The organism is Litorimonas taeanensis (genome assembly GCF_003634015.1).
Taxonomy (GTDB): Bacteria; Pseudomonadota; Alphaproteobacteria; order Caulobacterales; family Maricaulaceae; genus Litorimonas; species Litorimonas taeanensis.
The window spans coordinates 685614-800956 of sequence record NZ_RBII01000002.1; the positions used below are offsets into that span (position 1 = coordinate 685614).

The window sequence follows — 115343 nt, forward strand, 5'->3', positions numbered from 1 at the left end:
ATAGGGGGTGGCATAGGTATTATCGACAAGGGTCAATATGTTGTTGGCTTTGGCAATCTTTGACACCTGCGAAATATCGACAAGACGCATATTGGGGTTTGCGGGCGTTTCAAAATAAACGATTTTTACGTTCTTATTTATTGCGCCGCGTAAATTATCAACATTTGTTAAATCGACATGCGTAATCGTGACGCCAAATTTTGCGAGACCGTGATGCAGAAATGAAAACGTACAGCCATAAAGTGTTTTGTCGACGATAATCTCATCCCCAGCTTTCAGCAAGGTCCAGAGGGTTGAAGTGATAGCTCCAATTCCAGAACCTACAGCAATCGCCGCTTCGCCTCCCTCTAATGAGGCCATACGTTCCTCTAAAATGGAAAGCGTAGGGTTTGAGATCCGTGAGTAGACATGCCCGTCTTGCTCTCCCGCAAACATCGCTCCGCCTGTTTCAGCGGTTTCAAAAGCATAGGTCGAGGTGAAATGCACTGGCGGGGTTAGGGCGCCCTGATGTTCCAGTGGGTTATAACCCTGATGAATTGCGCGGGTCGCAAAGCCATGATTGTCGTTTGCCATATTATGCCTTTGATTAGGTATTTGAAGGCAGTATATCCTATAGATAAAAGCATTTGCTTGTTAATGTTGCCGATATTAACGAGTAGATTGATAGATAATGCTAATAAGGGGCGAAAATGGACAGTAAAGATCGACAAATCATTCGCGCCCTACAAAGTGATGGCCGAATGACAAATCAGGATTTAGCGGAAAAGGTGAATCTGTCTCCATCACCCTGTTTACGCAGGCTACGTAATTTGGAGAAGTCTGGCATTATTTCTGGTTATAGTGTGGATGTGGATTCTGTGGCATATGGTCTACCCGTTACGGTATTTGTGCGCGTTCAATTAGACAAACACACCGAAGACGTAGTTCAAAACTTTGAAGCGCAAATTAGTAAAATAGACCATGTCTTGGAATGTTACATGATGACAGGTCGAGCTGATTATTTATTAAAAGTTATCGTAGCGGACCTGAATGACTATGAGGGTTTTGTTCGGCGAGCCCTTCACCCAATTGGGGGGATCGGGTCCATTGATACAAGCTTTGCCTATGGCGTTGTAAAGAAAACGAGTGTGTTCCCAAGATTACACCAAAATCAACATATGGATTAAACCTAAGTAGAAAACAGAGAGTTTTAGGAATAGCGTGATAGACCATGTGGGTGTGTAGCGACTCTAAACTGAATATTTAAATGGAATTTTTTATGATGAAATCAAAATGGTTGTTGGGCGCGGCGTTTATTGGCCTTTCTGCGGCGGGGCTAAATGGCTGTAACGCAACGGAGAAAACAGAAGGTGAGTCGGTTTCAACGTCAGAGTTTAAACTTCAATATGAAAAATTCACTTTGGATAATGGACTAGAGGTTATCCTTTCGGTTGATAAATCAGACCCAATTGTTGCGGTTACGACAGTCATTCATTCGGGTAGCAACCGAGAAAAACCAGGCCGAACAGGCTTTGCCCATTTTTTTGAACATATGGCTTTTAACGATTCTGAAAATGTGCCTCGAGGCTGGAATCGCAAAGCTATTCCTGAGTGGGGCGGTCAAAGAAATGGCGGCACTTGGAGCGATGGGACGATTTATTATGAAGTCGTGCCCAAAGATGCCTTTGATAAAATTCTTTGGATAGACAGTGACCGCTTGGGGTACATGATTAACACTGTAACCCAAGCCGCGCTAGACAGGGAAAAGCAAGTCGTAAAAAATGAAAAACGCGAACGTGTCGATAATGCCGCTTATGGATATACGGGCGAAGTTATTCGAAAAAACCTTTATCCCGAGGGCCACCCTTATAGTTGGACCGTCATTGGGTCCTTGCCTGATTTACAGGCTGCAACTCTTTCAGATTTGAAAGAGTTTTACGCTGATAATTACGGGCCCAATAATGCGACTTTATCCATTGTCGGCGATATAGATTTGGCAGAAACAAAACAGAAGGTGAAGCAATGGTTCGGAGAAATTCCGCGCGGCAAAGATGTGGAACCACTCCCCCCGATGCCTGTTATTTTAAATACAGAGAAACGTTTCTATTTTGAAGATAATTTCGCCAAATTGCCAGAGCTCCGCCTAACCTTCCCGACTGTTGAATCGACCCATAAAGACGAAACAGCACTTATGATTTTAGGGCAAATTCTTGCTGGTAGTAAAAACTCTGCCCTTTTTCGCCAAATCGTGGAGCGGGACAAACTTGCCCCCAGTGTGGGTGCTTATAATAATAGCATGGAGATTGCAGGCGAGTTTGTTTTCCGTATTCGCGCTAAAGCAGGCGTAGATTTAGATGCGGTTTATGAATCTTTACAGACCGCGCTAGCCACATTCGAAGCGAATGGCGTCGACGCTAAAGATTTGCAGAGAATTAAGGCTGAGCAGGAAACTATTCTTTATAACCGTGTTGCCACTGTTTTGGGCAAAGGGCGTCAATTGGCTCAAGGCAATGAGTTTGCAGGGAATCCAGCCTATGTCGAAACAGAAGCCAAGATGATTCAGGAGGTTACCGCCGAAGATATTCAGTCTGTATATATTAAATATATTAAAAACCGTCCGTCCATAATGACAAGTTTTGTCCCGAAGGGTCAGGTGGATCTGGCTTTGGAGGAGTCAGAACGCGCGCGTGTATGGATCGAAGAGGTTACTGAGGGCAAAGCGAATGAAGAGGTGTCTTCTGGCGAGATAGGAGAGTTTGAGAAAACTCTAACAAAATTTGACCGATCGGAACCACCATTTGGTGATCTGCCATTAATTCAAATGCCGCAAATATGGCAGGCCGAGATGAATAACGGGATGAAACTATTCGGCATTGAAAATGATGAAACGCCTTTAGTTAACTTTGACGTGACATTTTCAGGGGGCAGTTGGGGTGAGGCACCCAGTAAGTCAGGGGCGCTTGCACTTTTAACACGCTTAATGAATGAAGGAACAAAAACGAAAACAGCGGCAGAGTTAGAGCAGTCAATTGGATTGTTGGGTTCTGGTATTGATGTGTCCTCAGGCCGCGAAGAAAGCCGCATAACGGTTACGACATTAGCCAGAAATTTTGAACCAACGTTAAAATTAGTCGAAGAGATGATATTGCAACCAAGGTTTGAAGCCGAGGAGTTCGAACGTGTCAAATCCGCGACGCTAACGGCTCTTAAGGGAAGAGAAGGTAACTCCCGCGCGATTGCGGGGCAGGTTTTCAACCAGTTAATTTATTCGGAATCTCATCCTATGGGGCGACCTCTCAGCGGTAGCCAGGCCAGTGTTGCTGCGTTGACTTTAGATGATATGAAGGCCGCTCACGCCGCTTTACTATCCTCTCAAATCACAGTGCACATTGCTGGAGATATTGCGCCGATTGCCGCACAGACAGCTCTGGCGCCATTCGCTGAAAAGCTTAGTAATGGCGTCATAGGGTATAAAAAAGAGGATATTCCAGACCAAGTTAACGAAGGAAAAGTCTTCTTTATCGATGTCCCCGGAAGCAAACAAAGCGTTATTACGATAGGCAAGTTAAGTGTCGCGACAACGCACCCTGAAGCGAATAAACTTGATTTCACAAATGAAAAGTTAGGGGGCGGTATAAGCGGTGATTTCGGGCAAGTTTTGCGTATTGAAAAGGGGTACACTTACGGAGCGAGTTCTGGGGTTCCAGGTGGAACCGTCGCGCAGCCTTGGCGAGCCCGAACTTCTGTTCGCGCGAATGCCACAAAAGCTTCACTCGAAATCATGCGCGATATGATAAGGGATTATGGACCAAGCTTTGATGAGTCTGATGCAGAAATTGTAAAGCAAAAAGTTGTTAAAGCGAAGACGCGGGCTTTTGAAAGCCTAGGCGCAAAGCTAGGAACATTGCGCGTGATAAGTAAATACAATAAGTCCAACCGCTATGTAGAGGAAGAGCAAGAAGAACTGCTCGCAATGCCAGTACAAGAGTTCAAGAACATGGCAGAAAAATACTTGGACGAGTCTAAAATGACCTATCTAATTGTTGGGGACAAGGCCACGCAGTTTTCTCCAGTTCAAACCTTCGCAGCAGAGAGCGGAAAAGGTGACGTCGTGGAACTCGACATTTTTGGAGATATTGTCGAAAACTGATGTAAAGTTATGAACCTAACGATGGATGCAAAAAACGGCGCTTTGAATAAAGCGCCGTTTGTTATTTTCAGACCCTTTAACTTAATTCCGATATTTATATGGGCGCGTATCGTCAGAGGTCGGGTTATATCGATCCCGTAAAAGACTTTGCCGGCTGGTTAGGCTTTGTTCTTTACCGTCAATCCATAGCTTTAATGGGGCCGATGTAGCTTCGAGTGGGTCCCCATCCCAAATAATGAGCGTCGAAATTGGCCCTGTGCTAATAGTATTGGGGCTAAGGCCAAACCAACGCCTCGGAGTTGACGAAATTGCCGCAAAGGCCTTATCCCAATCTAGACCGTTGCCAACAGCGTTCCCTGCATGTTGATTTATCGGAGCCGGTTTGGCTACGCCTTGGGAGCTTAGGTTGGCAATGGCATAGTCGACACCAGCGGCGTCTAGTATGGTAATATTATCAAGGCTCGCCCCGCGTCCTTCAAACCGATCTGGCAAATTATTTACTGGATCAATGACAACTTTTATATCTGCGGCCTTAAGGGCATCAGCTACTTGCCAGGCTTCCATAGCGCCAATGACAATAATATTTAATCGCGGGAATTCTTTCTTAAGCCGCGTTAATGTCATTAAATCAGAGGCTTGATTAGCGCTGATTAAGAGAGGAATTTCTCCTCTTGCTGCGGGGGCTAGTGCCGCCGCATCTTGTCGAGACAGCGCATCGCCATCGCTAGGTGCGTTAAACCGCGTACGGTAAGTAAGAGCATCGCCAAGCGCGGCGCGTAATTGCGCCATAGCCGCAGATCGAGACCCTCCAGCATGGTTGCTGCCACTTTCGCCCAGAGCAACATGCACAAAGGCGGCTTCATTTAAGACGGAATCAAAATCTCCTTCCGTTGAAGCGATTAGGCCAATGCCGGCAAAAATTGAATCCCCTGCGGCTTCACCTGTGGAAACCAAATGCGTAATCCCGCGTCGGCGAACATTGGCAATATGGACAGATCGTGGGTTAAAACTATCGACTGCGCGTTCGCTCACAGATGTATCAGAATCCGAAGAACGTGTATCATTTGTTGAACTTTCACCGCTGACCTCAACGAGGCCAAGAGATGAGTAAGGTGAAAATAATCCGGGTGTGACCCAGTAACCTGCGGCTCCTAGAACTTCTGCGCCATCAGGGGCCGCAATGTCACGACCAATCGAAATAATACGCCCGTCTTGGATCAAGATGTCTGTATCGGATGACCGTCCATCTGGAACAACGACTGTCGCATCTTGAATCAATACATTTTGTGCATGTGCGGACACACTCAATATACCTACGGAGAAAACGGCAGAAAGAAGAGCCGCCCGAATATTCATTGTTTTATGTTTCATGTGTCGTCTCCTACCGCTTTGCCTTGGCCAAGACGGAAGTCACTTTTGGGTTTCAAACCTGAAGCACGGTCAAAGGCAATTGCACCATCAATGGCGACGGTGTCTGGCCGAGCGTAAGTTGAGAAAGGGTCAGAAGACCAGATGACATAATCTGCGCGTTTACCAACTTCCAATGTGCCTGTTTCGTCTAAGATGCCGAGGGCTTTAGCCGGATTGGTGGAGAGCCACTTCCAGGCTGTGGCCTTGGGAATATTTAATCCTGCGCGGTTTCCATCAGCCCAAGTTTTGGCGACCTCTTGGTTAAGGCGTTGAATGTTGTCTTGATCGTCTGAGTGAATCATAGCGCAAGCCCCAGCCGCGTGAACGAAAGGAACATTTTCACGGATACCGTCATTTGATTCCATCTTAAAACCATACCAGTCGGCCCACATGGCTGCGCAAACATCATTTTCGGCTAGGATATCGGCAATTTTATAGGCTTCAACAGCATGATGAAAAGTGGTGACTTTATAATCAAACTCTTTGGCTATATCGAGAATTTGCACCATTTCATCAGCGCGGTAGCAATGCATTTGCACCAGAATTTTTCCATCTAATACATCAGCCAGCGTTTCAAGCTGAAGATTTCGGGTGAAGCTATCCCCGCCTTTGTCACGCTTCTTTTTGTATTCGGCGGCTTTTATCCAATTTTTTCGATATCCTGCTACATTACCCATACGAGAACCAGGGCCGCCTTTGCTGCCATAAACACGTTTTGGATTTTCGCCACAGGCCATTTTTAGCGTGTCTGGCGCTTCAGGAAATTTCATGCCCTGAACTGTTCGCGAAGCTACGTTGCGTAAAGTGACGCCTCGCCCGCCAAAGAGATTGGCCGAGCCAGGTAAAATATGAAGGGTTGTTATGCCACCTTGTAAAGCTTCATCAAATCCAGGATCTTGGGGCCAAACGCCGTGCTCTGCGTCTACTTCAGATGTGACGGGGCTAGTGACTTCATTACCATCGCTATGCGCTCTGACACTAGGAGAGGCGTAATTGCCAAGGTGAGAGTGAATATCGATAATCCCAGGTGTTACATAACGACCTGCTGCGTCTATTGTTGTTGCGCCGTCTGGGGCCGTCACATCTACACCAATGGCCGTAATGCGACCTTCAGTTATAACGAGATTGCCAGACGTCACTTCATCATTCACACCGTCAATAATTTGCGCATTTGTGATAAATGTCGTTTTGGACGGCATGGCCGTATAAGTAGAAGCAAAAGGCCGCGGGGTTTCCGCAGGCTCGGATTTAGTGTTTTCATCTGTATCGCCGCAGGCTATTAAAAGCGCCGTACTGGCCATCAGGAGTGTGGATAAGATAATTTTGTTTTGCATACGCTTTTAAGGCGTAAAAAATTAGGTATATCAAGCTTAAAACCGTGACCGCCGCGAAAGATTTTTCCCTTGCTGCAATTTTACCAACCCCAAAAATTAGGTTTCGGTTAAAGCTTCCTCCACAGCGACAAGCCTGTCTTTTCCAAAATACATATCATCTCCCAGAAAAAAACTAGGGATGCCGAAGCACCCGCGTTCGACGACGGCTGCCGTATTTTCCATCAATTTTGACTTAATCATTGGGTCTTGCGTCGCGGTCAATAGGGCCGAACCGTCAAAACCTGCATCTGACATAACAGAGGTAAAGACTTTTGGGTCGTCCATTTTGCAACCATCTTCCCACATAGCTTTCATGCCTGTGTCGATGAAGGCGTTTAGCGTCCCTGCATTATCTGCAGCGATAGCAGCGCGCATAAGAATAAGTGAGTTCACGGGAAAGTTAGGGTTCATACGAAATTTATTCAGGCCATGTTTTTTTATAAAACGGCTTATCTCTAAGCGTTCATAATCTAGTTTTCCTTTGACATGACCAAAGGCCATAAAGGGCGCTTGATTACCAGTGGCTTTAAATATTCCGCCTAATAGACAAGGGTTGTAATGAATAACTGCATTATGCCGCTTTGCGATATCAGGCAAAACTTTATAGGCGAAATATGCATTTGGGCTGGCGAAGTCGAAAATGAAATCAATTACTTTTGTCATAGCTATTTACCAATTTTCTTTCCAAGGGCGTAAGTCGAGTTCGTGTGTCCACGCCGAACGCGGTTGATTGTGCAGCATAACATAGGCTTGTGCTATGTGGTCGGGATTTAAAATCGCATCATCCTCGCGTAAGTCGTCAACATTCGGCAGAATGTCTCGGATAAAAGTTGAATCGATGGCGCCGTCTATCAGAGTATGGGCGACATGAATGTTTTTAGGGCCAAGCTCTCTGGCCATGGACTGAGCTAAAGCCCGTAAGGCATGTTTGGCGCCGGCAAAAGCGCTATAGCCCTTGCCGCCGCGCAGACTTGCTGTTGCGCCTGTGAAAATTATGGTTCCACGTTCGCGCAAGAGCATGTGCCGCGCTGCTTCTCGGCCCATAAGAAATCCTGCAAACCCTGCCATCTCCCATACTTTACGATAAACGCGTGCAGTGGTTTGGGTGATAGGAAAGTTTACATTGGCCCCAATGTTAAAGACTGCCACTTCAAGCGGGCCAATATCAGCTTCAATGGTTTCTATGAGTTTTATCATGGCGTCTTCGTCGCGCGCATCAGCAGGAAAGGCGACAGCGTTACCACCCCTATCAATAATAGATTGTGCGAGAGCCTCAAGCTTATCTGAATGCCGAGGTCGCCTAACAAGGCATACGGTCAGGCCTTCTTTCGCAAAAGCCCGGGCAAGGGCCGCCCCCGTATCGTCCCCAGCCCCAACAATCAAACAGGTCTTTTGTATTGTCGCCATAGCTTTCTCCTATGTCATCATACTATTAGGTCAGAGATAACCCTATGAAAGATTTTGCACCATTGCCCTGCAGGAGCGTCCCGTCTATGGGGGCAGAAATTGAAACGATACCATTTGGAGTTAACTATGCGTCCTAATAACCGCGCCCTAGACGAATTACGTCCTATTTCCTTAGAGGCAGGAATATCGCGTTATGCGGAGGGATCATGCCTAGCCAGGTTTGGTGAAACGCATGTATTATGCACAGCCTCCGTTGACGAAAATGTACCGCGATGGATGAAGGGCTCTGGCAAAGGCTGGGTTACGGCGGAATATGGTATGCTTCCCCGCGCGACGCATTCGCGAAATAATCGAGAGGCCGCGCGCGGCAAACAAGGTGGACGTACGGTTGAAATCCAGCGCCTTATTGGACGCGCCTTACGGGCCTCTATTGACCTTGAAAAATTAGGCGAACGTCAAGTTATCATTGATTGTGACGTCATGCAGGCAGATGGCGGCACACGAACAGCGTCAATCACAGGGGCTTGGGTCGCCTTATCACAAGCCTGTAATAAGTTAGTTGAGCAAGGCCTTATATCCGAAAACCCCGTCACGTATAAAATGGCGGCGGTTTCATGCGGTATTGTTGATGGAACCTGTCGCCTTGATTTAGAATATGTCGAAGATAGTGCCGCGCAAGCCGATGCTAATTTTGTTCTAACCGAAGATGGCGGCATCATCGAAGTACAAGCCAGCTCTGAAGACGTACCGTTTAAAGCCAGTGAAATGGCAGAATTAACACGTCTTGCCGCTAAAGGTATTTCTGAACTTTGTAAGGCGCAAGCTGCTGCATTAGAGTCCTAATTGGTAATCACAGTAAGGGCACTAAAAAAGCTTGTCGCCAATGATTGTTATATTGTAATGTAATTAAGTGAAATTGCACAAAACATATCGCTTGCTGATAATGGTGCTCGCCGGATGGTTTCTGGCGGCGCAATCCTTTTCCATTGCCCATGCAACGGCTTATGGCGATAATCCGCATGAGCACGATGGAATTACCTGTGCCGTCACGGTTTTGAATGACCAGCAATACGCGCCATTGCCAGACAATCATATTGTTCCTTTGGTCCCGCCATCAACAATAGAGATTTATACCTCAGTCTACCACACAGTAGCGCATTCCTCCCAGCAGGGCCGCGCTCCGCCGCCCCGCGCACCCCCTTTCACGCTTTAAACACACTCTTCTATTCCTTTCCCGCCTTTGATTGCGGGTATTTCTGTATGTTTAATGATTGAAAGTCAGATTCTAATGACACGCACAACTTTGTTTTCTTTTACGGCTCTTACAGCCACACTCTCTCTTGCGACTCCAATTTGGGCGCAAACTTCTTCTCAAAATTTGGATTCTATTACCGATGAAATTATTGTTACCGGTTCTCCCTTTAATCGCTCAGTCGATGAAGCAATTACAGGCGTTTCGGTCCTGAGCGGTGATGAGCTCGCTGACCGCCTAGCGGGGACGATTGGCGAAACGCTGAAATCGGAACCAGGTGTTTCTTCAACTTTCTTTGGTGCGGGCGCGTCTCGTCCTATTTTACGGGGGCAGGGCGGCGACCGTGTTCGTGTATTAACCAATGGTATTGGTTCCATTGACGCATCTTCAGCCTCGCCTGATCATGCAGTAGCCGCAGAGCCTGCGCAAGCTGAGCGAATTGAGGTTTTACGCGGCGCGTCACTCTTGCGTTATGGCTCATCCGGCGCAGGGGGCGTTGTGAATGTCATTGACGGCCGTATTCCTGATACACTTCCTGAAGATGGGACAGATGGCGCTATTCGCTTTGGTGTCTCGTCAGTGGATGAAGGCCGTGAAATTGCGGCTTCTGTGAACCAAGCTTTTGGAAACCTAGTCTTACATTTGGATGGGACATTTAAGGAAACAGAAGATTACGACATCCCTGGCTTTGCTGAAAGCCAAGCCTTTCGCGATGCTGAAGAAGCTGAGCATGAAGAAGAACATGAGGACGAAGATCATGATGAAGATGAGCATCATGATGAAGAGGAGCATGAAGAGGCATTTGGCACGTTAGAAAACTCTGCAACTGAAACAAAATCTATTACAGGTGGACTTTCTTATGTGGGGGATAACGGATTTTTTGGTGTTTCTATTCATCGATTTGAATCTGACTATGGCGTTCCGGGCGGTCATGAGCACGGCGAAGTGGATGACCATGAAGATGAGGATCATGAGGACGAGGATCACGAAGACGAGGATCATGATGAACATGATCATGAGGCCGAAGAAGGTGATGTTACGATTGGGTTGAAACAAACTCGCATAGACGTGAACGGCCGGGCTAATGTCGACGGTTTCTTTGAGGCTGTACAGGTTTTTGGCGGTTATGCAGATTACGAACATACGGAATTTGAAGGGCCTGGAGTTATAGGAACAGTTTTTGCTAATGAAGGTTTTGAGCTTCGTGGTGAAGTTATCCAAAGAGAGCAAAATGGCTGGCGTGGGGCTTATGGCGTGCAAATGCGCCAGCGCGAGTTTTCTGCTGTTGGCGAGGAGGCTTTCGTGGCGCCTACAAAGACTAAGCAATATGGTTTCTATAGTTTCCAAGAAAAACAAATTGGTGACTTACATCTAGAGGGCGCCGTTCGATATGAACGCACAGATCAAATTGTTACCGAGAGCGGAGCGGGAGTGCGCTTTAATGCTTTCAGTGCCTCTGCTGGCGGTGATTTGCATTTGACAGATGCTCTTAGGTTTGGCGGCACAGTCTTCCGTACAGAGCGCGCTCCGACCACTGAAGAGCTTTTCTCTAATGGCCCGCATTTGGCCACAAGTCAGTTTGAACTCGGTGATGACAGCCTTGGCTTAGAAACGGCAACTGGCGTTGAGGCGGCTATTCGTCACCGCGAGGCAGGTCACTTTGTAACGCTGAACCTGTTCTACACAGACTATGATGACTATGTCTTTGAACAAGCGACAGGCCTAGAAGAAGATGGATTGGATGTCTTTCAGTTCACAGCCGAGGATGCAAAGTTCCATGGATTTGAACTACAAGGTGGTCTTGATGTAGCCCAGTTTGGTGCCTTTGATATTAAGGCCGATAGTTTGGTGGAATATGTACGTGCCAAAACCGACAGTGGAAACTTACCACGTATTCCGCCGCTTTCAATTCTCACAGGCGTCGAGGCTGAGTCTGATAGACTGAGCTTACGTGCCGAGCTGGATTATTCTGCCGAGCAAAACAAGGTAAGCGTGAATGAAATTCCAACAGAAGATTACGCATTGACGAATTTCTTTGTGACATGGAAGCCAGATTTGGGAGAACAACCGATTCGGGTTAGCATTGCTCTGCTGAATGCATTTGATGTTGAAGCGAGACAGCATACGTCTTTCTTAAAAGATCTCGTGCCGCTTCAGGGCCGTAATATACGGTTCTCTGTTGGGACTCGCTTCTAGAAAGCGGACTTTTTAAAATGATAGGCCCTTAAAAAAATAAACCCTTACGGGTTTATTTGGGGGCCTATTTAATAAGGCGGGGATAAACGACCCCGTCTTTAAACGTGACGGGAATTTGCTCGCCCGTCTCTGGGTCAAGATAATAAGGCTCGGATTGAATTTCTGAAATTGTCTCTCCGGCCTGACCTGTACGGTAAGCCCCTAATTCTTCGTCTGTGGGTAGCTCTTTATTCATTCTGTCACCCAAATTGAGCTGTGCAGGTGCGGTGGGCCCGTAAGCTTGGTCTTGTGGCGCCGGAATAGGCTTTAATGGTATTGGCTGGCCTAACGGAACGCTTTGGATTGGAGCCGTAGGCTGTTCAGCGACAGGCGGTGTAGTCGAGAGGAACCCTGGTACGGCGCGTTGAGCGCTCTGCGCTTGAGGGTATGGGTCATAAGAAGGGTAATCACCTTGATAACGCTCTGTATAATCAACTTGTCCTTCCATAGCATCAAGGCGTGCCATTTGAGACATATCAGCAATACGCGCGTAAGAGATAACCTCAACGGCGCCGCGGGTCTCAGCGGCGATTTTTGCGGCGAGTTCTAGCTCACCAGCGGAACGTGCAACGCCCATCAGATACACAATGCCATCATGTGTTTCGATATTAAAATTGCGAGACTTAACATTGGTTTCAGCCAGTAGGCGCGTACGGATTGTTTTTTCTAGAACACCATCTTTTGCATTACGTGTAAAACTTTGCTTGTCTTTGATAAAGATTTCATTGCCCACTTGATCAATAAGCGGCGCCGACCAAGCAATGCGGGCGGCTTCTATACGGTCAGCTTTGCTTGGAACGTTTCCTGTTAAAAGCACAACCCCTTCGGCGACTTCGACATCTACGCCTTTTAAAGAGAAGTCATAAGCGCGCATCATACGGGCTTTTATGGCCCGGCCCGCGTTTACATCGTTTAATGAACGCGCGAAATTGCGTTCATCGCCTTTCTTAATACCCGCCGTTGTGACGGCGCAGCCAGAGAGGCCCGTTAGTAAAGCAGTACAAAGGAGGGGAAGGGCAAAATGTTTCATAAAGACAAATTAACGCTTTATGGTGAACGAAGCGTTACCAACTGTGTCGCTTAAATAAAGATTAATAAGCCTGACATTTAACGCACTAATCTGGACGAAAGGCGTGTTTTAGGTACGTTACTTTAGAGAAAGGCGATACAGGCCCAACTATCAGGGCGAGATCAAATCGGAGTTCAAAGTCTGTCGGCAAGTCGTGGAAATGTTGTTCTACCCAAATCTCGGCAGCATTCATTATTCGCTGCTCAGTACGCCAGTCCATAGCTTCGTTTGCGGCATATTGATTGGCTCTTTGCTTGACTTCTACACAGGCGATGATGTTCGATTTCATAGCGATAATATCAATTTCGCCTTCTGCTGTTTTATAGCGTTCTGCGAGAATGGAATACCCCCGAAGTCGAAGGTATCGCGCTATGCGGGCTTCAGCTTTTCTGCCTTCCTTCTCAAAATGTTGGCGCCGTTTCATATTGTGTTACTTAAGGCTTAGCGCCAAAGCATAGACGTCGCGTTTGGACCAACCGCTTAGCTCTGCAACGGCCGCGCTAGCGCGCTTGACGCCAACCTCTGATATTTGCTCAGATAGGGCGGATTTTATCTGAGCTTCATCCCATTGCGCCACCCCGTCAGGCGGCGCTACTAATAGGACCAACTCGCCTTTGGGTGGTGTCTCTTTAATAGAGTGGATAAGCGTACTGGCATGACCATAACGCGCTTCTTCATAACGCTTGGTTAGCTCCCGCGTTAAGACGACTTTCCGGTCTCCCCAAATGTCAATCATATCAGATAAGACGGCACTGACCCTTGGCCCTGTCGTGAAAAAAACCAGAGTCGCTTGCAGCGCTGTCAGTTTCGATAAGGCGGTTTTGCGGGCCGCGGTTTTTGGTGGTAAGAAACCTCCAAAGAAAAAAGCATCAGAAGGAAGACCTGATTTAACAAGTCCAGCCAGAAGCGCAGAAGCTCCGGGTATTGGCCAGATGTTGATACCAGCTTCAGCGGCTGCGCGAACCAGACGAAAGCCTGGGTCAGAGACAAGCGGAGTGCCAGCATCACTTACTAAGGCTATCGTCGCACCGCTTTGTAGACGCTCTATCAATTCCGGTACGCGTGCTGCCGCATTATGGTCATGATAGGCGGATAAAGGTGTAGTAATGGAATATACCCCGCAAAGCTTTCGAGTTTGGCGTGTGTCTTCTGCTAAAATGTGTTCAGCGCCTTGCAGTACGTCCAAAGCTCGCAATGTGATATCACGGAGATTGCCGATGGGCGTAGAGACGATATATAAACCTGTTTCCAATGAAGGAGCGTCTGCTGCGATTACAGCGGAATTATATTGCGGCGCGTGGGGTTTCTTGGCTAAGGACAATTAATATTCTTTCAAAGTTAAAGCCAGAATTTCCAACTGGCTTTATGGGTACGTTGATTATGATGAAATTTGCGCCGCTTGGCCATAGTGAAACAGTTTCGAAAAAGATACGATTCGGTACGTCAAAAGGCAAAGCCTTAATCGCCGCTTCAGTCTTGGGCTTAATGATGGCGGCTTGCACAACGACGCCTACAGGGCCAACCTACCCAGAGGGCCCGATTGTTACGGAAAACCCAGTAAACATTCCTCAAATTCCAGAAGAGACAAGCCCCGAAGAAGACGGCGCCGCTGACGAAGAAATTGTAACAGAAGAAGAGACGAACCTAGAAGGCCCATATTTTAACAATCGCAAGGGTCTGACACTGCCGCATATGGCTGGTCGCGATATAAAACGACTAGCTTTATTGTTACCTTTTTCAGCCAGTTCTGACCGATTACGCGAAGAGGCAGAGTCAATGATGAAGGCGGCTGAGCTTTCCGTTTTTGAACGCAATGAAGCTGACATATTATTGATCTCTTTGGATACAGGCGGAACGGCACAAGGCGCGCGTAGTGCGACACAAGCGGCGATTAAAGCGGGAGCCGACGTCATTCTTGGCCCTATCCTTGCCGATTCTGTAACGGCTTCTGCACGTGAAGCAAGCCGTACGGGGACCCCTGTTTTGGCGTTTTCGACAGACCAAACGGTAGCAGGGAATGGTGCATACTTATTATCTTTCCCGCCAGAAGCCGAAGTTGAACGTATTGTTGATTACACGATGCAGAATGGTACACGGCGATTTGCATATTTGGGGCCAGATACGGCCTATGGCCGCCGTGTTCGCGCGGCCTATGAGAAAGCCATCAAAGCGCGTGATGGAGAAATAACAGCATCGGAAACATATAACGGCCGCGATATTTCGGTTATGCAAGAGCCTGCGCAGCGATTGGCGGCCTTCCACCGAGATTATGAACGTCGGGCAAAGACCAGTTCTGTCCCTACGCCTATGGCTTTCGAGGCGATTATCTTGCCTGAGGGCGGAACAGCGCTTCGCAGTTTAGCGCCGCTGCTCCCATTTTATGATGTTGATCCAGCCGATGTGCAATTCCTTGGTACTGGACTTTGGAATAATGAAGACACAGTGCGCGAACCCGCGCTGTCAGGCGGTATATTTGCAGGTGCCGACCCTGAAGCCCAGCGTCATTTCAAAGACAGCTATGACCGCGCCTATGGTGAAGATCAGTCGCGTTTGGCGAGTTTGGCCTATGACGCCGTAGCTATTGGCGCGTTTGTGGCTGATGGAGACCCAAAACAGCGCCGGGCACGCCTAGAAGATCCACAAGGGTTTTATGGTGTAGACGGCGCGGTACGGTTTGGCCCTGATGGGCGGCCTGACCGAGGACTGGCTGTTTATCAAATACAGCGTGGCAGATTTACGATTATTGAACCTGCGCCGACACAGATCGGCTCCGGCCCCAGCTAAATCATAAATGAGCTCGCATCATGAGAATGGGTGTTAGGGGTTTATAACTATATTATAGGCACCGCCTGAAAAAAGGTTGCCCCTATCGCTAAATAAATAAGCATTCTCGCTTTTAACAATATAACCATCCTTATCTTTATCTTGAGCTTCAAAAGTTTGCCGCCAGTAAGCTTCGTCCTCAGACTTTGTAATGAAGCCATCTCCATCGCCGTCTCTTTGGGCGTTCTTTTTGGCTAATGATGTAGCGGACCGAATATGAGAGAATGGGTTGTTTGAGCTTTGAACGCCAGTTGTGTTTGTTTGCTGACCTTTATGAACATATTCCGTTTCTGTAAGTGCCCCGTCTTTATCTGAGTCCATGGTTTCAAATTGTTTCTTTGTGCGTGAGACTATGCGGGCATTGTATTTTTCAGTCTGCTTGTCGCGATAGGCGACGTATTCAGCGCGGGAAATATAACCATTTCTATTTTCATCGACTTCATCGAACCAATTATCATTACGGGTCTTACTTCTTTCGTTTCGGACCTCTTGCCTTTTATGTTGCTCGGCGTCGAATTCTTCAATTGAGACCACTTTGTTGTTGTCCGTATCCAGTTTGTGAAACTTCTCTGCCTCAATTTTCTTGAATCTCTCAAAATTGGCCTTTTGAATTTCTTCTTGGGTTAAACGGCTATCGAAATTCTTATCCGTATTTATAAATTCCGCGGAATAATAGTTCATATATTCCCGTTCTGTGATGCGCCCATCATTATTCGCATCTATTTTCGGCGCGGCAATTGCAGAAATCGGCAAGGCAAAACTAAACATAACGGTCGTAATCGCTGCGGTATATCTGAGCATAAAAACCTCCATATGAGGCAGCTATCTTATCACAGGGTCGGAGTTTAACCTAATGGCTTGGCTTAATTTTCGATGTGTCCAGTTATAATGGATTTAAAGATTGTGATTTGGTTCACAAAATTAGCCCCCAATACTGCGTTAGTCGCAAATAAAAAGCCCGGTCGTTTGACCGGGCTTTCATGTCTAAGGACGAAAGAAGAGTTTAGTCTTCAGACTTTTTCTTACGAGGGCGACGCGCGCGCTTTGGCTTTTCTTCGCCTTTATCTTCGTCATCATTAGAACCTTCGCTCTCTTCACGAGGAATCTCAAGTCCTGTTTCTTGATCAACAAATTTCATTGAAAGGCGAACCTTACCACGGTCGTCAAAGCCCATAAGCTTAACGAAGACTTCTTGTTCTTCCTTCAAGAAATCAGAGGGGTGATTTACGCGCTCTGGTTTGATTTGGGAGACATGTACAAGCCCGTCTTTTGGACCGAAGAAGTTCACAAAGGCGCCGAAATCGACAACTTTCACGACTTTACCCTTATAGATCATGCCTACTTCTGGCTCAGCTGTAAGGCCTGTGATCCACTCTTTGGCCGCATCAATTGACTTTTGATCATTTGAAGCAATTTTGATTGTTCCGTCATCTTCAACAGAGACGCGAGCGCCTGTTGTGTCAACGATTTCACGGATAACTTTGCCGCCTGTACCAATAACGTCACGAATTTTATCCGTTGGGATTTTCATCGTTTCGATACGAGGCGCAAATTCACCTACATCTTCGCGAGATTCTGTCAGAGCTTTGTTCATTTCACCAAGGATATGAAGACGGCCTGCATTGGCTTGCTCAAGAGCCGTTGTCATGATTTCTTCGGAAATACCCGCGATTTTAATATCCATCTGAAGTGATGTGATACCTTCGCTTGTTCCCGCAACTTTAAAGTCCATGTCACCAAGGTGATCTTCATCACCAAGGATGTCAGAAAGAACCGCGATACCCGCTTCGTCTTTGATAAGACCCATAGCGATACCAGAAACAGGGCGTTTAATCGGCACACCAGCATCCATCAGGGCAAGAGAACAGCCGCAAACTGTCGCCATAGAGGACGAGCCGTTTGATTCCATAATCTCAGAGACGAGACGCATAGTGTATGGGAAATCTTCAGCCGTTGGCAGAACCGCCTGAAGCGCGCGCCATGCGAGTTTACCATGACCATGTTCACGGCGTGATGTTCCGCCCATACGGCCACACTCACCAACCGAGTATGGTGGGAAGTTGTAGTGAAGGAGGAATTTGTTTTTGATTGTCCCTGTGAGTTGGTCAACAAATTGCTCGTCATCAGAGGTACCTAAAGTAGCCACGCAGAGCGCTTGAGTTTCACCGCGTGTGAACAGGGCAGAACCATGTGTACGAGGCAAAACACCAGCTTCAGAAACGATTGGGCGTACTTGGTCAAGCTTGCGGCCATCAATACGTTTCTTAGTTTTGATCACAGACGTGCGAACGGTTTCAGATTCAATTGATTTGAAACAATCAGAGAAAACATTCTCTTCCATTTCTACTGAAAGTGCTTCCCAAGCCGCAGCGCGTGTATCGCGCAGTACATCTTGGCGTTCCATTTTGTCAGTAAGCTTATAAGCCGCTTTGATACCTTTTTCGGCATGTTTCTTGACGACTTTTTTCTCTGCAGACAAATCGGCAGGGACGTAATCCCAAGCTGGCTTAGCGGCTTTTTCAGACAGCTGAACAATCGCGTCGATAACTTCTTCGCATGATTCATGGGCAAACATAACAGCCCCGAGCATTTGCTCTTCTGTTAATTCTTTGGCTTGTGATTCAACCATCATGACGGCGTCACGTGTACCCGCAACGACAAGGTCAAGTTCTGACTCTTCCATCTCGTCAAGTGTTGGGTTGAGAACATAATCACCATCAATAAGACCAACGCGAGAGGCGGCGATAGGGCCCATGAAAGGTACGCCTGAAAGTGAAAGCGCCGCAGAGGCCGCAATCATGCCAATGATGTCGGGTTCATTTTCAAGGTCGTGTTGTAATACCGTGATAACGATTTGAACTTCGTTTTTAAATCCCTTTGGGAAGAGCGGACGGATAGGACGGTCAGTTAAGCGAGAGATAAGCGTCTCACGTTCTGTTGGTCGACCTTCGCGCTTGAAATAGCCGCCAGGAACTTTACCGGCCGCATAGAATTTTTCCATATAGTTTACAGTCAGCGGGAAAAAGCTTTGTCCCGGTTTTTCTGACTTAGCGGCACAAGCTGTCGCTAGAACAACTGTTTCGCCATAAGTGGCGAGAACTGCGCCATCAGCTTGGCGGGCCATGCCGCCGGTTTCGAGTTTGAGAGGACGTCCGGCCCAATCAATTTCTACTGTGTGTTTATCAAACATAACGTATCGTTTCTTTCTTCTACGTACATACAATGAGACCGTTTTAAGTCTCTGTTAGCGCCCTATTGCGCTTTCGACATTGACGCCACAGGCGTCGTTTTTGCATCACCATGATGCACAAAAGGCTGCCCCGTATTTTCCTTCAGAATTATCTTCTTTCAGAAAGTTTCACGGGGCAGCCTTGTATTTTTAACTTGAGACGCGTTTAGTGACGCAGACCCAATTTCGCGATAAGAGCCGTATAACGACCTTCATCTTTTTTCTTCAAATAAGCCAATAAACTCCGACGCTTTGCCACCATTGCCAAAAGGCCACGGCGAGAATGGTTGTCTTTTTTATTCGTTTTGAAGTGTTCAGTAAGGTTTGTAATGCGGTCCGTTAGAATCGCTACTTGCACCTCGGGTGAGCCTGTATCGCCAGGTTTGACGGCGTGCTCTGTAATAAGCGCAGCTTTGCGCTCTGGGGTAATCGACATCGTATTCTCCGTATTAAGTTATAAATTAAAAACACGTTTGGGCCATAATCGACCTTCGCGTATTTCGCACAGAGCCACTTCTCGTTCGCCTTCCATAGCCAATACCCAGCTCGAAAAGTGGGCAATGTCAGGAGATGTCGGGTCGATGGCTCGACCTTGCCGAAGATCCTGTGCATCCTGTTCCAACACGGCCAGCACCGGGATGTCGTCCAGAGCGGTCGAGAGGGGATACAAAGCCGCCTCAGCGGCGCCCCTATCGCAGGTTTCTGTTAAATGGGCAAGTGTTATTGACTGCGGGAGGGTAAACGGCCCCACACGCGTGCGGCGAAGCCTTGTGACATGTCCACAACTATCCAATGTGGCGGCTAAGTCTCGGGCGATAGAGCGGATATAAGTACCTTTGCCGCAGTCCACGGCAAAGCTGGCCGTTTCTGTGGTGGTAGAGAGCAGGCGGATGTCATTTATTTGCACCAACCGAGATTTGATGTCTACAGCTTCACCCGCCCGCGCAAGATCATAGGCCCGCTTTCCATCAATTTTAATCGCTGAATATTTCGGGGGGACTTGTTCGACTTCGCCTATGAATTGAGGGAGAGCTGCAAGAATAGAGGCTTTGTCAGGCCTATTGTCAGAGGTTTCTGTTATTTCACCTTCGATATCTTGGGTGGTGGTATTGGCGCCCCATGTAATTTCAAACTCATAAGATTTTGCCGCGTTCATCATGAATGGAACGGTCTTAGTCGCTTCGCCAAGTGCTATTGGCAATATACCCGTAGCTAGCGGGTCAAGCGTGCCTGCATGGCCCGCTTTTTGCGCTTTAAACAGCCATCGCGTCTTGCCAACGGCCTGAGTAGAGCCAAGTCCATACGGTTTGTCGAGAACAACCCACCCATGAACGGGATTGCCTTTACGTTTACGGGCCATCTAACATTCTCTTTTCAATAATAATTTAAACGGGAAAATTATTTTAATTCAACGCTTGATTGATTTTGTTCTGAATATATACATCGGCTTTCTGATTAAAGTCTACGTATAGGATATAAAATGAATTATAAACTTGTCCTCGCTACTATTATAGCGTTTCAACTTCCCGCTTGCTCCACCGTTATGAACGGTTCAAACCAACTCGTAAAGTTCACAACAGGAGATGTTATTGGTGCTGATTGTACCGCTACTGGGGGCTCTGATTTCGCTGTGAATGAAAAATTTACTACCCCAGCAGAAGTAAAAATACCACGCTCAAAAAAGACATTGAAAGTAGAGTGTAATAAAGAGGGCTACGAAGTCGCAACGAAAAATATAGTGGGACGTATCGAAGGGTCCACAGGTGGAAACATTCTATTGGGCGGCCCAATTGGCGTGGGTGTCGATGCACTATCTGGTGCAATTTATAAATATCCGGACACTATTCTTATACCGATGGATGAACTTAACCCTAGTTCAGACCTTACATCACCTAAGATGCCTTAAGGCGAAATTATAAAACTATTAGGGAAAGAAGTTAGTATTCTTTCCCTAAATCTTGCTTTACTTGAGGTTGATTGAGCAATCTCTGCATGTCTTCTGCCGTATCGAAACTCGTATCCGCGACAAATTTTAGACGCGGCGTCGATTTCATTTCCATTTCTTTGCCCAGGCGTCCGCGTAAAAATGACCCGCAGCGCTGTAAAGCTTTTACGGTTTTTTCGGCGTCTCCCCCACCAAGCGGCGCGGCATAAACAATGGCGTGTTTCAAATCAGGCGAGGCGCGCACTTCGGATATGGTAACGCTGACACCTTGAAGGTCGGGGTCGCGAATATTTTCTTTAGCTAATATTTCAGACAAAGCCCGGCGGATAAGCTCACCGGCTTTTAATTGGCGTTGTGATGGGGGTCTATTTTTGCTCATTCTGCCTATATCGGCTTTACAGGCCGAAAAAGCTAGGGCTGGCTGCCGTCTATCTCGGCTTTATGCAGATATTGTGCTTGGCGTAGTTTAGGGAAGAGAATGATCCAAAGCCCTGCAATTCCTATAGCGGCAATGCCGCCCGCCGTGACCGCAAAGACCGCGCCGAAAGCTGCAGCCATAGAGCCGGCCCGAAATTCTCCCAATTCGTTTGACGCGCCAAGAAAAATAGAATTGACCGCATTGACCCGACCCCGCACCGCGTCAGGTGTCCAAAGCTGTAAAAGAATTTCGCGTATATACACAGAAACCATGTCAAACGCCCCGACAAACATGAGGGCTAAGATAGACAGCCAGGCCCAAGTTGAAAAGCCGAACACAGTTGTGGCAAAGCCAAACAAGGCGACAGAGATAAATAAGATAGGCCCTGCATATTTTTTAATTGGAAAGGCAATCAGAACCCCAATCGTAATCACGGCGCCAATACCAGGAGCGGCACGGAGTAGGCCCAATCCTACAGAACCCAAATTTAGAACATCACTTGCATAGATAGGTAATAAGGCCACGGCACCGCCAAGAAGCACGGCAAAAAGGTCGAGTGAGATCGCGCCCAATACAATCTTTTCCTGCCAAATATATCGAAAACCGCCCAATAGGGTTTTAATATTAACAGGTGCCGTTTCCAAAATTTGTTTGGGTTTCTCAAGTGAAAAAATCATAATGGCTGCAAAGCTCATTATAATAGCCGCGCAACTATAAGCTACAGAGCCAGATATTCCGAATAATAGCCCTCCTGCAACAGGCCCCATAATCGAGGCGAGTTGCCATGATGAGGTAATCCATCCGACGGCATTGGCGAAATCTTCTTTGGGAACAAGATTGACAACAAGCGAGGTCGAGGCAGGCGTGTAAAAAGCACGCGCTACGCCAAAGACTGTCAATATAGCCAAAACCCAGAGCGGGTGAAATTGTTGGGTAAAAGCCAGATATAGAATGGCAACTGCGCAACATGTTTCGAGAATAATCGATCCCCCCATCACGCGTCGCCGCCCGAATTTATCTGAGGCCAGCCCTGTAATAAGCACAAGTAGGAGGGCGGGTAAAAATTGGACTAAGCCAATCATGCCTAACCAGAAAGCATTATGAGTTTCTTCCCAGATTTGCCATCCGACAGCGGTTGACACGATTTGCGCGGCAAAAGACGTTGAAAACCGTGCGATAAAATACAGCGAATAGGCTTTGTGTCGGAAGGCAGCAAAGCGGTCTTCTGGTATGATGGCGGGCGAATTAGGCATAGTGAGCCGCTATCCCCGCTTTAATAACAAAAGGCTAGTCTGTTTTTGCGTTTTCCATCCATAGCTGGCATTGCGAGATGAATTGATTTTGAGAGGCTGTGTCGCCAATGACCTCTCGTGGCAAATAATAAAATAAGCCTTTGCAGAGAAGTCCGATATAGCTTGGCGTTTGTTCGAGGCTTGAAATGGCTGACCATTTGATTTCTGTATGGCGGCCTGTTTCGATTACTATAATACCCGATTCCGTAAAAGTATAATCCGAGACGAAATCTTCGCCCAGATCTACTTGTCTCTTATCAAAGACATAGTCATCAAAGAAGCTGCCTCCCCATTTGCCGAAGACACAAAAACCTAGAATTAGGCCGATAAGTGTTCCAATGCGTTTTAATTCTTGCCCCAGAAAAAACTCAGCGACGAGAGTGAATATAATTATGGGCGTGACCATTGTGATAATAGCGCAAAGAATGAGCAGTACCATTGAGAGCCAGCGTATCCTTGATGAATATAAGTGCTGGCTAAGTTCCCCCTGAGCCTTCAGCAGACTGTCTATTTCGAATTCATGGGTATATTCAAATTTCACTCCCCCATTTAACAAAAAACCCTCCGCGAAGGAAGGGTTTTTAAACTTAATGATGAAGCGAAGATTAATCGAGATTGCGCTCGATAAGCTCAACGGTGAAACACTCGATTTGATCGCCTTTACGAAGGTCATGATAGCCTTCAAAGCCCATACCACATTCCATACCAGCTTGAACTTTTGGAACTTCGTCTTTGAAACGCTTAAGCGTAGATAGCTCGCCTTCGTGGATAACCACATCATCGCGCAAGAGACGGACGCCTGAACCGCGTTCAACGCGGCCTTCCGTAACCTTACACCCAGCAACCTTACCCAACTTGGTAATGTTAAAGACTTCAAGTATTTCAGCGTAGCCGATAAAGGTTTCACGGCGCTCTGGTTCAAGCATGCCTGATAGCGCGCCTTTAATCTCTTCAATCAAGTCATAAATGACAGAGTAATAGCGAATTTCGACGCCTTCGCGTTCAGCCAAGTCTTTGGCTTGTCTATTGGCCCGAACATTAAAGGCAATGATCGGCGCGCCTGATGTGGCTGCCAATTGGACGTCAGACTCGGAAATACCGCCTGCTGCTGAATACACAACGCGTGCCATAACTTCTTCATTACCCGCATTTTCAAGGGCAGTCTTAATTGCTTCGGCAGAGCCTTGTACATCAGCTTTCACTAAGAGAGGCATTTCCGACGTCTCTTTATTATTAAGCTTGGCCATCATTTGTTCCATTGAAGCAATGGCTGAAGGTGCGACTGAGAGTTTATCCTTGGCAATTTGCTTACGATAATTAGTCAACTCACGCGCGCGGCTCTCATTTTCGACGACAGCGAAAGGCTCACCGGGTTGCGGTGCGCCGTCCAGACCCATAACTTCAACAGGAACAGAGGGCCCGGCTTGTTTAAGTGTCTTGTTACGCTCATCGGTCAAAGCTTTCACCTTGCCCCAATATTCGCCAGCCACAACGATTTGTCCTCGTTTTAACGTACCACGCTTAACGAGAAGCGTTGATACAGGGCCGCGGCCTTTTTCGATCTTAGATTCAATAACCAAACCATCAGCATTGCGCGTTGGGTTGGCTTTTAAATCCATCAACTCTGCTTGCAACGTAATCGCTTCTGCCAGTTCTGCTAAACCTGTCTTTTTCAAGGCGGAGACTTGAACAGCCTGTGTTTCACCAGACATGCTTTCGGTGATAACGCTATGCTGTAAGAGGTCGGTTTCAACTTTCTGCGGATTCGCTTCATAGGCATCCATTTTGTTAATGGCGACAATAATTGGCTTATCTGCAGCTTGTGCATATTTAATCGATTCAATCGTTTGCGGCATAATGCCATCATCAGCAGCAACAACAAGGACGACAATATCTACGGCTTCGGCGCCGCGTGTCCGCATTTCAGAGAAAGCCGCATGTCCTGGCGTATCCAATACTGTGATGGTTTCGCCTGATTTTAGTTTCAGCTGATACGCACCAATATGTTGTGTAATGCCGCCCGCTTCGCCAGAGGCAACATCTGTTGAACGTAAGGCATCCAAGAGCGAAGTTTTACCGTGGTCAACATGACCCATAACGGCAATGACAGGGGCTCTAGGTTTGCGATCTTTTTCGTCTGATGGCGTGTCATCAATGATAAAGTTTTCTTCAACATCAGAGGCCGCCACACGTTTGACTGTGTGACCAAAATCTTCAACGATGAGCTGCGCTGTATCAGCGTCTAGCATATCGTTAATATTCATCATCTGGCCTTGCTGCATCAGATATTTCACAACATCTGCGCCGCGCTCTGCCATACGGTTGGCCAAATCGCCGACCGAGATAACTTCGGGAATGGTGACTTCACGTTGCACCTTCTCACGAGAGGCATTTCCGCCGCGTTGACGCTGCTTTTCGCGTTCACGGGCACGTTTCATAGAGGCAAGTGAGCGTTGGCGTTCGTCATCACCAGACAAAGCTGAAACGATGGTTAGCTTGCCGCGGCGGCGTTTTTGTTCGCCCTTGGAACGGGTGGGCGGTGGCATATTGCCCCGCTTTTTCTTGACGCGTCCGCCGGCCTTTTCAAGCTCGGTCATATCCTCAGAGGATGTTTCATTTCGATTCAAAGGTGAGCCGACTGGCTTGCGAGCATTGCGCGCTTCGGCTTCTTTCTTTTGACGTTCTTCTTCTTCTTTTTCAAGACGGCGTAGTTCAGCTTCTTCTTCTTCGCGCTTTTTACGCTCCAAAGCTTCACGCTCATCTTTCATACGCTGTTGGCGTTCCGCTTCTTCAGCACGTCTACGAGCTTGGCGTTCTGCCTGTTCAGCTTGCGCTTTTTGTAGGGCCTCTTGGCGTTTCTTATATTCAGCAACGGATAAACCGAGCGCGCGGGCCGCTTCTTTTACATCAATGGGTTTTGGCGGCGGCGGGGCTAAAGCGGGTTTTAATTTTGGCGCTGGAGCTTTAGGCTTTGGCGCAGCTTCAACAGCTTTGGGCTTTTCAGGGGCCTTTGTTTCTGTTTTCGCTTCAACCTTAGGGGCTGGCTCTGCTTTAGGGACAGGTGTTTCCGGCACTTCAACCTTATTAGAAGAAACACGAGGAATAGGCGCTGGCCGTGCAATATTTGGTACGACAGGTTTTGTTTCGCCTGTGCTGGCGTTCTCTTGCCCCTTATTGATCGGCGCAATATTAGGCTTAATTTTTGGTGTGGCTTTGGCCGCACCCGCCTGTTTCGTACCAGGACGGACGAGGATTTTCTTTTTCTTTTCGACAACAACGGCAGAACTTCGTCCGCGTGCTGGTCGCGCTCCGCCTTTGTTCAATGTCAAAGGTCGGCGGGCTGGTTTTTTATCAGATGTATCGTTCATCATTTTCTTTCAGTTGAAGGGGACGGTCATAACTCCGCTGCCTTCTTTATCGTCCCAATTTCTCTTGGGCCTTTTCGAGCGCGTAACCTAACGGTCATGCGTACTATTTCAACTCTCAAAAGCGGCTGTTTTGCTGCTTTATGACTCTTTCTTTTTCACTTCATGGTCGTAATCGTCCCAATCCGTAGGGATAAGAGGTACAAACCCCGAAAGCCTCTCGGCTTCGAGTCTTAAGCGTTTGCAGAGCTTACCCCGTTTAATGCCTGCGTGGACCATTTTATCACGCCCAAAACAGTCCCCTAATTCATAGGCTGTGAAACATCCAATCGTTGTGGGATCAGATAGTTCCAATTCTCTTGCAATAGCGCGAGACAAGGTACGGATTTTGCCGCGCCCATCAGCTGCGCCGTCGCGGGCTTCAACACGAAGGCCTAAGACGCCTTCACGTGCCATCCCAATGACTTGGTCATAGCCCATCGCAATATTAGCGGATTTTTTAGCCATTGATAGGAGCCCCAATACGGAGCGCTTCAAACCCGCCTCAACTTGACCCTCTAGGTCATCAGGCATTTTGACCTGAGATTTAAAACCTCTTGCGAAGGCTTTAGATTTAATCGCTTTTTGTAATAATTCAAGATTAGCACTAACCCAAACGCCGCGCCCTGGTAACTTTCCGGCAATGTCAGGCACGACCATATTGTCCGGCCCTTTGACGAACCGAACCATATCTTTCGGGTCCCGAACTTCGCCCAAGGCTACGCATCGGCGTTCTTTTGATTTATGACCCCGCCTGTCGGGGCCATATTCAAGTTCTTCTTCCGAAAGGTTTTCGTTATTCGCAATGTCGGTGGGCGTTCTCATTGTGGCCCCCGGATCGCGCGTTACGCGCCCTCAAAAAGAGTTTCGGCAGTGATGACAGGGTTGCCATCCTCATCAAGTTCAGCTTCTTCCTCTTCTTCGAGTGCTGAAGCTTCAATCCAGCCAGCTTTCACGCGGGCTTGCATGATAAGGTTTGTTGCCTCTTCATTTGTAAGGCCCATATGCTCAATCATACCATCTTCATGAATACGTTCACCGTCTTTATATTCAGTGTAACCGTTCAAATCATCAGGCACGAGTCCGGCGACATCTTCGACCGTTTTGATCTCATTTTCACCAAAGATAACAGCCATAGGCAGAGTGACACCTTCGATTTCCAGAACATCATCCTCAACACCTGTTTTGATACGGGCTTGATTTTGCTCTTCTGCGATACGGTCAAGATATTCACGCGCACGCGCCTGAAGTTCCTCAGCCGTTTCATCATCAAACCCATCAATAGACGTTAGGTCATCCAGCGCCACATAGCCGACTTCTTCCATAGTTTCGAAGCCTTCAGAAACGAGAAGCTGCGCCACCATTTCGTCGACATCCAAGCCTTCCATGAAGAGACTAGAGCGCTCTGCAAACTCTTTCTGACGACGCTCTGACTCTTGAGCTTCTGTTAAGATGTCCAAAGCCCAGCCTGAAAGCTGTGATGCGAGACGCACATTCTGCCCACGGCGGCCAATGGCCAGTGATAATTGGTCTTCTGGAACCACAACTTCGATACGCTCATTGGCTTCATCAATGACGACTTTAGTGACTTCAGCGGGTTGCAAGGCATTGACGATGAAGGCCCCCATATCTTCTGTGTAAGGAATGATATCAATACGCTCACCTTGAAGCTCATTAACAACAGCCTGAACACGTGAACCGCGCATACCCACACAAGCCCCAACAGGGTCGATAGAACTATCAGATGAGTAAACTGCGATTTTGGCACGAGAGCCTGGATCACGTGCAACTGAGACGATTTGGATAACGCCTTCATAGACTTCTGGAACTTCTTGGGCAAAGAGTTGAGCCATAAATTGTGGGTGCGCGCGAGATAGGAAGATTTGTGATCCACGCGGTTCTTCGCGAACATCCATAATATATGCGCGAATCCGATCGCCTGACTTTACATTTTCTCGGGGCAACGCTTGGTCTCGGCGAATAACGCCTTCGGCGCGGCCTAGATCCACAATAATGTGACCATATTCAACACGTTTGACGATACCATTGATGATTTCGCCAATACGATCTTTAAATTCAAGATATTGACGGGCCCGCTCGGCATCGCGGATTTTACCCATGATGATTTGCTTGGACATTTGGGCTTGTACACGGCCAAACTCAAGGGGCGGCAGGTCTGTTGTGATAAGGTCACCCGCCACTGCGTCAGGATTATCCATTTTTGCTGTTGAAAGGGCGACTTCTGTTGTTTCGTTTTCAAGCGCTTCGTCTTCGACAACCGTGATGACCCGGCGGAGACTTTGTTCGCCTGTTACGGGGTCGAGCTTTGCTCGAATATCAAGCTCAGAACCATAACGCAGACGAGCGGCTTTTTGGATGGCCTCTTCAATGGCTTCCAAAACGATAGCTTGATCGATGGATTTTTCGTCAGCAACAGCTTTTGCAATCATCAAAAGCTCAAGTTTATTAGCAGCAATTCCGTTCGTGGACATTATGTGTCTCCATTTTCGGGTGTGGTATTCGTGTTGAGTTTAGCGGCGTCTTTTGCTTTTTGCCCGGCTTCAATAAGGGCGTCAGTAATTTGTAATTTCGCTTCGGAGATCCAGTCAAAGGGAATAGAGGCCGTACTGTCCGGTTCGTTTTCTAAATTGATGTCAACGTCATTGCCATCAACACCTGCCAATACGCCGCGAAAGCGTTTGCGGCCTTCGACTAATCGGTCGAGTTCAATTTTGGCGTGATAGCCTTCATAGGTTTCAAAGTCTTTGAGGTCCGTGAGCGGGCGATCAAGACCTGGCGAGCTGACCTCAAGAATATAGGCATCTGAAATTGGGTCTTCGACTTCCATTAAAGCTGACAATTCACGCGATAAAGCTTCGCAATTCTCGACAGCCATTAAACCATCGCTTTTGCGTTCGGCCATGATTTGCACGGTTTTACGCTTGCCCGCCATCACGCGCACACGGACAATATTTAGACCCAAATCTTCAGCAATGGGTTCGGCAAGGGCGAGTACGCGCTCATCTGTATGTGTTTTTGTTTTCATATATTATGGTGTTCTATATCGTATTCGAAATCTCTTAACCGACGCGGTGCCCAGGATGAAATCACAGTTTTATGTCGGGCTGAAAGAAACTCAGACATAAAAAAAACGGCCCCGCTGGGGCCGCCTGTTCCGCATCCTGTGCGGTTGGCGTTTTTTATCGTTAAGCCGTATTTAGAGTAAGACACCAAATTACGCAAGCCTTTATAATGACCATTGTGCAGACGTTATAGATATACAAAATAAACGTCTGTTAAGAGATGCCTTTAGGGGACTTAGCGCCCAGGTCCCGGAACCGCCGCGCAAGGCTCGCCATACATAGCGCCTTGGTCAATGCAAAAGAATTTCCAACCTTTTACAGTCTCGGGTTTATCACCAATATTGTCGCCTATAAAAGCTATAACCTCGACATTTGGGTAACCTTGAGCCGCCAATATTTCTGGTACAAGGTTAAACCGACTGGTTTTATCAGACCGTCCATTTGGTGAAGCCTTAGTCAATAAAACACGGAAATCTTCACTGCGCCTAAGGCCCAATGCGGCGAGGTTTTCTTCAGTCGCCAATTGTTCTGTGTCTCGGCGGTTTGTTACGAAGGCTACATGGCCGCCTAATTGATTTACAAAAGCAATAAACTCGGCCGCGCCCGGAACAAGGCTTGCCTGTTTTTTCTGAGTCCACTCATACCAGCTTACACTTGTGTAGCCTAAGCCGGCTTTGTCACGTGCCACTTGATACGCCACATTGTTCATTACGGTTTCATCAAGATCTAATATGACTGCCCAGCTTAGTGCGGAGTTTTTTTCGCTCTGAATTTTCACATACTCGGAGGCTTCCTCATAAACATCAAGAGCCTCTTGGCGCCAGTCAGGCGCGTGGGCGACCCATTCTGTGCTGGGCTTAAGAGATGATGTTTCATGGGTAGAAGTCGTCGTACACGCCGCCAGTCCTGTTGAAAGGCTAAATAAAAGGGATAAGGTTACTATATGCAAGGCAGGGCGTCGTTTCATTTAAGTCTCCATTCTTCGTGTTAATTGCTACAAAGCCCATTCAGCCTTGTTATCTTATTTTCGAATAAACGTGAAATAATGGCACTCTCGACCTTCACGTTTTGCCTTGGCTTCATAGCGAGTAGGGCACCAATCAGCGGGCGGAACGCGCCAGTCATCTTTAGAGGTGGCTGGCCACTCAAACCCACCATGTTTGTGAATGCGGGTTATTGTCCAGTCTACATAATGGATAATGTCGCTTGCAAAACGGAACTCATGCCCCGGCTTTAACACGCGATGAATTTCATTTAAAAAGGCTTCATTGATAAGGCGCCGTTTATGGTGCCGGGTTTTTCGCCAAGGGTCAGGAAATAAAACAAAGACTTTTTCGAGGCTAGCATTAGGTAAGGCTGCAAGAACGTCGCGTACATCCCCGTGATGAATGCTGATGTTTGAGGTGTTATCTGTGATGATGCCATCAACAGCTTTAACAACACCGTTTAAAAATGGCTCTGCCCCTAATAGATGAATATCAGGGTTGTTGCGCCCTTGATGCAAAAGGTGATCAGCACCGCCAAAACCGATTTCGAGCCAAAGCGGTTTATTAATTTTGCTATGCCCATCTTTTACGTCCCATTCGAGTTTGGGAAAATGGGTTTCCATCATGTCTAATTGTTTCGGACTTAAGGGCCGCCCTTTAGCGCGCCCAAATGTACGAAAACGGTCTTTATCTCGGAAATATATTTTCCGATCTGAAGATTGAGGTTTGGATGGATTTGACGATTCAGAATGTGTCATGGCGGCGCTTTAGCGTGCCGTCCAAGATATTTCTAGCGTCTTATAAATATATTGCGCCAACACAGGAGCTGTATTGAGGAGAGATTGTTGGCGCAAGTAATGTAAGAATAATTAGTCGTCACTATCTGTTGAGTCTTTGGCCATAGCGCGCGCCAATTCTAACAGTTGGCGTCTGACAGATTTAGACCGAATTTGACTCACGGCTTTAGCCAAGGCTACACCGTCTGTACTGTTGATAAATTCATAGACAATCGGCATTTGGTCATCTTCTGCAAATTCACCATTGGCAAAGTCATCGGATAAGCCGTCAAAAAAGAAATTGATTGGAACCTCTAAGACTTCAGAGATTTTCCAAAGGCGGCTAGCTCCAACGCGATTTGAACCGCGCTCATATTTTTGCACTTGTTGGAATGTGACACCTAATTTATCGCCAAGTTTCTCTTGGCTCATCTTTAAAACTTGTCGTCGAAGTCTTACACGTGTGCCAACATGCACGTCTACCGGATTGGCAGCGCGCGGCGCGTGTTTTGGATCTTTCACTGTTGTCATCCTTGTTATGTTCGGTGCCGAGGTGCCCCCACCGTCAAGTTCGAACGATTTAATTGATCGCGCGATTATTTAAACCACGCCCTAATTTGATACATACTAATGATAAAAAAAGATTTATCAAGAAAAGCAGGGCAATGATTTGGTTTGTTTTCTTAATTTTTTTCAAGGGTTTTGGCAGTTTTGTGTCAATATGAGACGGGGTTTCTATATTAGTTTTGGCAAATATACGCCCATAAGGGTCAAAAACTCCGCTCACCCCGTTAGAGGCTGCACGAATGACAGGCAGGCCCTCTTCTATGGCTCGGTAGCGGGCAATGTTCGCGTGTTGCGCGGGACCCCAACTTTTCCCGAACCAAGCATCATTGGATTGGTTTAGAATAAATTCTGCCTTGTTTCCTGTTTTAGGGTGAGGCGTGAAGCCAGGGAAAATTATTTCATAACAAATTTGCGGACTGCCCAGAGGAAGGCCAGGAAATTGCGTAAGTCTTTTGGATTTAGCGGCGGATATTGAGAGAAGGTTAGTCGAAATAACGGGCACATTTTTTGACTCCATCCACTTCCCGAAAGGAATGAACTCCCCAAAGGGCACCAAGCGGGCTTTGTCATTGAACGCGGCAATATTTGGCGTGCCTGCAGAGTCAAAGGTGATAGCGACGGAGCTATTATAATAATCATCTATGATTTGGCTGGAGTTTGGGTCGAAGCGTGATTCATGACGCAAAGAATTTAAAAGCCAAACAGGTAAATTATCTCCGCCGAGTCTTCTGGATAATTCTTGGCTCATTGTCAAAAGTAATGGTTCATTTTCCATAGCTAATCCAGAGACGGCGCCTTCTGGCCAAATGATATGCGTGACCTCTCTTAGCGGTGTTGAGAGCATAGTCTCTGTTTCCTCATCTTTAAGGCTTTCGCGAAGAAACTCTGAAACAATATTGATACTTTTATCAGGGTTAAATTTATCGGCCTGATCAAAAGGGATAGAGACTATACGGAGTAAAATATTATCTTGGGGAATGACTGTCGCATTTGATAATCTCATCGTTCCGAAACCATAAAGCCCACCAAGGGAAAGAAAAAGCACCCCCCCGGCTATCCATTTTCGCCGGGCCGTTTCATTTGTAAAAAGCGTTGCCAATAAGGCGGCTCCGGCAAATACGAAACAGCTCTGGCCGTAAATTGTCCAAAATGCTGCGCCTTGAGAAAATGCGCCGCCCGCGGGGAAAATATAGCCTGTGAGATTCCAAGGGAATCCGCTGAATAAATAGCCTCTGGCTATTTCGCTCAGGGTGAAAATGGTCACAAAAACAATTTGTGACCAAATGGGTTTCAGGCGTGATCCTGCGAATAACAAGCCTGCAAAAGCCCAAAAAAGAGCTAAAATTGCTGCAAGACCTAAAATCATAGGCGGCATGACTGGGATAAAGGCAGCCCCTCTGGCTATGAAGGCTTCGCCCACCCAAAACACCCCAACCCCAAAATAGCCAAGGGCAAACCAAAACGCAGAATGAAATCCTGCGCGGCGAGGGGCTATTGAAGAACTTGTCTTTTCAAGGCGTAAAAAAAGAAAAGCTAAGCCAATAAGTGATAAAGGCCAAAAATGGAGAGGCGCTTGCCCTAAGACACAGAGCCCACCCAAAAGAAACCCGATGCCGCGTCCTGCCCATCCATCGCTTTTCAATAGGATTGAAGGAGAGCGCAATAAAGACAAATCTGTTTTCATGGTTCTATGGCTATCTGAGCGATTGGATAATTAGATGTTTCGCGGTTTTGCGCATAATGATTGATTTATTTTTCAGGAAGCGGCGTGACGTTTTGCTCACTAGAAACAGCAGTTGTTTCTGTTTTCTTAGCGCTACGCGTGTCTGTAATACGCAGACGCTTCAGGCGGCGAGGATCGGCGTCAATGATTTCAAACTCTAACCCATCTGCATGTTTGATAATTTCTCCGCGTTCAGGGACGCGTCCCGCCATGGTAAAAATGAGGCCACCCAAAGTATCAACATCTTCCTCTTGATCGGGGGTCGCAAAATCGCGCCCAAGAGTGTTTTCAAAGGCCTCAATAGACAGACGGGCATCAGCTTCCCACACAGATCGACCACCTTTGCCCGGTACGTTTTGCACTTCAACTTCGACTTCATCATGTTCGTCATCAATATCGCCGACAATAGGTTCAATTAAATCTTCAATCGTCACGAGGCCATCTGTTCCGCCATATTCATCGACCACAATGGCCATATGAGTGCGGCGAGCCTGCATTCTTCGCAAGAGATCTTGGGCAAGCATTGATGGGGGGACGAAAAGTACGGGCCGACGAATATATTGGATCACTTTGCGATTTGGATAGGTCTTCCCCGTTCGGCCTTTCGCATCAAGCATTAGATAGGGTAAAAGATCTTTGATATGAACCATGCCTATAGGGTCGTCGAGTGTGTCTTTATAAACGGGTAAGCGAGAGTGCCCAGCATCTTTGAACGCTAATGATAGCTCTGTCAGTGTAGCGCTGTTGTCTACGGCGACAATATTGGCGCGGGGCACCATGACATCATCAACCCGTAAAAGATGAAACCTTTCGGCAGCATTCATCATTAATTCTTGGGCGGCAGTGGCTTTCGTTAATTCATCCCCAGAGTTATCCGAATCCGCTTGAGTGTTGGAAGTGCCTCGGCGGAAAAGCCTTTTTAATAGGCGGGGTTCAGATGTTGGGTCGCTCATAGCGTTTGTATAACTCTTCAAGTTTTGTAAAAACTGTCAATAAAGATAAGGGTTGTCAATATTCAATAATGTGAGGGCTTGTATTTCAAGCGCTTCCATTATGGAAGCGTCTTCTTCATTGATATGGTCGTAACCCTGTAAATGTAAAAACCCGTGAATAATGAGGTGTGAAAGATGATTGTCGAAAGAAATGTTTTTTTCTTTGGCTTCGCTTTCAACCGTTTCATAGGCCAATACGATGTCGCCTAAAAGCGGGGCAGGCGGAGGAACAGGAAAAGATAAAACATTAGTAGGTTTATCTTTTCCGCGATATTCTCGATTAAGACATCTAATTTGGGCGTCATCAGAGAGCGCTATGGATAGCTCTCCTAATCGCGGAGATTCCAAAACCTCTAAGATTGCAGAAACGGATTTATAAATAACAGCCTCATGATTTGACCACGTGTCAGACTGTAGGGCGATATCAATATCAAAAGGCAATGACATAAAATTTAATTCACGGCGGGCATTTTAGGCCGCTCTATTTTTCAGCCTTTTCATAGGCGTTTACAATCTTTCCTACTAATGGATGACGCACCACATCAGAGGCTAAAAACTTCACTTGGGAAATACCTTTGATATCATCTAATATTGATAGGGCATGCGCCAAACCAGAGGTTTGGTTATAAGGTAAATCAGATTGGCTCGGATCGCCTGTCACGGCATATTTCGCGCGTTCACCCAGACGCGTTAGAACCATTTTCATTTGCGGAATCGTCGCATTTTGGGCTTCATCGATAACAACAAAGGCGTCTGATAAAGTTCGCCCGCGCATAAAGGCGAGGGGAGCCACTTCGATGTCCCCTGCCGCTTTTCGGCGGTCAACTTCGTCGCGGCCCAAAACCATATGAAGCGCATCCCAAATGGGCTGCATATAAGGGTCAACCTTTTCATTCAAATCGCCGGGTAAAAACCCAAGGCGCTCCCCCGCCTCAACGGCTGGTCGGCAAGCAATAAAGCGTGCGACTTCACCTCGGGCTAAAAGCGAGGCGCCATAGGCTGTGGCCAAAAATGTTTTCCCTGTACCCGCTGGGCCTACGCCGAAAATGATTGTGTCATCACGCATGGCGTGAATGAATTTTTCTTGGCGCGGGGTCTTGGGTACAATTGGAGAGCGGCGCGGAAAAGGAATTATGGCTTCAACGCTAGCTGCTTTAACTTTGCCCTTTCCCATTGCGCGGATGAGCGCTCGAATATCCGAAGGGCCGCAAGGCCAACCGCGTTCAAGACGTTGATATATTTCTTTGATTAATTCCCCTGAGCGCGCACGGCTGGGTGTGTCACCATTAATATGGACGGCCGTTCCTGGGGCCTCAATATAGACGCCAAAGGCCTCTTCTATCAAAGCTAAATTGGCGTGGTTTGGCCCACATAAACGCCGAACTAAATCGGCATCGTTAAATTCTAAGATTTCGGTCTGTTTGCTCATAGTTTCTAGATAAGACCGACGGGCCAAAAAAGCGAGAGGCTTTATATGATAGTTTTATTGATGGGAAGGATATCAGAATAGTCTCACTGAAATAATTGTGTCATAAAAAGATCAACACTATAAAGTGAGTTTTTTCAATGGGGGGAAGTAAATGTCACTGGGTGCATTTTCAATTAGCTTGGCTGTAAAAAACATACAAAAATCTCTAAGCTTCTATGAGGCGTTAGGCTTTGAAGCCTTTCATGGCGATATAGACCAAGGTTGGCTAATTTTGGATAATGGCAATACTAAAATTGGATTGTTTCAAGGGATGTTCGACAAAAACATCATGACATTTAATCCGGGCTGGGATGCAAACGCACAGCCTGTTGATGTTTTCAAAGATGTTCGCGACATTCAAAAATGCTTAAAAGAGCAAGGCATAGAAATCATGAATGAAGCAGACGAGACGACAACAGGCCCTGCCAGCTTCACCGTCATAGATCCTGATGGAAACCCAGTCTTAATCGACCAACACGTTTAGAGCGGTAAAGTGAGTAGCGTTGCTTTCGCTACTCCACCCAATCTCCGATAAGGCTGTTGCGCCCTGCATCTGTCATTTTGACTTTCACAATTTGGCCGATAAGGCTTTCTGGGCCGTCAAAATGCGTGCCTTGCAAATAAGGGCTCCGGCCAAAGAGTTGGCCATTTTTACGCCCTCGTCCCTCGACGAGGACATCGAGAGTTTTGCCAACTAATGATAAATTGAAATCATGTTGTTGTTTATAAAGCAAAGCCTGCAAGCGGACGAGGCGGTCTTGTTTTATATCCTCTGGGACTTGTCTAGGGAGCCCTGCACCTGGCGTGCCGGGGCGAACAGAATATTTAAAACTAAACGAACTGCCATAACCAATCTCTTCAACACACTTCATGGTTTGTTGAAAGTCAGTTTCGGTTTCCCCTGGGAAACCAACGATGAAATCGCCTGATAGAGCGATATCAGGACGGGCCGCCCTAATCTTAGCAATCAAGTTTTTATAATGATCATAGGTGTGATCGCGGTTCATCGCGCTGAGAATTTTATTCGACCCTGCCTGAATAGGCAGGTGAAGATATGGCATAAGCTTGGGCTCACTGCCTAGAGTTTCAATCAAGTCATCGTCCATATCGCGGGGGTGAGAGGTGGTAAACCGAATACGGTCTATACCGCCAATAAGGGCAACGTGACGGATAAGCTGTCCTAATGTCCATTGATTTCCGTCTTCTCCGACACCGTTATAGGCATTCACATTTTGGCCGATTAAGGTAATCTCTCGGACGCCGTGTTTCGCTAATTGGCGGGCTTCTGCGACGACTTGCGCGACAGGGCGGCTGACCTCAGCTCCGCGCGTATAAGGCACAACACAGAAGGTGCAAAATTTATCACAGCCTTCTTGGATTGTCAGAAAGCTCGAAAATCCTTTAGGTTGGCGAAGTTCTGGTAATTGGTCAAATTTTTCGAGCGTATCGAATTCAGTCTCCAGCAAATCCCCTGTCCCGCGATGAACCTTTGCAATCATTTCGGGGAGTTTGTGATAAGTCTGAGGGCCAAGCACCATATCGACGACGGGCGCGCGCGACATTATCTCTGCGCCCTCAGCCTGGGCTACACAGCCCGCTACGGCGACTTTCATATCTGGTTTGTTTTTTTCTTTATACTGACGAATCCGGCCAAGCTCTGAATAGACTTTTTCCGCTGCCTTTTCCCGAATATGGCATGTGTTGAGAATGACAAGGTCAGCATGATCGGGTTCTTCGGTAGGCGCATAGCCAATCGGTGCAAGAACGTCGGCCATACGTTCGCTATCATAAACATTCATCTGGCAACCATAGGTCTTGATGAAAACTTTTTTAGTATTGGGTTTCGTCACATCGGGCTTGGCCGCAATAATTGCGGGAGCATCAATATCACGGGGCGCGTTTTTATCGCGGGGTGAAATCGTCATGATTATTCTCACTAATGTTTGGTTTGCGGCCTATAGGGGAGCTAGTCCGATTGGGCAAGCTTTGGATACAAAAGCGGCTGAGGCGAGGCAAGGGGCAAGGGGGTAAAGGATAAGGGGGTAAGGGGTTTAAAGAGGTTCTGACGAATAACCGTTACGAAAGCTTCATACGCCCGTCATCAAATCACCCTATGGGGCGATTATGGCGAAGGCTTCTAAATTTCCGAAACCGCTTTACCGCGCGATGTTTATATCCGATGTCCATTTGGGCAGTAAAGGTTGTCAGGCCGAGGCGCTTTGCGAGTTTCTCAAACACAATACCGCGGGAACACTTTATCTGGTCGGTGATATTATTGACGGCTGGCGCCTAAAGAAAAAATGGTATTGGCCCCAAGCGCATACAAATGTCATTCGCCGTATTTTAACGGCCAGCAAGCGCGGGACAGATGTTCGTTATATTGCGGGCAATCACGACGAGTTCTTGCGTGGTTTTTTGCGCTTTAAGGTGAATTTTGGCGAAGTTAAAATTTCCAACCGAGAAATTCATATTGGTGAAGATGGCAAGCGCTATCTTGTTGTCCATGGCGATATGTTCGATGGCCTTATGCGCGCCGATCGTAAGTGGATTATGCATTTGGGTGATAATGCATATAATTTCTTACTTTGGGTGAATACAAAGCTAAATTTTGTTCGGCGAAAACTAGGTCTCCCCTATTGGTCCCTTTCGAAGAGCCTTAAAAAACGCACCAAGCGGGCAATGAATTTTATTCATAGTTTTGAAGAGCAAGTGGCGAGTTATTGTGAACGCAAAGGGTTTGACGGCGCGATTTGTGGCCATATCCATGTTGCAGAAATGCGTGAAATTAACGGCATAACCTATATGAATGATGGAGATTGGGTCGAGAGCTGTACGGCGCTTGTTGAACATCATGATGGCCGTTGGGAGATCTTACACACTCAACCGCACGGGAATTTTGATGCGGTGGATGGACGTGCCGAAAATAACTTAAGAGACGCCGAAGCCTTATTGGTTGCGGAATAATTGAGGCAAAGGACGCTCCTGCCACACAAGAATTATTGCGGTTTTTTCTTTCCGTATAATTCTAGACGATGGTCAACAAGCTCATATCCAAGTTTCTCGGCAATTTTATGCTGAAGGGCTTCAATTTCCTCATCAACAAATTCTATGACTTCGCCGGATGCTACATCAATTAAATGGTCATGATGATCAGAGTCAGCTGTTTCATAGCGTGCGCGTCCGTCGCGGAAATCATGTGTTTCGATGATATTGGCATCAGAAAACAACCTAACGGTTCGATATACTGTGGCGAGAGAAATTTTTGGGTCGACGGCAACAGAGCGCGCATAGAGCTCTTCTGCGTCTGGGTGGTCATCCGCTTCAGATAAGACCTGGGCAATAACGCGCCGTTGATCTGTCATTCGCAAACCGCGCTCAGCGCATTTTTTCTCAATCCAATTTGACATAAAGCCTGTTTAGACGCGGCATCCTCGCTCGTCTAGCTAGAATTCATTATTATGATGTGAGTTTAAGTCAGGGTTTTAGAATAAGTGATAGCCGCTATTCGGCCGGTTGGGGTACGGTAATAGGCAGGTCTACGTCCAATAGGTTGAAATCCTGCGGCCTTATACAGCGCAATAGCGCCTGAATTTGCTTCTGAAACATCCAAAAATAACGTGTGAACTTTACGGTCCCGCAAAAGGGTTTCGGCGTTTGTGAGTAATGCAAGGGCATACCCCTTTCGGCGGGCCTCAGCTGCGGTGGCTATAGTTAAAATATCGGCTTGGTCGCCGCCAATTTGTATAAGAGCAAAAGCAAGAAGGGGCTTGCCTATCCCAATACAGAGGTCTTTTTCTATATGAGCCTTCATCTCATTTTCTGGCCAACCCGCCGGGAAAGCCATTTTGTGAATCTCTGCCATGGCGGAGGCATCGTCTTCAGTTAAGTAGCGCATTAATGTTACAAGGCTATTTTACGGAATTGAGGTTTTGGTTTCTGTGCTTTGGGGGTAATACCTCCAGGTAATTTTGCATCAGGCGCGCGAGAATAAAGCGGCGTTGCAGGTGCGCTTTGTGAGGTTTCATCTTGGGCGAGCCATGCCAAAAGAATAGTTGATATTGGCGCGTCACGTATAATGACATCTGCGCCAATCATATCAATGAGGGTCTCGGCCTCATCGGCCTTTTGCGTCACTGGTTCGATTTCGCATATACCATTTTTCCAAACCGCCCAACACAGCTCACCGCGCCTAACATCGGCAATAGAGACCACAAGTTTGTTGTTCTCTGGGTCAGCTTCTCTGGCCCATATTTCAAGGGATGAAAGCCCAATAACGGGTAATTTACGCGGCAGGGCAAACCCTTTAGCAAAGGAGAGCGCTACGCGTTGCCCTGTGAAACTGCCCGGGCCTGTGCACACTGCGACCCGTGATATGTCGTCCACATTTCGCCCGGCATTATATATCAGTTCATGAACAAGCGGAGCGAGACGTTCGGCGTGACCGCGACCAATTGGTTCAGAGCAGTGGGCGATGACACGGCCCTCATCAACCAGAGCCGCCGAACAGGCCTTGCCTGTCGTATCAAGGCCGAGAGTTAGCATTTAAACAGCCTGTTCAACGCGAGTCACTTCGGGTACATAATGCTTTAACAAATTTTCAATGCCGCTTTTGAGCGTCATGGTTGAACTTGGACATCCAGCACAGGCGCCGCGCATTTCCAAATAAACAGAGCCATCGTCCTCGTCGAAGTGTTTGAAAACGATATCTCCTCCATCTTGCGCCACGGCAGGACGAACACGTAGCTCGATAAGCTCTTTTATTTGTTCTACGATTTCCAGCGTGACACCCTCATAAACGCGGTCTTCGACTTCTCCTGATTGGAGCTGATCTAAAAGTGGTACCCCGCCAGCAACGTAAAAATCCATGATGGCGCCAAGGACGGCGGGCTTTAAATGTTTCCACTGTACGTCTTCGCTGCGTGTTACAGAAACATAGTCAGTGCCAAAAAATACGCGTTCAACATCTGGGATCATAAACAGCATTTCAGCCAAAGGCGCGCGGGATACATCCTCGCCGCGCGTAAACTCTAAAACGCGTCCTCCCTCGCCCACAACATCACGGCCAGGTAAGAATTTCAGGGTGGCCGGATTCGGCGTGTCTTCGGTTTGTATAAACATAGCCCCTAATTGGGTGTTACAGCAGAAATGTGCAAGATGTATCATTGACGTAGAGCTCGCAAATTTGCATTGACTATGCATGGCGCGAAATTTTTACAAAATGAGTCTAGCTTTGGTGGCATTAGCGGTGAGCGCTTGTGCGGGGCTTGAAACGCAATTGCCTGAAATTGCAGTTTCTCAGCTGAATCAAGAAAAATTGGCCCAAGAGAAGATTGCTCTGACAGAATGGGATTCCATGGCGGAGCGACTTTTACGTGTTGGCCGTCCTATACTTATTGCGAATGAAGCGCTCTGCCCTCACACAGGTCAAGATATGGGTATATTGACCCATTCATTCAAAACTTATGACAAACGCTGGCGTGAAGCGAGCGCGCGTGAATTGGGCGCGGGTGAGGAACCCTCCATTTTTCATATTGCTATAGATGGACCCGCGCACAAGGCGGGCTTACGGCGCGGTGATATTATACGCGATGAAAACGGCAGGGCTCTAGATGTCCTGGATATACAACAGGCTATGCGAGAGAAAGAAACGCTTTTCATAGACCGCAAAGGCGCGCGTTTACCTTTAGATGTCAATACAGTCGAAGGGTGCGGTTACGGATTACGTTTATCACAAAATGCCGACATCAACGCTTTCGCCGATGGCCGTCACATTACAATAAATACGGGCATGATGGAGTTTGCGGAATCCGACGAAGAATTGGCGATGATTGTAGGGCATGAATTAGCGCATAATACGATGGGACATATTCGTAAGATTGTGAGCAATATGATTCTGTCCGGATTTTCCTCACGTTATACGCGGCCATTTGAATCTGAAGCTGATTATGTCGGAATGTATTACGCTCAACGCGCCGGAGTGAATATAGAGAGTGTTGAGAGTTTCTGGCGTAGACTTGCCATTGTAAGCCCTAAAGGTGTTGGCCGAGCGAAGACTCACCCGACATTTCCCGACCGTTTTTTAAGAATTGCGGCGGCTAGAGAGGAAATTAAAGCTAAGATTGCCGCAGGCGAGCCTCTTTACCCCAATTACCGTAAAGAGGGGGCCTCTTCATCGCGCTCTTCGGCGCCGTTTTCTTTTGCGCCGAAAGCCGCGCAAATTTCCTCAGAAGAAATTAGCGATGATATAAAATTGGCGCCAGTTTACAGCGATGGCAAGGCCCCAATCGACGTATCGGGCTCGCCATCTACAGCAAAAGCTTTGCCTGCAGAGTGAGTCACAAGGCAGTTGTAAGACATGGCTTTTTGTGGGGCGTTATAGGCTTGCTAGGCTTTGCGTTCTCAGCTTGTGCGGGCGAAAACTTTAAAGAAGAAAACCCCTTTCCAGAATCAAGTCAGGCCGACATTATAGTTCAAGATAAAAGTGGTACAGATTTTTTGGGTGTACTGGCTTCCTATCAAGGCATGAATGATAGGCTTGAGCGCGTAAGTGCGCCTTTGCGCTTGGCGAATGTTGAACTTTGTCCCAAAACTTTTCGCGACCCAGGTTTTACAACACATATATTGGATGATTATCCCGAGCGTTTAAGAGGCATGGCACGTGACGTGCTTAATCTGAGCCCTGAGGCCATTTACGTTCGCCGTGTCAGGCCGGGCTCACCTGCTGAACGTGCCGATATTCAAGCCGGCGATCAGGTAGTCAGTCTCAACGGCCGTGTTATTCCCAGCGGGTTAACAATGGATCGGTTTTATGCGGCTCTATCGCGTGATGCATTTGGGGGCACAAAAACGCGGTTAACACTGAAAACGCCCAAGGGTGATCACTATGACACAAGTCTGCAACCGCAAACGGCCTGTGACTATGATGCGAGCGTCTTTTATTCAGAAGAGGTCAATGGCCATACGGACGGCGAAGAGATTTTCATTTCATCAGGGCTTATGCAATTTGTTCCGGATGATAATAGTTTGGCGATGATTGTTGCTCATGAAATGGGTCATGCGATTGCAGGTCACATCAACCAAAGGCCTACAGCAGAACTAGAATTAGAAGCCGATCGTATGGCTTTGGTTCTTATGGCGAATGCGGGTTATGACATAGCAGTCGCCATAAATTATTGGGCTAAGGCTGTTCACCCGCATCGCAAATTGCAAGATAACTCTGAAAGTCACCCCTCAATAGAGGCAAGGCATGAAAACTTTCAGAAAGAACACGTCCGAATATTATCCCTTTCCGAGCGTGATGAAACTTTAGGATTCCAATAGGTGTTAATGCCCAGAGCCGTGTTCACCATGTGAACCATGCATTTTGTCATGGCTACCTTCTGAAGCGGTTTCTGGTTCACCAATCGGTACAATAAGAGTGACGGGTTGCGCGTTTTCATAAGTTAAGGTGAGGGCAACATCTTCGGCGTCTTCGGGAATAACCGCGCCAAACATCATCAGGTGATAACTCCCGGGTCTGAACACAAGGGTTTCGCCCTGTGCAATGTCAACGCCGTCAATACGACGCATTTTCATTACGCCGCCATCATCCGAGTGCGTATGAATTTCAACAGCGTCGCTGATAGGGCTAGATGCTGAAATCAAACGATCATCTGGGCCATGATTGGTTATCTCGAAAAACCCAGCGGCCGTGTCGCGCCCTGGGAAGGGCGGCATAACATAAGCGGCCGAGACTTCGATTCCTTTGTCAGCATGTTGATTCATAACGGGGTCAGACGAGGCTTCATCATGTGTATGAGAGGCGTTACCGCAAGCTATGAGAGTTAAAGCCGATGCGGCAAGAAAAATATGTTTCATTTTACGCTCCAATAAACCCGATTGTGCGGCGAACATCCGCAACAATTGGGTCAGCAATTTCCGAAGCCTTATCTGCCGCCGCCGCAAGAATACGGTCTAGCTCGTCAGGGTCAGCCAAATACCGGTTCATCAGGTCTGTAATGGGGCTTAAACGCTCAACCGCTAGATCCGCTAAGTCAGGTTTAAACACACCAAATCCTTTGCCTGCATAGGACTTAACAATGTCAGCATCCGTTTTACCAGACAATGCGGCATAAATGCCAATGAGGTTTTTAATTTCAGGGCGGCCTTCCATTTCTTCTACGCTTTCGGGCATGAAGCCCCCATCAGTTTTGGCTTTTTTGATTTTTTTGGAAATGACATCTGCACTATCAGTCAAATTAATTCGGGAATTATCGGAAGGGTCTGATTTAGACATTTTTGACGTGCCATCGCGCAAGCTCATGACACGCGCCCCTGGGCCTTTAATCAAAGCTTCGGGTTCAGGAAAAAAATGAGGTACATTAAAGTCGTGATTGAATTTCGCGGCGATTTGCTGTGATAATTCTAAGTGCTGTTTTTGATCTTCTCCGACAGGCACATGTGTGGCCTTAAAAGCAAGAATATCTGCGGCTTGTAAGACAGGATAATCAAACAAGCCTACGCTCATACGTTCTGAATTTTTGCCCGCTTTATCTTTGAATTGTGTCATGCGCTGAACCCACCCCATACGTGCCACACAATTGAAATACCAAGCAAGCTCAGTATGGGCTTTGACTGCAGATTGATTATAGACAATCGCTTTCTGCGGATCGACACCAGAGGCCAAGAAGGCCGCGGCAATCAATCTTGTTTGTTCAGAAAGCTGCTGCGGGTCTTGCCAAACTGTGATGGCATGCAAGTCAACGATACAATAAACGCATTCCATTTCGTCCTGTAGGTCGACAAACTTTTTCAGGGCTCCCAAATAGTTTCCCAAATGTAAGGCACCAGAAGGTTGAACGCCTGAAAAAACGCGGCTTGGGCCTGTATAGCCCGTGTTATTTGTATCGGTCACAATAATCCTCTTAATGTTCCGCTTGTGGCTAAACTTTAGCCTCGTTTACGTGAAAACGCCTCGCGAATATCACTCAGATGAAAGGCCTGCAAGGCTATTGCCGCGAAGAGGTAAACAAGCCCCCCCATGGCGCTGACAAGCACAACGGTAAGGAGGCTCTTTACGAAACTTAAATCTGCGATGGGTGGCACATAGGCTTGGCCATATAAAAGGGCAAGCCCCATGGCGCCGCTTGCCAAGGCAATACGAGGAAGCCGGGATAAAAGCCTAAAGTCAGGTTCCATATGTTTACGGCCAAGAAGGTTAAGACTTAGGCAAAGCACATTCCCCCAAGCCGCAATAGAGGTAGCGAGTGCAAGGCCTGAAAAACCCATTTTTAAAAATAAAATCAGCCCCAAAAATATATTTATAAAGGCAGATATCGCCGCGTATATCATAGGAGTGCGGGTGTCTTCGCGCGCGAAAAAAGCAGGAGTGAGGACTTTAATTAAAACAAAGGCGGGTAAACCCAGCGCAAAATATTTCAAAGCTTTAGCAACTTGCAAAGTCGTGTCAGCACCAAAAGCGCCTCTTTGATAAATACCTGCGATCAGAAGTTCTGGAATAACATATAGGGCGACGGCGGCGGGCAGTGTTAGAAACGCCGCAATTTCAAGGCCGCGATTAAGTGATGTATGGGCCTCGGCTTCATTTCCCGCTCGAATACTGCGGGACAAAGAAGGTAACAAAGCGACGCCCATAGCAATGCCAATCATGCCCAATGGCAGTTGATAAAGACGGTCAGCATAGGTTAACCAACTGGCAGCGCTATCTTGGGATGTCGCAATTCGGTGGGATACAAGCAAATTAATCTGCGTAATCCCGGCAGAAAACATACCGGGAATTCCTAATACAAAAAGTCGTTTTACTCTGGGTGTCACTCTAGGGCGTCGAAACCCAACCTTCACGCCTATTCTGCGGCATGCCCAAATAACGATACTCATTTGAACGATACCCGAAAGGGTGATTGCTAATGAAAGTCCCCAGGCTAAGCCGGCTTGGCCCACGCCAAATTGTGGGAGCAAGGCCAAGGCGGCAATCATGAAAACATTAAGCGTAATGGGCACGGCGGCCGCCACGGCAAAATAACCACGTGTGTTAAGAATACCTGAGAATAAAGCCATCATAGACATGAACAAGATATAAGGCATGGTTATACACGAGTAGACCACGGCCAAGGCGTATGGGGCGACTCCATTTTCATCAACTGTTCGGTCTAATCCGCCCGCTATCGCAGCCAGAGTCCACGGCATGGTTAATTCGAAAAGTATAACGATAGCCGCGACGAGAACGAAAAGAGCAACCATAGCTTCTGAGGCAAACTCATCTGCAGCAGCTTCGCCTTCTTGTTCAATTTTCCGTGCGTAGAGCGGTATAAATGCGGCGTTAAAGGCGCCTTCGGCAAACATTCGGCGGAAAACATTAGGGAGCTTAAAGGCCGTGAAAAAAGCATCGCTTACACCGCCCGCCCCCAAGAAGCGTGCGATTAATATATCTCGTGCTAAGCCCATTACCCGGCTGACGAGTGTCAAACCAGCAATGATGGCCGTAGATTTAAGAAGCCGAGGGGACTTCATCGTCTGAATATATTAAGCGGCTTGAACATTTTGCGGCGATAACAGTTCTGACAAGTTCTGTCTTATGATTTTTTTCATAGATTTTGAGAGCGCATAACCTTCGTCATTTGGCAAAAACCCGGGACGACATAAATAAAAACTATCAATAGCTTTGGCGCCAACAACTTCGATGTGGGCCGATAAAATTTCCACATCACAATCACGTAGGATTGAGGCAATATCATGAAGGAGCCCAGGTCTGTCTCTGCCCTCGATTTCTAAAATTGTCGCGCCGCCGAGTTTGTTTTGCAAGAACCGTATACGGGGCTTAATTGGAATTGCCCCAGCGCGTTTAGAGGCAATAGGCTTGGGTATGGTTACATTGTTTTGAACCCCGTCAGCGGCCGCCTGTGCGCGTTTTCTGAGGACTTCAAGAGCATGAGAACTTTGTCGCCCAAAAGCGAGCCCTTCTGAGTTTTGAAGATAAAACACATTCATGACACGTTTTTCTTCTGAAGTATGCAAACGCGCACCTGTGATAGTGGCGCCTGAACTTGATATGGCTTTGGTTAGATCTGCAAACAAACCCGTACGGTCATGAGTCAAAACCCAAAGTTCTGTAATATCTCGCTTTCGGGTTAATCGTGTTTGTACGGCGGTCTCTACACCGTCTTGTATGACCATATCAAAGAACCGCGCATGTCGAATGAGGTCTGCCATGTCAAAGTTTGACCAATAATTCTGGCTCATTTCCTCTAGTAAGGGATTCACGCGAACGGCCATTTCTGCGGGCAGCTTTTCTTTTAATTGTTCCATTGCCGCCGCAGCCTTTGCAGCAGGAGCGAGGTCTTCTTTTCCATCTAAATACCGCGCCGTTGACTTATAAAGATTTCTAAGAAGAACGCCTTTCCAGTCATTCCAAATACCAGGGCCAACGCTTCGAATATCAACCACAGTCAAAGCAAATAAGAGGTTTAAGCGTTCCAAAGATCCAACAAGTTTACCGAACTCTGCAATGGTGTCGGGGTCAGAAATGTCACGTCTCTGTGCCGTTTCGCTCATATCAAGGTGTCGCCTGATAAGCCAGGCAACTGTATCGGTTACGGATTGGGAAACGCCTAATCGGCGACAGGCTCGACGCCCTAATTGTGCGCCTTCAATACATTGGTCTCCATGCCCTTTACCTGTGTCATGAAGTAAGCATGCCAAATAAATAATTAAGCGTTGCTCTTGAGTAAAGGTCTTTGCCAGCTCTGTGATAATGGGGTTTTCGTCTTCTAGTCTACCGTTTTCCAAGTCGTTGAAATTACCAACCAAACGCAGCGTGTGCTCATCGACAGTGTAGGCGTGGTGCATGTTAAATTGGGTGCGCGCGACAATGCCGCCAAATTCTAATAAGTACCGCCCTAAAACACCCGCTTCATTCATAGCCTTTAAAGTCGCTGCAGGCGCTTTGGCCCCCAAAAGAGTTTTCTGGAAGAGAGTAGAATTTTTCGGATCTCGCCGAAAATCCGTATCAATAATATTTCTGCGAAAATTAATAGCCGAAAAGGCATCTGGATGAATGTCCACATTCCGCCGGCCAGCAGATTCAAATAATTGCATGATAATAGTGGGGTCATGTCGAATTTGCATGGGGTCGGAAAAGTTCAAACGGCCATGATCCATGACTAAGGCTTTGTTTTTAATATCACGGCGAGATCGCGGCATCAGCGCTTCCAATCCTGCAGGCAGGCGAATAGCTTTTTGCGCCTCAAGCTTTGCGCAGGCTATACGTGTTAAAGCTCCGACCTCTTTGGCGTTGGTGAAATATTCTCGCATGAATTTTTCAACGGCGACTTCGACAGGACCAGAAGCATAACCCATTTTGCGGGCTAAAACCGTTTGCTGGTCGAAACTCAGTGTTTCAGTTGGTCGCCCTGCAATGAAATGCAACCAAATACGCGCACGCCAAAGAAAGTCTGCGGCATGTTTAAAACGCGTTGCGGCTTGTTCATCAAATAGTTCCATCTCAACATAACTATCGGTGAGATGAGGGTCAGTGATTTTATTTTCACTGTCGAGGAAACGCGCAATCCAATACAAAACATGTAGGTCGCGAAGGCCGCCTTTACCTTCTTTTACATTTGGCTCGATGACATAACGTGAATTACCTTCGCGTGTGTGGCGGTTATCTCGCTCCTCTAATTTCATGGCAATATATTTACGGCCCTTGCCTTTGGTGACATCCTTCCTAAACCGAGAATATAATGTATCCGCTAGCTCTCTATCTCCGCGCAAGAAACGAAGGTCGAGTAAAGCCGTTAAGATGGTTTGATCTTCTTTAGACAGAGCGAGGCATTGTTCTATCGTTCTTGTAGAATGTCCTACTTTTAGCCCTAAATCCCAGAGCATATAAAGCATGAACTCTGTGACTTTTTCAGTGTAGCTAGACCCTTTTTTATCGGCGACAAGAAACAATAAATCGACATCGCTTTGGGGTGCCATTTCAGCCCGGCCATATCCTCCGACCCCGCACAGGGCAAACCGGTCTGATGGCGTAAGGTCTTTATCTTTGATTTCATGCGATGTCGTGTAATCGAATAAAGCTGTTATTACCGTGTCATGAATAGCGGCAATACGCGCGGCCGTTTCCAAACCACCAAGACGGCCTTTGGAAAATAATTCTTCGGTTTGTGCCATGCCCGTATTTAATGTTTGGCGTAGGATTTCTAGAACGCGGGCTCGCTGGGAATTGCCGCCTTCTAGCGCGATTTTATTGAGGTGCTGCCGTAAGGCTTCACCATCTAAGCCACTTTTATTGGCCAGAATGCGGTCGGGCATTTTTAATTTGGGCTTACGGGCCATTTAATTCACTTTCGCCTTTAAGTCATAAAGGAGATCAAGGGCCTGCCTTGGGCTCAGGTCATTAATATCAATGTTAAGAAGCGCTTTTTCAACTGCCGATGATGCCGCGGGCGTGGGTTGCGGCGGAGCTGCTGAAAATAGAGGCAAACCGCCCAAGAGCCCATTTTCACCCGCTGCAGAGTCGGCATCAGCTTCGAGGCGTAACAGAACGGCCTGAGCGCGGTCGGTTGCCGCGCGGGGCAGGCCTGCCAGACGCGCTACTTGTACGCCGTAGGATTTATCCGCGGCGCCGGGTTGAACGTCATGTAAGAAGACTAAATCTCCATTCCATTCCTTTGCCCTTAAAGAAGCGTTCCCTGCACTTTCTAATTCATCAACAAGGTCAGTGAGTTCATGGTAGTGGGTGGCAAATAAAGCGCGTGATTTATTTACCCCGTGTAAATGTTCGACAGTAGCCCAGGCTATTGATAATCCGTCAAAGGTAGAGGTGCCGCGGCCAATTTCATCTAAAATAACAAAGCTACGCGGTGTGGCTTGATTTAAGATAGCAGCGGTTTCAATCATTTCAGTCATGAAGGTAGAACGGCCTTTCGACAAATCATCAGAAGCCCCGACCCGAGAGAACAAGGCGTCAGCGATACCTATATGCGCGCGCGCGGCGGGTACAAATCCCCCTGCTTGAGCCAAGATAAACATCAAAGCGTTTTGGCGCAGAAAGGTTGATTTACCTGCCATATTAGGGCCCGTAATCAAGGTGAGACGGTTTCCCGCCTTACCCTCCGCGTCTAATAGACAATCATTCGGAGTGAAATCAGCGCCGCCGGCTTTTTGCAACGCTTCTCGTACAACAGGGTGGCGCCCCGCCTCTATGTGGAAACAGGTGCTTGAATCAACTTTGGGGCAGCTCGCGCCTGTTTCTTCGGCCCATTCGGCCCATGCGGACTGCACATCAAGGACGGCAAGCGCTTGGGCGCTTTGCCGTAAGGCTTCGGATAAGTTTGTGACGCGCTGAACAAAGGCTTCAAATTCTGCGAGTTCTAAGGCGGTGACTTTGTCAGCGGCCCCTGAAATTTTTGCATCTAAATCTGCAAGTTCGGTTGTCGTAAACCTTACCCCTGAAACAAGCGTTTGTCTGTGAATAAAGGGGCTGTCTGGGCCTTTACCTAACATGACATCCGCGTATTTTGGAGAGACCTCAATAAAATAACCCAGAACATTATTATGTTTTATTTTCAATGTTGGAACATTGGCCGTTTGCGCATAATCAGCCTGCAAGCCTGCCACAATACGGCGGCTATCATCTCTTAATGCTTTTAATTCATCAATGGATGGGTGCCACCCCGAGGCAATATATCCTCCATCTCGGGCTTGCATCGGAACGTCAGGGGTTAAAGCCTTTGTCAGGTCACGCCGTAAAACAGAGAGCGTTTCTTTATCAGAAAGTGTGAGCCGATCTAAAACATAAGAAAGATTATTTGGTAGCCCAAGGTTTGGCGTTTTAGAAAATTCAGCGCAGAGATTTTCTCCGACCCCCAAAGTATCTCGAATAATAACGAGATCTCTCGGCCCGCCGCGCCCTAAACTAAGACGAGAGGTGGCCCTAGCCAAATCTCCACTTTGGGATAAGATAGAACGGACATTACTGCGCAAGAGCGGTTGTTCAACAAAAAATGAGGCCGCTTGTTGCCTATGCAAAATCTCTTTTACATCTAATAATGGCCGCGCGAGCCTATCAGAAAACTCTCTCGCGCCCGCCCCTGTTTTTGTACGGTCAATGACGGATAAAAGAGAGCCTTTTCGTGGACCTTTTTGCGTACGGTCTATTTCTAGGCTGGCGCGTGTAGCGGGGTCGATAGCCATGAAGCCTGATGTAGTTCGACGAAAAGGCGCAGAGAGCTGAACCGGGTTTCCGGCTTGTGTCAGTTCAAGGTAATCAAGAAGCGCGCCGGCCGCAGATATTTCAGCTTTGGAAAAAGCACCAAAACCATCAAGGCTGCCGACTGAGAATTGCGTTTTCAACCGACGTTCTGCGGCGCGTGGTTCAAATTTCGTGCCTGCTAATGGCGTTAGTGAAATTCCTTCTAATGGTAATTTCGCCATAAAGTTTGGGTCTTGATAAAGCGCCTCTGAGAGCAATATTTCACGCGGGCGAAGGGCTGCGATTTCTGTCGCGAGACGCGCTTCATTCATCTCTGCGGTGCAAAAAAGGCCGTCGGATATATCCGCCCAAGCCAAGGCAAAGTCGCCAGCCAATGTTTTGGATAGGGCTGTGATAATGTTTCGCCCTCGAGCATCAAGGAGGTTGTCTTCGGAGAGTGTACCGGGCGTAACAAGCCGGACAACTTCGCGGCGCACCACGGATTTAGAACCGCGCTTTTTGGCTTCCTTGGGGTCCTCAGTTTGCTCGCATACCGCAACACGGAAACCTTTTTTAATGAGCCTTTGCAAGTAAACCTCTGAGGCATGCACAGGCACGCCGCACATTGGAATGTCTGCGCCCGCATGCTTACCGCGTTTCGTTAAGGCAATATCTAACGCCGCCGCCGCCCGTACAGCATCATCAAAAAAAAGTTCGTAAAAATCGCCCATCCGATAAAAAAGCAAAGCCTCTGGCCCGACTTCCGCTTTTATCGATAGGAATTGCGCCATCATTGGCGTGACTTTCCCAGCGGGCGCTTTTGTATCTTGTGAAGCCTTCATAATGCGTCGCAAGATGACGTAATTAATTTAACATTCAAGCGTTTAATCAATGGATGACAGCCAAACTTGTATTTTTATAGCATTGCTTTTTGCGCCTTAAAATCTACTCTAACGTATTCGCGAAGGGAAGATGATGTCGGATACAAATACGAACAAGCCTAAAACACGACATGCGCTCAAAATGGCGATGAAGGACCGACAAGTTCTGGCCATGCTTCTCTTGGGTTTGGCCTCTGGTTTGCCCTATGCCGCTGTTGGCGGCACTTTAAATGCTTGGCTTTCAACGGTGGATGTTAAACCTGTCGCTATTGGTCTCTTGTCCTGGGCTTTTTTAGCATACGCCTTTAAATTCATGTGGGCATCAGCTTTTCAGAGCCGAAAGACACCTTTCAATCTTAATATTGGCCCTCGCCGCTTTTGGATGTTTGTTTTTCTTGTCTTAATTACGCTCGGCCTATTTGTGCTCTCTTTCTCTAACCCTCCTAATGATTTGGCCCGCATTGGGTTGATTTCTGTCTTAATTGCCGTGTTCTCGGCGAGCTTTGATATAGTGTTGGCGGCGTGGCGTATTGAAGTTGCGCGCGATGATACGCATTTGGATATTTTATCAACTGTAGAACAATTTGGGTATCGTATTGCGAGCTTAATAGGCGGTTTTGTGGCTCTGCTCTTGGCTGACCAAATTGGGTGGAGATTAACTTTTTTAGGTGGCACAGCCCTTATGGGCCTTACGGTAATTGGTGTGTTATTGGCTAAGCCGACGCAGGTTAAAGAAACTAGCGAAGCCTTTATTCGTCAAGGTCAAAACCTAACAGATAAACAAAGGCGGCTCGGCACAGTCCTTATTTTAATGGGCTGGGCTGTTGGATTTTATTTAATTGCGAGCTTTATGCATGGTGCGTTGACAGACCCCGACAATCACAGCGCTAGAGATTTTATCCGTTACCAAGGCCCCATCGTCGTTGGTGTTACCGTTATTTGGTTGGGCGTTGTCTCGGCGGGAATGATATATTTAAATACTAACCAACCCCCGCAAACACGCCCTGCCGAAGATAACGGTGTCTTATCAATATTATATCAAGCCATAGTAGAGCCCATGATGGAATTGATTGGCCGTCTACGCTGGGCTGTGATTTTGGTTCTCGCTGTTGTTTTATCTTATCGATTTACAGACTTGATTTGGGGGAGTTTTGCTTACCCATTTTATCTGGGAGAGAACTACGGGGCATTAGGCCACAGCCTGACGGAGGTTGGGTTTGCGTCTAAGTTAATGGGCGTGATTGCGACCATATTAGGTATAGCCCTAGGGGGCTTGGCTATGCTGCGTTTTGGGCGAATGCCTGTCTTTTTTGTAGGGGCTGTGCTTGCGGCGTCAACAAACCTATTATTCGCGGATCTTGCTATTGGAGCGCCGGTGACGGATAAATTCTTGGGGTTAAGTCAGCTTGATGATCTGTTTGCGGTCTTTCAACTCGATATCCGTATGGCACGGCTTACCACTGTAATCTTTTTCGAAAACATCGCTGTTGGTTTAGCCAGTGCGGCTTCGATTGCCTATTTGTCCTCTATTGTGAACAAAGATTATGCGGCCGTGCAATATGCGCTGTTAGTCTCATTGGTCATGTTGTTGGGTGTCTTAGGGCGCCCAACTATTGGCGCAATTATTGAGAGCGATGGCTTTGCGAAAGCATTTATTATCTGTGCAGCGCTGGGCGGCGTCGCGAGTGTCTTGGCGCTGATTGAATGGATTCGTGTGGCAAAAACCGCTGCGCATAACCCGGCTAAAGAGTGAAAAGCCCAGCTGAAGAGTAAAATCTTTTCAGTGATTTTGATTTGAAGCGACTGATTATTGGCTTCTTATGTTTAGAGGCTGTGGCGAGAATGTTTTGGGCCTAGGATTAGCCGGCTAAATCAAGCTTGTTTTTGTCAGTCCAGTTTTTCACCATGTCAGATAATTCGTCTGCGCTAACGGGCTTCGTCATGAAATCATTCATGCCCGAATCAAAACAGGCGTTTCGGTCATCGTCAAAAGCATTTGCTGTAAGGGCGATGATGGGTAAGGATTTTGGAACATTCGGGAGCTGTCTAATTTTACGTGTGGACTCGAGGCCATCCATATTTGGCATCCGCATATCCATAAAAATGAGGTCAAAGCTTTGTGTCTTCATGGCTTCTACGGCCAGCGCACCATCTTCTACCGTTTCAACAATATGACCTTCAGCTTCCAAAAGTGTTCGGGTCAGCAAAGCATTAATGGCATTATCTTCGGCGAGTAAAATGCGTTTATTCGGCCCAGAGGACTCATCCGAATTTGAATTAATCTTTTGAACGGTCGGCTCAGCTTTTGGCTCTGACGCTTCAGGGTCGCTTTGCCCTACGGCTTTGGCGATAACAGCATCGCGCCAATTATTACCTAAGACGGCGCTGTTAGATTCTAATGGAAGGGCCCGCCGCTCAAAACTCCGCTCTTCGCGGTTGTCTTCGTTGGAAACAGCAGGGGCGGCATCAGGCACTTGCGCGGATGGTTCCATCTCTGGTGTCTGGACTTGATGGTCTTCATCAATAGTTTCGTGTTGGAAAGCCACTTGATGGTTTTGCGTCATACCAGATTGTTCAATCTGTTCGTGAAGCGCTGCTGTGTTAGGTACAGGGGCTTCGGCCTCAAAATTATGAGGGACTGATTCAGCCTCGACCACACCTTGGTCGGTCACGCCGTATTGGGCGGGCGCCTCATGAAAGGGCGCTTGATATTCTATTTCCGCCGAATGGGCCTCGGCGACTTGATTCTCGACTGGTTCGGCTTCTGGTAGGGGCTGAGCAGGAGGGGTGGCTGAGCTTTCTACCATATGGTGCTGATTTTCAACCTGATAATCAGGCTGAATAGGCGTCGCAGCATTGGCCGCCATCATAGGAGCGACAGTTTGCGCTTGAACAAAGGCCGTGACATTACGAGCTAAAGCAAAGGCGGCCCCATTTGCTTCTGTTTGTTCGATCCAATCATAGACCTGCTCGCCTTGATTTGGATCTTCAGCGGGCATACGCGTTTCAAATCGGTAGGGTACAGGATAACCACCTTGTTGTGGGGGTTGCGGCGCTGGCCAACCTTGTAAAACATTACCTGTCCATGCTTCGACTGTGCCGCCGTAAAGATTAAGAAAGGCATTATTCACAAAGAGAATACGTCCTTGGCTGTCCCGCTTCATGGCTGGGTCAGGCCAAAGCCAAAACTGTGCAGCAAAAGCGTTATCTGACGACATAAACTTCCCTTCGAGCCTGATTCGAACAGGCTTCCTGATAGAAGTGTGAGGGTTTAATCTAAAAATAGTCTTACCAAGGACGGTTTTTTAGCCGTTTTTGGGCAAATTCTTTGAAATTATAAAGAAAATATGACTGTGGTTGTGATTTGTTGAGCTATTCCGTGTTGGTAGAAATAGCAGAAACGACTGATTACGAATAAAAAGGGTTTTTGGTGTTTCGCCCTGTGGTTGAAGGTTTGGAACTATTTTGCTGATAATTATGAGCGGCAGCTTTGTTCATCCCATTGTGTACACGGCGATGGGATAGGCTTTCCGCAATATGTAAGCGATGAATTGTTTCCGAGCCTGCCAAATCCGCCAAAGTGCGCGCAACGCGTAAAACGCGGTGATAGCCGCGCGCTGTCAGGCCCAATGTTTCTGCGGCCTGAATCAAGAGCTTTCGGCCATCCGCATCAGGTTCCGCAACATGATCGAGACGGTCTTGAGAGAGTTCTGCGTTTGTAACCCCGCCATTGCGATCCATTTGAATTATTCTGGCTTGTGCAACACGCGCCGCAATCTCTGCTGTACCCTCGGGGCTAGGGGGTAAGGCGAGGTCAGCGGGGGTCACAGCGGGGACATCAATTTGAATATCAATACGGTCCATAAAAGGCCCGGAAATGCGGCTTTGATAATCTGCGGCGCAACGAATGCCTCTGCGGCACGCCACACCATTTGCGCCGCCAGTGCCGCACCGACAAGGATTCATCGCGGCAATGAGTTGAAAACGCGCTGGATAGCGTACATGAGCGTTTACGCGTGCGACCGAAATTTCCCCTGTTTCCAGGGGTTGCCGCAAACTATCTAGGACTGAAGGCGTGAATTCGGGCAACTCATCTAAGAATAATACACCACGATGAGCTAATGAGGCCTCACCTGGTTTAGCTTTATTTCCGCCGCCGACCATAGCGGCCATGGAGGCACTATGATGAGGGCTCCTATAAGGTCGTTCACGGGAAAGCTGCCCGCGTGTTAAGAGCCCTGCAACGGACTGTACCATGGAAACGTCTAACAGCTCTTTCGCGGTTAAGGGCGGTAATAAACCAGGCAGGCGCGCCGCAAGCATAGACTTTCCCGACCCAGGCGGGCCTATCATAAGGAGGTTATGTCCCCCTGCGGCTGCGACTTCGAGGGCACGTTTAGCCGTTTCTTGTCCGCGAACATCACGCATATCAAGAGTAGACGAATGATCCACAATTTCGCCGGCAATGGGCCGTGAGAGAACTTGCGTGCCTTTAAAATGGTTAAGTAACTGAACAAGGCTATGCGGGGCCAATATGGGGAGATCACCAGCCCAAGCGGCTTCTGCGCCATTGGCCGCGGGGCATATTAACCCAAAATCATAGGTGTTAGCCAAGACAGCGGCGGGTAAGGCTCCTGGCACAGAGGCGATAGTCCCATCTAAGGCGAGCTCGCCCATCGCCACAAAGCTTTCAATAGCGTCAGTAGGGATAGCGCCAGTTGCAGCCATTAAACCTAAAGCAATAGGAAGGTCATAATGCGCCCCTTCTTTAGGCAAGTCCGCAGGAGCCAAGTTAATAATAACCCGCTTTCCTGGTAAGTGTAGACCTAACGACGCAAAGGCGGCTCTCACGCGTTCACGTGACTCAGCTACTGCTTTATCGGCTAGGCCAACTATTGTGAAATGGGGCCGTGACGCAGACATAACCTGCACTTGAACATCGACGCGTCTTGCTTCGGCGCCTTCAAAGGCGATTGTTTGTATGCGTGCAACCATAGCTTGCCTTTCTGATACTACAGAAAGCAGAGCAGAGAGAACAAATCAAGAACTTTATGGATTAAACAATCAAATTTTATAAATTAAGCTAGGCCGACACACCTCAAGGCTCGAAATTTTTCAGCCGTATGCGGGAAAATTAAAGGGCGTTTGGCTTGTCGTAACGGGTCTCGCATTAGATAACCTTGGGAGGATTCATCCAAAATCAGGGCCCAATGGGTTCGGCCATTAGGAAGGATAAATTGAACTAAGGGATAATAACCCTCAGCCATACAGCCTTCAATGAGCTCTGCGCTTACGGACTCATGAAACTGAGCCTTGGCTTTACCGCCTGTGACTTTCCGTATCCCGTCCCATATCAGCCAACCTCTTGGTGTAAAGCTATCTGTATAGGTCAGGCGTTTATTGAGATCAGATGGGTTTGTTTCAAAACCAAGATTGGCGAGGGCCATACTTACGGCGGTTACCAGACATCCATCGCTGGCCATAGTGTCGCCTGAATTTCCAAGCTCTTCATGGCCCCATCGTGGGTCTTTTTGGTAAAAGGCCGCGTAATCAGGCAGGCGTGTTTGGCTCTGCAAAGGGGTGGAATTTTGTCCTGAATCAAGAGTTTTAGAAGCCGACTTACGCGGTGTTGACGAGCAGGCCGTCATAATGACCGCGAGGATAATGATTATGGCTAAGCGTTTCATAAGGCGAGCTTAAGGGGTAAATTTTAAAATCCCGTTAGCTCACATTAGCTAGCGACCCTTGTGGCCAGCTTCGATTGATAGCCGATTAATCAACACATAAGGCCGCGCTAATCGTGCCAGCCACGACTTCGGCATAACATCCGAAAGGATTATCCGTAATTTGGCATAGGCCGCTTACAGCATTTTGGTTGGCAGCATCTGCGCTAGCCAAACATTTGCCTTCACAATTAGAGCTATCAATACAAATATTTCCGCCGTCACTATAACGCATCGTACAGCGCTCATAACCCAGCATACCTGCACGTTCAATAAAGCCCCCATTCGTTAAACATTGCGTGCGCTCCACAGCGCTTAGTTTTCCAGGTTCAGAGGCATCAGCTTCAATAGGCGTCAAATTTGGACTGTCGGGGATTGGGTCTTTGAGGAAACGCGTTAGAGGGTAAAGGGGCTTAAGCAAGTTACCTTCAGAGCTGCTCAGGGCGCGTTTATCTTTTATGTTGAGCTCAACAAAAAGACGACGCTTCGGATCATAAAGGTAAATTGAATCCTTATCATACCCGATTTGATTGAAACTGTTTATGACGCCGCTATTGGATTTTTCGAACCAGTTATGAGTGTTTTGGCGAATAAATTTACCAGAATTATACTCTGCAACCTTTAAAGACTTCGGTGCAGGGGTCTCATCTGTCTTGATAATATCCTTGATGACATCAACGCTTTTCGGCGGGTTCTTACCCGGCGGTATGTAATTGGGCTGTTCTTGCTCTAATTTGGGCGGTGTTTGTTTTATAATAGGTCTTACGACTTCAGGCTTCGGCTCAGCTTTTGGCACAGAAAGATAAATGACATTTGTCACGTCATAAAGTTTGGCCATTGCGTGGCCGGGCCATTCCCCAGAAATGGTTTTGTTCTCTACATCAATCAAGATTTGAACATTACCCTGAAGGCCTTGGAGGCGTAGATCTTTGCCGTCAAAGGACAAGGTCGTAAATTCATAGCGTCTCACGCCGTTAAAATCATACTCAACCCAGAGACCCGTATTTCTGTCTTCTTGGATATATTGTCCGCCGTTAAAGTCAACTTTCGCTATAGGCGCAGTAGGTTGTGATGTGGATTTCCGTTGTTCCTGAGCCAGTGATGACGTCGCTGAAACAATAAAAAAGGCCGCAAAGAAAAAACCCATAACTATTAAGCTGATGTGTTTAAATGAAGTCTCTTTAGCCTTAAAAATCGTCATCATAATAAATCCTTTGCCCCAGAACACTGAATACATGTTTCGATTCGGTACACTCTCCCGACTCCCGAGCCACAAAAAGAGACAGAGAACGCCTGAATGACAGCATATTCAATAACTATGATGTTAATATGCCAAAGCCATGCCAGAAAGCATGGCTTACAGGTAAAAGACAGAAATCAGGTGTGTTCCATTATGGGGCCAATGATTAATCAACCGAAAGCGTTTTCGGAGTTCGATAATACAGCTTTAAACCATTCGCCGTACTCATGGAATCTGACTGTGTGTTTAATACAGTCCGGAGGCGATCCAAAATCAACGTATCAATGGTAATGATCAAGCCTGTAACATAGGTCGCATATTCTGCAGAGACGCCTTGGCTAACAAGAATATCTTGTAGCAAGACGACCGAAGCAGAAGGTGTGCCAGCTGCAGCCGTCGCAAATATTAGCGACTGAAAGCCGACAATTATCATATCGCTAATGCCGAACTCTAGTCCAAAAGCTTTCATGCTATAAAGAGAGAGTAAGAGTAAGCCGATTAAGGTGCCGACCATATTAATCGTCGCGCCAATAGTGAAGAAAGGCGTACTTTCATCACCATTCGCGCCTAATTGATCACAGGCGATTTTAGTGGCTGGAAGCGTCGCCATTGAGCTTGAAGTAGAAAAAGCGACAAGCGCTTGCGGTAAAATGGCATTAAGAACGAAGGCTACGCCGCGGCCCTGAATAACCGAAGTGATAATGACCATTACTAGCCATACGAGAAGCATCGCCATGAAATATGGTAGTAATACCGGAAACAGATTGGCGAGGGTTTCAACGCCGCCAGGTTTATTTAAGGCTAAGGTAATTGAGCCAAAAACGGCCAAAGGAATCGTATATTGTAAGAACTTACGAAAACCAGCAATGAAGATGTCAGACATTTTATCTGCGGCTTCGCCCATATTAATTTTCTTAAGGGCCGCGCCAAAGAATAAGCCAGCATAGATTGATATCATTAAAGCCGAAGTTAGCACGCCATATATTTTTACGGCAAAAGAGGTTTGCTTTAGGTCTGCGCTAGCACTGCCAATTGTTGAGGGGTCTGGTAAAATGGGCAGGCCAGAAAAAACAGAAAAAGCGGTGATGGCTAGGATCATTCCCAAAAGGGAAAAGCCGACAAAGAACATGAAAACACGCACAAATTTTGCGCCCATACCGCCGCGCGAAATTGCGACAGAGCTGGCAATACTCATGATAATCAGTGCGTACATGAGCGGTTTAAGAGGGACAAACAGTGCATCTTTTGCCAAGGCAGCTATGGATTTCGTGACGGTCACGCCGCCGGCTGAAAGCGGTTGTACTAAAAAGCTCGCGCCAAGCGCCCACAACCCAATGGCTAAGCCTGCAGCAAGAATGACGAGCAAGAGCAAAGATGTGTTGTGAAAACGGTCTGTCATAAAGTCCCCAAAATATGTTTGAGCGACTAAAGCCATAATTTATCAAGGGGGGCAAGACCACATATCTGTAAGGTTCAGCTTATCAATGTGATTTTAGCAAAATTTGAAAAAATATAGCTGCAATGTTGAGGTAAGAGGCCGGCGCTTTGGTTTTCCACAATAAAATTCATGGGCCTTAACCGGACCTTTACCCTCGGGCTTCACATTCTCTTAACAAAAACCGCTTGAATCTTTGGATAATTACGAATGGCACCACCTCCTTCCGCAACGGCAAATGCTGATATGGCATATGACCCTGAGGTTGTGCATGCTATGATGGCGGATTTAGAAGCCTCGCAGATTAATCCTTTCAGGCGCGCTATTTCCGCACTTATCGTCATTGCGCTCGCTGCTTTTGCACTTTTGGCGGTGATGACCTACAGCCCCTTTGATAGCACCGCTGATACGGCAGGACTGAACGGGGTCCGCAATGCATTTGGAAGCGGCGGGGCCAGTTTTGCTAACATAATGATGCAAACCTTAGGTCTGGGCACGCTTTTGGCAGCAGGGCTGGCTTTGTTTTCTGGTGTCCGCGCCCTCTTTCGACCGAAACCCTATAAAAATAAATGGGACCAATTTGGACGTATAGGTTTATGGTTGAGCGCCATTATTTTTGGCGCCGCGACCTTATCCGCATTTCCTATTCCGCAAGATTGGCCATTAGTAACGGGCATGGGGGGATGGATAGGCGATTTGATATTCTTAAATCTGAAGGCGCTTCTTCTTACCTTTAACATCCCTTTTGCGGGCATAATCATTGCGGCTCTAACATTTACACTGGCCATTTTCTGTATTGGCCGATTTATGCGAATTGTGACCAAAGATGTGTTCGATGTTATGGATGCGGCTGGTTTAGTTTGGGCCTATATCCGTATTTGGATTGATCGTGTGGCGTCTCTTTTGGCGCGTATATTCCGTAAATTATTTAAGACCGCCTATATTGATGACATTGCTCAGCCTGCGGGAAGGCAGAATTTGTTTCGAGAGAGTATTGCCTCTCCGCCCATGGCGACTGAATCAATGGCTTCTGATAACGCGGCCTATGCAGCGCCTGTTCATGCGCCAGTTGCCACGCCAGCCCCTGCACCCGCATATGCGGCTCAACCAGATTACGAGACTCCCGTTGTTAAACCTGCGGCCAAGACAAAACCAAAAGCGGCGAGTAAGTCGAAACCCAAAAAACCTCAATTTAACTTCCCTGACGGGTCAGACTTTGTCTTGCCGGGTCTAGACCTTTTGAAAACGCCGCCGCCGCGTTCAACGACTCATGACCAAGCCGAATTGGCGCGCCAGTCAGAGCTTTTACACAAAGTCATGGGTGATTATGGCATTGAGGGTGAAATGGGCGATGTGCGTCCTGGTCCAGTGGTAACTTTATTTGAATTTGAACCCGCACCTGGCGTAAAATCACAACGCGTGATTAATTTGTCAGATGACATTGCCCGTAACATGTCGGCTCAATCTGCGCGGATTGCTGTCGTACCTGGCCGAAATGCCATGGGCGTCGAAATGCCGAATAAACGCCGTGAAACGGTTTGGTTAAAGGACATGCTTGCCTCCAAGACTTTCCGTGAATGTGAGGCGTCACTACCGCTTATCATGGGGGAAGACATTGGCGGCGCGCCATTTGTAGCTGACCTTGCTAAGATGCCGCATTTGCTCGTCGCAGGTACAACGGGGTCAGGTAAATCCGTTGCCATTAATTCGATGATTTTGTCATTAATGTACACGCTGACGCCCGAGCAATGTAAGTTCATTATGATTGACCCAAAAATGCTTGAGCTTTCCGTTTATGATGATGCTCCGCATCTTTTGGCGCCTGTTGTTACAGAACCCAAAAAGGCTGTTGTGGCCTTGAAGTGGACGGTACGTGAAATGGAAGACCGTTACCGCAAAATGTCTAAAATCGGCGTTCGAAATATGGCCGGATTTAATGAAAAAATCGCTGGCTTCAAAGAATCTGGCGAAGTCATGACAAAAACAACGATGACGGGTTATAACAAAGAAACGGGCGAGCCGGAATATGAAACCGAAGAGCTCGAGTTTGAGCCAATGCCTTATATCGTCGTCATTATTGACGAAATGGCTGACCTAATGATGGTCGCCAAAAAAGACATTGAAGGCTCAGTTCAACGCCTAGCGCAAATGGCGCGTGCCGCGGGTATTCATATGATTATGGCGACCCAGCGCCCTTCTGTTGATGTGATTACGGGTACAATTAAAGCAAACTTCCCAACACGGGTCTCATTCCGCGTTGGATCGAAAATCGACAGCCGTACAATTTTAGGCGAGCAAGGTGCAGAGCAATTATTGGGTAATGGCGACATGCTTTACATGGGAACGGGGCGACCTCGTCGTTTCCACGGACCATTTGTGTCGGATGGAGAGGTCGAACGCATTTCTGAATTTGTCAAAGCGCAAGGCGCGCCAAGCTATCTAGAAGATATTACAACGGAACGCGAAGAGGCGCCCGAGGATCCAAAACTCGCAGGTGGCGGATCAGAAGGCGGGTCGCTCTTTGATCAGGCTGTGGCTATTGTCGCGCGTGACCGCAAAGCTTCAACAAGCTACATCCAAAGAAAACTCTCTATTGGGTATAACCGCGCCGCTGACCTGATTGAACGCATGGAAGGTGAGGGCATGATTGGGCCAAGTGGGGCAGGGGGTAAGCGCGATATATTCTTGCCAGAAGAAGAAGCCTTTTAAGGCGTCATTCTCTTTTAAAGGATTGGCCCTGTCCTATACGGCCCTATCTGGCCTTGACCTCTATGGTTTTGATAGTCTTATCTTTGTTTGTGATTGTTCCTTATGACCCAAATTATTCTTGAAACGCCGCGTCTTATTCTCCGCGAAATTGATATCGATAAGGATATTAATGCTTGGCACGATATGATGACAGACGAAGAAACTGTGCGATATATTGGTGGGCAGACAATGGACCGCGCGGGCGCGTGGCGACAAATGGCGACGGTTATTGGGCATCAAAAGGTTCGGGGTTATGGATTTTGGTCAGTTATTGAAAAATCCAGTGGTGAGTTTGTTGGCCGCGTAGGGCCCTGGTTCCCTGAGGGTTGGCCAGAGCCCGAGATAGGGTGGACAATTCATCGGAATCACACACGAAAAGGCTATGCAAAAGAGGCAGGCGCCGCCTGTGTAAAGTATGTTTTTAACACGTTGTCTTGGCGGCGGGTTATCCATGTTATTGCAGAAGATAATGTGGCATCGATTAAAACAGCAGAGGCGATTGGATCAAAGTTTTTATATTCTATTGATCATTTGCCGCCCTTTGGTGATGTAAAGTGCCTTGCTTATGGTCAGGTGAAATAACGCTACAAGCCGAAAACTGTCAAATCCAACCTGCTTCTTTAACGGCTTTAGAACCATTTCGGCTGACGGGGGCCGTGTTGGCATTTTTTAAAGTCAGAATGATTTTACCGTTTTTGCGCACAATGCTTTCGACGCCTGCTTTAGCGACCCACCATGAACGATGTGTTTGAACCCCGTTCAGAGGGTGGGTTTCTTTGATGGCATCAGACAGACGCATTAAAACCATTTCATCCCCTTTATCGGTATGGATGCGAACATAGTGATCTTCGGCGCTGAGGGCATAAATCTCGGCTTCTCTTAAATTATAAGGCAAGCGCTCTAGCAGTGCAGACCTTTGCGGTTCGGCGTAGATAGGCGTTGTTTGTGTCTTTGAGGCTTTCAAAAGCGCGCCGATAAAACAAATAACAATACCGATGACCCAAACATAGAAAGCTGTCAGGAGTAAGCCTTTAAGTGTATATTGTGGGAAGGCTAAGAGCATCGTTGCGCAAACAAAGATAGTCGCGCCTATCGATTGACCGAATGTGAGTTGCCATAGATTCAAACGCCATTTGAAGTGGGTTGACATATAATCAACGAGGCCTGCGCCTAATCCCCCTGCGACGCACAGACCAATCCAATAAATGGCGCTTTTTAAAAAGGGCAGGTGGCTCGTACCGAATGGCCCTAATATGCTCAATACAATGCCGGCTATGATCGAGGTGAGTAATAAGGGGTAAAGTTTTTTGACTAAGGCTTTCACCAAAAACGGCCCCTTCAGGATGAGTTATTCACGTATCGTGAACGGATAAGATAATGTTTTCAAGCCTAAACCTACGACCTTTCACGATGCGTGAGTGGAAGGCATTGACCGTTCGCGAATTATCGGCGCGGTTTGGCGCAATCCGCCTTTCAGGCAAAAAATTTCTAGACATTATAGTCATCAGAAGAACGACAGCGAGCAAATGAGCGTAAGGAAGATAGCTATGAATTGGGAATATTTTACACAGGTGAGTTTTGCCATTCAGGTACATATAATTGTGGCGTTTATCGCTTTGACACTGGGCATAATTATGTTTGTGCGCAGAAAAGGGACGGGATCTCATAAAGTGATAGGCCGTGTATTTGCCGTCATGATGTTTCTTGCCGCATTGTCTGCTGTATTTATCCGAGAAATTAATGAAGGCCGCTTTTCATGGATACATATATTCGTGCCCGTCACATTTTTTGCTTTGTTTGAAACTTTTTATTATATCCGAAAGGGAAACTTGAAAGGCCATAAACGTGCTGTAAAGGGGTTGTTCTTTGGTGCCTTGCTAATTCCGGGTGCATTTTCTTTCATGCCTGGCCGGACAATGTGGATGATATTCTTTGCATAAAACACCCGTAATTAGCGGTTAAACCATAGGGTTGAATGAAAAGGCTTAATTTTCGGCCCTAACGGCCTTAATCGACGGTTGCGGGGGGCGTCTGCACCCATTATATGAGTTACGATTTTTGGCACATTTGGGTGCCATGTCTTGTAACTTTTAACAAGCGGACACGACTTCATGAACATTCACGAATATCAGGGCAAGGCTGTCCTTAAGGAAATTGGCGCGCCTGTCTCCAAAGGGGTGGCTATTTTTGACGCCTCCGAAGCAAAAGCCGCTGCAGAGTCTTTGGGCGGCCCTCTATGGGTGGTGAAATCTCAGATTCATGCCGGCGGTCGTGGTAAAGGTACATTTATAGGCGCTCCTAAGGATGCCAAAGGCGGGGTGCGTTTGGCGTTCTCAGTCGACGAAGTTGTTAAAAATGCAGAAGAAATGCTTGGTAGCTATCTTGTGACCGCGCAAACGTCTGATGAAGGTAAGCAAGTTAACCGTCTTTATATCGAAGATGGGTCCGATATCGAAACAGAGCTTTACCTCTCTATCATTATTAACCGCGAAACATCGCGCGTCTCTTTTATCGTCTCGACTGAAGGCGGTATGGATATTGAGGCTGTGGCGCATGACACACCAGAAAAAGTTATCAACTTTGACGTTGATCCTGCGACAGGCTTTATGCCGCATCATGGCCGTACACTAGCAAAGGCGTTGGGCTTGTCAGGCGATCTGGCAAAGCAAGCCAATAAGCTTGGCCGCACATTATATAATGGCTTCCTTGCCAAAGACATGAGCATGTTGGAAATCAACCCGCTCATCGTTACTGAAGACGGCCGTCTTCACTGTTTGGACGCGAAAATCAGTTTTGATGAAAATGCTCTATATCGTCACCCAGACGTTCAAGAACTTCGCGACATTACCGAAGAAGACTCCAAAGAAACCGAAGCTAAGAAATATGACCTGTCCTATGTGGCCCTCGACGGCAATATTGGCTGTATGGTGAATGGCGCGGGTCTGGCTATGTCAACAATGGACATCATCAAGCTTTATGGTGCAGAGCCAGCCAACTTCCTCGATGTAGGCGGCGGCGCGACAAAAGAAAACATTGTGGCGGCGTTCAAAATTTTGACATCAGACGCCAAGGTAGAGGGTATTTTGATCAATATCTTTGGCGGCATTATGAAATGTGACGTTATCGCCCAAGGTACAGTGGATGCGGTTAAAGAGGTTGGTCTCGAAGTGCCGCTTGTGGTTCGCCTTGAGGGTACAAATGTCGAAGCCGGGAAGAAAATTATCAATGAAAGTGGCTTAAATGTCATCGCCGCTGATGACCTTGATGATGCAGCGCAAAAGATTGTCGCTGCAGTTAAAGCATAAGCCCGAAGATAATTAAAAAGAGATATTTAAATGTCAGTATTAATTAATAAAGATACCAAGATTATCACACAGGGTATGACGGGTAAAACCGGCACCTTCCATACGGAACAAGCGCTTGCTTATTACAACACGAAAATGGTTGGCGGCGTTACTCCAGGCAAAGGCGGCACCGAGCATATCGGCCTGCCAAACTTTGACACGGTAGCCGAAGCGAAACATGTGACAGGGGCTACAGCGTCAGTCATTTATGTTCCGCCGCCCTTCGCAGCCGATTCAATTCTTGAGGCGATTGATGCAGAGATGGAGCTTATTATTGCCATTACGGAAGGGATTCCTGTTGCAGATATGATTCCTGTGAAACGCGCTTTGCAGGGCTCCAAATCTCGCTTAATCGGACCAAACTGTCCTGGGGTTCTAACACCAGAAGAGTGTAAGATTGGTATTATGCCCGGTAAAATCTTCAAAAAAGGGACTTGCGGCGTGGTTTCACGTTCAGGCACGCTCACTTACGAAGCTGTTTACCAAACATCTCAAGTTGGGCTCGGTCAAACAACAGCAATTGGTATTGGCGGTGACCCGATTAACGGCACAAATTTCATCGATTGTCTTGAGCTCTTCCTTAATGATGATGACACAAAGCAAATCATCATGATTGGCGAAATTGGTGGTTCAGCCGAAGAAGAAGCCGCGGAATATATTGCGCATATGGCCAAGAAGGGCATTAAAAAGCCTATGGTTGGATTTATTGCTGGGCGTACTGCGCCTCCTGGCCGAACAATGGGCCATGCTGGGGCGATTGTTTCTGGCGGTAAAGGCGGTGCAGAGGACAAAATTTCAGCAATGGAAGCTGCTGGCATACGTGTTTCAGACTCTCCTGCGAAATTGGGCGTTACCATGATGGAAGTCTTGAACGGGTAACCCATTAGTATTTAAGAACATTGTTAAGGTGTAGGGGGTATTAACCCTATACCTTAATTTAAAACCTAAGACCCAGAGGTCGAATCATGGCTGACAAGAGCCGTTCTGAGCAAAACCAAGAATTCTTGGACACTCTTTTTTTAGATGGCGGGAATGCCGCTTATCTGGAACAAATGCAGGCGCTCTATGCGCGCAATCCTAATTCTGTTGATGCGAGTTGGCGCGAATATTTTGCTGCGCTTGATGAAGATCGCACCAATGCACAGCATGTAGCTGATGGCCCAGCGTGGAAAAAAGCGAATTGGCCTCTTGCTGAAAATGGTGAGCTTACATCTGCCCTAACGGGGGATTGGGGCGCAGACCCTGAGCTTGCGGCCAAAGCTGTGGCGAAGGCTAACCCGAATTTGACCACGGATGAGGTTCAACAAGCCGCAAAGGATTCCATTGCCGCTCTGATGCTCATCCGGGCTTATCGCGTTCGGGGGCATTGCATCGCGGATTTAGACCCGCTTGGATTGTCAAAGTCAGGGGCGCATCCCGAACTTGATCCAGCGACCTATGGTTTCAGCCCGTCCGATATGGACCGCGATATATTTATCGATGGCGTTTTGGGGCTTGAATATGCATCCTTAAGCCAAATTGTAGAGATTTTACGCCGCACATATTGCTCGACGCTTGGGGTGCAATTCACCCATGTATCTAATCCCGAAGAGAAAGCTTGGATTCAAGAGCGCCTTGAAGGCCCTGAAAAAGAGATTAGTTTTTCTAAAGAAGGTCGTCTTGCGATTTTACAAAAATTAATCGAAGGCGAAGCTTTTGAGCAATTAATTCATAAGCGCTACCCAGGAACAAAACGCTTTGGTATTGACGGCGCGGAGAGTCTGCTCCCTGCCTTAGAGCAAATTATCAAGCGCGGTGGCCAGCTCGGACTAAAAGACATCAATTTCGGGATGCCGCATAGAGGGCGGCTGAATGTCATGGCGTCAGTCATGCAAAAACCCTATTCTGCCATTTTTTATGAGTTCTTAGGCGGCGTAGCCTCAGGCGGCGAAAGCTATGGATCCGGCGATGTAAAATACCATTTAGGCGTATCAGATGATCGCGAATTTGATGGAAATTCCGTACATTTGTCTTTGGCGCCAAACCCATCTCACCTTGAGGTTGTAGGCCCTGTCGTCATGGGTAAAACTCGCGCCAAACAACAAATGGCCTCGGGTACTTATCAGTCCCATAAACCTGAAGAGGTTATGGCTGTTATCCTTCATGGGGATTCAGCCTTTGCGGGTCAGGGCGTTGTTATGGAGAGCTTTCAGCTCTCACAATTACAAGGTTACCGGACAGGCGGCACCATTCATGTTATCGTAAATAACCAAATTGGATTTACAACAACACCAGACGAATATCGTTCGGGACAATATTGTTCTGATGTCGCCTTTATGGTTGAGGCCCCAGTTTTTCACGTCAATGGTGATGACCCTGAAGCGGTCGTTTTCGCGGCGCGGGTTGCAACAGAGTACCGTCAAAAATTTGGCAAAGATGTTGTCCTCGATATCGTATGTTATCGCCGTTATGGGCATAATGAGGGAGATGACCCTTCCTTCACCCAGCCAATTATGTACAGCAAAATTGGCGACATGCCGAGCACGATGAATAAATATGCGCAGCGCCTGATTGCTCAAGGTGATCTTACAGAAGCTGAACATACAAAGCGTGTTGACGATTTTTATGGGTATCTTGATACAGAATTTGACAAAGCAAAAACCTATGAAACCAAACAACCTGATTGGCTGCAAGGGGTTTGGCAGGGCTTAAGCTTACCGACTGAAAAAGATGGCAAGCGCGTCGGCGAAACCAGTGTTAAGTTGGAGCAGTTAAAAGAAATCGGCACCAAAGTAACCACTATTCCGAACAGCGTTAATATTCACCGTACGTTGAAACGTATCATAAAAGCCCGAGCAGAAAAAATTGCCTCTGGTATTAATATTGACTGGGGTCTGGCCGAGCATCTGGCTTTTGGGACACTTGTTCTAGAGGGGCACCCTGTACGTCTTTCTGGACAAGATTCTGAACGCGGAACCTTCTCTCAACGGCAATCTAACTTTGTCGACCAAAAGACAGAAGAAAAATATACACCGCTAAACCACTTGGACAACAATCAAGAATATTATCAAGTGCTGAACTCTCATCTTTCAGAGGAAGCTGTTCTGGGTTTTGAATATGGGTTCTCGACAGCCGCGCCTAAAGCTCTGACGATTTGGGAAGCGCAATTTGGCGATTTTGCCAATGGTGCGCAGGTCATGGTTGATCAATTTATTTCGAGCGCAGAACAAAAATGGCTACGTATGTCGGGCCTCGTCATGCTCTTGCCTCATGGTTATGAAGGGCAAGGTCCTGAGCATAGTTCGGCGCGACTAGAGCGTTATTTGCAGATGTGCGCTGAAGACAATATGCAGGTCACTAATATTTCAACACCCGCAAATTATTTCCACGCCCTTCGCCGTCAGGTGAAACGCCACTTCCGAAAACCGCTTATTAATATGAGCCCTAAAAGCTTGCTTCGGCATAAGCTGTGCGTCTCAACCTTAGAAGAAATGGCAGAAGGTAGCGAGTTCCACAGAGTCTTGTGGGATGATGCGGAATATCGCCCTGAATCCACTGAAATTAAGCTTGCCTCTGATTCAAAAATTCGCCGCGTAATTTTGTGTTCTGGTAAAGTGTATTACGATCTATTCGAGGAAAGAGAGAGGCTGAATATTAATGATGTTTATCTTTTGCGAGTAGAGCAATTCTTCCCTTACCCTGATGATGCTATTCAGGCTGAATTGAAGCGATTTAAAAACGCGGAAATGATGTGGGTGCAAGAAGAGCCAAAGAACATGGGCGCTTGGACATTTATCAACCCATTCGTAGAAGAAAGCTTGATAGCTATAAAAGCAAAGAACACGCGTTTACGATATGTTGGCCGCGTGGCCGCAGCCTCGACAGCGACAGGTATTTCTGCGAAACATAAAAAAGAACAACAAGCCTTGCTCGACGACGCCTTTGCGAAGTAGTGAATAAAGCGCACAACTGGAAAAAAGTAAGTTCAATATGACTGATATTACAATCCCTAATGTAGGCGAAAGCGTTTCTGAAGTAACGATTGCCACGTGGTTTAAGCAACCTGGCGATGCTGTGAAAAAGGATGAGCCTCTAGTTGAGTTGGAAACTGACAAAGCGGCCCAAGAGTTGGTTTCACCAGAAGATGGTGTTCTAGAAGAGATCCTCGTCGCTGAAGGTGATGTTGCGACGATTGGCCAATTGATTGCTAAACTGGGTATGGGATCCGGCACAGCCGCAAAAACGGATGAATCCCCAGCCAAAGCTGCCCCTGCTGAAGAGACAGCCCCTAAATCTGAAGCATCATCTGGCCCTGCGCTTGATATTGATGTGCCTAATGTTGGGGAGTCAGTTTCTGAAGTTACGATTGCATCATGGATGAAACAGGTGGGCGATAGCGTAGCAAAAGACGAAGCTATGGTAGAGCTTGAAACAGACAAAGCGGCGCAAGAGCTCGTGGCACCGCGCGACGGTGTTATTACGGAAATTCTTGTTGCTGAGGGTGATGTTGCGCAGGTTGGCCAAACTATTGCGCGACTAGGCGAAGGCGGCGGTGCGTCTGCTGCGCCAACGGCCTCAAATGCTGCGCCAGCGGCCACACCTCAAACCAGCGGCCAAACAGGTGGAAGAGCGATGCCATCGGCTGCCCGCATCATAAAGGAAAACCACTTGGATCAATCAGGTATTGCAGGCACAGGAAAAGGCGGCCGTATTACAAAAGCTGACGCTTTGAGTGCCAAAGCTAATCCGCCGTCAAATGCCTCAACAGCCAAGCCTTCTGCGCCAGCGGCGCCAAAGGCTCCACGGGTTGTGGGTGAGCGAGAGGAACGCGTGCGTATGTCTCGCCTTCGCCAGACGATTGCTCGCCGTTTGAAAGATGCGCAGAATACAGCGGCTATGCTTACGACTTATAACGAAGCTGACATGAGCCATATCATGGCGATGCGCTCGGATTATAAAGAGCTATTCTTGAAAAAACACGGTGTGAAGCTAGGCTTTATGAGCTTCTTTGTGAAAGCCTGTGTTCAAGCCTTAAAAGATGTTCCAAGTGTGAATGCCGAAATTGATGGCACAGATATCATCTATAAGAACTATTATGATATCTCGATTGCTGTTGGTACGGATAAGGGCCTTGTTGTACCAGTGCTGCGAGATTGTGATGAATTATCATTGGGCGGCGTTGAAAAAGGAATTGGGGAGTTAGGTGCAAAAGCACGTGACGGACAACTCTCTATGGATGATATGTCTGGTGGCACATTCACCATTTCAAATGGTGGTGTCTATGGTTCATTGATGTCTTCTCCTATTCTTAATCCTCCACAATCGGGTATCTTGGGCATGCACAAAATTCAGGAGCGTCCTGTTGTCGTGGATGGAAAGATTGAGATTCGTCCGATGATGTATTTAGCGCTTTCTTATGACCATCGTATCGTGGATGGCAAAGAGGCTGTGACTTTCCTTGTCCGGGTTAAAGAGTGTTTAGAAGATCCTGAGCGTTTATTGTTAGATCTCTAAAGTAATAGTGGCGTAATATTTATTTAAAAAGAACAGAGGGACTTATGACGAAAACAAAACCTTCAATCCTGTTTTGGGGCGTGGCTGTTCTTTTTGTAATCTGGAATTTATTCGGCATATATACATTTTATGTATCTATAACGGGCACCACAGAATCATTGATGGCGCAAGGTTATACAGCCGATCAAGCTGCCTTTATGATGGGATCCCCCATGTGGTATTGGGTGGTATTTGGCTTGGCAGTATGGTCTGGTCTATTGGCATCAATATTATTTATGTTTCGCAAAGCCTGGGCTGTGAAAACCTATCTATTTAGCCTTTTCTTTGTGGCCATAAGCTTTGTTGCCGATGCGCTGATTGGTACGTTCAATGTCTTGGGCGGCGCATATATTGTAATTATGACGGTCGTTCTTGTCTTGGCCCTGATTGAATATTACACAGCTCGCAGATTTGCGGCAAAGGGTGTGTTAAGCTAAGTTCGCGTGTTCCTAGCATATTTAAGCCTAAGCTTATCCTATTTTAAATGAATTCAAAGGCGGAGTTTTCCATGTCAGATATCTATGACGTTATCATTATTGGCGGCGGTCCAGGTGGATATAATTGCGCCATTCGTGCGGGTCAGTTAGGCTTAAAAGTAGCCTGTATCGAAACGCGCAAAACATTAGGCGGTACGTGTTTGAATGTTGGGTGTATCCCTTCAAAAGCCCTTCTGCATGCGACAGAGCTCTATGAGACAGCGACGAATGATTTTGAAGCAATGGGTATGAAAGCCAGCGTTGAGTTTGATATTCCTGAAATGATTAAGGCCAAGCAAAAAACGGTCGATGGTTTAACAAGCGGTATTGAGTTCCTCTTTAAGAAAAACAATGTCGATCACATTCGTGGATTTGGTAAAATCGTTGGCGAAGGTAAAGTCGAGGTTGACGGCAAACTATACGAAACAAAAAATATCGTTATTGCTACAGGTTCTGAAGTGGCCACTTTGCCAAATATCGACATTGATGAAAAGCAGATTGTTTCGTCAACTGGGGCACTGGAATTACAAAAAGTTCCCGGGAAGATGATAGTTATTGGCGGCGGAGTCATCGGTTTAGAGCTTGGTTCAGTTTGGCGGCGATTAGGAGCCGAAGTTACTGTTGTTGAGTTTCTTGATACAATCTTGCCTGGTTCTGATGGTGAAATTCAAAAGCAAGCGCTTCGAACATTAAAGAAACAAAAAATGAAGTTTGAACTTGGCCGTAAAGTGACTGCTGTCGAGAAAACAAAATCAGGGCTCACCGTTAAAACAGAAGCCTCAGCGGGCGGAAAAGAAAAAGACCTTGAAGCTGACGTTGTATTGGTCTGTATTGGTCGTCGTCCTTTCACAAAAGATTTGGGCTTAGACGTTTTAAAAGTCGCAACAGATAAGCGCGGCTTTATCGAAACGGATCACTTTAAAACAACGGCAAATAATGTTTTCGCCATTGGCGATTGTACAACAGGCCCGATGCTAGCCCATAAGGCTGAAGAAGAAGGCGTCGCAGCGGCCGAAATTATTGCCGGAAAAGCGGGGCATGTTAATTATGGGGTCATTCCGGGCGTTGTCTATACATCGCCAGAGATCGCTAGTGTTGGTAAAACTGAAGAAGAGCTGAAAGCGGCGGGCATACCTTACAAGAAAGGGAAGTTCCCCTTCACAGCAAACTCTCGTGCGCGCTGTAATCATGAAACAGATGGTTTTGCGAAGATTCTCGCACATGCGGAAACAGATGAAATTCTGGGTGCACATATTATTGGGGCTCTCGCAGGAGACCTTATTCATGAAGTTTGCGTTGCTATGGAATTTGGCGCGGCTTCAGAAGATATTGCTCGTACGTGTCATGCGCATCCGACTGTTTCAGAGGCCGTCCGTCAGGCGGCTATGGACGTCGAAAACTGGGCCATGCAAATGTAAGAGCGCGCCTTATGAAGCTCTATGACTATTTACCGTCTGGAAATTCATATAAGGTGCGTTGGCTATTATCCTATTTAGGGCTGAGCTACACACATATCCCGATAGACATTCATAAAAGAGAAACGCACACGCCTGAGTTTTTGAACAAAAACCCAGCCGGGCAAATCCCTTTATTGGAATTAGAAGACGGTCGTTTATTGGCCGAAAGCAATGCAATCTTGACCTTTTTGGCTGAGGGCTCAGACCTTATTCCAGATGATGCCTTTGAACGGGCAAAAATGATGCAATGGATGTTTTGGGAACAATATCGTCATGAACCTGCTATTGCTGTAGCGCGGTTTATTCGAAATTATGCCATGGATAGCCGGTCAGATGAATTACCAGCGTTGATGACAAAGGGTGAGGCCGTCCTTAATATAATGGATGACCACTTATCTGAGAGGGATTGGTTCGTTGGAACCTCTCGAAGTTTAGCCGATATCGCCCTATATGCCTATACTCATGTGGCTGACGAAGCGGGCTTCGACCTTAGCCAATTTTCAAGCATAAAAGCGTGGTTAGCTCGATTTGAAGCTATAAATGTTCATATATGCATGGGCGACATACCGTTATAGCCGTAAATCCGTTGTGATTTTGCAACATATCTTAGTAAATCCTGTAAAATTTGAATTTACCGCTCGTATGTCGTGTTCATTTACGCATAGATAACATTGCACGATGTTAATAGGCACGTGCAAACAACAATAAAAATATAAATCAAATCGGGAAAACACTATGAACAAGCAAACCGCTTTATCCGCAAGTCTATCCGTACTCGCGGCTTCTCTTCTCATGAGTCCATCTGCACAGGCCCAGAACAGGCAATCTGCTATTGATGTTTTGACAGATGAGATTGTGGTGACGGCCACCAAAAAAACAGATGCTGAGGGTATTCAGGATGTTCCTATTGCAATTACAGCCTTTAGCGGCGGGACGTTGGAGGCCTTAAAAGTTCGCACGCTTGAAGACCTATCATATTCCGCACCAAATGTGGCTCTAGATGATATTGGTACATCGCGCGGGGGCGCGAATTTTTCTATTCGTGGTTTGGGCGTGAACTCATCCATCCCGTCAATTGACCCAACGGTTGGTCTTTTCGTTGATGGGGTATATATGGGGGTTACATCAGGCGTACTTTTTGACGTCTTTGATTTAGACAGCGTTGAAGTCCTGCGTGGACCACAAGGGATTCTATTCGGACGCAATACAACAGGCGGTGCTGTTCTTCTCAATACAGGCGATCCTACGGATGAACTAGAATACAGCCTTCGCTATGCAGTTGACGGACCGGTTGATAGCGGCCGCGGCGGCGTGAATGTTTATGGCCAAGGCGTTATCTCAGGCCCTCTCATAAAAGATAAATTAAACGGTAAGCTCGGCGTCTATTATAATAACGATGCTGGATATTTTAAAAATGTCGAAACCGGAAATAATGTCGGCCAACAAGAAACCTATATTTTGCGCGCGGGCCTAGAGTTCACGCCTTCGGAAAATATTCGTTTCCTCGCTAAGGGTGATTATTTCAATAATAAAGGCCAAGGCCCCGTTGGGCAAAACCGCGGGCTTTACGAGCGTGACTCATTTGATTTTGCCATCGATAATGAAGGTTCACAAACTGGCGAAACATATTTCGGTGTCTTGAAAACTGAAATTGATGTTGATTTTGGTGATGGCCGTATAACGAACATTTTCGGTTATCGGGATGCAGTGGGCACAACAAATGGTGATATCGATTCAACCCCGCTGAATTTGTTCCATTCGACCACAGATTTTGCACAAGATCAAATTTCGAACGAATTGCGCTATAACGGTACTTTTGGCCGCGCTGACGTCACAACGGGAGTCTTCTATTTTGATCAAGATGTCGCCTATACAGAGACCCGCGAATTACAAAGAGCCCTAACTCCGACGCCACTGCCTATTTTCTATGGCGGCGGTTACCAAGCCCATAGTGTGTTCGGTCTCTTCGGGGCGGTGGATTATAGCCTGACTGAAGCCTTGAAACTGCAACTGGGTATTCGTTACTCAGAAGAAGAAAAAGACGCAGGCATTACATATATTCAAGCAAGAAACCCTTGTAGTGTTGTTGAAGGGACATGCCCTGTAACAGGGACAAATATGGATGTGCCGGGCTTTCTTGGCGGTGGTTTGAATAATGGATTCACGGATAGTGATAAGTGGAGCAACTGGTCGCCAAAAGTGGGGCTGCAATATCTTCCAAATGAAAACTCACAAGTCTTCGCAAATTGGACGCGTGGATATCGTTCGGGCGGGTATAACTTCCGAATTACAAACCCCGCTGCATTTGAAGGCTTTTTTCCACCGGGCTCCGACAGAGCCACACGTGAAGAAAAAGTGGACTCATATGAAATTGGTACGAAAATTGAGTTTGCGGATCGTAGAGCGCAATTAAATGGCTCTGTGTTTGTCACGAAAATAAATGACATGCAGCGCGAACTCAACCTGTCTGACCCTGTACGCGGTGTATTACAAAACATCATCAATACAGCTGACGCCACGATCAAAGGTGTAGAGATTGAGGGCCGTTTAAAAGCCACGGACAATCTTCTCTTTACGGGTAATATCGGGATTATTGATGGTGACTATGATACGATCCTTAATGATATTTCAGGGGACGGGATTGTAGATGATACTGATTTGGCTCTTGATATCCCGCGCCTAGCGCCGCTTACTTTTGGTGCCGGTGTTATTCACGATATGGATATGGGCGATTCTGGAACAGTGACCAGCCGCCTTAATTTCCAACGTCGTGAAGAGTTTGCTTATACCGATACCAATTTTGGCTTCATCCAAGCTGCAGATATTTTGGATGCCAATATTACGTGGAACACACCGCTTGAGGGCGTCGCTATTTCGATCTTTGGTAAAAACCTTCTTGACGAAGTCCAGGCCGGTAACGATACGCAACTTCCTTTTGGCGGGAACTTGGCCGGTTTCATTCCGGGCGCAACCAACCTCGCGAATGGGGTTAACAGCCCATATGATAATGCCCCTGCGGTTGGTACGTTATCACCGCTTAAAAAGGGTCGACGTCTTGGGATCGAGCTAACAATCAAAGGCTAATAACAATCAGACTTTGATTGATAATTTTAAAGCCTCGCTTCGGCGAGGCTTTTTTATTGCCTTATTTAATATAGAGTACGCAGTCAGATAAGAGAGTTAAAACAAGGAAAGACAGATAGACCTAAGACCCTTGGCTCAACCGCATATTCACGACATCAAGAACGTCTAAAACAGCTTCTGGGATATTTGTCCCTGGTGGAAAGACAGCTTTTGCACCAAGCGTTTTGAGTGTTTCCACGTCTTCTGGTGGGATAACACCGCCGACAATAATTAGAATATCTGCGCGGTCATTGGCTTTTAACGCATCTCTTAAGGCTGGTACGAGTGTGAGATGCCCCGCCGCTAAAGAGCTCGCAGCAATGACATCAACGTCTGAATCTATCCCCAGTTTTGCCGCTTCTTCAGGGGTTTGGAAAAGTGGCCCAATTACGACATCAAAGCCAATGTCAGAAAAGGCTGTTGCCACGACCTTTTGACCGCGGTCATGGCCATCTTGTCCCATTTTCGCGATTAATATTTTGGGCTTTCTGCCTTCGAGTTCAGTAAAGGCATGAATACGTGACTTGGCCTCTGCGAAAGCGGGATTGCGTTCGTCAAAGGCCGATGAGTAAATGCCTTTGACGCCTGTTGCCACGGCATTAAAGCGGCCATAGACTTTTTCGAGGGCATCTGACATTTCGCCAACCGTGGCCTTTTTTCGCGCCGCGTCGATAGCAAGTTCTAACAAATTACCTTCGCCAGTGTCTGCAGCCCGTGTCAAAGCATCCAGAGCTGCCATAGTGGCTGCTGTATCGCGGTCTTTCTTTAATTGATTTAAGCGCGCGATTTGGCCTTGTCTAACGGCGGCATTGTCGACCTTTAAAATAGGAATGTCATCGACCTCGTCAGAGATAAATTTATTTACACCCACGACCGTTTGTGCCCCTGAATCTATGCGGGCTTGTGTACGGGCTGCTGATTCCTCAATTCTTTGTTTTGGAATACCTGCTTCAATTGCAGAGGCCATACCGCCTAGGCTTTCAACTTCGTTAATATGGGCAAGGGCCTTTTCTGCGAGGTCATGCGTTAGGCGTTCAATAAAGAAACTGCCGGCCCACGGATCGATTTGTTGCGTATGCCCGCCCTCTGTTTGCAAGAAGATTTGTGTGTTGCGAGCAATACGGGCTGAAAAATCTGTGGGTAGGGCCAAAGCTTCATCAAGTGAGTTTGTATGAAGACTTTGTGTGCCGCCATCAACGGCGGCCATGGCTTCAATGGCTGTACGGCCTACATTGTTGAAAACGTCTTGCGCCGTTAATGACCAACCTGATGTTTGACAATGCGTTCGCAGCATTGTTGATTTTGGGTTTTTCGGGTTAAAGGGGCTAATGAGCTGCGCCCATAATAAACGCGCCGCGCGCATCTTCGCGACTTCCATATAATAGTTCATACCGATGGCCCAAAAGAAGGAAAGCCTTGGGGCAAAACGGTCAATTTCCATACCTGCAGCTAAACCAGTGCGAACATATTCTAGTCCATCCGCAATCGTATAACCGAGTTCAATATCTGCAGAAGCCCCTGCTTCTTGCATGTGATAGCCAGAGATGGAAATTGAATTAAACTTCGGCATATGGGCCGATGTGTGCGCAAAAATATCACCAATGATGCGCATGCTGGGTTTTGGCGGATAAATATAAGTATTTCGAACCATGAACTCCTTAAGGATATCATTTTGAATGGTACCCGCGAGCTTATCTTGAGAGACGCCTTGCTCTTCTGCGGCCGCGACATAGAGGGCGAGAATAGGGAGGACGGCCCCATTCATCGTCATAGAGACGCTCATCTTATCTAGTGGGATTTGGTCAAACAAAATCCGCATATCATAGAGGCTATCTATGGCGACGCCGGCCATACCGACATCCCCTTTAACGCGGGGGTGATCTGAATCATAACCGCGATGAGTTGCTAAATCAAAAGCAACCGAGAGACCTTTCTGGCCGGCCGCAAGGTTGCGGCGATAAAAGGCATTTGAATCTTCTGCTGTTGAAAATCCAGCATATTGACGCACTGTCCATGGGCGTTGTGCATACATTGTCGGATAGGGTCCCCGTAAATAAGGCGCGAATCCAGGCAAGCTGTCTTGGAAAGGCAGGCCTTTAACATCCTCTGGTCCGTATTGTGATTTAACGCTTATCCCTTCTGGAGAGACCCAATCAGGGCCAGCGGCCGCCGCAATATTTGCGCTGCCAAGGTCAATCTTTGTAAAGTCAGGCGTGCTCATTTTAGGTGTTCTCCCTGAATTTTGCGGGTCGGACATTTTCTGCAGGGTGAAGTGTGACGCCTAAAATAGGTTTGTTTTCCGCCTCTCTATTGGCTTTTGCTGCCTGTACTGATTTTTGGAAAATGCCCGATGTGAGCATTTCGATAATGCCGCCCCCGCTTTCAAGCGCTTGGAATTCTGTCCAAGCGGTTTGGGCCAGCGCCTCTGTCATACGTTCATGAAAATAGCTGCCATAAGCGGCGTCTTGCACCTGAGCGAGATGGCTCTCCTCCATCATCATAATTTGCATATTCCGGGCGATGCGATAGCCAAACGGGGTAGCATTCCGCGGGCTTTGCGTATCAGCATCCGTGAAAGGGCGTAGCGTAATATATTCGGCGCCGCCTCCAATAGCCCCAAATCCCGCCGTCATAATCCGCAACAAATTTGTCCAAGGATCAACAGTTTGCATCATTCGCAAAGCGCTAATGCTATGGATGGGGATGTTTGATTGGGCGCCAAAGCTTTCGGCGATACGGTTCAGAATACGGCGTGCCGCCCGAATTTTGGCGATGCCTAAATGGGCATCTTGATTTGCAGCCAAACGTACCGAAAGTCGAATATCAGGGCCATAATGTCGATAATAATAAGCCAAGCTTGCCGCCATATAGCTAAGTTCTTGTGCTTCACTACCACCTGCATCATGAACAATGGCGGCGTTTATACACAGAAGTGACAGCTGGTCTGTTTGCAGAGAAATCGGCAAGAATAAGCCTTCATCCAATGTTTCAGACGCATAACTGCTAGAGACAGGGTCTAATCCTAAATTCACAACACAGTTTTCAAGCTCGTCAAGATTAAGCACTAAACGGGTCATCTCTTTTATCTTGGACGCACTTACGTCGCTAAAGGTAAAGCGGATCGGGACGAGTTCGGTGTGAACTCCTTCTAATAATCGTTTTAAATCGGCGCTATGGCGTAAATTAATGGCGCCTTCGCCGAGCGTAATATCCAAAGCGCTTGCGCCGCCTTTTAAGTCATCCAGTAATTGTTTGTTTGCAAATGCAATATCGGCGTCTCGAATAGGTGCGCAAATATGCCAAGCGCGGCCTGCTAAGAGGGGTGATGGTGTTGGCGGTAAAAAAGAGAGGGCATCAGGTCGATCAGCACGGGTTGAAAGCGGCCCTTTGGCAAGGCCATCATCAGTTTCTTGAACCAGTGTATCGATGTCTAAGCCTTTTAACCCTGCTTTGACGAGGGTTTCCCAGTCTTGACGCGAGGGGGTCTCAAACTCAGAATTTAACTTTAGGTCTGACATAGTGGCCCTTTGTGATAATTAATCCTAGAATATGGTTGATTAGGGTCAATAGCTAGGCATTTAAGCTAGAATGGCCGAATTTATAAGGCTTTTGCAGGCAAATCTAGGTGTTCTGTATATAGAACGATTGTTTTTTATATAGAATATTGCATTTTAGCTGTTCGAGACCTATATGGCGCTCGACAGCTTATATTACCCTCGGGATTTCTTATGTCTAATGCGCCTACCGAAGAAAAAGTGCTTGAAGTCGAGCATTATACAGATCGATTATTCCGATTTAAAATTTCGCGGCCACGTTCGTTTCGTTTTCGTTCGGGCGAATTTATTATGATTGGTTTGCCAGCTCTTCCAGATCAAAAACGACCTATTTTGCGCGCCTATTCTGTCGCCTCTCCAAGTTGGGATGAATCCCTTGAATTTTATTCAATTAAAGTGCCAGACGGACCGCTGACATCGCGTCTTCAAAAAATCAAAACTGGTGACACGGTTCTACTGGGACGCAAGCCAGTGGGCACTTTGGTTCTTGATGCCCTTTTGCCTGGAAAGCGGCTTTATATGTTTTCTACGGGTACTGGCCTTGCGCCTTTTGCGTCGCTTATCAGAGATCCTGAAACCTATGAGCGTTATGATGAGGTGATTTTAACGCATACATGCCGTGAAGCTGCGGAGCTAAATTACGGATTAGAGCTTGTGCAGAGTTTAAAAGACGACCCGCTTGTGGGTGAAATGATTGACGGAAAATTGAAACACATCACGTCTCTGACCCGAGAGGATCATCCTTTAAAGGGCCGTATCACAACTCTGATTGAAAACGGAAAGCTATTCGACGAAGCTGGGGTACCCCCTCTTAATCCCGCAGAAGATCGCGTAATGATTTGCGGTTCAAAAGACATGATCGATGATACCGCAAAACTAGTGGAAACTTTCGGATTGAAAGAGGGCTCAAATTCACAGCCCCAAGAATTCGTGGTCGAAAAATCTTTTGTCGGTTAATTTAATTTGCAGAATCGCCTAGCGACAGCAAGGCAATGCGAATGCCGAAACCAGAAGAATCCCTTACGGCATCATTTGAAATATTGTTCCGGTTATAGGTCAGCTCAATCAGGGTGCAGTCATCCTGATAGGCAAGGGATAGGCGTTGACGTCTGAAATCATTCGTGTCGACATCATAATAGCCAGTATAACGCGTGCTCCATTTGTCGGTGATTTTGAAGCCGAGTGAGCCTGAAATTTCTTCTGTGGGCGCGCCTTCAATCGTATTAATGTCATCCTCTACACGATAATAACGGGCTCCAGCGTTAAAGCGGTCCGTGCGGAAACGTAGTGATGAATCTATACGGCGGAATTCACCTTCGTCATCATTAAAGCGAAGACGTGTTTTCGTGGAAAAATACTGACCTAAATTAAGTTCAAACAATCCAATAATATCAGAGGTGCTGCCTTCTAGGCCTGTGTTAACGTCATAGCGATTTTCTACGCCGCTTGTATAGCTTTGCCCGACAAAAAGATGGGCGCGGCTATCATTCCAATCCGCAATAACGGAACCGCCGACATCTGCACGAAAGCCTTCTTCCCAAAGGTCATAGCCGCCATTCTTATTAGAATTCCAAAATTGTGATTGGTCTAAATCAATATTAGTTCCGTCTTGAAGAAGCGACACGGTAGAGCCTGTCCCATCAATCCCAATAAATTCATTCAGTTTGCCGTCACCAAAACTTTGCGTGATTTGAACGCGTGGCTCTAGGATCCAGTCGACTGTCGATGTGGACTTGATAAGCGGGTAGCGGAAATCTGCACCAATCTGACCCAATGTACGAGAGAACTCTGTTTTTGATCCGCCATCTGGCTCTAATTCAAAATAGTCAACCCGCGCCTGAGCAAATGGTTTTATCTCGACACCCGCAGGAGCAATCCATGTTTTAGAGTAATCTAGCCCTGCCGTCGCGCGGCCATAATCTGTGCCGACTTTGCGGGTCAACCATGTTGTATCCCCAAAGGCTTTCAACCGCCCACCCAAGACAGGGTCTTGAAAATAGGATTCGGCTTCGACCTTAGGGGCTAAAACGGGTAACTGACTGTCATCAAATTCATCGTAGAAAATCTGACCATTATCTAGCTCGGTAAAGCGAGACCGTAAATCTTGGAAAGCGACGGTCGAAACGCTAAAGCGCGTGTTATCATTTTGCCCAATGACGAAAGCTTGGCTGGTGTTTCGGCGGCTTTCAGATTGATAGAGCCCGCGCGTTCCTGGGCTTTCATTTAAATCATATCGATTGAGATAAGTGTCATCAGAAGATAGCTGAACACCAAACCCATAATCCCAAAAATCAGATGGCTGAAAATAGCCATCAGCATAGAGGTGAGATCGCCAGCGTTTATCAATGGGGGCTTCGGAAGGGTTGGCGAAAAGGGTTGGGTCGTCAAACGCATTACCATCACGGTCAAAGACGCTGCCATAAGTTAGGCTGCCTTCAAGGTCTATCCGGCCTGTGTGAAAACGCTGTGCAAATTCCAACCCTAGGAGCGGATTGACTTTCGTGAAAATTCGCGGCGTTACCGTAAGCTCTGTTGACTCATCAATAGCCCAGTAATATGGGGTTTGAACGGTAAATCCCTTATCACTACCCACCCCCATGAACGGAGCCAAAAGCCCGCTGGCACGTTTCGCGCTCGGGTCAGGATGGGCCAGATAAGGCGTGTAAAAAACAGGCAAACCTAATAGTTCTAAAACTGCATCATTATAACGAATGGTTCGCGTTTCGCGGTCTTGTCTCACGCGCTTAGCCCGAAGCCTCCAAGCTGGTTTCTTAACTTCGCCGTCTTCTCTGCAAATCTCACATGCCGTGTAATAAGCGTTATAGAACTCAAATTCTTCATTCGTGTTGCGATTAACAAAACGAGCGCCGACAACGCCGCCGCCTTGGATGCGGCCTGTATAATTAGTAGCGGTGCCGGCCTCTAAGGCTTCTGATAGCTCTAGCTTATCTGCATATTGAACCGAACCTGTCGCATCAATTAATGTGACATTTCCTGAGGCAATAACGCGGCCCGTATTTCGATTGTAAACGACCTCGTCTGCTCTGAGGGAGCGGTCTTCATAACGTCCTTCGACTTGTCCTTGAACGGTCAAGATACCTTCGTCTTCATTGCTGGTCAGACTGTCAGCCTCAAGGTAAAAAAGGTCAGGGTCGCGAAATGGACTATCATCGGCGAGTTCTAAGGGTCTGTTTGTCCCTGCGGCGGTCTGTTCTACGCCAATTTGGGCAGATGCCGTGGCGGCCGTAAGAGCCATTGTCATGCCGGCCATGATAGAACTCCCGCTCCGCAAAAGAACGGTGCGTAGAGATGTAGAAAATTGACGCGTGTTGTCGGTTTTTAACATGTACCCTTAGAAGAACCTTATCTGGCGATTGGCTTGGTAGAAAACAGCCCGTGCGTTTCATATATTTTATTTCTCTCTGGCCTTAAACAATCCCATCGGCAGGGTCTATTAAAAAGCCTGATTTTTCCTTTTCGTGGCATGAAATTTCAGAAATCCGCAGAGTATTATGCGCCATGTGCGGGATAGCCGCCCCATCGCTTTACCGTTTTCATAACTAAAGCGGATTGAATACGGCTTACGTGAGGGAGGGAAGCAATGATACGTTTGTAGAGCCGTTCATAGTCTTTGGTATCTGGCGCGGCGACTTTGATTAAATAATCGGCACTGCCTGTCATAAGGTGACACTCGAGAACTTCGGCGCGTGCGACCGCAGCCTTTTCAAACGCTGATAATATCGCTTCGCTTTGTCCTTCCAAGGTTACCTCAACATAGAAGGTCATATTGAAGCCTAGCTTTTCCCCATTAAGGCGGGCGGCATAGCGTTCTATAATACCATTTTTCTCTAATATCCCAATGCGTCGATGGCAGGCAGAGGCAGAGAGCCCTACCTTATCGCCAATATCAGCTATGGGAAGACGGCAGTTTTGTTGGAGTATTCCGAGTATTTTTCTATCTATGGAGTCAATCATAGTATTTCATTCGATAAAATTTATGTATGATTGATTATTATTCTAATTCCACGGTGAATGTCGAATACATTTAGTGATTTTATCGAAACCGCGTTTGTTAGAGGGGGGTAAATTATAGGGAGATTAGTCATGCTTATCGGTGTGCCCAAGGAAATTAAAAATCATGAATACCGCGTCGGGTTAACACCTGAATCGGTTGCAGAGCTCATCCAAGATGGTCATTCAGTCCTCGTCGAAACACAGGCGGGCTCAGGTGTTGGGGCGTCTGATGAAGACTATATCGCTGCCGGCGCGAAAATAATCGAAACAGCAAAAGAGATATTCGAAAAAGCTGAGATGATTATCAAAGTGAAGGAACCTCAAGCCGTAGAGCGCGCCATGCTACGTCCTGGTCAAATTCTATACACCTATCTCCATCTTGCGCCAGACGCCCCTCAGACAGAAGATTTGATTAAAAGCGGCGCAGTTTGCATCGCCTATGAAACTGTGACGAATGATGATGGCATTTTGCCTTTATTACGCCCGATGAGCCAGGTTGCGGGACGTTTATCAATTCAAGTGGGCGCAAAAGCGCTGCAAAAAGATGGCGGCGGACGCGGAATGCTATTAGGCGGTGTGCCCGGCGTGGCCCCTGCAAAAGTCGTTATTATTGGCGGCGGCGATGTGGGCTTTAATGCGGCGCAAATGGCTGTTGGTATGCAAGCTGACGTTACGATTTTGGATCGTAGCAATAAGCGGATGGAAGAGCTCTCTTATCATTTTGGCAATCGCGCCAAAGTCATACGTTCTACGCCTGCCGTTCTTGATGAGCTGTTGAAAACAGCGGACTTAGTTATTGGCGCTGTTCTCGTCCCCGGTGCGGCGGCTCCAAAATTGGTCACACGTGAGCACTTGTCGACTATGATGGATGGCTCAGTCTTAGTGGATGTGGCTATTGATCAAGGTGGATGCTTTGAAACGTCGCATGCAACAACCCACGCAGACCCAACCTATATTGTTGATGGCGTTGTTCATTATTGCGTAGCGAATATGCCCGGCGCCGTAGCGCGCACTTCGACTTATGCATTAAATGCGGCCACCTTGAATCATGCAAAACGCCTCGCTCGTTTAGGCTGGAAAGAAGCTTTGCGTTCTGATGCGCACTTACTTAATGGACTGAATGTTTGCGAAGGTAAGTTAACCATCGAGGCCGTGGCTGAGGCACAAGGTTTAGAGTGGGTTGAAGCCAGTAGCTGTCTCTAACGCAGAATAATTTAGTCGACACCAAAGTCGACATGCCCAAAATGTTTGAATAGTGATTATGCGGCAGGCTTTTACTGAGCCTGTCGTCTTGCCAAATTGCTCTGTCATGCCGCATAAGGTTGTAAAAGAACCAATCTATGGGGAAAATCATGAACCAACAATCAGCAATGACGGCCAGTGCAGGGTTTGCAATTCCAGATCCAACAGAGATACCGCGCCTCGAGGGTAAGGTTTCCGATACTGAATGGACGCTCAGAAAACAGCTCGCCGCCACATATCGCCTCTGTGCCATGTATGGCTGGACGGACTTAGTCTTCACACATATTTCCGCACGCCTCCCTGATGAAAATGGCGAACATCGTTTCTTGATTAATCCTTATGGCGTCATGTTTGATGAAATGACAGCGTCAGCCTTGGTCAAAATCGATATGGATGGAAAAATTTGCCAAGATACGCCTTATTTCATTAATCCTGCCGGCTTTACTATTCATTCTGCTGTTCATTTGGCGCGTAAGGATGCGGGCTGTGTTATTCACGTTCATACCCCTTATGGCATGGCTGTATCTGCACAGAAAAAGGGCCTCCGTCGTTACACGCAAATGTCGATGCAAGTTTATAATGACTTAGCCTATCACGACTATGAAGGCATTGCTTTGGACATTGATGAGCGGGAACGTATTGTCTCGGACCTTGGGACGAAAAGTCTGTTAATGCTAAGAAACCACGGAACACTGACCTTGGGCAAAACCTGTGGCACCGCTTTCTTGCGAATGTATTTTCTTGAAAACGCCTGCAAAGCTCAAATTTTTGCACAATCTGTCGGCGGAGAAGAGCATCTCATCGAGGAGCCCATCGAAATGGGTGATAAAGTCTATCAACAGGGCGCCGCCGCCTTTGTACCCGGTATGGGAGATAACCTCGTTTGGCCGGGGCTTATGCGCAAATTAGCCAGAACAAATCCCGGTTTCGATCATTAATACTCTGGTCTTTATTCCCATGCTAGTTTCTGACGAGCATGAGGGATAAGGCTTATGATAAGTGAAATTTGTGTTTTGGTCTTAAGCGGCGCGGTTTTCGTGCAGCCAACAGAATGCAGGGCAGACCCTCAATCTATTGAGGCCCGCCGTTATATTTTACTAGATGCTAAAAAGCCTAAGCCAAAGCCAGTCTATATAAAGCCTAAACTGGACCACTCTAAGCCTTCGCCAAAATCCATGAACATGGTGACAATACCGCCGGGCCAATTTCTTATGGGTAGTCCCCAAACAGAGAAGCGGCGCGACGCAAATGAAGGGCCGCAACGGGCTGTCACAATCAGTACGCCTTTTGAAATTGGGCGCTATGAAGTGACTTTTAATGATTGGAACAAATGCGTCAAAGGCGGGGGTTGTAGAGGATATGTACCAAAAGATGGAGGTTGGGGTAGGGGTACTCGGCCTGTCATTAATATCAGTTGGAATGACGCTAATCATTATATTCGCTGGTTGAATAAAAAAACAGGATTACGGTATCGCCTGCCAACAGAGGCAGAATGGGAATATGTCGCCAGAGGTGGGTTGAACGCGCCATTTTCAACAGGAAATACGCTGTCTTCTGACCAAGCAAACTTCAACGGTGAGTTCCCATATGGCGCCGCGCCCAAAGGTGTATATCGACGAAAAACTGTGCCTGTCGGTAGCTTTGAAGCCAATAAATATGGTGTTCATGATATTCATGGAAATGTTTATGAATGGGTCGAAGATTGTTGGACGGCCAATTATTCGAATGCGCCGCGTGATGGACGAGCGCGCAAAGATGGCGATTGTAAGTTCCGTATTATGCGCGGCGGGTCATGGGTAACACATGGCTATCAGGCCCGCGCCGCAAAACGCCTGCGATATACGACGGATTACCGCTATGACGATTATGGCTTTCGAATTGCCAGAACGTTAGCAAAATAAAACTTCTTGCTTGAAAATACCTATCTATAGATAGCAAAAAAGAAGCTAGTGGGGGGAACTAGCTTCTTTGTAATGCAAAAGTAAAAGGGAAGAATTTTGCATGCCTCTAAGAGACATGTAACTCATATCCTATTATTTTTATCCGTCTATTAACGGTTTCGTGAGGGCCCCGTGAGACGCCCTCGCATGACGCCTCTTACCCAGGTAGTGAATAAGAGATAGGCGCGCCAGGCCCTAGATCCAAGCCAAAGGCAATCCATACAACCATTAATATGACTCCTGTAATTAAGAGCCACACTGAATACGGGATCATCATGGCCGTGAGGCTGCCCAGACCAAAGTCTTTTTGCCAGCGGCGCGCAAAGACAAGGATAAGCGGGAAATATACCATGAGCGGGGTGATGATGTTTGTGGCCCCATCCCCAACGCGATAAGCCGCTGTCGCGCCTTCTGGACTAATGCCCAAAAGCATAAGCATCGGCACGAGAACAGGCGCGAGAAGAGCCCATTTTGCACTGGCAGAACCAACAAACAAGTTAAGAAGACCTGTGAACAACACGATCAGCCCAAGCGCAATAGGCAACGGCAATCCACTTGATCTAATTCCATCAGCGCCATGTACGGCGGTAATTAATCCCAAATTTGACCAATTAAACATCGCAACAAAATGCGCCGCTGCAAAAGCAAGAACAAGGTAATAGCCCATATCTTTCATGGCTTCTGCCATCATATCGACGAGGTCTCTGTGGTTTTTAATCGAGCCTGCGGCGCTGCCATAGGCCCACCCTGCGGCAAGAAATAAAACCATAAAGCCTGCGACAAGGGACCGGAAAAAAGGTGTGGCCGTGACATACCAATCTTGGCCTTCCGTGCCGGGGCCATCATTTAACAATGGTGTTCCGGGACCAAATGTCATGGCAGCCCAAAGCGCGCAAACGGCCAAAATGGCTAAACCTGCACGGCGTAAGCCTTTGCTTTGTTCTTTGGTGAGCGGTTTATCCTCACCGCCATATTCCAAGGCCTGTCTTTCGTCTGGAACCCATTTGCCAAGGCGCGGCTCGATAATTTTATCGGTCACAAACCAAATAACAGGCAGATAAATAAACATAAGCGCGGCAATAAAGTACCAGTTACCCGCGATATTCATTGTCCAGCTTGGGTCAATGCCTGCGCCGTCTACGGCGGCTTCGGTGATGCCGAACAGGAGGGCGTCTAATTGCCCTGGAGAAACATTGGCAGAGAAGCCCCCTGATACACCTGCGAAAGCTGCCGCAATACCAGCCATAGGATGGCGCCCTACAGTTGCAAATAAAATCGCGGCGAGCGGTATCATGACAACATAACCCGCATCCGCCGCGTGATTAGAGAGCATAGCCACCAAAGCCACAACAGGCGTCAAAAGAAATTTCGGTGCGCCGCGTACAGCTTGGCGAATGCCGCTGGCGAAGAGGCCAGAGCGTTCGGCAACCCCTGCCCCCAACATCACAACGAGGACATAGCCAAGCGGATGGAAGTGAGTGAAAGTCTTTGGCATTTCGACCCAGAGCCGTTGAATGTTCTCTGCCGAAATAAGGCTGGCCGATTTAATAATAACAGGGCTACCGTCAGCATTTACTTTTACGGGGTGCTCTGCCGTTAGGCCAAATAATTGGGCCAAGACAGAAATGAGGACCAAAAAGAGAATGAGATAAAAGAAAATAAAGACAGGGTCAGGCAGACGATTACCTGTGCGCTCTACCCAAGATAAAAACCCCTTAGATTTTTGCGATTCATTTGGCACTGGGCCGCTCTGACTATCCGACATTCATGTCCCCTAAATAATTTTAGGGAATGATAAATAGTTATCGTTAGAAAGCAATCCTGTTATCAGCTTGTGGCTCCCAAGATGGCATAATGACCTGATAACCCCATCTATAAACGGGCCTTCACACGTGATAGCGTTTCAGGGCTAAGGCGTCCTTCAAGTCCAGTTCGCAGGGTTTCTCGGTCTTTATCATATAGGTCACTGCCTTGAATGGTTTCGGCGGATTTTATAGATTTAAGGACCCAGAAATAAGCCTCTTCAAAATTTTGCGTGACGCCTTCGCCTTTGGCCAATGTGAAGGCATAGAGGAATTGGCCTTCACTGTCGCCTTTTTGCGCGGACTTCTGAAACCAGGCCGCCGCTTCTTTTTGAGAGGGCTTGCTGGCGACGCCTTGATAAACCAGTAGGCCATAATCTGCCATCGCGGCTGGGTGCCCGCCTTCTGCGGCCATGCGTAGCCAATTTACAGATTTTTGCTCATTGGGGCGAATGTCATAATTTTCAGCATACATGACGCCGGCTATATAGGCGGCCTCTATATCGCCCGCATTGGCTGCTTGCTCATAGGCGGCAAGAGCGGCTTCGGGGTCTGTCTCAAACAGGCTATCGCCCAACGCTTTGGCGCCTTTGCTGTCGAAGCTCTGCGCCGCCTTCCTTAACCAAAACTCAGACTCGGCCTTGTTGACTTGTGTGCCTTGCCCAGTGCGGTACATATCCGCAAGTGCCCGCATCGCATCTGTGCGCCCTGATTCAGCGGCCCTTAAAAGATAAGAAAGAGAGTCTTTATGGGACAGGCCTGCTTGTTGCAAAAGCCCCATTTCGCCTAAAGCGACAAGGGCGTCAGGATGGCCTTTTAAAGCGCCTTGTTCGAACCATTTTCGGGCTTCAGTCAGATTGACACTGCCTGCTTCGCCTTTACGTAAAATATGCCCCGCCAATACGGCGGCGTCGGAATTCCCAGCTCGAGCAGAAGTCTTTGCTAGGCTGAGGGCTTGAAGGGGTTTGCCGTCCTGATAGGCGTTAAGCGCGGCTTCAAAATTAGCGGCGGTTTCTGCGGCGTTAATGGCAGGGGCGGCAAAACTTGTTACCGCGTTAAAGGGGGCTATGAGCGCGAATGCTCCAAACAGAGTGCAGAGAGCTGCGACACGGCTGCGGCGGGGCCCTGTTTGTGTTTCCACACCCCTGCGCTCACAGCGATGAAGTCCGCGCCAGCTTTGATCACTTGTGCCGCATTCTCGACCGTGATGCCGCCAATTGCGACGCTGGGTATCTCGACTGCTTCGTGCCACCATTCTAAAATCTCCAATTCGGCGCGGGCCTTGGGTGTTTTTGTCTGCGTTTCAAAAAACGCCCCAAACGCCACATAATCTGCCCCAGCGCCAGCGGCCTCAAAAGCAAGGCCTTTCGAATTATGACAGGTTACACCAATAATGGCATCCCCGCCTAACAGCTCTCGGGATGAAAAATAGTCCATGTCATCTTGGCCGATATGAACGCCATCCGCATTTATTTCAGCCACGAGGTCAGGGCGATCATTCATTAAAACCATGACGCCATATTGGTGACAAAGAGGCGTAATAGCCTTTCCAGCCTGAATGAGGTCTGAATCAGAGAGGCCCTTTAACCGTATTTGCAAACAGGCGACGGGCGCGGCCGCTAAGGCGGCCTCTAGGCTCTGTAAAAAAGCCGCCATGTCTGTAATCACAGGTGGAGTAAGCAGGTAAAGTTGACATGGGGCAATTGGGGATGGAGTGCTCATAGCGGTCTTTTGCGGCCATTGCCGGATGGCGTCCAGCGCTTTCGCTCAGCGGGTAGAAAAAATATACATTTAGCGGAGAAAATATAGATTTTATCTCTGCACATCTCGGCCCTTGATAGGGTTGCGAATAGCGCTTATCGGGATGACTGCAAAGTGACTGATTGACGCTAAAGCTTTCTAGGATAATAGCATGAGTAATTTACACGAAGACTTTCAGGATTTGTCTGGCCTCGGTGATATTGCTGAGGATTACGACGCTATTTTATGTGATATATGGGGTGTTGTGCATAATGGGAAGACGCCCAATATGGCGGCGTGTGAAGCCTTGGAACGGTTCAGGGAAGAGCGTGGACCTGTTGTTATGATTTCTAACTCGCCTCAGCCAAGCGTAGCAATTCCTCATAGCTTTGCCCGCATCGGTGTGCCCGGTGGTTTTTGGGACGCTATCGTTACATCAGGTGATGCGACAATCGATGAATTAGCGCGGCGCGCCCCCGGGCCCGCCTTTAAGCTTGGCCCCGAACGTGATGATGCGCTTTATGATGGGCTAGAGCTGAATTTTTCAGATTTAGATGAGGCTGAGTTTATATCTTGCACGGGTCCCTTTGATGATGATGAAACGCCAGATGATTACCGCGAACTTCTTGGCCATGCGATAAAACGCGACCTAGAGTTCATCTGTGTCAATCCCGATGTAAAAGTGCGTATCGGTGACAAAGTTGTCTATTGCGGCGGGGCTTTGGCACAGCTCTATGAGAAAATGGGCGGACGGGTTGTTTATTCAGGTAAGCCGCATGACCCAATATATCGGTTGTCGCGCGCGTGGCTCGAGGAAGTCTTAGGGACATTACCAGAGGTCGAACGCGTCCTATGCATAGGGGATAATATTTTTACAGATCTTCTGGGCGCCCAAGAGCAAGGCTATGATTGTTTGTTCATTCAAGACGGGCTGTATGGCGACACTACTGAAAAGTTTAAGGCTTTGCTTCAGAAACACAAAATTACTGCGCGCTACATGACACCGAAATTATCGTGGTAATGTGTGGGCGTGAATGATATTACGCTTTCCTTGAAAGAATAAGAGACGCTAAGGGTTAAACATGACGGGTGACGTAAAATACTACCTCGAAGATATTTCAGTCGGTATGAAGGCGAGCACAACCGCCATTATCACAGAAGAGATGATAAATACATTCGCAGACATTACGGGCGATCATAACCCAATTCATGTTGATGCTGAATTTGCGGCGACGACCCAATTTGGTCAGCGGATTGCACATGGGGCCTTGTCGGCGTCTTTCATTTCGGCGGTTCTGGGGAATGACCTTCCTGGGCCAGGGGCCTTATTTGTTGAATTAAATTTACGATTTCGAAAACCTGCTTTTATAGGCGATGAAATCACGGCTGTAGCCGAAGTCGCAGAAATAAATGAGCGTTCAGGTCGCGTGAAAATGCGTTGCCATTGTGAAGTGAATGGTGAGAAAATTTGCCGAGGTGACGCAGGCGTCTTTGTTCAAAAACGACCAACTGAATAAGCCTGCGATAGCGCTGTAATACGTTTTGAAAACGCTGACTTCTTATTCAGGCCTTAAAGCGAGTGATAAAGGCGCCGTTCTGGCTTTGGGCAATTTTGATGGTTTGCACCGCGGTCATCAGGCCGTTATTGCAACTGCAAAATCTATCGCCAAAGACCTAAAAGCGCCCTTGGGCATTGGTCTTTTTCGCCCACACCCCTTTCGCTTTTTTAAACCCGAGGCGCCGCCCTTTCGCCTTATGAGCCCTACTATTCGTGCAGAAATAATGGCTGAGTTGGGCGTCGAACATTTATATGAAATTCCCTTTACGGCGGAGCTGCGGGATTTAGAGGATACCGAATTCGTCGAACAGGTTCTCCACGAAGGCCTAGGAATCCGCCATGTCGTTGTTGGAGAAGATTACGGTTTCGGCAAAAATAGGTGCGGCAATGTTGAGAGCTTGAAGCGCCTTTGCGCCGCTCGGAATATTGGCGTGACAGCCATGCCGCCTGTTGGTCTCCATCAATTATATGGAAAATATGGCAGTACAGAAATTCGCAAAGCTTTACAGTCTGGGGATGTATTCCATGCGCATCACATGTTGTCTCGTCCATGGACTGTTGATGGAACCGTTCAGAAAGGCCAACAACGCGGCCGAACCATTAATTTCCCAACGGCCAATCTTGAGTTTGGCGATTTAGTGCGGCCAAAATTTGGCGTATATTGCGTTGATGTACAGATCGATGGAGAAACAGAGCGTCGCCCCGCCGTTGCAAATACGGGCAACCGACCGACTGTTGGCGGCGAAGATGCCCGTTTAGAAGTCCATATTCTGGATTTTGACCGAGACTTATATGGTCAACGTATCACGGTACGCTTTCGCAGTTTCATTCGGGCGGAGAAAAAATTCGAAAGCTTCGAAGCGTTAAAAACCCAGATTGAAAAAGATGCCCAAGGCGCCAGAGCTGTTTTTGGTCTAAAGCTCTAATTGCGTGCACTTATATACTGAGCGGGGAATATGGCTTATCCTCGCCCTCTGGGTTTATGTGTTGACGCTTTGCCTGATGTTTGTCCGCGATTGCCCTGTGCGGGTTTATGCCGTGAGCGGTTTGAAGGTTTCCCTTTGCCGCCCCCTTTAGAGGCATTTGATTTTGCTCGATTGAACCCTTTGCCTGAGTAAGACTGCGCTTTGCGAGCTTCGGCTGAGAGCTCTGGCTTTTGAGGCGTACTCTCTGAAGCGTTCTCTGATTTGGGCTTACGTGACCTTACGCGTTCGCCCTTTTCATTCACCCGCCGGTTTTGCGGTTGTTCAGCACGATGAGATGTGCCGCCGTTATTTTCCGCGGTGTTGTTTTTGCTAGAATGACCCTGCCTATTGTTAGGTTTTGCTGCCGTTTTTTTAGGACCGCGCTGAAAGTCGCCTTGAGATTTATTTGATCTGGAATTGCCAGCTTCTGTTTTGGAAGCGTTTGATGAGCGCGCTTTCTTTTTGGACTTCCCGCGACCTTTACGGGCATCAGGCTTTGGTTTTTCGGGCGGTGGTAAAGGCTTGCGAGATTTAAGCGTTTGAAGCTTTTCCGTCATATCTGACGGCATGTCCATTTTCGGGAGCTTTTCTTTCAGTAATTTTTCGATATCTTTAAGATAATTACTCTCACTTTTGTCGACAAAGGCGACGGCTACGCCGTTACGTTTTGCCCGAGCTGTACGTCCAATGCGGTGAACATATTGTTCGGGTACATTTGGAATTTCATAATTAAATACATGTGTAATGCCGGGTATATCTATCCCGCGTGCGGCAATATCAGTTGCGATAAGGACGTCTACTTTACCGGATCTGTAATCTTCTAAGGCGCGCTGTCTCTGGCCCTGGGATTTGTTTCCGTGAATGGCGACAGCCAAAATGCCGACTTGCGCGAGGCGTTTAACAATACGGTCTGCTCCGTGTTTTGTACGCGTAAAGACAAGTGACTTTTTCACCTCTTCATCCAACAGAGCCACGCTTAAAAGGCTTTGTTTGTCGGCTTGATTAACGTGATAAACACGCTGTTCCACTTTCTCTGCCGTCGTGTTCGCTGGGGTTACAGAGATGTGTACTGGATCCGTTAAGAACTGCTGAGAGAGTTTTTTAATGGCGGGCGCTAGAGTTGCCGAAAAGAAAAGCGTTTGCCGGTCTTTAGGCAGGATGGGCACAATCTTTTTAAGGGCGTGAATAAAGCCCATATCCATCATTTGATCGGCTTCATCCAATATCAAGACCTCAACCTCATTCAGGTGAATGGCCTTGCGATCTAATAAATCGATTAATCGTCCGGGTGTTGCGACGATAACATCATTTCCAAACACTAGGCGTTTGATTTGGCGGTTAATAGAAACGCCGCCATAGATACAAGACACTGAAAGATCTGTGACGTGGCGACCATAGTCACGGACTGAAACAGCAATTTGGTCGGCGAGTTCGCGTGTCGGCGCGAGAATTAGAACGCGGGCACTGCGTTTTGGGGCGTCTTTTTCAACAGTGATTATGTGGTTCAAGGTCGGCAGGGCGAAAGCTGCCGTTTTCCCTGTGCCTGTTTGCGCAATGCCCATTATGTCGCGCCCTTGTAAGGCCTCGGGTATCGCTTGGCTTTGAATTGGAGTTGGCGTTTCATGCCCTAAATCTTGCAAAGCGCGGTTTAAGGGCTCTGCTAACTGCAGAGAAGAAAAAGTAGTCATATTGGTCCGAATGGGGAAACGACCCGCTACGGCCTATGAAAGGAGCGCGCACTAAGCCCAGACTGCCTGCAAGTCAATTCTCTTCGGCAGACGGGCTCTAGGACGTGTGATTATTCAGCGTTAGGCTCTGATTGATTTTGAATGTAATTTTGAAGACCAATAAGTCTGATTTGATCTTGCTGCGTTTCAAGCCAGTCTAAATGCTCTTCTTCGCTCGTTAGAATTTTCGCAAAAAGGTCGCGCGTTACATAATCTCGAACACTTTCACAATGTTCTACGGCGTCGCGTAAAACAGGGATGGCGATATGTTCAATTTTCAGATCACATTCAATAATTTCTTCGACATTTTCGCCAATGAATAGTTTTCCAAGATCTTGGAGGTTAGGCAATCCGTTGAGAAAAAGAATGCGCTCAATAATCCAATCCGCATGATTCATTTCATCGATGGATTCTTCATATTCTTTTTGTGCCAGTTTCGAGACACCCCAGTCTTTCAACATTCTAGAATGTAGGAAGTACTGATTAATGGCTGTTAGCTCATTCTTCAGGGCGGCATTTAAAAATTCGATTGTCTTTGGATTGTTGCGCATAAGTATATGGTCTCCGACTTGGGTCGAAGTCAGCATAACAAATTTGAAGCGTCTTGGACAGACGTTTCTCTAAAATTTCAAAATGCGCTATTCAGCCGCGATAGGGAGAGCAGGCGCCAATTTGGCATCGAGTCTCTCTTGGATTGAACTTGCGCACTTTCCACAATTAAAGCGTTCGCCGTAATGTGCTAAAACACAACGGGCTGTTTTCGCGCCATTACAGGCGGCAAAATCAACCTTCTCCGTGTTTATTTGTCGGCAAACGCAATAAATCATGAGTCCATAAACCCTAAGTGCGAATGAATGTCAATTACTTTGCGAATGAATTGCAGACTTATTGACGATATGATGTTGAAGAGGGTGTGGTGGCTCAAGTGCTCCACACGGTTAAGACAGCCGTTTGACACGAACCGCCTTAACCGGCCTGACCAATTAGAGTGCCCCAATGGTCAGGGGGCTCGACTTAATCGCTGAGAGGGGAGGCGATTAAGTGGCTATAGATATCTTAACGCGAGGATGTTTTCGGACTGTCCGTCCTGCGCAAGATAGGGATCATCAAAATGTAGGGACGCTTGGGATAGCTTTGGTTTCTTTGAGACGAGGCGATCGGCCAATAAACGGCTGAAGGCAATGATGACCCAAAGGCAAAGCTTAAAGAGCAAAATAGTCTTTAAGAGGTTTTCATAGCGACGTTCCATACACTTTATCCGTGTTTCTATGAAACTACACTAGCGCAATAATGTGAGTATTGGGTTTATAAACGCGCTTAACAAAGCGTCATTAAAAAAGCCCGCTTCAAAGAGCGGGCTTTAAAGTTCATAGGGCCTGTAGCGCTTATTCTGCGGCGACGGCTTCGCGGGCTAAATTACGCAGAACATAATGCAAGATGCCGCCATTTCTGTAATATTCCAGTTCGTTCTCTGTATCGATGCGAACATTCACAGTGATGGATTTTTTCGAACCATCGGCAGATGTAATCATAACATCTAGTGTTGAACGCGGTGTGATCGCATCAATATTTTCAATATCAACGGTTTCATCACCTGTTAGACCGAGACCTTCCCAGCTCTCTCCCTCTTGGAATTCAAGCGGAAGAACACCCATACCGATAAGGTTTGAACGGTGAATACGTTCGAAACTTTCAGCGATAACGGCTTTGACACCTAAAAGGATGGTCCCTTTAGCGGCCCAGTCACGAGAGGACCCATTGCCGTAAAGACCACCAGCAAAGACAACCAAGTCTTTATTGTCGGCTTTGTATTTTTCAGCCGCGTCAAAAATACTCATGACTTCGCCAGTCGGGACATATTTCGTCACGCCGCCCGTTGTGCCTGGCGCCATTAAGTTTTTGATGCGGATATTGGCGAATGTGCCGCGCATCATCACCTCGTGGTTGCCGCGTCGTGAACCAAAGGAGTTAAATTCTGCACGGACAACATTATTTTCAGTCAAATAACGCCCAGCAGGACCGTCGCCTTTAATCGCACCCGCCGGCGAGATATGGTCTGTGGTGATGGAATCACCAAGTAGCGCCAAGATGTTAGCCCCTTTGACATCTTCAACCGCATCAGGCGTGGTTGTCATGCCATCAAAATAAGGGGGGTTACGGACATATGTTGACTTTGGTTGCCAGTCATAAGTTTCGCCGCCAGTGACTTTGATTTTCTGCCATTGCTTATCGCCTTTGAATACATCCGCGTAACGCTCGGTGAACATCTTACGTGTGATGATTTTGCGAACGACCTCAGCAATCTCAGAAGAGGATGGCCAGATATCTTTAAGGTAGACATCATTCCCGTCCTTATCGACACCAAGAGGATCAACATCAAAATCGTGATGCATTGAACCCGCGAGAGCATAAGCCACAACAAGCGGCGGTGAGGCCAAGAAATTCGCTTTAATATCGGGCCCAATCCGGCCTTCAAAGTTACGGTTACCTGATAGAACTGAACAAGAGACCAAATCGCCTTCTGCGATAGCGGCTGAAAGTTCATCGGCCAAAGGTCCAGAGTTGCCGATACACGTTGTACAGCCATAACCCACCACGTCAAAACCGAGTTTATTGAGTTCTGTTTGTAGCTTAGACTTTTCTAGATATTCACCGACGACTTGTGAACCTGGAGCCAAAGATGTTTTGACCCAAGGTTTAACAGTCAATCCTAAAGCATTCGCTTTTTGCGCCACAAGACCCGCCGCCATCATAACAGATGGGTTTGATGTGTTGGTACAAGAGGTAATCGCTGCAATAAAGACATCACCGTGATCAACACTGAAGTCTTTGCCCTTAACGGGGATAGCTGACCCTTCTGCGGGAGACTTTTTATATTCGTCACGTAAAATCTTGGCAAAAGTTTTTGAAGAACCGTCGAGGTCGAAACGGTCTTGTGGGCGTTTTGGGCCAGAGAGAGCCGGTTTTACGGTTCCCATATCAAGGTGAACTGTATCGGTATAAACGGCGTCTGAACCATCACGCCATAGGCCTTGCGCTTTGGCATAGGCTTCAACCAATTCGATACGGGCTTCGTCGCGTCCTGTGGCATTTAAGTATTTCAGCGTATCAGCATCAATCGGGAAGAAACCACATGTTGCGCCATATTCAGGTGCCATATTGGCTAATGTAGCTTGGTCTTCGAGAGATAGGTGATCCAAACCTTCGCCGTAAAATTCAACGAATTTACCAACCACGCCTTTTTGGCGAAGCATTTCAACAACACGTAAAACCAAATCCGTTGCGGTGGAGCCTTCAACCATTTTACCTGTAAGCTCAAAGCCAACAACTTCTGGAATAAGCATAGAGATAGGCTGGCCAAGCATTGCGGCTTCGGCTTCAATTCCGCCAACGCCCCAACCCAATACAGAGAGGCCATTAATCATAGTGGTGTGAGAGTCTGTCCCCACGAGTGTGTCAGGGAAGGCATATGTTTTGCCACCTTCCGTTTTTGTCCATACTGTTTGCGCAAGGTTCTCTAAGTTCACTTGGTGACAAATGCCCGTTCCAGGAGGCACAACAGAGAAATTGTCAAACGCTTTCTGACCCCATTTCAAAAAGTCATAGCGCTCACCATTGCGCTCATATTCACGATCAACGTTTTTCTTAAAGGCTTGTTGTGTGCCGAAATAATCAACCATAACAGAATGGTCGATGACCAAGTGAACTGGGTTGAGCGGATTAATGGCTTCGGCAGAGCCGCCAAGTTTAACCATCGCGTCACGCATGGCTGCTAGGTCAACAACGGCAGGTACGCCTGTGAAGTCTTGCATCAAAACACGTGCAGGGCGGTAGGCGATCTCATGTGTAGACGTTTTCGGTCCAAGCCAGGCTGCGATGGCTTGAATGTCTTCTTTTTTGACAGTGTTGCCGTCTTCATGACGTAAAAGGTTTTCGAGCAAAACCTTAAGAGAGCGAGGGAGCTTTGAGATGTTTTTCAAGCCGTTTTTTTCGGCCTCTTTCAGATCATAATAGGTATATGTTCCGCCGCGCACATCCAAGGTGCGTTCGCAATTAAAACTGTCTAGTGAAGCCATGAGCCATCCTCGTCAAAAATAGGGGTCTGCAAATATGCGCGGCTTATAACAGGAATGGTCTTTGTTTCAATTATAAAGCGCCGTATAGCGGTCATACTTCCTGTAATATCTACTGAAATAACTACTGAGATTGGGCTAAAAGCCGCCAAGCATAGTCACACATTTTCCGTCCCGCTTTTTTAAATTGCAAGTAATTATTAAGTGCGCTTTGTTCTTTGCTAAAAGGCTCTAAGCAGCCGACATTTTGCGCGGCCCTTAAGATATAAAGATAGGTTTCATTTTGTTTGCTTGAATGGTCCCAGCCGGCTGTTGATTCAATTGAACGAATAACCGCCACAACGCGGTGCGTTAACCCTTCTTTGAATTCTGATTCGATTTCCGCATGTTGTTTCATGCGCCGTGTAGTATCAGGCTAAGGTTGCGCCGCAATGCTTGCTTAATCTCATGCTAAAGAAAAGATTAATGCGCGTTTACCCTGAATTTTGATCTTTAATTTTGCCGTGCTTTTGTATGAAAGGTATTTGCGTTAATGTGAAAACTAAGGTGAGGGGTAGAAAGCCAAAAACTTTGAAGTTCACCCAGAAGTCTTCGGATTGTGTACGCCAAATAACCTCATTAAGCGCCGCGCAGAAAAAGAAGAACAACCCCCAGCGAATGGCAATAATATTCCATTTATCACGTGGCATTTCGAAGGCTCCGCCCAGAAGAAGCTCTACAACATTTCGATTGAGAAAAACCCCGCCAATGACAGCGGCGCCAAACATCACATTCACAATCGTCGGCTTCATATAGAAAATAGTCTTATTCTCAAATGCAATAGCCAAACCCGCTGTGAAAGCGATGATCACCGTCGATAAAATGAGCATGGGCGAAACAGACTTATGCTTAACCCAAGAGATCAGCAGGGCGATTACGGCCACAATAGCAAACAGACCTGCGGCCTGTAGCATGGCTTCATCTGCGTTGCGGCGTTTCAAAATTTGAAAGGCTACAAAAAATACCAGTAGCGGCCCAAATTCAAGCCAAGCACTTGGTTTGGTTTTAGACGTGGAGGAAGATGTAGAGGATTCAGTCATGATATGCCCTGTGCCTTAGGATCAGATAAATGGCAAGAATAATGGCGAGTTATATCTCAAGTGCAGGTGCTATGTTACTGGTATAGGCGAAGACGCAATTGAGGAGCACACAACAACAAACTAGAATAACAAACAAGACGTTGAATATTTAACTCATGCCATTAATCGCGCATTTCATCTGCCACGCCGCTTAAGGCCGCCGCAAAAACGGGCGCTGAGAAATTCTCTAAATCTTCGACTTGTTCACCAATGCCGATGCAGTGAATAGGCAGATTATATTTATCCGACAAAGCGACGAGGACGCCGCCTTTGGCTGTGCCGTCGAGTTTTGTCATGATAAGACCGCTAACCTCTGCGGTTTTGGCAAAGGCTTCTGTTTGCATAAGAGCATTTTGCCCGACGGTCGCGTCCAGCACCAAGATGGAATGATGAGGTGCCGTTTCGTCTTGCTTTTTAATGACGCGTAAAACCTTAGCGAGTTCGTCCATTAATTCCGTTCTGTTTTGTAAACGCCCTGCCGTATCAATCATCAGGATGTCAAAGTTTTCATCGCGAGCACGTTCTATGGCGTCATAAACCAAACCAGCAGCATCTGCGCCGATTTTGCCAGACATGACGGGTGCATTGGCGCGTTCACCCCAAACAGAAAGTTGTTCAAACGCCGCGGCACGAAATGTGTCGCCCGCAGCAATTAAAACTTTTTTACCATCATCGGTAAAGCGCTTTGCGATTTTGCCAAGGGTAGTCGTTTTGCCAGAGCCGTTCACACCAACGAAAAGCAGGATTTGAGGTTTTACAGCGCCCAAGACAATAGGTTTTTCTAGCGGGGTAAGAATTTCAGATATGACATCCGCTAACGCAATTTTAATTTCAAGATCCGTGATTTGTTTATCAAATTTATCTTGAGCAAGCCTTGAAGTCACTTTCAGAGCTGGCCCTGTACCAAGGTCGGAGGCAATTAATATATCTTCCAAATCTTCAATGGCCGCGTCATCCAGTGTGCGCTTTGTAAAACTCGCTGCCATGCTTTCTGACATCCGAGAGGTGGACTTGCTCAGGCCTTTAGAAATTCGGGCCAAGAAATTGGATGGAGAGTCGTCAGTGGTTTGCCCCTGTTTAGGGGCTAGCTTGCCTTCAGCCTCAAGCTTGGCCTCACGCTCGGCTTTAATTTTGGCCAGAGCTTCACGTTCATTAGCCTCGCGCGTCGCGCGTTCTTCAGCGATACGGGCGCGGCGTTCCGCTTCTTTGGCTTCATCAGCCATGCGCTGAAGGCGTGCAGCCTCATCAGCTTTGTCTTGCGCGTCTTTAAGGCGCTTCGCTTCTGCGATAGCGGCTAATTTTGCGGCCTCTTCCTGACGAATAATCTCGGCGCGTCGCTGGGCTTCGATTTCTTCTCGGGCTTTGGCGGCGACCTCGGCTTGTGCCTTAAGCGCCGCCGCCTCTTGGGCGTCTTTTGCGGCTTTGATGGCGGCGTCTTCTTTGGCTTTTTGCGCCGCTTCTTCGGCGGCTAACCGTTCTTTTTCTAGGCGTTGGGCCTCGGCGCGCTCTTGAGCTTCTTGAGCCTGTTTTGCGGCAAGCGCTTTGGCCTCTTCTTCGGCTTTTAGTTTAGCGGCTTTAGCCTTGGCTTCCCGTTCGGCGTCTAATGCAGCTTGATTGGCGCGTTCTTCAGCGAGCTGTTTTGCGCGGGCGACATCTTTTGCGGCTTGAATCTCGGCTTGGCGTTTATCTTCGGCTTCTTGGCGCGCTTGTTCTTCTGCACTGATTTCCGTAATATCATCAGAGGATTTTTGCGCATCCATTTCACGGGCAGATTTCAGGGCGGCCGCATTAATTGCCGCCATTCGCGCCGCCATTTGTTCATCGACGCGTTTTTGTTCAGCCGCTTTTTGAGCGGCTTCCTCGGCACGTTTTTCATCTTTCGACTTTAAGCCGAAACGGGATAAAAACCCTTTTTTCTTTTTCTCTTCAGCCATTTAAATCAGGGTTCCAATTAGATGCTCGGGGGTTGCCCCCGTAATTTTAACTTGCGCTAAGCTACCGCTTTTGGCGGGTGTGTCTACCTTAACCAAACAAAAGTCAGGCAGACGGGCAAAACCTGTCTCTTCAAACAAAGCCATATCTATATCCCCAATGCGGCTTTGTAAGTGAAGGGCTTTTACGGCCTCGCCTTCAGCGCGTAATAATTTTGCTCGGCTTTTCACAATATTACCATTTACAGGAGGAATCTTTGCAGCGGGTGTGCCTTCGCGAGCGGAATAGGGGAAAACATGAAGCCAAGGAATTTTTACGTCTGAAACGATGCGCAATGAGTTTTTAAACATGGCCTCTGTTTCAGTGGGAAAGCCTGCGATAATATCGGCGCCAAATGTCATCTCCGGCCGTGCGGTAGTAAGCCGATCGCAAAGCGAAATAACATCGTCCCGGCTGTGCCGCCGCTTCATGCGTTTTAATATCATATTGTCACCCGCTTGTAGCGACAAATGTAAATAAGGCGTCATGCGCGGCTCTGTGGTCAATAGATCAAAAAGGACATCGTCGACTTCGGCGGGATCAATAGAGGATAGCCGTAGCCGTGGCAGGTCAGGAACAAGTTTTAAAACGCGTCTAACTAAATCCCCTAAAGGCGGGCTTCCGGGTAAATCGCCGCCCCATGATGACAAATCTACGCCTGTTAGAACGACTTCATTAAAACCTTGGGCGACGAGAGATTTCACAGACCCTACAACTTCGCCAGCCGGGACGCTCCGTGCATTACCGCGTCCATAGGGGATAATGCAAAATGTACAGCGGTGGTCGCACCCATTTTGAACCTGTAAGAAAGCACGGCTACGATTTTGCGACTTGAACAGAGCTTGATTGCCGCTCCCCATAAATTGCGGGGCCGTTTCAGAGACGCTCATAATATCATTCACGCGAATGGGTTCAGACGTTCTCAGAAAATCTGGGTCAAAGCTTTGCGGCGACATTTTCTCATGATTGCCAATAACGTGGTCAACGCCTTTAATATCCGCAAATGCCTTGGGGTCGATTTGTGCAGCGCAGCCTGTCACGATCACTTTTGAATCGGGATTGTCCCGCCGCGCCTTACGAACCTGTCGCCGACTCTCTGCGACTGCTTCATTGGTAACGGCGCAGGTATTGATTATTATTGTGTTTTTCAGTCCAGCGTCACGCGCATGTCCTGCCATAACATCGCTTTCATAGGCGTTGAGACGACAGCCCAAATTCACGACCTTTGTGTCGTTATCAGCAGAAGCGTCTTTTGGCTTTATGTCGGGTATATCGCCCATGCCGCGCTAAATGGGCGTTAACGGGCAAAGGGTCAAGATGCGAGGTCAGGAGAGCGTTTTTTATAAGCTAGCTACAGGCTGATTTGGCTTTGCGTAGTGCAGCCGTAACCCCTTTTAAAGAAAAGACATATGATGTTTCTGTGCCGCGTGCGCTGACGGCCTCTACGCGCATGTCGGCTCCAGCCCGCATCTTGCGAACCAGGTTTTGTTCATCATTCCCGCTTTCGATGAAAGCCTCATTATCTGCGGCATACATCATGACCTTGGTTGAGCCGACATACGCGGCAGGCGCGCGCGTTGTCTTAAGAGAGTAACCCGCTAAGAGGCTCGGCTGTTCTTTGGCGGCGCCAGATTTCCAATTGGCGACCATAAAAAAAATATCACCATGTTTAACATTAGCAGGGGCTTTGACTTCAGGTTTGGCTAATGCGTAACAAATACGGTCATTCCCTTCTGCTCGCGTGTAAACGGCCCAATCACTATAGGTGCCTTGTAATTTAGGTTCAGCAGCTTGCGCAGGGCTTGCGATAAAGCTCGCGCCCCAGACCAATATAGCAGAGAGTGTCAGTGCAAAAGTTTTCATGGTGTGGCCTGTTTTATTCATCACCCCTATTACGCCAGATATACGCTTAATTCCGCGTTAACGATAAAGGACTTTTCACAGCTTATGACACATATATTTTGTGCTCGACGGGTTTGACGCTGCGATAGATAGCATAAGCGGCGACAATCGCGCTCCCCACTATCACCATAAGGAAAGGGGATTTGGGCGGCAGCCGTAAGAGCGCCAGACCGATAAGGCCAAATGTCGTTATATTCACAAAGAGATTCAGCAAGACTGCGCCTGCGCTCATTAAGCGAGCGCGAATTTTTGGATCAGCGCGTCTTTGGGCCATAGCTTGTAAGGGGACGACAAATAATCCGTTACAAACAGAAGACAGTAAGACCGCGCCTAAAAAGGCTGGAGTGTGTGGGTTGGCGAGGAAGTCTGCCGCCGTGCCAAGCCTGTCACCATTATGGGTTGGGCTCGGTAAAAGGTAGACGAGCCCAATAAAGATCATGACTCCCGTAATGCCTAGGGCAGAAAGGCGCACGGCCTCAGGGCCCCAAATTTTCATGTTCCCGACAAACATGACGATAAGCGAGCCAAGCAAAATGGAAAGCGTGGAAAGGACAAGAATGACAATCAATACGCTGAAGTCATAACCCATAACAGTAGCGACATAATCTGGGAAAGTCGTCACAAAGACTGTTGATAGACCATAGAACCAAGCAATTCCCAGCATAGGGCGGAGAACTGTGGGGGCTTTCAAGGCATGAGACAGCGCAGTAAACGTAGCCGAGATGGGTTCAAAGTTTATTTTAAGCTCTGGTGTTGGCGCGGGAGCAGGCGGGCAAAATTCAGAGGCAATCCATCCAATGAGCGCAAATATCAAGAGCATACCCGCCACCATTTTGGGCCCGCCTTCGGTTAAGACTAAATATGTGGCGACGACCTGTCCGACCAAAACCATGACAAAGACAAAACCATTTAATAGCGCGTTGCCTCTAATTAATTCTTTTGGGGTTAGCCATTGCGGCAGAACTGCATTTTTTGTGGGAGAGAAAAACCCTGATTGCGCGCCCATCAACCCCAAAGCAAGGGCTAGGATTCGGACATCGACGAGCCAAAAGCCCAGCGCCGCAATACACATGATAAGAATTTCAAACCGTTTCACCCAGCGCAGAACGATGCCTCTGTCAAATTTATCAGAGATTTGCCCTGCGATAGGGCAGATTAGCGTAAAGGGGCCCGTGAATATGAGGGTCGCCACGGGCACGCGTATCGCAGATGGCAGGTCAGAAAGAAAAGCAATTCCGCCAAAAGTAATAAGGGCAATAAGAGCGTTCTTGAGCGCACTATCATTAAAGGTACCGGATTGCAGCAGGATAAAGAGCGGCGCGAAACGGCGCTTTACGATAAACCCTAACCCGCCTTTATCTTCGATAGGCGGAGTATCTGCCTCATTTATACTATTGGTCATGAGGGGATCCTGCTTCATTTTCCCGTTTCGCCCGTTTTTGGCGGGCCGTTTCGTTTTCACGTAATAGCCCAATATCTTGGGGATTGAGCGCGCCAAGATTGTCATGGTCAAGCAAGGCAATAGACTGTGTTTCTACTCGCTCTTGCAGTAATGCCATAAAGCTCTCTTTATCCATTCCAGGGGCGATGGGTTCCATGAATTCTATCGTGGCATGGCCTTGATGCTTTTTCCAGTCCATTTGATTCCAGCGTTGACCCAGCGAATTTGCCACAGGGATAACGGGGCAGTTAAAGTCATTATAAAGATGCCAAACCCCTTTCCGATAGCGATGATGGGTGCCAATTTCAGAGAGATGACCTTCGGGGAAGATCAAGATACGCCTCCCTTGATTTTTTATGATTTCAGCTTGGGCATCCATGTCCTGCCGCACATCAGAACCCCCACAGCTGTCAATCACAACGGCATTCATTTTATTTAAAATCTGCTTCAAGAGCGGGATTTTCAATAATTGGTCGCCCGTCACAAAAGAGAGGTCTTTGACATGAGAAAAAATTACATGGCCATCGCCATAGCTTTGATGTTTGGCGGCTAATATACAAAGGCCATCAGGGATATGCTCACGGCCTTTTACATTGACCTTAATGCCGGCAATGAAGCGCATGCCCCAGCAGATGATTTTAGTGTAAATTTGCACAGCAATCATCGTCATTTTTCGTCCAGGAATGAGCGTAAAAACCGTGATGAGGACGGCCCCAAGGGTCGTGACAGCATAGAAAAAGATATTAAAAAGAGTGGATCGCATCTTTATCCTTCCAACCCCAATATAGCTAAAACAGCCATAGAGAGCCGTCCTGCCTGCGGGAGAAGCGGGCCTTCTATAAGGCCCAAAATTTTTGACTGTGCGGTTTGTAAAACAACGCCAAGCGCCATAGCCGCCAAGAGGGCAGGGTCTTCACTGGCGATTTCGCCCTTATTCATAGCATCACTTAGCAGATCGCTGGCCGCGCCATGGGGGCTACGGTTTGGGCTCTCAGATAAGTTCGGAAAGCGGTGAAGATGCAAAATGTGATAGCGAAAGAGGGCCCAATCTGCGTCCGCTATGCGGCAATATTCTACGGTGATACGCCTGACTTTGTCGTCCAGAGATATATCCATTCCTGCAATATCCGTAATCATGTGGGTTAGGCGCCTATCTATGGCGAGCATCAAAGCGCGGGCGAGTGCATCTTTGCTTTTATAATGTTTGTAAAGCAACCCCTCTGAGACAGAGGCAGCTTGGGCGATGCGTTTGGTCGACACCCCTTCAATCGTTGCGATTGAAAATAATTGCAGTGCGGCGCGCTCAATGCGGCCCTTTCCCGTATCTGGGGCTGCAATAATGGCCGGCAAGTCGCCATCGGGGTCAGGTAAAGTTTCAGTCTTCAAGATGACGCCCTTTCTTTTGGGGGGGCTGGATAGGGCACTGAATGCCTTATTGGCGTTATAGTGATTAAACACTTACTTAATGTCAAGTCGTCTTTGAGGGCTTCTGGTGCCTGAAACAGTCAAATGTGAGTAATCACTTAATCAAAATATGAGGCTGCGCCATGTATTTGCGCTGTGTGTTACTGGCGAAAGCGACAAAGGGTATAAAACCACAACAGAAATGAAGTGACCCTATTTTGAATTTTCTCAAGACAAGCGCGCTCAGCAGGATTATGAGAACGGTGAAATTTAATTACGAGTTTTGACCGTTTAAAAGGATTCCATTATGAAACTTTCTTCTGATTTTTCAGCCATTGTAACGGGCGGGGCTTCAGGCCTAGGCGAGGCGACAGCTCGGGGTCTGGCGGAAAAAGGCGTTAAAGTCGGTATTTTCGACATGAATGAAGAGCGCGGAGAACAGGTCGCCAAAGAAATTGGCGGTGTTTTTACCAAAGTAAACGTCGCAGATAATGATAGCGTTGATGCGGGCTTTGACTTTGTGCGCGCCGTAAATGGCCAAGAGCGTATTTTGGTGAATTGCGCCGGCATTGGCGGCGGCATTAAAACCGTGGCACGAAAACGCGATACAGGCGAAATTATACCGCATGATCCCGCGGCCTATATCCGTATCATCAATATTAATCTTATTGGGTCGTTTTTATGCGCCTCGAAATCTGCGGCGGGCATGATGACGCTCGACCCAATTGATTCAGACGGCGAGCGCGGTATCGTCATCAATACAGCCTCGGTTGCGGCGCAAGACGGTCAAATCGGGCAAGTGGCTTATGCAAGCTCAAAAGGCGGCATTTTATCAATGGCGCTGCCAATGGCGCGTGACCTTGCCCGCGAAGGCATTCGAGTTAACACGATCCTGCCGGGGTTCTATGAAACACCCATTTATGAGCAGATGAAACCCGAAGTAAAAGAAAACCTACGTGCCCATGTGCAGTTCCCTGTCCGTTTCGGACAGCCCAAAGAATACGCCCAAGTCGTCGAATTTATGTGCGAGCACGGTTACATCAATGCGGAATATATCCGTACAGATGCAGGCGCACGGATGCCGCCGCGCTAACTCAATTTGTAATAACTCATGTAAATGAAACTTTCGCGGTGTTTCAAACAGAAACGCCGCGATAATCTTAACTATCAAACAGTTCAGCTAGCTTTTCTGTCATGGCGCCGCCAAGTTGTTCTACATCCATAATAGTGATGGCGCGTTTATACCATCGCGTTACATCATGGCCGATACCGATAGCGACGAGTTCGACCTCGCTTCGGTTTTCAATCATATCAATCATCATGCGTAGATGGTTCTCGAGAAGCCCTGTTTTATTCTGGCTTTGCGTCGCATCATCCACGGGCGCACCATCGGAAATCACCATCAAAATTCGGCGTTGTTCGGGCCGCGCCATAAGTCGCTTATAAGCCCAATCCAGCGCTTCTCCGTCAATATTTTCCTTCAGCAAGCCTTCACGCATCATGAGGCCAAGATTTCGCTTAGCGCGCCGCCAAGGCATGTCGGCGGCTTTATATACAATATGCCGTAGGTCGTTCAGTCGTCCCGGTTGTTGTGGTTTTCCATTCGCCAGCCAGTCTTGGAAGCTCTTGCCGCCTTTCCAAGCGCGAGTCGTAAAGCCTAAAATTTCGGCTTTAACGCCGCAGCGCTCGAGCGTCCGCGCCATAATATCAGCCGTCACCGCCGCCACCATAATCGGGCGACCTCTCATAGACCCGGAATTATCGATCAAAATGGTAACAACCGTATCGCGGAAATCTGTTTCTTTTTCCTCTTTAAACGTCAGCGCCGACATCGGGTCAATAATCACGCGGGTTAGACGGGCTGTATCCAGCATGCCTTCTTCAAGGTCGAAAGTCCAAGAGCGTTGCTGTTGGGCCAAGAGGCGGCGTTGAAGACGATTAGCGAGGCGAGAAATGGCGCCAGACAGTCCTTGCATATGGCCATCTAAATAACCACGAAGGCGCTCCAATTCTTCGGGCGGGCAGAGATCCTCAGCCTTTATCACCTCATCATGGCTGGTTGTATAGACTCCATAAGGCGGCGTCGCATTGGACATGTTGGGACGTTGCGGCGCGTTCTCAGGGTTTTGATCGGTATCGTCTTGTTCGCCTTCGATGTTTTCAGCATCGACCATGTCTTGGGGCTCAGCGGAATCATCATCCATTGCATCGGCATCTGATACATCGGTCTGGCCGGGTTCGTCTTCTTGTGGGCTGTCGTCAGGTTGATCTTGGGGGTTATCTTGATCTTCGGAGCTTTCATCCTCTTGATCGTCATCTTCCTCAGGATTGGCGCGGTCATCATTTAGCTGAAAATCTGCAATAAGGTCGTTGACCGATTGGCCAAAGGCATCTTGGTCCGGCATAAGCTCGCGTAACTGCCGCATATATTTACCCGCGGTGTCTTCAATCTCGTTCCGCCAAGCCTGCATAATACCTTGGGTCGATTTCGGTAAGTCGCGCCCTGTTAAAACCTCTCGTGCATAAAGACCTACGGCCTCGGCAAAGCTCATGTCGTCTTTAGCGATATCTACCTTATCAAAGCCTTTGCGTTTAGAGCGCTCAGACAAGGCCGCCTGAAGGTTATCACCTAGTCCAGATAAATGCTGCATACCAAGCGCTTCGACGCGCGCTTGTTCCATAGCGTCAAAAACCATACGAGCAGGCCCCGTCGCAGGTTGGTTTTTCGTGTTCGTGTCTTTATTATGCAAGGCAAGGCGTAGCGCGATACCATCGGCTTCGCCTCGGGCTTTGGCAATGGCAAAGGGTTTGGGTTTTGGCGGCAAAGCTGGCAACATGACTTGGTCGCGAACAATGCCAGCCACATCTCCGCCATAGGAAACCTCTAGCTCAGGCTCACCCGAAATCGCTTTCGTCGCAGAGGCGAGAGAGCGCTTGAATGTATCAATGGGCGTAGAGGTCATAGCCCACTAAGCGACCATGACGGTCGCGGCGCTTTCTGGCAGATCCGTTCCAAAGGCACGTTGATAAAACTCACTGATAATCGGGCGTTCGAGTTCGTCACATTTGTTCAGGAACGTAAGGCGGAAAGCTTGGGCAATGTCACCACCAAAAATGCGAGCATTTTCAGCCCAGTTCATCACCGTACGCGGCGACATAACAGTAGAAATATCGCCAGCAATAAAGCTGTTACGGGTCATATCCGCAACACGTACCATAGAGGCGATAAGGTCTTTTCCTTCGGGCGTGTCATAGCTCGGCGATTTGGCCAGTACGATGGCTTCTTCTTCGTCATGGGCAAGATAGTTTAGCTGACACACAATAGACCACCGGTCCATTTGTCCTTGGTTAATCTGCTGGGTACCGTGATAAAGCCCTGACGTATCGCCAAGCCCAACTGTATTGGTGGTTGAGAAAATACGGAAAGCCGAATGGGGCGTAATTACGCGGTTTTGATCAAGCAATGTCAAGCGACCTTGGGCTTCGAGTACCCGCTGAATCACAAACATTACATCAGGGCGGCCCGCATCATATTCGTCAAAGACGAGCGCAACGGGGTTTTGTAGCGCCCAGGGTAAAAGGCCTTCACGGAATTCTGTAATTTGTTTTCCATCTTTTAAAACAATAGCGTCTTTACCCACTAAATCGATACGTGAGACATGGCTGTCCAGATTGATACGCACCATGGGCCAATTCAACCGCGCAGAGACTTGTTCAATATGTGTAGATTTCCCAGTGCCGTGATAACCCTGCACCATCACACGGCGATCATAAGCAAACCCCGCCAAAATGGCCTGAGTTGTGCGGTCATCAAACCGATAGGCTTCATCAATGGCTGGAACATATTCTGATTTCTTAGAGAAAGCGGGGACATCCATATCAAAGTCAACGCCAAAGACTTCGCGTGCAGAGACTGTAATATCAGGTTGCATGAGAGGGAATTTTTCGTCTGTGTCAGTCATGTTGCATCTCTAAAATAGTTTGGTCTCAATCAGGATGAATACACGCCCTGTTTGAGAACCATGTGGCCTCAGCCCATTTCGCGTCATATTCCGCGAACCTCTAAAACTTCGCGGGATATGACAAGTGAAAATGTGGCGATAAGGATATTCAGTTTTGAGTCTTTATCCTAAATCAGTCGTCTTCAGAACTTTCATAGCCGTCACGACGCGTTGGAAGCTCTCTTCCGTGTTGCGTTGTCCCTGATTGGCATCGGGATGGAGTTGTTTGACAAGCTGAGTATAGCGTTTGCGGACGTCCTCTTTAGTAGCAGAATCATCCAAGCCTAGATCATTCAAAGCTTTCATTTGAAGTTTAGAGAGACGGCGACGCGGCGTATCTGTTTGATCAGGAATGCCGCCTTCACCAAAGATAGAATAACCTTCTGAAGTGGCAGAGGTTGACCCAGCTTTGCGCTTCTTTTGCGCCTTGGCGCGTTCGCCTGTATTTTTGCGAACATCCCAAGTCGGCCGATGGCCATGACGGGCGCCGACTTGCCATTCTTTGATGTCGTCATCCGTCATATTAGAGAAGAAATTCCAGTTCTTGTTATATTCGCGAGCATGGGTTGTGCAGAAATTAAAATAATCTCGTAGGCGGTCAGGGCTTTTTGGGGCTTTGCAGCCACCTTTAGAGGTACAGCCTGCCCAATCGCACTCTAATTGGCTTGGCGGTTTCTTCTTTTTCGTGCGGGCAACACGTATATCTATACCTTTGGGTTTGTATTCGTAATTATCGGGCATATATCTCTAACAGGACAGAACAATTTAAGGACTGCGCAAAATGGGCATTATCGCCGCGGCAATCAAGGAAAAACTGGAACAAAGTTTCAATCCATCGCAGTTAGTGGTGGTGGATGAGTCACATCAACATGCGGGGCATGCAGGGGCAGCAGCGCATCAAGCGGCTGGAGGCTCTGCCGAGAGCCATTTTACGGTGAAAATTACCTCTGAAAAATTTCAAGGCATGAACCGACTGGCGCGTCACCGCGCGGTTATTGAGGCACTCGGCGAGACAGTCGACAAAATTCATGCTATTAGTTTCGACATCGAAGCAGAATAACGACTTCACAAAGACGTGAAGTCATTATGCAACGCTTTAGCTGTATTGGGCATTAGTCCCCATAGATGTCGCTAATCAAATCAGAAAGGTTTTCTATGTTCACTCGTATTTTGGCTCTATCGGCCACGCTGGGTTTATTATCTTCTACAGCTATGGCGAAAATCGGAGATGTGGAAACCGTCACCGGGAGTGATGGCGTCGTCTTGAACGCGAGACATGTAGAGACATTTGATAAAGCTTGGTCCATGGCATTCTTGCCTGATGGCCGCGCCTTAGTGGCAGAGAAAGAAGGCGCAATTTGGCTTTTAAATACACGCGGTAAGAAGCTTGGTAAAATTACAGGTGGGCCGCGTGTTTCAGAACGCGGTCAAGGCGGATTTGGAGACATCTACATCCCGTCAGATTTTAGCAAGACTGGCGAAGTTTATTTCTCTTATGTAGAGCGCGACGCCGCAAATGATGCCTTGTCTGGTGCGGTTGTTGAAAGCGCAAAACTGCAATTAACGGCGACAGGTGGCAAGCTGACTAATCGTCAGTCTGTTTGGGTGCAGTCACCCAAGGTCGAAGGAAATGGGCATTATGGACACCGTATTGGTGTATCCCCTGACAATTATTTATTTATCACATCTGGTGAGCGTCAAAAATTTACGCCCTCGCAAAATATGGATATGAACTTGGGAAAGGTCGTTCGCCTGAATAGAGATGGGACTGTGCCAGAAGACAATCCGTTTTATGCTAGCGGCGGCGTTACGGCTCAAATTTGGACACTTGGCCATCGTAACCCACTTGGTCTTGATTTTGATGCGGATGGGCAATTATGGGTGCATGAGATGGGCCCGCGTCACGGCGATGAGTTAAACAAAATTATTCGATCAAAAAATTATGGTTATCCCGTCGTCTCTAATGGTGATCATTACAGCGGCGTTGAAATACCAGATCACGACACGATGCCAATATATGAAGCGCCTGCCGTTTATTGGGTGCCAGCCATTAGTCCTGCTGGGTTTTCAATATACAAAGCTAGCTTGTTTAAAGATTGGATCGGCGATGGCTTTATTGGCGGGTTAGGTTCCGAAGCTCTTATCCGCGTTGATATGGACGCGAAAAGCGGCCCAAAAGAAGCCGCACGCTATGAATGGGGCAAGCGTATTCGCGAAGTCGAAACGGGGCCTGACGGCGCTATCTATGTTCTAGAGGACATGGAAGATGGCCGTTTGTTGAAGTTAACGCCGAAAGGTTAAACGGTTTAATTCAACTTTCGCTGCGTTGATCAGGTTCATAAGTCTTGGCGACTTTCAAAGACTGAATCTGATTGCGCTGACGTTCTAATATTTCGAATCGATAGCCGTGATAAGCAAAGGCCTGTCCTACGGTCGGGATTGTTTGACTTTCATGAATCACCAGCCCCGCAATCGTCACCGCTTCATCATCGGGTAATTTCCAATCCATTGCCCGGTTTAAATCCCGAATAGCAACGTCTCCGCGCACAACAGCACCGCCTTCTTTGCGGCGTTCAACGCCTTTAACCTCTTCATCATGCTCATCTTGGATGTCGCCAACAATTTCCTCCAAAATATCTTCGAGCGTGATAACGCCCATTAAAGCCCCATACTCATCAACAACAAGGGCGAAATGCTCGCGCTTATGTTGAAAGGCGCGCAGCTGTTTCACGACAGACGTTGTTTCAGGGACGAACCAGGCTTCGCGCGCGAGGCGTTTCAAGTTCAATCCACTTAGGTCGCCATCAAGTCTTGCCATAGATTTCAGCAAGTCTTTAACGTGTAACACACCGACAACGTCATCTTGATCCGTATTATAAAGTGGCAACCGGGAATGACCGCTCGCCAAGACATTTTTAATTACGGCCTCTGGTGGATCATTAATATCGATCATGGATAAGTTCTTCCGATGGATCATGACGTCTTCGACATCTAATTCACCGATTTCCAATACGCCGTAAATTTGATCGCGTGCTCTCTTTGCCACGCCGCCTTCTTGAAGGTGTAAATCAACGGCTCCTTTAATTTCATCGGCCGCCGTCCATGCAGACGCATCCGTATCGACGCCAAAGAGGCGTAACACGCCGTTCACGATAAGCTGAACAATCGAAACAAATGGCGCAAAAATTCTGACGATTAAATCAACGGGGCGCGCAACAATGAGGGCCAATTTGTCGGGTTGGGAAATCGCATAAGTCTTGGGTAAAACCTCTGCAAAAATCAAAATCAAGAGGGTCATAACAATTGTGGCTAAGACCAAAGCCATTCCGCCTTCGCCAAAAAGATTCGTGAATAATGCGGTCGTTAAAACGGACGCCAAGATATTCACGAGATTGTTCCCAAGCAAAATGCCGCCCAATAATCGCTCGCGTTTGTTCAAAAGCTTTGTGACGATTGTGGCGCGTTTATCGCCGTCTTTTTCTGCGGCGTGCATACGAACGCGAGAAGCGGCTGTGAGAGAGGTTTCAGAGCTTGAGAAAAATCCAGAGCAGACAAGTAGAACTAAGATAATACCTATCAGGGTTAAATTGGCTGGGTCTAAAAAGGCAGACATTAACTGTGTTTCCATTTCCTAAGGATCTGAGGAAGCCGTAAGGCTTGTGAGAAAGTTTTCAACATCTTTATCTGCAACGCCTTTTTGTACAAAGGCACCGCCAATAGACTTCACAAGAATTAAAGTAATTAATCCAGATTCATTTTTCTTATCCTGCCCCATATAATGCGTCAGGCGCTTTGGGTCCACGAGCCGTGTCTGTTCAGAGGCAATGGAAGGCATAGATAGTTTTTCGAGGTGGCGGCCAACCCGAATGGCAGCGTCATTATCGCAAAGGCCTTTTTGAACGGAATATTGGAAAGCCATTTCCATCCCAACACTGACGGCTTCGCCATGAAGTAAATCGCCATCATAGCCCGCATCAAGTTCAAGCGCATGGGCAAAGCTATGACCCAAATTTAGCAAGGCACGCTGTCCTTTTTCATGTTCATCTGCGGCAACAATACGCGCTTTTGTCGTGCAAGATTGCTTAATGGCCTTTAATAAGGCTGCATTGTCTAGGGCCAATAATTTCTCTCCGCCCTCATCATCTAGCCAATCAAAAA

99 protein-coding genes (2 of these 99 cut by a window edge) are annotated in these 115343 nt (G+C 47.5%); 33 read left to right on the top strand and 66 right to left on the bottom strand.

The features are described 5' to 3' along the window. Nucleotides 1-573 carry the 5' end (the start) of a methionine gamma-lyase gene (locus tag DES40_RS11240; RefSeq protein ID WP_121102206.1) on the bottom strand. 633 nt of this gene lie to the left of the window's left edge, so 573 of the gene's 1206 nt are visible here — the first part of the coding sequence; its start codon is at nt 571-573; its stop codon lies beyond the left edge, outside the window. 116 nt (nt 574-689) lie between these two features. Here DES40_RS11240 and DES40_RS11245 point away from each other — a divergent pair, with 116 nt between their 5' ends. Both DES40_RS11245 and DES40_RS11250 read left to right on the top strand, forming a co-directional pair. Continuing rightward, the gene (locus DES40_RS11245) at nt 690-1166 is read left to right on the top strand and encodes an Lrp/AsnC family transcriptional regulator (RefSeq protein ID WP_121102208.1); all 477 of its coding nucleotides are present in this window, start codon (nt 690-692) and stop codon (nt 1164-1166) included. A 92-nt stretch (nt 1167-1258) separates the two neighbouring features. Continuing rightward, on the top strand, nt 1259-4129 hold the full coding sequence (locus DES40_RS11250) for a M16 family metallopeptidase (RefSeq protein WP_233345586.1): 2871 nt from the start codon (nt 1259-1261) through the stop codon (nt 4127-4129). A gap of 81 nt (nt 4130-4210) precedes the next feature. Here the strand turns inward: DES40_RS11250 and DES40_RS11255 are convergent, their stop codons facing one another. The 4 genes from DES40_RS11255 to DES40_RS11270 form a co-directional block, all read right to left on the bottom strand. Beyond that, nucleotides 4211-5500, bottom strand: a complete 1290-nt coding sequence (locus DES40_RS11255; RefSeq protein ID WP_121102212.1) for an amidohydrolase family protein — start codon at nt 5498-5500, stop codon at nt 4211-4213. Continuing rightward, nucleotides 5497-6873 carry an amidohydrolase gene (locus DES40_RS11260; protein WP_121102214.1) on the bottom strand — a complete coding sequence of 459 codons (1377 nt, stop codon included), beginning with the start codon at nt 6871-6873 and terminating at the stop codon, nt 5497-5499. Before DES40_RS11260 ends, DES40_RS11255 begins: the two co-directional genes overlap by 4 nt. A gap of 96 nt (nt 6874-6969) precedes the next feature. Further along, nucleotides 6970-7575: a 2-hydroxychromene-2-carboxylate isomerase gene (locus tag DES40_RS11265; RefSeq protein ID WP_121102216.1), complete on the bottom strand. Its 606-nt coding sequence runs from the start codon at nt 7573-7575 to the stop codon at nt 6970-6972. A gap of 6 nt (nt 7576-7581) precedes the next feature. After that, nucleotides 7582-8319: an SDR family oxidoreductase gene (locus tag DES40_RS11270; protein WP_121102218.1), complete on the bottom strand. Its 738-nt coding sequence runs from the start codon at nt 8317-8319 to the stop codon at nt 7582-7584. A 126-nt stretch (nt 8320-8445) separates the two neighbouring features. On the opposite strand from DES40_RS11270, the gene rph reads away from it, so the two are divergent. The 3 genes from rph to DES40_RS11285 all read left to right on the top strand — a co-directional run bounded on the left by rph (nt 8446) and on the right by DES40_RS11285 (nt 11767). Then, nucleotides 8446-9162 carry a ribonuclease PH gene (gene rph, locus DES40_RS11275; RefSeq protein WP_121102220.1) on the top strand — a complete coding sequence of 239 codons (717 nt, stop codon included), beginning with the start codon at nt 8446-8448 and terminating at the stop codon, nt 9160-9162. Nucleotides 9163-9229: 67 nt separating this feature from the next. Beyond that, nucleotides 9230-9532 (top strand): hypothetical protein, encoded by a 303-nt coding sequence (locus DES40_RS11280; protein ID WP_147405902.1) that lies wholly within the window; start codon nt 9230-9232, stop codon nt 9530-9532. 75 nt (nt 9533-9607) lie between these two features. Next, nucleotides 9608-11767, top strand: coding sequence for a TonB-dependent receptor (locus DES40_RS11285; protein ID WP_170144972.1), 2160 nt, complete (start codon nt 9608-9610; stop codon nt 11765-11767). A gap of 64 nt (nt 11768-11831) precedes the next feature. On the opposite strand, the gene DES40_RS11290 is transcribed toward DES40_RS11285, so the two are convergent. From DES40_RS11290 to rsmI, 3 genes are all read right to left on the bottom strand, one after another. Next, nucleotides 11832-12836 (bottom strand): BON domain-containing protein, encoded by a 1005-nt coding sequence (locus tag DES40_RS11290; protein ID WP_121102226.1) that lies wholly within the window; start codon nt 12834-12836, stop codon nt 11832-11834. 85 nt (nt 12837-12921) lie between these two features. Next, a complete protein-coding gene (locus tag DES40_RS11295) occupies nt 12922-13299 on the bottom strand; it encodes a YraN family protein (RefSeq protein WP_121102228.1) in 378 nt (125 codons plus the stop codon). 6 nt (nt 13300-13305) lie between these two features. Further along, a complete protein-coding gene (gene rsmI / locus DES40_RS11300) occupies nt 13306-14196 on the bottom strand; it encodes a 16S rRNA (cytidine(1402)-2'-O)-methyltransferase (RefSeq protein WP_233345587.1) in 891 nt (296 codons plus the stop codon). A 59-nt stretch (nt 14197-14255) separates the two neighbouring features. Between rsmI and DES40_RS11305 the strand changes: the two genes are divergently transcribed. Then, nucleotides 14256-15659 (top strand): penicillin-binding protein activator, encoded by a 1404-nt coding sequence (locus DES40_RS11305; RefSeq protein ID WP_170144973.1) that lies wholly within the window; start codon nt 14256-14258, stop codon nt 15657-15659. Nucleotides 15660-15692: 33 nt separating this feature from the next. On the opposite strand, the gene DES40_RS11310 is transcribed toward DES40_RS11305, so the two are convergent. The 4 genes from DES40_RS11310 to truB all read right to left on the bottom strand — a co-directional run bounded on the left by DES40_RS11310 (nt 15693) and on the right by truB (nt 20287). After that, nucleotides 15693-16499, bottom strand: a complete 807-nt coding sequence (locus tag DES40_RS11310; protein WP_170144974.1) for an EF-hand domain-containing protein — start codon at nt 16497-16499, stop codon at nt 15693-15695. A 202-nt stretch (nt 16500-16701) separates the two neighbouring features. Further along, nucleotides 16702-18888, bottom strand: a complete 2187-nt coding sequence (gene pnp, locus DES40_RS11315) for a polyribonucleotide nucleotidyltransferase (protein WP_121102234.1) — start codon at nt 18886-18888, stop codon at nt 16702-16704. Between the two features lie 205 nt (nt 18889-19093). Next, the gene (gene rpsO, locus DES40_RS11320; RefSeq protein WP_121102236.1) at nt 19094-19363 is read right to left on the bottom strand and encodes a 30S ribosomal protein S15; all 270 of its coding nucleotides are present in this window, start codon (nt 19361-19363) and stop codon (nt 19094-19096) included. Nucleotides 19364-19381: 18 nt separating this feature from the next. Further along, nucleotides 19382-20287, bottom strand: a complete 906-nt coding sequence (truB, locus tag DES40_RS11325; RefSeq protein ID WP_121102238.1) for a tRNA pseudouridine(55) synthase TruB — start codon at nt 20285-20287, stop codon at nt 19382-19384. A 120-nt stretch (nt 20288-20407) separates the two neighbouring features. Here truB and DES40_RS11330 point away from each other — a divergent pair, with 120 nt between their 5' ends. Further along, complete coding sequence (locus DES40_RS11330; RefSeq protein ID WP_121102240.1) at nt 20408-20833, top strand: hypothetical protein; 426 nt, start codon at nt 20408-20410, stop codon at nt 20831-20833. A gap of 31 nt (nt 20834-20864) precedes the next feature. On the opposite strand, the gene rbfA is transcribed toward DES40_RS11330, so the two are convergent. The 14 genes from rbfA to DES40_RS11405 all read right to left on the bottom strand — a co-directional run bounded on the left by rbfA (nt 20865) and on the right by DES40_RS11405 (nt 35542). Beyond that, nucleotides 20865-21251 (bottom strand): 30S ribosome-binding factor RbfA, encoded by a 387-nt coding sequence (gene rbfA / locus DES40_RS11335; RefSeq protein WP_121102242.1) that lies wholly within the window; start codon nt 21249-21251, stop codon nt 20865-20867. A gap of 32 nt (nt 21252-21283) precedes the next feature. Further along, nucleotides 21284-22543 (bottom strand): MFS transporter, encoded by a 1260-nt coding sequence (locus tag DES40_RS11340; protein WP_121102245.1) that lies wholly within the window; start codon nt 22541-22543, stop codon nt 21284-21286. 34 nt (nt 22544-22577) lie between these two features. Continuing rightward, complete coding sequence (locus DES40_RS11345) at nt 22578-23021, bottom strand: YcxB family protein (RefSeq protein ID WP_170144975.1); 444 nt, start codon at nt 23019-23021, stop codon at nt 22578-22580. Nucleotides 23022-23187: 166 nt separating this feature from the next. Next, nucleotides 23188-25953, bottom strand: coding sequence for a translation initiation factor IF-2 (gene infB / locus DES40_RS11350; RefSeq protein WP_233345588.1), 2766 nt, complete (start codon nt 25951-25953; stop codon nt 23188-23190). Nucleotides 25954-26088: 135 nt separating this feature from the next. After that, a complete protein-coding gene (locus DES40_RS11355) occupies nt 26089-26811 on the bottom strand; it encodes an RNA-binding protein (protein ID WP_121102251.1) in 723 nt (240 codons plus the stop codon). A 20-nt stretch (nt 26812-26831) separates the two neighbouring features. Then, a complete protein-coding gene (gene nusA, locus DES40_RS11360; RefSeq protein WP_121102253.1) occupies nt 26832-28478 on the bottom strand; it encodes a transcription termination factor NusA in 1647 nt (548 codons plus the stop codon). Next, on the bottom strand, nt 28478-29032 hold the full coding sequence (gene rimP, locus DES40_RS11365) for a ribosome maturation factor RimP (RefSeq protein WP_121102255.1): 555 nt from the start codon (nt 29030-29032) through the stop codon (nt 28478-28480). The genes nusA and rimP overlap by 1 nt, the downstream gene beginning before the upstream one ends. Before the next feature lie 272 nt (nt 29033-29304). Continuing rightward, nucleotides 29305-30036 (bottom strand): HAD family acid phosphatase, encoded by a 732-nt coding sequence (locus DES40_RS11375; protein WP_121102259.1) that lies wholly within the window; start codon nt 30034-30036, stop codon nt 29305-29307. 54 nt (nt 30037-30090) lie between these two features. Beyond that, the gene (trmB, locus tag DES40_RS11380; protein WP_121102260.1) at nt 30091-30813 is read right to left on the bottom strand and encodes a tRNA (guanosine(46)-N7)-methyltransferase TrmB; all 723 of its coding nucleotides are present in this window, start codon (nt 30811-30813) and stop codon (nt 30091-30093) included. A 111-nt stretch (nt 30814-30924) separates the two neighbouring features. Next, on the bottom strand, nt 30925-31353 hold the full coding sequence (locus DES40_RS11385) for a helix-turn-helix domain-containing protein (RefSeq protein ID WP_233345589.1): 429 nt from the start codon (nt 31351-31353) through the stop codon (nt 30925-30927). Nucleotides 31354-31411: 58 nt separating this feature from the next. Beyond that, entirely contained in the window at nt 31412-33082 is a 1671-nt protein-coding gene (lnt, locus tag DES40_RS11390) for an apolipoprotein N-acyltransferase (RefSeq protein WP_121102264.1), read from the bottom strand. Nucleotides 33083-33147: 65 nt separating this feature from the next. Beyond that, on the bottom strand, nt 33148-34074 hold the full coding sequence (locus DES40_RS11395) for a hemolysin family protein (RefSeq protein ID WP_121102266.1): 927 nt from the start codon (nt 34072-34074) through the stop codon (nt 33148-33150). A gap of 36 nt (nt 34075-34110) precedes the next feature. Next, entirely contained in the window at nt 34111-34560 is a 450-nt protein-coding gene (gene ybeY, locus DES40_RS11400; protein WP_121102268.1) for an rRNA maturation RNase YbeY, read from the bottom strand. A 34-nt stretch (nt 34561-34594) separates the two neighbouring features. Then, nucleotides 34595-35542 carry a PhoH family protein gene (locus DES40_RS11405; protein ID WP_121102270.1) on the bottom strand — a complete coding sequence of 316 codons (948 nt, stop codon included), beginning with the start codon at nt 35540-35542 and terminating at the stop codon, nt 34595-34597. Nucleotides 35543-35693: 151 nt separating this feature from the next. On the opposite strand from DES40_RS11405, the gene DES40_RS11410 reads away from it, so the two are divergent. After that, nucleotides 35694-36065 carry a VOC family protein gene (locus tag DES40_RS11410; protein ID WP_121102272.1) on the top strand — a complete coding sequence of 124 codons (372 nt, stop codon included), beginning with the start codon at nt 35694-35696 and terminating at the stop codon, nt 36063-36065. 28 nt (nt 36066-36093) lie between these two features. Here the strand turns inward: DES40_RS11410 and miaB are convergent, their stop codons facing one another. After that, on the bottom strand, nt 36094-37506 hold the full coding sequence (gene miaB, locus DES40_RS11415) for a tRNA (N6-isopentenyl adenosine(37)-C2)-methylthiotransferase MiaB (RefSeq protein ID WP_121102274.1): 1413 nt from the start codon (nt 37504-37506) through the stop codon (nt 36094-36096). 199 nt (nt 37507-37705) lie between these two features. Here miaB and DES40_RS11420 point away from each other — a divergent pair, with 199 nt between their 5' ends. Continuing rightward, on the top strand, nt 37706-38545 hold the full coding sequence (locus tag DES40_RS11420; RefSeq protein WP_121102276.1) for a UDP-2,3-diacylglucosamine diphosphatase: 840 nt from the start codon (nt 37706-37708) through the stop codon (nt 38543-38545). 32 nt (nt 38546-38577) lie between these two features. Here the strand turns inward: DES40_RS11420 and DES40_RS11425 are convergent, their stop codons facing one another. The 4 genes from DES40_RS11425 to DES40_RS13480 form a co-directional block, all read right to left on the bottom strand. Next, nucleotides 38578-38988: a Fur family transcriptional regulator gene (locus DES40_RS11425; protein WP_121102278.1), complete on the bottom strand. Its 411-nt coding sequence runs from the start codon at nt 38986-38988 to the stop codon at nt 38578-38580. 62 nt (nt 38989-39050) lie between these two features. Next, the gene (locus DES40_RS11430; RefSeq protein ID WP_121102280.1) at nt 39051-39476 is read right to left on the bottom strand and encodes a GNAT family N-acetyltransferase; all 426 of its coding nucleotides are present in this window, start codon (nt 39474-39476) and stop codon (nt 39051-39053) included. A gap of 5 nt (nt 39477-39481) precedes the next feature. Then, nucleotides 39482-40123 carry a tRNA (adenosine(37)-N6)-threonylcarbamoyltransferase complex dimerization subunit type 1 TsaB gene (gene tsaB, locus DES40_RS11435; RefSeq protein WP_121102281.1) on the bottom strand — a complete coding sequence of 214 codons (642 nt, stop codon included), beginning with the start codon at nt 40121-40123 and terminating at the stop codon, nt 39482-39484. Continuing rightward, nucleotides 40124-40699 (bottom strand): NifU family protein, encoded by a 576-nt coding sequence (locus DES40_RS13480; RefSeq protein WP_121102283.1) that lies wholly within the window; start codon nt 40697-40699, stop codon nt 40124-40126. It lies immediately after the preceding gene. A 100-nt stretch (nt 40700-40799) separates the two neighbouring features. Between DES40_RS13480 and DES40_RS11445 the strand changes: the two genes are divergently transcribed. Both DES40_RS11445 and DES40_RS11450 read left to right on the top strand, forming a co-directional pair. After that, nucleotides 40800-41915: a M48 family metallopeptidase gene (locus DES40_RS11445; RefSeq protein ID WP_233345590.1), complete on the top strand. Its 1116-nt coding sequence runs from the start codon at nt 40800-40802 to the stop codon at nt 41913-41915. Further along, on the top strand, nt 41912-42901 hold the full coding sequence (locus DES40_RS11450; RefSeq protein ID WP_147405903.1) for a M48 family metalloprotease: 990 nt from the start codon (nt 41912-41914) through the stop codon (nt 42899-42901). The genes DES40_RS11445 and DES40_RS11450 overlap by 4 nt, the downstream gene beginning before the upstream one ends. Nucleotides 42902-42904: 3 nt before the next feature. Here DES40_RS11450 and DES40_RS11455 read toward each other — a convergent pair whose 3' ends face one another. Genes DES40_RS11455 through mutS form a run of 5 tightly spaced genes read right to left on the bottom strand, consistent with a single transcriptional unit; the run spans nt 42905 to nt 51616 of the window. After that, nucleotides 42905-43438: a copper chaperone PCu(A)C gene (locus tag DES40_RS11455; RefSeq protein WP_170144976.1), complete on the bottom strand. Its 534-nt coding sequence runs from the start codon at nt 43436-43438 to the stop codon at nt 42905-42907. Nucleotide 43439: 1 nt separating this feature from the next. Next, a complete protein-coding gene (gene trpS / locus DES40_RS11460; protein WP_121102290.1) occupies nt 43440-44474 on the bottom strand; it encodes a tryptophan--tRNA ligase in 1035 nt (344 codons plus the stop codon). 35 nt (nt 44475-44509) lie between these two features. After that, nucleotides 44510-46090 (bottom strand): murein biosynthesis integral membrane protein MurJ, encoded by a 1581-nt coding sequence (gene murJ, locus DES40_RS11465; RefSeq protein ID WP_121102292.1) that lies wholly within the window; start codon nt 46088-46090, stop codon nt 44510-44512. A 12-nt stretch (nt 46091-46102) separates the two neighbouring features. Continuing rightward, on the bottom strand, nt 46103-48916 hold the full coding sequence (locus DES40_RS11470; RefSeq protein WP_121102294.1) for a [protein-PII] uridylyltransferase: 2814 nt from the start codon (nt 48914-48916) through the stop codon (nt 46103-46105). Next, on the bottom strand, nt 48917-51616 hold the full coding sequence (gene mutS / locus DES40_RS11475) for a DNA mismatch repair protein MutS (protein WP_121102296.1): 2700 nt from the start codon (nt 51614-51616) through the stop codon (nt 48917-48919). It abuts the gene before it with no gap. Nucleotides 51617-51746: 130 nt separating this feature from the next. Here mutS and DES40_RS11480 point away from each other — a divergent pair, with 130 nt between their 5' ends. Next, on the top strand, nt 51747-53408 hold the full coding sequence (locus DES40_RS11480; RefSeq protein ID WP_233345592.1) for an MFS transporter: 1662 nt from the start codon (nt 51747-51749) through the stop codon (nt 53406-53408). A 106-nt stretch (nt 53409-53514) separates the two neighbouring features. On the opposite strand, the gene DES40_RS11485 is transcribed toward DES40_RS11480, so the two are convergent. The 5 genes from DES40_RS11485 to DES40_RS11505 form a co-directional block, all read right to left on the bottom strand. Next, nucleotides 53515-54873 (bottom strand): response regulator, encoded by a 1359-nt coding sequence (locus tag DES40_RS11485; protein WP_121102300.1) that lies wholly within the window; start codon nt 54871-54873, stop codon nt 53515-53517. A gap of 190 nt (nt 54874-55063) precedes the next feature. After that, nucleotides 55064-56650 carry a YifB family Mg chelatase-like AAA ATPase gene (locus tag DES40_RS11490; RefSeq protein WP_121102302.1) on the bottom strand — a complete coding sequence of 529 codons (1587 nt, stop codon included), beginning with the start codon at nt 56648-56650 and terminating at the stop codon, nt 55064-55066. Between the two features lie 83 nt (nt 56651-56733). Next, on the bottom strand, nt 56734-57342 hold the full coding sequence (locus tag DES40_RS11495; protein ID WP_121102305.1) for a hypothetical protein: 609 nt from the start codon (nt 57340-57342) through the stop codon (nt 56734-56736). An 85-nt stretch (nt 57343-57427) separates the two neighbouring features. Further along, the gene (locus tag DES40_RS11500; RefSeq protein WP_121102307.1) at nt 57428-58582 is read right to left on the bottom strand and encodes a hypothetical protein; all 1155 of its coding nucleotides are present in this window, start codon (nt 58580-58582) and stop codon (nt 57428-57430) included. Nucleotides 58583-58784: 202 nt separating this feature from the next. Next, nucleotides 58785-60017 (bottom strand): dicarboxylate/amino acid:cation symporter, encoded by a 1233-nt coding sequence (locus DES40_RS11505; RefSeq protein ID WP_170144977.1) that lies wholly within the window; start codon nt 60015-60017, stop codon nt 58785-58787. A 246-nt stretch (nt 60018-60263) separates the two neighbouring features. Between DES40_RS11505 and DES40_RS11510 the strand changes: the two genes are divergently transcribed. Together DES40_RS11510 and DES40_RS11515 are read left to right on the top strand one after the other, a co-directional pair. Beyond that, nucleotides 60264-62762 carry an FtsK/SpoIIIE family DNA translocase gene (locus DES40_RS11510; RefSeq protein WP_233345602.1) on the top strand — a complete coding sequence of 833 codons (2499 nt, stop codon included), beginning with the start codon at nt 60264-60266 and terminating at the stop codon, nt 62760-62762. A 102-nt stretch (nt 62763-62864) separates the two neighbouring features. Next, on the top strand, nt 62865-63383 hold the full coding sequence (locus DES40_RS11515; RefSeq protein WP_121102311.1) for a GNAT family N-acetyltransferase: 519 nt from the start codon (nt 62865-62867) through the stop codon (nt 63381-63383). Between the two features lie 19 nt (nt 63384-63402). On the opposite strand, the gene DES40_RS11520 is transcribed toward DES40_RS11515, so the two are convergent. Further along, nucleotides 63403-64125 (bottom strand): LytTR family DNA-binding domain-containing protein, encoded by a 723-nt coding sequence (locus DES40_RS11520; RefSeq protein WP_233345656.1) that lies wholly within the window; start codon nt 64123-64125, stop codon nt 63403-63405. Nucleotides 64126-64348: 223 nt separating this feature from the next. Here DES40_RS11520 and DES40_RS11525 point away from each other — a divergent pair, with 223 nt between their 5' ends. The 9 genes from DES40_RS11525 (at nt 64349) to DES40_RS11565 (ending at nt 76694) form a co-directional block, all read left to right on the top strand. Then, nucleotides 64349-64741 carry a DUF2306 domain-containing protein gene (locus DES40_RS11525; RefSeq protein WP_170144978.1) on the top strand — a complete coding sequence of 131 codons (393 nt, stop codon included), beginning with the start codon at nt 64349-64351 and terminating at the stop codon, nt 64739-64741. 171 nt (nt 64742-64912) lie between these two features. Continuing rightward, nucleotides 64913-66106, top strand: a complete 1194-nt coding sequence (gene sucC, locus DES40_RS11530) for an ADP-forming succinate--CoA ligase subunit beta (protein ID WP_121102317.1) — start codon at nt 64913-64915, stop codon at nt 66104-66106. A gap of 30 nt (nt 66107-66136) precedes the next feature. Then, nucleotides 66137-67024 carry a succinate--CoA ligase subunit alpha gene (gene sucD / locus DES40_RS11535; protein WP_121102319.1) on the top strand — a complete coding sequence of 296 codons (888 nt, stop codon included), beginning with the start codon at nt 66137-66139 and terminating at the stop codon, nt 67022-67024. An 86-nt stretch (nt 67025-67110) separates the two neighbouring features. Continuing rightward, the gene (locus tag DES40_RS11540) at nt 67111-70077 is read left to right on the top strand and encodes a 2-oxoglutarate dehydrogenase E1 component (RefSeq protein ID WP_121102321.1); all 2967 of its coding nucleotides are present in this window, start codon (nt 67111-67113) and stop codon (nt 70075-70077) included. 37 nt (nt 70078-70114) lie between these two features. Continuing rightward, a complete protein-coding gene (gene odhB / locus DES40_RS11545) occupies nt 70115-71638 on the top strand; it encodes a 2-oxoglutarate dehydrogenase complex dihydrolipoyllysine-residue succinyltransferase (protein ID WP_121102323.1) in 1524 nt (507 codons plus the stop codon). Between the two features lie 44 nt (nt 71639-71682). Beyond that, entirely contained in the window at nt 71683-72114 is a 432-nt protein-coding gene (locus tag DES40_RS11550; RefSeq protein ID WP_121102325.1) for a hypothetical protein, read from the top strand. A 71-nt stretch (nt 72115-72185) separates the two neighbouring features. After that, nucleotides 72186-73571, top strand: a complete 1386-nt coding sequence (lpdA, locus tag DES40_RS11555) for a dihydrolipoyl dehydrogenase (protein ID WP_121102327.1) — start codon at nt 72186-72188, stop codon at nt 73569-73571. An 11-nt stretch (nt 73572-73582) separates the two neighbouring features. Continuing rightward, a complete protein-coding gene (locus DES40_RS11560) occupies nt 73583-74185 on the top strand; it encodes a glutathione S-transferase family protein (RefSeq protein ID WP_121102329.1) in 603 nt (200 codons plus the stop codon). Between the two features lie 160 nt (nt 74186-74345). Next, nucleotides 74346-76694 (top strand): TonB-dependent receptor, encoded by a 2349-nt coding sequence (locus DES40_RS11565; protein WP_121102331.1) that lies wholly within the window; start codon nt 74346-74348, stop codon nt 76692-76694. A 121-nt stretch (nt 76695-76815) separates the two neighbouring features. Here the strand turns inward: DES40_RS11565 and scpA are convergent, their stop codons facing one another. Further along, nucleotides 76816-78954: a methylmalonyl-CoA mutase gene (gene scpA / locus DES40_RS11570; protein WP_121102333.1), complete on the bottom strand. Its 2139-nt coding sequence runs from the start codon at nt 78952-78954 to the stop codon at nt 76816-76818. Between the two features lies 1 nt (nt 78955). Next, the gene (locus DES40_RS11575; protein ID WP_121102335.1) at nt 78956-80251 is read right to left on the bottom strand and encodes a methylmalonyl-CoA mutase family protein; all 1296 of its coding nucleotides are present in this window, start codon (nt 80249-80251) and stop codon (nt 78956-78958) included. 210 nt (nt 80252-80461) lie between these two features. Between DES40_RS11575 and DES40_RS11580 the strand changes: the two genes are divergently transcribed. Then, nucleotides 80462-81244: a ferredoxin--NADP reductase gene (locus tag DES40_RS11580; protein WP_121102337.1), complete on the top strand. Its 783-nt coding sequence runs from the start codon at nt 80462-80464 to the stop codon at nt 81242-81244. A 1-nt stretch (nt 81245) separates the two neighbouring features. On the opposite strand, the gene DES40_RS11585 is transcribed toward DES40_RS11580, so the two are convergent. Further along, complete coding sequence (locus tag DES40_RS11585; protein WP_121102339.1) at nt 81246-83633, bottom strand: LPS-assembly protein LptD; 2388 nt, start codon at nt 83631-83633, stop codon at nt 81246-81248. Between the two features lie 164 nt (nt 83634-83797). Further along, on the bottom strand, nt 83798-84262 hold the full coding sequence (locus tag DES40_RS11590; protein WP_121102341.1) for an Lrp/AsnC family transcriptional regulator: 465 nt from the start codon (nt 84260-84262) through the stop codon (nt 83798-83800). A 129-nt stretch (nt 84263-84391) separates the two neighbouring features. Here DES40_RS11590 and ald point away from each other — a divergent pair, with 129 nt between their 5' ends. From ald to DES40_RS11605, 3 genes are all read left to right on the top strand, one after another. Next, nucleotides 84392-85504, top strand: a complete 1113-nt coding sequence (gene ald, locus DES40_RS11595; protein WP_121102343.1) for an alanine dehydrogenase — start codon at nt 84392-84394, stop codon at nt 85502-85504. Nucleotides 85505-85653: 149 nt separating this feature from the next. After that, complete coding sequence (locus DES40_RS11600; RefSeq protein WP_121102957.1) at nt 85654-86481, top strand: class II aldolase/adducin family protein; 828 nt, start codon at nt 85654-85656, stop codon at nt 86479-86481. A gap of 54 nt (nt 86482-86535) precedes the next feature. Further along, nucleotides 86536-87444 carry a formylglycine-generating enzyme family protein gene (locus DES40_RS11605; RefSeq protein WP_121102345.1) on the top strand — a complete coding sequence of 303 codons (909 nt, stop codon included), beginning with the start codon at nt 86536-86538 and terminating at the stop codon, nt 87442-87444. Between the two features lie 196 nt (nt 87445-87640). On the opposite strand, the gene DES40_RS11610 is transcribed toward DES40_RS11605, so the two are convergent. The 3 genes from DES40_RS11610 to thiE form a co-directional block, all read right to left on the bottom strand. After that, nucleotides 87641-89248, bottom strand: coding sequence for an AbgT family transporter (locus DES40_RS11610; RefSeq protein WP_121102347.1), 1608 nt, complete (start codon nt 89246-89248; stop codon nt 87641-87643). A gap of 107 nt (nt 89249-89355) precedes the next feature. After that, nucleotides 89356-90426, bottom strand: coding sequence for a tetratricopeptide repeat protein (locus DES40_RS11615; protein ID WP_121102349.1), 1071 nt, complete (start codon nt 90424-90426; stop codon nt 89356-89358). Further along, nucleotides 90351-91007: a thiamine phosphate synthase gene (thiE, locus tag DES40_RS11620; protein ID WP_121102351.1), complete on the bottom strand. Its 657-nt coding sequence runs from the start codon at nt 91005-91007 to the stop codon at nt 90351-90353. The genes DES40_RS11615 and thiE overlap by 76 nt, the downstream gene beginning before the upstream one ends. A gap of 190 nt (nt 91008-91197) precedes the next feature. On the opposite strand from thiE, the gene DES40_RS11625 reads away from it, so the two are divergent. The 3 genes from DES40_RS11625 (at nt 91198) to DES40_RS11635 (ending at nt 93509) form a co-directional block, all read left to right on the top strand. Further along, nucleotides 91198-92046, top strand: a complete 849-nt coding sequence (locus DES40_RS11625; protein WP_121102353.1) for a TIGR01459 family HAD-type hydrolase — start codon at nt 91198-91200, stop codon at nt 92044-92046. 61 nt (nt 92047-92107) lie between these two features. Further along, nucleotides 92108-92542: a MaoC family dehydratase gene (locus DES40_RS11630; protein WP_121102355.1), complete on the top strand. Its 435-nt coding sequence runs from the start codon at nt 92108-92110 to the stop codon at nt 92540-92542. A 25-nt stretch (nt 92543-92567) separates the two neighbouring features. Further along, on the top strand, nt 92568-93509 hold the full coding sequence (locus DES40_RS11635) for a bifunctional riboflavin kinase/FAD synthetase (RefSeq protein ID WP_121102357.1): 942 nt from the start codon (nt 92568-92570) through the stop codon (nt 93507-93509). A gap of 35 nt (nt 93510-93544) precedes the next feature. Here the strand turns inward: DES40_RS11635 and DES40_RS11640 are convergent, their stop codons facing one another. The 12 genes from DES40_RS11640 to DES40_RS11700 form a co-directional block, all read right to left on the bottom strand. Beyond that, nucleotides 93545-95236, bottom strand: coding sequence for a DEAD/DEAH box helicase (locus DES40_RS11640; RefSeq protein WP_121102359.1), 1692 nt, complete (start codon nt 95234-95236; stop codon nt 93545-93547). 110 nt (nt 95237-95346) lie between these two features. Then, nucleotides 95347-95826, bottom strand: coding sequence for a bacterioferritin (gene bfr / locus DES40_RS11645; protein WP_121102959.1), 480 nt, complete (start codon nt 95824-95826; stop codon nt 95347-95349). 494 nt (nt 95827-96320) lie between these two features. Then, nucleotides 96321-96524, bottom strand: a complete 204-nt coding sequence (locus DES40_RS11655; RefSeq protein ID WP_121102363.1) for a hypothetical protein — start codon at nt 96522-96524, stop codon at nt 96321-96323. A 136-nt stretch (nt 96525-96660) separates the two neighbouring features. Next, nucleotides 96661-99351, bottom strand: a complete 2691-nt coding sequence (gene acnA, locus DES40_RS11660) for an aconitate hydratase AcnA (RefSeq protein ID WP_121102365.1) — start codon at nt 99349-99351, stop codon at nt 96661-96663. Between the two features lie 121 nt (nt 99352-99472). Then, nucleotides 99473-99745 carry a hypothetical protein gene (locus tag DES40_RS11665; protein ID WP_121102367.1) on the bottom strand — a complete coding sequence of 91 codons (273 nt, stop codon included), beginning with the start codon at nt 99743-99745 and terminating at the stop codon, nt 99473-99475. A 76-nt stretch (nt 99746-99821) separates the two neighbouring features. After that, nucleotides 99822-100427 carry an inner membrane-spanning protein YciB gene (locus tag DES40_RS11670; RefSeq protein WP_121102369.1) on the bottom strand — a complete coding sequence of 202 codons (606 nt, stop codon included), beginning with the start codon at nt 100425-100427 and terminating at the stop codon, nt 99822-99824. A gap of 161 nt (nt 100428-100588) precedes the next feature. Continuing rightward, entirely contained in the window at nt 100589-102400 is a 1812-nt protein-coding gene (ftsY, locus tag DES40_RS11675) for a signal recognition particle-docking protein FtsY (RefSeq protein ID WP_121102371.1), read from the bottom strand. Then, nucleotides 102401-103717, bottom strand: coding sequence for a tRNA (N(6)-L-threonylcarbamoyladenosine(37)-C(2))-methylthiotransferase MtaB (gene mtaB, locus DES40_RS11680; RefSeq protein ID WP_121102373.1), 1317 nt, complete (start codon nt 103715-103717; stop codon nt 102401-102403). 67 nt (nt 103718-103784) lie between these two features. After that, nucleotides 103785-104300, bottom strand: coding sequence for an invasion associated locus B family protein (locus tag DES40_RS11685; protein WP_121102961.1), 516 nt, complete (start codon nt 104298-104300; stop codon nt 103785-103787). 82 nt (nt 104301-104382) lie between these two features. After that, nucleotides 104383-105741 carry an MFS transporter gene (locus DES40_RS11690; RefSeq protein ID WP_170144979.1) on the bottom strand — a complete coding sequence of 453 codons (1359 nt, stop codon included), beginning with the start codon at nt 105739-105741 and terminating at the stop codon, nt 104383-104385. Beyond that, entirely contained in the window at nt 105731-106543 is an 813-nt protein-coding gene (locus tag DES40_RS11695; protein WP_121102376.1) for a lysophospholipid acyltransferase family protein, read from the bottom strand. The genes DES40_RS11690 and DES40_RS11695 overlap by 11 nt, the downstream gene beginning before the upstream one ends. 2 nt (nt 106544-106545) lie before the next feature. After that, nucleotides 106546-107166: a TetR/AcrR family transcriptional regulator gene (locus DES40_RS11700; RefSeq protein WP_170144980.1), complete on the bottom strand. Its 621-nt coding sequence runs from the start codon at nt 107164-107166 to the stop codon at nt 106546-106548. Between the two features lie 325 nt (nt 107167-107491). On the opposite strand from DES40_RS11700, the gene DES40_RS11705 reads away from it, so the two are divergent. Further along, entirely contained in the window at nt 107492-108277 is a 786-nt protein-coding gene (locus DES40_RS11705; protein WP_121102380.1) for an SDR family NAD(P)-dependent oxidoreductase, read from the top strand. Nucleotides 108278-108344: 67 nt separating this feature from the next. On the opposite strand, the gene cobT is transcribed toward DES40_RS11705, so the two are convergent. The 3 genes from cobT to DES40_RS11720 form a co-directional block, all read right to left on the bottom strand. Further along, a complete protein-coding gene (gene cobT / locus DES40_RS11710; RefSeq protein WP_121102383.1) occupies nt 108345-110147 on the bottom strand; it encodes a cobaltochelatase subunit CobT in 1803 nt (600 codons plus the stop codon). Between the two features lie 6 nt (nt 110148-110153). Then, nucleotides 110154-111146 carry a cobaltochelatase subunit CobS gene (gene cobS, locus DES40_RS11715; protein WP_121102385.1) on the bottom strand — a complete coding sequence of 331 codons (993 nt, stop codon included), beginning with the start codon at nt 111144-111146 and terminating at the stop codon, nt 110154-110156. A 162-nt stretch (nt 111147-111308) separates the two neighbouring features. Continuing rightward, complete coding sequence (locus DES40_RS11720) at nt 111309-111926, bottom strand: J domain-containing protein (protein ID WP_121102387.1); 618 nt, start codon at nt 111924-111926, stop codon at nt 111309-111311. Between the two features lie 40 nt (nt 111927-111966). Between DES40_RS11720 and DES40_RS11725 the strand changes: the two genes are divergently transcribed. Both DES40_RS11725 and DES40_RS11730 read left to right on the top strand, forming a co-directional pair. Beyond that, entirely contained in the window at nt 111967-112245 is a 279-nt protein-coding gene (locus DES40_RS11725) for a BolA family protein (RefSeq protein ID WP_121102389.1), read from the top strand. Between the two features lie 95 nt (nt 112246-112340). After that, nucleotides 112341-113486: a PQQ-dependent sugar dehydrogenase gene (locus DES40_RS11730; protein WP_233345605.1), complete on the top strand. Its 1146-nt coding sequence runs from the start codon at nt 112341-112343 to the stop codon at nt 113484-113486. A gap of 10 nt (nt 113487-113496) precedes the next feature. Here the strand turns inward: DES40_RS11730 and DES40_RS11735 are convergent, their stop codons facing one another. Beyond that, nucleotides 113497-114798, bottom strand: coding sequence for an HlyC/CorC family transporter (locus DES40_RS11735; RefSeq protein ID WP_121102963.1), 1302 nt, complete (start codon nt 114796-114798; stop codon nt 113497-113499). Between the two features lie 18 nt (nt 114799-114816). After that, nucleotides 114817-115343, bottom strand: partial view of a 3-dehydroquinate synthase gene (gene aroB, locus DES40_RS11740; RefSeq protein ID WP_121102393.1) — the end only. The gene runs 610 nt beyond the window's last position; only the last 527 of its 1137 coding nucleotides appear in the window; the start codon falls outside the window, past its right edge; it ends in the stop codon at nt 114817-114819.

Coding starts and splice junctions, on each gene's coding strand:
- DES40_RS11245 (WP_121102208.1), top strand. CDS start 690: ATGGACAGTAAAGATCGACAAATCATTCGCGCCCTACAAAGTGATGGC.
- DES40_RS11250 (WP_233345586.1), top strand. CDS start 1,259: ATGATGAAATCAAAATGGTTGTTGGGCGCGGCGTTTATTGGCCTTTCT.
- DES40_RS11255 (WP_121102212.1), bottom strand. CDS start 5,500: ATGAAACATAAAACAATGAATATTCGGGCGGCTCTTCTTTCTGCCGTT.
- DES40_RS11260 (WP_121102214.1), bottom strand. CDS start 6,873: ATGCAAAACAAAATTATCTTATCCACACTCCTGATGGCCAGTACGGCG.
- DES40_RS11265 (WP_121102216.1), bottom strand. CDS start 7,575: ATGACAAAAGTAATTGATTTCATTTTCGACTTCGCCAGCCCAAATGCA.
- DES40_RS11270 (WP_121102218.1), bottom strand. CDS start 8,319: ATGGCGACAATACAAAAGACCTGTTTGATTGTTGGGGCTGGGGACGAT.
- rph (WP_121102220.1), top strand. CDS start 8,446: ATGCGTCCTAATAACCGCGCCCTAGACGAATTACGTCCTATTTCCTTA.
- DES40_RS11285 (WP_170144972.1), top strand. CDS start 9,608: ATGACACGCACAACTTTGTTTTCTTTTACGGCTCTTACAGCCACACTC.
- DES40_RS11290 (WP_121102226.1), bottom strand. CDS start 12,836: ATGAAACATTTTGCCCTTCCCCTCCTTTGTACTGCTTTACTAACGGGC.
- DES40_RS11295 (WP_121102228.1), bottom strand. CDS start 13,299: ATGAAACGGCGCCAACATTTTGAGAAGGAAGGCAGAAAAGCTGAAGCC.
- DES40_RS11305 (WP_170144973.1), top strand. CDS start 14,256: ATGATGAAATTTGCGCCGCTTGGCCATAGTGAAACAGTTTCGAAAAAG.
- DES40_RS11310 (WP_170144974.1), bottom strand. CDS start 16,499: ATGCTCAGATATACCGCAGCGATTACGACCGTTATGTTTAGTTTTGCC.
- pnp (WP_121102234.1), bottom strand. CDS start 18,888: ATGTTTGATAAACACACAGTAGAAATTGATTGGGCCGGACGTCCTCTC.
- rpsO (WP_121102236.1), bottom strand. CDS start 19,363: ATGTCGATTACCCCAGAGCGCAAAGCTGCGCTTATTACAGAGCACGCC.
- truB (WP_121102238.1), bottom strand. CDS start 20,287: ATGGCCCGTAAACGTAAAGGCAATCCCGTTCATGGGTGGGTTGTTCTC.
- DES40_RS11330 (WP_121102240.1), top strand. CDS start 20,408: ATGAATTATAAACTTGTCCTCGCTACTATTATAGCGTTTCAACTTCCC.
- rbfA (WP_121102242.1), bottom strand. CDS start 21,251: ATGAGCAAAAATAGACCCCCATCACAACGCCAATTAAAAGCCGGTGAG.
- DES40_RS11340 (WP_121102245.1), bottom strand. CDS start 22,543: ATGCCTAATTCGCCCGCCATCATACCAGAAGACCGCTTTGCTGCCTTC.
- DES40_RS11345 (WP_170144975.1), bottom strand. CDS start 23,021: ATGGTACTGCTCATTCTTTGCGCTATTATCACAATGGTCACGCCCATA.
- infB (WP_233345588.1), bottom strand. CDS start 25,953: ATGATGAACGATACATCTGATAAAAAACCAGCCCGCCGACCTTTGACA.
- DES40_RS11355 (WP_121102251.1), bottom strand. CDS start 26,811: ATGAGAACGCCCACCGACATTGCGAATAACGAAAACCTTTCGGAAGAA.
- nusA (WP_121102253.1), bottom strand. CDS start 28,478: ATGTCCACGAACGGAATTGCTGCTAATAAACTTGAGCTTTTGATGATT.
- rimP (WP_121102255.1), bottom strand. CDS start 29,032: ATGAAAACAAAAACACATACAGATGAGCGCGTACTCGCCCTTGCCGAA.
- DES40_RS11375 (WP_121102259.1), bottom strand. CDS start 30,036: ATGAAACGACGCCCTGCCTTGCATATAGTAACCTTATCCCTTTTATTT.
- trmB (WP_121102260.1), bottom strand. CDS start 30,813: ATGACACATTCTGAATCGTCAAATCCATCCAAACCTCAATCTTCAGAT.
- lnt (WP_121102264.1), bottom strand. CDS start 33,082: ATGAAAACAGATTTGTCTTTATTGCGCTCTCCTTCAATCCTATTGAAA.
- DES40_RS11395 (WP_121102266.1), bottom strand. CDS start 34,074: ATGAGCGACCCAACATCTGAACCCCGCCTATTAAAAAGGCTTTTCCGC.
- ybeY (WP_121102268.1), bottom strand. CDS start 34,560: ATGTCATTGCCTTTTGATATTGATATCGCCCTACAGTCTGACACGTGG.
- DES40_RS11405 (WP_121102270.1), bottom strand. CDS start 35,542: ATGAGCAAACAGACCGAAATCTTAGAATTTAACGATGCCGATTTAGTT.
- DES40_RS11410 (WP_121102272.1), top strand. CDS start 35,694: ATGTCACTGGGTGCATTTTCAATTAGCTTGGCTGTAAAAAACATACAA.
- miaB (WP_121102274.1), bottom strand. CDS start 37,506: ATGACGATTTCACCCCGCGATAAAAACGCGCCCCGTGATATTGATGCT.
- DES40_RS11420 (WP_121102276.1), top strand. CDS start 37,706: ATGGCGAAGGCTTCTAAATTTCCGAAACCGCTTTACCGCGCGATGTTT.
- DES40_RS11425 (WP_121102278.1), bottom strand. CDS start 38,988: ATGTCAAATTGGATTGAGAAAAAATGCGCTGAGCGCGGTTTGCGAATG.
- DES40_RS11430 (WP_121102280.1), bottom strand. CDS start 39,476: ATGCGCTACTTAACTGAAGACGATGCCTCCGCCATGGCAGAGATTCAC.
- tsaB (WP_121102281.1), bottom strand. CDS start 40,123: ATGCTAACTCTCGGCCTTGATACGACAGGCAAGGCCTGTTCGGCGGCT.
- DES40_RS13480 (WP_121102283.1), bottom strand. CDS start 40,699: ATGTTTATACAAACCGAAGACACGCCGAATCCGGCCACCCTGAAATTC.
- DES40_RS11445 (WP_233345590.1), top strand. CDS start 40,800: ATGAGTCTAGCTTTGGTGGCATTAGCGGTGAGCGCTTGTGCGGGGCTT.
- DES40_RS11455 (WP_170144976.1), bottom strand. CDS start 43,438: ATGAAACATATTTTTCTTGCCGCATCGGCTTTAACTCTCATAGCTTGC.
- murJ (WP_121102292.1), bottom strand. CDS start 46,090: ATGAAGTCCCCTCGGCTTCTTAAATCTACGGCCATCATTGCTGGTTTG.
- DES40_RS11470 (WP_121102294.1), bottom strand. CDS start 48,916: ATGGCCCGTAAGCCCAAATTAAAAATGCCCGACCGCATTCTGGCCAAT.
- mutS (WP_121102296.1), bottom strand. CDS start 51,616: ATGAAGGCTTCACAAGATACAAAAGCGCCCGCTGGGAAAGTCACGCCA.
- DES40_RS11480 (WP_233345592.1), top strand. CDS start 51,747: ATGATGTCGGATACAAATACGAACAAGCCTAAAACACGACATGCGCTC.
- DES40_RS11485 (WP_121102300.1), bottom strand. CDS start 54,873: ATGTCGTCAGATAACGCTTTTGCTGCACAGTTTTGGCTTTGGCCTGAC.
- DES40_RS11490 (WP_121102302.1), bottom strand. CDS start 56,650: ATGGTTGCACGCATACAAACAATCGCCTTTGAAGGCGCCGAAGCAAGA.
- DES40_RS11495 (WP_121102305.1), bottom strand. CDS start 57,342: ATGAAACGCTTAGCCATAATCATTATCCTCGCGGTCATTATGACGGCC.
- DES40_RS11500 (WP_121102307.1), bottom strand. CDS start 58,582: ATGATGACGATTTTTAAGGCTAAAGAGACTTCATTTAAACACATCAGC.
- DES40_RS11505 (WP_170144977.1), bottom strand. CDS start 60,017: ATGACAGACCGTTTTCACAACACATCTTTGCTCTTGCTCGTCATTCTT.
- DES40_RS11510 (WP_233345602.1), top strand. CDS start 60,264: ATGGCACCACCTCCTTCCGCAACGGCAAATGCTGATATGGCATATGAC.
- DES40_RS11515 (WP_121102311.1), top strand. CDS start 62,865: ATGACCCAAATTATTCTTGAAACGCCGCGTCTTATTCTCCGCGAAATT.
- DES40_RS11525 (WP_170144978.1), top strand. CDS start 64,349: ATGAATTGGGAATATTTTACACAGGTGAGTTTTGCCATTCAGGTACAT.
- sucC (WP_121102317.1), top strand. CDS start 64,913: ATGAACATTCACGAATATCAGGGCAAGGCTGTCCTTAAGGAAATTGGC.
- sucD (WP_121102319.1), top strand. CDS start 66,137: ATGTCAGTATTAATTAATAAAGATACCAAGATTATCACACAGGGTATG.
- DES40_RS11540 (WP_121102321.1), top strand. CDS start 67,111: ATGGCTGACAAGAGCCGTTCTGAGCAAAACCAAGAATTCTTGGACACT.
- odhB (WP_121102323.1), top strand. CDS start 70,115: ATGACTGATATTACAATCCCTAATGTAGGCGAAAGCGTTTCTGAAGTA.
- DES40_RS11550 (WP_121102325.1), top strand. CDS start 71,683: ATGACGAAAACAAAACCTTCAATCCTGTTTTGGGGCGTGGCTGTTCTT.
- lpdA (WP_121102327.1), top strand. CDS start 72,186: ATGTCAGATATCTATGACGTTATCATTATTGGCGGCGGTCCAGGTGGA.
- DES40_RS11560 (WP_121102329.1), top strand. CDS start 73,583: ATGAAGCTCTATGACTATTTACCGTCTGGAAATTCATATAAGGTGCGT.
- DES40_RS11565 (WP_121102331.1), top strand. CDS start 74,346: ATGAACAAGCAAACCGCTTTATCCGCAAGTCTATCCGTACTCGCGGCT.
- scpA (WP_121102333.1), bottom strand. CDS start 78,954: ATGAGCACGCCTGACTTTACAAAGATTGACCTTGGCAGCGCAAATATT.
- DES40_RS11575 (WP_121102335.1), bottom strand. CDS start 80,251: ATGTCAGACCTAAAGTTAAATTCTGAGTTTGAGACCCCCTCGCGTCAA.
- DES40_RS11580 (WP_121102337.1), top strand. CDS start 80,462: ATGTCTAATGCGCCTACCGAAGAAAAAGTGCTTGAAGTCGAGCATTAT.
- DES40_RS11585 (WP_121102339.1), bottom strand. CDS start 83,633: ATGTTAAAAACCGACAACACGCGTCAATTTTCTACATCTCTACGCACC.
- DES40_RS11590 (WP_121102341.1), bottom strand. CDS start 84,262: ATGATTGACTCCATAGATAGAAAAATACTCGGAATACTCCAACAAAAC.
- ald (WP_121102343.1), top strand. CDS start 84,392: ATGCTTATCGGTGTGCCCAAGGAAATTAAAAATCATGAATACCGCGTC.
- DES40_RS11600 (WP_121102957.1), top strand. CDS start 85,654: ATGAACCAACAATCAGCAATGACGGCCAGTGCAGGGTTTGCAATTCCA.
- DES40_RS11605 (WP_121102345.1), top strand. CDS start 86,536: ATGATAAGTGAAATTTGTGTTTTGGTCTTAAGCGGCGCGGTTTTCGTG.
- DES40_RS11610 (WP_121102347.1), bottom strand. CDS start 89,248: ATGTCGGATAGTCAGAGCGGCCCAGTGCCAAATGAATCGCAAAAATCT.
- thiE (WP_121102351.1), bottom strand. CDS start 91,007: ATGAGCACTCCATCCCCAATTGCCCCATGTCAACTTTACCTGCTTACT.
- DES40_RS11625 (WP_121102353.1), top strand. CDS start 91,198: ATGAGTAATTTACACGAAGACTTTCAGGATTTGTCTGGCCTCGGTGAT.
- DES40_RS11630 (WP_121102355.1), top strand. CDS start 92,108: ATGACGGGTGACGTAAAATACTACCTCGAAGATATTTCAGTCGGTATG.
- DES40_RS11640 (WP_121102359.1), bottom strand. CDS start 95,236: ATGACTACTTTTTCTTCTCTGCAGTTAGCAGAGCCCTTAAACCGCGCT.
- bfr (WP_121102959.1), bottom strand. CDS start 95,826: ATGCGCAACAATCCAAAGACAATCGAATTTTTAAATGCCGCCCTGAAG.
- DES40_RS11655 (WP_121102363.1), bottom strand. CDS start 96,524: ATGGAACGTCGCTATGAAAACCTCTTAAAGACTATTTTGCTCTTTAAG.
- acnA (WP_121102365.1), bottom strand. CDS start 99,351: ATGGCTTCACTAGACAGTTTTAATTGCGAACGCACCTTGGATGTGCGC.
- DES40_RS11665 (WP_121102367.1), bottom strand. CDS start 99,745: ATGAAACAACATGCGGAAATCGAATCAGAATTCAAAGAAGGGTTAACG.
- DES40_RS11670 (WP_121102369.1), bottom strand. CDS start 100,427: ATGACTGAATCCTCTACATCTTCCTCCACGTCTAAAACCAAACCAAGT.
- ftsY (WP_121102371.1), bottom strand. CDS start 102,400: ATGGCTGAAGAGAAAAAGAAAAAAGGGTTTTTATCCCGTTTCGGCTTA.
- mtaB (WP_121102373.1), bottom strand. CDS start 103,717: ATGGGCGATATACCCGACATAAAGCCAAAAGACGCTTCTGCTGATAAC.
- DES40_RS11685 (WP_121102961.1), bottom strand. CDS start 104,300: ATGAAAACTTTTGCACTGACACTCTCTGCTATATTGGTCTGGGGCGCG.
- DES40_RS11690 (WP_170144979.1), bottom strand. CDS start 105,741: ATGACCAATAGTATAAATGAGGCAGATACTCCGCCTATCGAAGATAAA.
- DES40_RS11695 (WP_121102376.1), bottom strand. CDS start 106,543: ATGCGATCCACTCTTTTTAATATCTTTTTCTATGCTGTCACGACCCTT.
- DES40_RS11705 (WP_121102380.1), top strand. CDS start 107,492: ATGAAACTTTCTTCTGATTTTTCAGCCATTGTAACGGGCGGGGCTTCA.
- cobT (WP_121102383.1), bottom strand. CDS start 110,147: ATGACCTCTACGCCCATTGATACATTCAAGCGCTCTCTCGCCTCTGCG.
- cobS (WP_121102385.1), bottom strand. CDS start 111,146: ATGACTGACACAGACGAAAAATTCCCTCTCATGCAACCTGATATTACA.
- DES40_RS11720 (WP_121102387.1), bottom strand. CDS start 111,926: ATGCCCGATAATTACGAATACAAACCCAAAGGTATAGATATACGTGTT.
- DES40_RS11725 (WP_121102389.1), top strand. CDS start 111,967: ATGGGCATTATCGCCGCGGCAATCAAGGAAAAACTGGAACAAAGTTTC.
- DES40_RS11730 (WP_233345605.1), top strand. CDS start 112,341: ATGTTCACTCGTATTTTGGCTCTATCGGCCACGCTGGGTTTATTATCT.
- DES40_RS11735 (WP_121102963.1), bottom strand. CDS start 114,798: ATGTCTGCCTTTTTAGACCCAGCCAATTTAACCCTGATAGGTATTATC.